Annotated in this window: 105 protein-coding genes (2 of these 105 running past the window's edge); 57 read left to right on the forward strand and 48 right to left on the reverse strand. The window is 43.8% G+C overall.

The window, feature by feature from the left end:
• The 3 genes in view from AAA942_RS13400 to AAA942_RS13410 are tightly spaced (at most 9 nt apart) and all read right to left on the reverse strand, a layout consistent with a single transcriptional unit that may run on beyond the window.
• Positions 1-543, reverse strand: the beginning of a protein-coding gene (locus AAA942_RS13400) for a dicarboxylate/amino acid:cation symporter (RefSeq protein ID WP_338220787.1). Its footprint begins 810 nt before the window's first position; only the first 543 of its 1,353 coding nucleotides appear in the window; it begins with the start codon at positions 541-543; its stop codon lies off the left edge, out of view.
• Between the two features lie 9 nt (positions 544-552).
• Positions 553-1,638, reverse strand: a complete 1,086-nt coding sequence (gene aroC / locus AAA942_RS13405) for a chorismate synthase (protein WP_338220788.1) — start codon at positions 1,636-1,638, stop codon at positions 553-555.
• Positions 1,638-3,083, reverse strand: coding sequence for a BatD family protein (locus AAA942_RS13410; protein ID WP_338220789.1), 1,446 nt, complete (start codon positions 3,081-3,083; stop codon positions 1,638-1,640). The genes aroC and AAA942_RS13410 overlap by 1 nt, the downstream gene beginning before the upstream one ends.
• A gap of 114 nt (positions 3,084-3,197) precedes the next feature.
• Between AAA942_RS13410 and AAA942_RS13415 the strand changes: the two genes are divergently transcribed.
• The gene (locus AAA942_RS13415) at positions 3,198-3,386 is read left to right on the forward strand and encodes a hypothetical protein (protein ID WP_338220790.1); all 189 of its coding nucleotides are present in this window, start codon (positions 3,198-3,200) and stop codon (positions 3,384-3,386) included.
• Positions 3,387-3,462: 76 nt separating this feature from the next.
• Here AAA942_RS13415 and AAA942_RS13420 read toward each other — a convergent pair whose 3' ends face one another.
• The gene (locus tag AAA942_RS13420) at positions 3,463-4,704 is read right to left on the reverse strand and encodes an ammonium transporter (protein ID WP_338220791.1); all 1,242 of its coding nucleotides are present in this window, start codon (positions 4,702-4,704) and stop codon (positions 3,463-3,465) included.
• A gap of 27 nt (positions 4,705-4,731) precedes the next feature.
• Positions 4,732-5,070: a P-II family nitrogen regulator gene (locus AAA942_RS13425; RefSeq protein ID WP_338220792.1), complete on the reverse strand. Its 339-nt coding sequence runs from the start codon at positions 5,068-5,070 to the stop codon at positions 4,732-4,734.
• A gap of 269 nt (positions 5,071-5,339) precedes the next feature.
• On the opposite strand from AAA942_RS13425, the gene AAA942_RS13430 reads away from it, so the two are divergent.
• From AAA942_RS13430 to AAA942_RS13450, 5 genes are all read left to right on the forward strand, one after another.
• A complete protein-coding gene (locus tag AAA942_RS13430; protein WP_338220794.1) occupies positions 5,340-6,242 on the forward strand; it encodes a nucleotidyltransferase family protein in 903 nt (300 codons plus the stop codon).
• Positions 6,243-6,593: 351 nt separating this feature from the next.
• Positions 6,594-6,833, forward strand: a complete 240-nt coding sequence (locus AAA942_RS13435) for a hypothetical protein (RefSeq protein WP_338220795.1) — start codon at positions 6,594-6,596, stop codon at positions 6,831-6,833.
• Between the two features lie 63 nt (positions 6,834-6,896).
• Positions 6,897-7,889, forward strand: a complete 993-nt coding sequence (locus AAA942_RS13440) for a hypothetical protein (protein ID WP_338220796.1) — start codon at positions 6,897-6,899, stop codon at positions 7,887-7,889.
• Positions 7,890-8,290: 401 nt separating this feature from the next.
• Positions 8,291-8,968, forward strand: coding sequence for an ABC transporter ATP-binding protein (locus AAA942_RS13445; RefSeq protein ID WP_338220797.1), 678 nt, complete (start codon positions 8,291-8,293; stop codon positions 8,966-8,968).
• Between the two features lie 194 nt (positions 8,969-9,162).
• Positions 9,163-9,726 (forward strand): hypothetical protein, encoded by a 564-nt coding sequence (locus AAA942_RS13450; RefSeq protein WP_338220798.1) that lies wholly within the window; start codon positions 9,163-9,165, stop codon positions 9,724-9,726.
• 293 nt (positions 9,727-10,019) lie between these two features.
• Here AAA942_RS13450 and AAA942_RS13455 read toward each other — a convergent pair whose 3' ends face one another.
• The 3 genes from AAA942_RS13455 to AAA942_RS13465 all read right to left on the reverse strand — a co-directional run bounded on the left by AAA942_RS13455 (position 10,020) and on the right by AAA942_RS13465 (position 11,747).
• Positions 10,020-10,367 carry a hypothetical protein gene (locus AAA942_RS13455; protein ID WP_338220799.1) on the reverse strand — a complete coding sequence of 116 codons (348 nt, stop codon included), beginning with the start codon at positions 10,365-10,367 and terminating at the stop codon, positions 10,020-10,022.
• Positions 10,330-11,469 carry a DUF4221 family protein gene (locus AAA942_RS13460; protein ID WP_338220800.1) on the reverse strand — a complete coding sequence of 380 codons (1,140 nt, stop codon included), beginning with the start codon at positions 11,467-11,469 and terminating at the stop codon, positions 10,330-10,332. The genes AAA942_RS13455 and AAA942_RS13460 overlap by 38 nt, the downstream gene beginning before the upstream one ends.
• Before the next feature lie 62 nt (positions 11,470-11,531).
• Positions 11,532-11,747, reverse strand: coding sequence for a hypothetical protein (locus tag AAA942_RS13465; RefSeq protein WP_338220801.1), 216 nt, complete (start codon positions 11,745-11,747; stop codon positions 11,532-11,534).
• 154 nt (positions 11,748-11,901) lie between these two features.
• On the opposite strand from AAA942_RS13465, the gene AAA942_RS13470 reads away from it, so the two are divergent.
• A complete protein-coding gene (locus AAA942_RS13470; RefSeq protein ID WP_338220802.1) occupies positions 11,902-12,822 on the forward strand; it encodes an IS1595 family transposase in 921 nt (306 codons plus the stop codon).
• Between the two features lie 73 nt (positions 12,823-12,895).
• On the opposite strand, the gene recF is transcribed toward AAA942_RS13470, so the two are convergent.
• A complete protein-coding gene (recF, locus tag AAA942_RS13475; RefSeq protein WP_338220803.1) occupies positions 12,896-13,996 on the reverse strand; it encodes a DNA replication/repair protein RecF in 1,101 nt (366 codons plus the stop codon).
• Between the two features lie 90 nt (positions 13,997-14,086).
• On the opposite strand from recF, the gene pdhA reads away from it, so the two are divergent.
• The 5 genes from pdhA to AAA942_RS13500 all read left to right on the forward strand — a co-directional run bounded on the left by pdhA (position 14,087) and on the right by AAA942_RS13500 (position 18,270).
• Positions 14,087-15,106, forward strand: coding sequence for a pyruvate dehydrogenase (acetyl-transferring) E1 component subunit alpha (gene pdhA / locus AAA942_RS13480; RefSeq protein WP_338220804.1), 1,020 nt, complete (start codon positions 14,087-14,089; stop codon positions 15,104-15,106).
• A 111-nt stretch (positions 15,107-15,217) separates the two neighbouring features.
• Positions 15,218-15,922 (forward strand): tetratricopeptide repeat protein, encoded by a 705-nt coding sequence (locus AAA942_RS13485; protein ID WP_338220805.1) that lies wholly within the window; start codon positions 15,218-15,220, stop codon positions 15,920-15,922.
• A 90-nt stretch (positions 15,923-16,012) separates the two neighbouring features.
• Positions 16,013-16,489, forward strand: a complete 477-nt coding sequence (ribH, locus tag AAA942_RS13490; RefSeq protein ID WP_338220806.1) for a 6,7-dimethyl-8-ribityllumazine synthase — start codon at positions 16,013-16,015, stop codon at positions 16,487-16,489.
• 33 nt (positions 16,490-16,522) lie between these two features.
• Positions 16,523-17,842 (forward strand): aspartate kinase, encoded by a 1,320-nt coding sequence (locus AAA942_RS13495; RefSeq protein WP_338220807.1) that lies wholly within the window; start codon positions 16,523-16,525, stop codon positions 17,840-17,842.
• A gap of 101 nt (positions 17,843-17,943) precedes the next feature.
• On the forward strand, positions 17,944-18,270 hold the full coding sequence (locus tag AAA942_RS13500; protein WP_338220808.1) for a DUF6787 family protein: 327 nt from the start codon (positions 17,944-17,946) through the stop codon (positions 18,268-18,270).
• A gap of 153 nt (positions 18,271-18,423) precedes the next feature.
• Here AAA942_RS13500 and recG read toward each other — a convergent pair whose 3' ends face one another.
• The 3 genes from recG to AAA942_RS13515 form a co-directional block, all read right to left on the reverse strand.
• A complete protein-coding gene (recG, locus tag AAA942_RS13505; protein WP_338220809.1) occupies positions 18,424-20,517 on the reverse strand; it encodes an ATP-dependent DNA helicase RecG in 2,094 nt (697 codons plus the stop codon).
• Between the two features lie 75 nt (positions 20,518-20,592).
• A complete protein-coding gene (locus tag AAA942_RS13510; protein ID WP_338220810.1) occupies positions 20,593-21,666 on the reverse strand; it encodes a phosphotransferase enzyme family protein in 1,074 nt (357 codons plus the stop codon).
• Between the two features lie 86 nt (positions 21,667-21,752).
• Complete coding sequence (locus tag AAA942_RS13515) at positions 21,753-23,270, reverse strand: choice-of-anchor I family protein (RefSeq protein ID WP_338220811.1); 1,518 nt, start codon at positions 23,268-23,270, stop codon at positions 21,753-21,755.
• Positions 23,271-23,598: 328 nt separating this feature from the next.
• On the opposite strand from AAA942_RS13515, the gene AAA942_RS13520 reads away from it, so the two are divergent.
• A complete protein-coding gene (locus AAA942_RS13520) occupies positions 23,599-25,374 on the forward strand; it encodes a sodium:solute symporter family protein (RefSeq protein WP_338220812.1) in 1,776 nt (591 codons plus the stop codon).
• Positions 25,375-25,427: 53 nt separating this feature from the next.
• On the opposite strand, the gene gldD is transcribed toward AAA942_RS13520, so the two are convergent.
• Positions 25,428-26,000, reverse strand: coding sequence for a gliding motility lipoprotein GldD (gldD, locus tag AAA942_RS13525; RefSeq protein ID WP_338220813.1), 573 nt, complete (start codon positions 25,998-26,000; stop codon positions 25,428-25,430).
• 77 nt (positions 26,001-26,077) lie between these two features.
• Here gldD and AAA942_RS13530 point away from each other — a divergent pair, with 77 nt between their 5' ends.
• Positions 26,078-26,608 carry a DinB family protein gene (locus AAA942_RS13530; RefSeq protein ID WP_338220814.1) on the forward strand — a complete coding sequence of 177 codons (531 nt, stop codon included), beginning with the start codon at positions 26,078-26,080 and terminating at the stop codon, positions 26,606-26,608.
• An 81-nt stretch (positions 26,609-26,689) separates the two neighbouring features.
• Here AAA942_RS13530 and AAA942_RS13535 read toward each other — a convergent pair whose 3' ends face one another.
• From AAA942_RS13535 to AAA942_RS13555, 5 genes are all read right to left on the reverse strand, one after another.
• Positions 26,690-27,937, reverse strand: a complete 1,248-nt coding sequence (locus tag AAA942_RS13535; protein WP_338220815.1) for an NAD(P)/FAD-dependent oxidoreductase — start codon at positions 27,935-27,937, stop codon at positions 26,690-26,692.
• 156 nt (positions 27,938-28,093) lie between these two features.
• The gene (locus AAA942_RS13540; RefSeq protein WP_338220816.1) at positions 28,094-29,143 is read right to left on the reverse strand and encodes a hypothetical protein; all 1,050 of its coding nucleotides are present in this window, start codon (positions 29,141-29,143) and stop codon (positions 28,094-28,096) included.
• Positions 29,144-29,256: 113 nt separating this feature from the next.
• Entirely contained in the window at positions 29,257-30,261 is a 1,005-nt protein-coding gene (locus tag AAA942_RS13545) for a 4-hydroxyproline epimerase (RefSeq protein WP_338220817.1), read from the reverse strand.
• Between the two features lie 174 nt (positions 30,262-30,435).
• On the reverse strand, positions 30,436-31,881 hold the full coding sequence (locus tag AAA942_RS13550; RefSeq protein WP_338220818.1) for an aldehyde dehydrogenase (NADP(+)): 1,446 nt from the start codon (positions 31,879-31,881) through the stop codon (positions 30,436-30,438).
• 96 nt (positions 31,882-31,977) lie between these two features.
• On the reverse strand, positions 31,978-32,868 hold the full coding sequence (locus AAA942_RS13555; RefSeq protein WP_338220819.1) for a dihydrodipicolinate synthase family protein: 891 nt from the start codon (positions 32,866-32,868) through the stop codon (positions 31,978-31,980).
• 160 nt (positions 32,869-33,028) lie between these two features.
• Here AAA942_RS13555 and AAA942_RS13560 point away from each other — a divergent pair, with 160 nt between their 5' ends.
• A complete protein-coding gene (locus AAA942_RS13560) occupies positions 33,029-33,895 on the forward strand; it encodes an AraC family transcriptional regulator (protein WP_338220820.1) in 867 nt (288 codons plus the stop codon).
• Here AAA942_RS13560 and AAA942_RS13565 read toward each other — a convergent pair.
• From AAA942_RS13565 to AAA942_RS13580, 4 genes are read right to left on the reverse strand one after another with little or no spacing between them, the layout of a single operon-like run.
• Positions 33,887-34,513: a nucleotidyl transferase AbiEii/AbiGii toxin family protein gene (locus tag AAA942_RS13565; RefSeq protein ID WP_338220821.1), complete on the reverse strand. Its 627-nt coding sequence runs from the start codon at positions 34,511-34,513 to the stop codon at positions 33,887-33,889. The genes AAA942_RS13560 and AAA942_RS13565 overlap by 9 nt on opposite strands.
• Positions 34,468-34,770 carry a DUF6922 domain-containing protein gene (locus tag AAA942_RS13570; RefSeq protein WP_338220822.1) on the reverse strand — a complete coding sequence of 101 codons (303 nt, stop codon included), beginning with the start codon at positions 34,768-34,770 and terminating at the stop codon, positions 34,468-34,470. The genes AAA942_RS13565 and AAA942_RS13570 overlap by 46 nt, the downstream gene beginning before the upstream one ends.
• A 53-nt stretch (positions 34,771-34,823) precedes the next feature.
• Positions 34,824-36,944, reverse strand: a complete 2,121-nt coding sequence (locus AAA942_RS13575) for an outer membrane protein assembly factor BamB family protein (protein WP_445083342.1) — start codon at positions 36,942-36,944, stop codon at positions 34,824-34,826.
• A 22-nt stretch (positions 36,945-36,966) separates the two neighbouring features.
• Positions 36,967-37,782, reverse strand: a complete 816-nt coding sequence (locus tag AAA942_RS13580; protein WP_338220824.1) for a sterol desaturase family protein — start codon at positions 37,780-37,782, stop codon at positions 36,967-36,969.
• Positions 37,783-37,958: 176 nt separating this feature from the next.
• Between AAA942_RS13580 and AAA942_RS13585 the strand changes: the two genes are divergently transcribed.
• Positions 37,959-38,624: a heme exporter protein CcmB gene (locus AAA942_RS13585; protein ID WP_338220825.1), complete on the forward strand. Its 666-nt coding sequence runs from the start codon at positions 37,959-37,961 to the stop codon at positions 38,622-38,624.
• 166 nt (positions 38,625-38,790) lie between these two features.
• Here AAA942_RS13585 and AAA942_RS13590 read toward each other — a convergent pair whose 3' ends face one another.
• Positions 38,791-39,939, reverse strand: coding sequence for a DUF4221 family protein (locus AAA942_RS13590; RefSeq protein ID WP_338220826.1), 1,149 nt, complete (start codon positions 39,937-39,939; stop codon positions 38,791-38,793).
• 225 nt (positions 39,940-40,164) lie between these two features.
• Positions 40,165-40,353 (reverse strand): hypothetical protein, encoded by a 189-nt coding sequence (locus AAA942_RS13595; RefSeq protein WP_338220827.1) that lies wholly within the window; start codon positions 40,351-40,353, stop codon positions 40,165-40,167.
• A gap of 386 nt (positions 40,354-40,739) precedes the next feature.
• On the opposite strand from AAA942_RS13595, the gene AAA942_RS13600 reads away from it, so the two are divergent.
• From AAA942_RS13600 to AAA942_RS13625, 6 genes are all read left to right on the forward strand, one after another.
• A complete protein-coding gene (locus tag AAA942_RS13600; protein WP_338220828.1) occupies positions 40,740-41,504 on the forward strand; it encodes an SDR family NAD(P)-dependent oxidoreductase in 765 nt (254 codons plus the stop codon).
• Positions 41,501-42,247, forward strand: coding sequence for a M15 family metallopeptidase (locus AAA942_RS13605; protein ID WP_338220829.1), 747 nt, complete (start codon positions 41,501-41,503; stop codon positions 42,245-42,247). The genes AAA942_RS13600 and AAA942_RS13605 overlap by 4 nt, the downstream gene beginning before the upstream one ends.
• Before the next feature lie 85 nt (positions 42,248-42,332).
• Complete coding sequence (locus AAA942_RS13610; protein ID WP_338220830.1) at positions 42,333-43,073, forward strand: ThuA domain-containing protein; 741 nt, start codon at positions 42,333-42,335, stop codon at positions 43,071-43,073.
• 99 nt (positions 43,074-43,172) lie between these two features.
• Positions 43,173-43,754 carry a NifU family protein gene (locus tag AAA942_RS13615; RefSeq protein ID WP_338220831.1) on the forward strand — a complete coding sequence of 194 codons (582 nt, stop codon included), beginning with the start codon at positions 43,173-43,175 and terminating at the stop codon, positions 43,752-43,754.
• 12 nt (positions 43,755-43,766) lie between these two features.
• The gene (locus tag AAA942_RS13620) at positions 43,767-44,843 is read left to right on the forward strand and encodes a DUF3810 domain-containing protein (protein ID WP_338220832.1); all 1,077 of its coding nucleotides are present in this window, start codon (positions 43,767-43,769) and stop codon (positions 44,841-44,843) included.
• A 56-nt stretch (positions 44,844-44,899) separates the two neighbouring features.
• Positions 44,900-45,799, forward strand: coding sequence for a M23 family metallopeptidase (locus tag AAA942_RS13625; protein WP_338220833.1), 900 nt, complete (start codon positions 44,900-44,902; stop codon positions 45,797-45,799).
• Between the two features lies 1 nt (position 45,800).
• Here AAA942_RS13625 and AAA942_RS13630 read toward each other — a convergent pair whose 3' ends face one another.
• Positions 45,801-46,706 (reverse strand): DMT family transporter, encoded by a 906-nt coding sequence (locus tag AAA942_RS13630; RefSeq protein ID WP_338220834.1) that lies wholly within the window; start codon positions 46,704-46,706, stop codon positions 45,801-45,803.
• A 106-nt stretch (positions 46,707-46,812) separates the two neighbouring features.
• On the reverse strand, positions 46,813-47,802 hold the full coding sequence (gene dusB, locus AAA942_RS13635) for a tRNA dihydrouridine synthase DusB (protein WP_338220835.1): 990 nt from the start codon (positions 47,800-47,802) through the stop codon (positions 46,813-46,815).
• Positions 47,803-47,839: 37 nt separating this feature from the next.
• Here dusB and AAA942_RS13640 point away from each other — a divergent pair, with 37 nt between their 5' ends.
• From AAA942_RS13640 to AAA942_RS13665, 6 genes are all read left to right on the forward strand, one after another.
• On the forward strand, positions 47,840-48,793 hold the full coding sequence (locus AAA942_RS13640) for a CPBP family intramembrane glutamic endopeptidase (protein WP_338220836.1): 954 nt from the start codon (positions 47,840-47,842) through the stop codon (positions 48,791-48,793).
• Positions 48,768-48,974, forward strand: a complete 207-nt coding sequence (locus tag AAA942_RS13645) for a putative signal transducing protein (protein ID WP_338220837.1) — start codon at positions 48,768-48,770, stop codon at positions 48,972-48,974. Before AAA942_RS13640 ends, AAA942_RS13645 begins: the two co-directional genes overlap by 26 nt.
• Positions 48,958-49,797, forward strand: coding sequence for a phosphatidate cytidylyltransferase (locus AAA942_RS13650; RefSeq protein ID WP_338220838.1), 840 nt, complete (start codon positions 48,958-48,960; stop codon positions 49,795-49,797). Before AAA942_RS13645 ends, AAA942_RS13650 begins: the two co-directional genes overlap by 17 nt.
• Before the next feature lie 67 nt (positions 49,798-49,864).
• Positions 49,865-51,142: a Glu/Leu/Phe/Val family dehydrogenase gene (locus AAA942_RS13655; protein WP_338220839.1), complete on the forward strand. Its 1,278-nt coding sequence runs from the start codon at positions 49,865-49,867 to the stop codon at positions 51,140-51,142.
• A 68-nt stretch (positions 51,143-51,210) separates the two neighbouring features.
• Complete coding sequence (locus AAA942_RS13660; RefSeq protein ID WP_338220840.1) at positions 51,211-51,873, forward strand: phosphatidylserine decarboxylase family protein; 663 nt, start codon at positions 51,211-51,213, stop codon at positions 51,871-51,873.
• A gap of 80 nt (positions 51,874-51,953) precedes the next feature.
• Positions 51,954-52,466, forward strand: coding sequence for a hypothetical protein (locus AAA942_RS13665; protein WP_338220841.1), 513 nt, complete (start codon positions 51,954-51,956; stop codon positions 52,464-52,466).
• On the opposite strand, the gene AAA942_RS13670 is transcribed toward AAA942_RS13665, so the two are convergent.
• From AAA942_RS13670 to AAA942_RS13685, 4 genes are all read right to left on the reverse strand, one after another.
• The gene (locus tag AAA942_RS13670; protein WP_338220842.1) at positions 52,459-52,929 is read right to left on the reverse strand and encodes a Clp protease ClpB; all 471 of its coding nucleotides are present in this window, start codon (positions 52,927-52,929) and stop codon (positions 52,459-52,461) included. The genes AAA942_RS13665 and AAA942_RS13670 overlap by 8 nt on opposite strands.
• A 239-nt stretch (positions 52,930-53,168) precedes the next feature.
• Entirely contained in the window at positions 53,169-53,861 is a 693-nt protein-coding gene (gene mnmD, locus AAA942_RS13675; protein WP_338220843.1) for a tRNA (5-methylaminomethyl-2-thiouridine)(34)-methyltransferase MnmD, read from the reverse strand.
• Positions 53,858-54,340: a 2-C-methyl-D-erythritol 2,4-cyclodiphosphate synthase gene (ispF, locus tag AAA942_RS13680; protein ID WP_338220844.1), complete on the reverse strand. Its 483-nt coding sequence runs from the start codon at positions 54,338-54,340 to the stop codon at positions 53,858-53,860. The genes mnmD and ispF overlap by 4 nt, the downstream gene beginning before the upstream one ends.
• Entirely contained in the window at positions 54,337-55,578 is a 1,242-nt protein-coding gene (locus tag AAA942_RS13685) for a M16 family metallopeptidase (protein WP_338220845.1), read from the reverse strand. Before AAA942_RS13685 ends, ispF begins: the two co-directional genes overlap by 4 nt.
• A gap of 182 nt (positions 55,579-55,760) precedes the next feature.
• Here AAA942_RS13685 and bshC point away from each other — a divergent pair, with 182 nt between their 5' ends.
• From bshC to AAA942_RS13755, 14 genes are all read left to right on the forward strand, one after another.
• Positions 55,761-57,323 (forward strand): bacillithiol biosynthesis cysteine-adding enzyme BshC, encoded by a 1,563-nt coding sequence (bshC, locus tag AAA942_RS13690; protein WP_338220846.1) that lies wholly within the window; start codon positions 55,761-55,763, stop codon positions 57,321-57,323.
• The gene (locus AAA942_RS13695) at positions 57,320-57,901 is read left to right on the forward strand and encodes a 5-formyltetrahydrofolate cyclo-ligase (protein WP_338220847.1); all 582 of its coding nucleotides are present in this window, start codon (positions 57,320-57,322) and stop codon (positions 57,899-57,901) included. The genes bshC and AAA942_RS13695 overlap by 4 nt, the downstream gene beginning before the upstream one ends.
• 11 nt (positions 57,902-57,912) lie before the next feature.
• Positions 57,913-58,419: a hypothetical protein gene (locus AAA942_RS13700; RefSeq protein WP_338220848.1), complete on the forward strand. Its 507-nt coding sequence runs from the start codon at positions 57,913-57,915 to the stop codon at positions 58,417-58,419.
• Between the two features lie 445 nt (positions 58,420-58,864).
• Positions 58,865-62,116 (forward strand): SusC/RagA family TonB-linked outer membrane protein, encoded by a 3,252-nt coding sequence (locus AAA942_RS13705; protein ID WP_338220849.1) that lies wholly within the window; start codon positions 58,865-58,867, stop codon positions 62,114-62,116.
• A gap of 18 nt (positions 62,117-62,134) precedes the next feature.
• Positions 62,135-63,784 carry a SusD/RagB family nutrient-binding outer membrane lipoprotein gene (locus AAA942_RS13710; protein ID WP_338220850.1) on the forward strand — a complete coding sequence of 550 codons (1,650 nt, stop codon included), beginning with the start codon at positions 62,135-62,137 and terminating at the stop codon, positions 63,782-63,784.
• A gap of 201 nt (positions 63,785-63,985) precedes the next feature.
• Positions 63,986-64,738 (forward strand): hypothetical protein, encoded by a 753-nt coding sequence (locus AAA942_RS13715; protein ID WP_338220851.1) that lies wholly within the window; start codon positions 63,986-63,988, stop codon positions 64,736-64,738.
• Positions 64,739-64,876: 138 nt separating this feature from the next.
• On the forward strand, positions 64,877-67,669 hold the full coding sequence (locus AAA942_RS13720) for a 2-oxoglutarate dehydrogenase E1 component (RefSeq protein ID WP_338220852.1): 2,793 nt from the start codon (positions 64,877-64,879) through the stop codon (positions 67,667-67,669).
• A 94-nt stretch (positions 67,670-67,763) separates the two neighbouring features.
• Positions 67,764-69,296, forward strand: a complete 1,533-nt coding sequence (odhB, locus tag AAA942_RS13725) for a 2-oxoglutarate dehydrogenase complex dihydrolipoyllysine-residue succinyltransferase (RefSeq protein WP_338220853.1) — start codon at positions 67,764-67,766, stop codon at positions 69,294-69,296.
• 114 nt (positions 69,297-69,410) lie between these two features.
• On the forward strand, positions 69,411-70,808 hold the full coding sequence (lpdA, locus tag AAA942_RS13730; protein WP_338220854.1) for a dihydrolipoyl dehydrogenase: 1,398 nt from the start codon (positions 69,411-69,413) through the stop codon (positions 70,806-70,808).
• A gap of 87 nt (positions 70,809-70,895) precedes the next feature.
• Positions 70,896-71,672, forward strand: coding sequence for a Rossmann-like and DUF2520 domain-containing protein (locus AAA942_RS13735; protein ID WP_338220855.1), 777 nt, complete (start codon positions 70,896-70,898; stop codon positions 71,670-71,672).
• A gap of 308 nt (positions 71,673-71,980) precedes the next feature.
• On the forward strand, positions 71,981-72,634 hold the full coding sequence (locus AAA942_RS13740) for a DUF2589 domain-containing protein (protein WP_338220856.1): 654 nt from the start codon (positions 71,981-71,983) through the stop codon (positions 72,632-72,634).
• A 41-nt stretch (positions 72,635-72,675) separates the two neighbouring features.
• The gene (locus AAA942_RS13745; RefSeq protein WP_338220857.1) at positions 72,676-73,827 is read left to right on the forward strand and encodes a hypothetical protein; all 1,152 of its coding nucleotides are present in this window, start codon (positions 72,676-72,678) and stop codon (positions 73,825-73,827) included.
• Positions 73,828-73,838: 11 nt separating this feature from the next.
• Positions 73,839-74,381 (forward strand): DUF2589 domain-containing protein, encoded by a 543-nt coding sequence (locus tag AAA942_RS13750; RefSeq protein WP_338220858.1) that lies wholly within the window; start codon positions 73,839-73,841, stop codon positions 74,379-74,381.
• Positions 74,381-74,704 carry a hypothetical protein gene (locus tag AAA942_RS13755; protein WP_338220859.1) on the forward strand — a complete coding sequence of 108 codons (324 nt, stop codon included), beginning with the start codon at positions 74,381-74,383 and terminating at the stop codon, positions 74,702-74,704. The genes AAA942_RS13750 and AAA942_RS13755 overlap by 1 nt, the downstream gene beginning before the upstream one ends.
• On the opposite strand, the gene AAA942_RS13760 is transcribed toward AAA942_RS13755, so the two are convergent.
• The 6 genes from AAA942_RS13760 to AAA942_RS13785 form a co-directional block, all read right to left on the reverse strand.
• Entirely contained in the window at positions 74,705-75,547 is an 843-nt protein-coding gene (locus tag AAA942_RS13760; RefSeq protein WP_338220860.1) for a pirin family protein, read from the reverse strand.
• Positions 75,548-75,565: 18 nt separating this feature from the next.
• On the reverse strand, positions 75,566-77,092 hold the full coding sequence (locus AAA942_RS13765) for a bifunctional GNAT family N-acetyltransferase/carbon-nitrogen hydrolase family protein (protein ID WP_338220861.1): 1,527 nt from the start codon (positions 77,090-77,092) through the stop codon (positions 75,566-75,568).
• A 21-nt stretch (positions 77,093-77,113) separates the two neighbouring features.
• Positions 77,114-78,409, reverse strand: coding sequence for a Zn-dependent hydrolase (locus tag AAA942_RS13770; protein ID WP_338220862.1), 1,296 nt, complete (start codon positions 78,407-78,409; stop codon positions 77,114-77,116).
• Positions 78,410-78,475: 66 nt separating this feature from the next.
• Positions 78,476-79,474, reverse strand: coding sequence for an acyl-ACP desaturase (locus AAA942_RS13775; RefSeq protein ID WP_445083343.1), 999 nt, complete (start codon positions 79,472-79,474; stop codon positions 78,476-78,478).
• 188 nt (positions 79,475-79,662) lie between these two features.
• Positions 79,663-80,553, reverse strand: a complete 891-nt coding sequence (locus AAA942_RS13780) for an ATP-binding protein (RefSeq protein WP_338220863.1) — start codon at positions 80,551-80,553, stop codon at positions 79,663-79,665.
• Positions 80,554-80,556: 3 nt separating this feature from the next.
• A complete protein-coding gene (locus AAA942_RS13785) occupies positions 80,557-82,284 on the reverse strand; it encodes an alpha/beta hydrolase-fold protein (RefSeq protein ID WP_338220864.1) in 1,728 nt (575 codons plus the stop codon).
• A gap of 171 nt (positions 82,285-82,455) precedes the next feature.
• Here AAA942_RS13785 and AAA942_RS13790 point away from each other — a divergent pair, with 171 nt between their 5' ends.
• From AAA942_RS13790 to clpB, 3 genes are all read left to right on the forward strand, one after another.
• Entirely contained in the window at positions 82,456-83,706 is a 1,251-nt protein-coding gene (locus AAA942_RS13790) for a dipeptidase (protein WP_338220865.1), read from the forward strand.
• A gap of 147 nt (positions 83,707-83,853) precedes the next feature.
• Positions 83,854-84,348, forward strand: a complete 495-nt coding sequence (locus tag AAA942_RS13795; protein WP_338220866.1) for a hypothetical protein — start codon at positions 83,854-83,856, stop codon at positions 84,346-84,348.
• A gap of 170 nt (positions 84,349-84,518) precedes the next feature.
• The gene (clpB, locus tag AAA942_RS13800) at positions 84,519-87,143 is read left to right on the forward strand and encodes an ATP-dependent chaperone ClpB (protein ID WP_338220867.1); all 2,625 of its coding nucleotides are present in this window, start codon (positions 84,519-84,521) and stop codon (positions 87,141-87,143) included.
• Between the two features lie 57 nt (positions 87,144-87,200).
• On the opposite strand, the gene AAA942_RS13805 is transcribed toward clpB, so the two are convergent.
• Positions 87,201-88,343: an ATP-binding protein gene (locus AAA942_RS13805; RefSeq protein WP_338220868.1), complete on the reverse strand. Its 1,143-nt coding sequence runs from the start codon at positions 88,341-88,343 to the stop codon at positions 87,201-87,203.
• A gap of 251 nt (positions 88,344-88,594) precedes the next feature.
• Between AAA942_RS13805 and AAA942_RS13810 the strand changes: the two genes are divergently transcribed.
• The 3 genes from AAA942_RS13810 (at position 88,595) to AAA942_RS13820 (ending at position 92,646) form a co-directional block, all read left to right on the forward strand.
• On the forward strand, positions 88,595-91,711 hold the full coding sequence (locus tag AAA942_RS13810; RefSeq protein WP_338220869.1) for a VPS10 domain-containing protein: 3,117 nt from the start codon (positions 88,595-88,597) through the stop codon (positions 91,709-91,711).
• Positions 91,712-91,897: 186 nt separating this feature from the next.
• Positions 91,898-92,080 (forward strand): CPXCG motif-containing cysteine-rich protein, encoded by a 183-nt coding sequence (locus AAA942_RS13815; RefSeq protein WP_338220870.1) that lies wholly within the window; start codon positions 91,898-91,900, stop codon positions 92,078-92,080.
• Positions 92,080-92,646, forward strand: coding sequence for a pyridoxamine 5'-phosphate oxidase family protein (locus AAA942_RS13820; protein WP_338220871.1), 567 nt, complete (start codon positions 92,080-92,082; stop codon positions 92,644-92,646). Before AAA942_RS13815 ends, AAA942_RS13820 begins: the two co-directional genes overlap by 1 nt.
• Before the next feature lie 14 nt (positions 92,647-92,660).
• Here the strand turns inward: AAA942_RS13820 and AAA942_RS13825 are convergent, their stop codons facing one another.
• The 4 genes from AAA942_RS13825 to AAA942_RS13840 all read right to left on the reverse strand — a co-directional run bounded on the left by AAA942_RS13825 (position 92,661) and on the right by AAA942_RS13840 (position 98,013).
• Positions 92,661-93,080 (reverse strand): type II toxin-antitoxin system VapC family toxin, encoded by a 420-nt coding sequence (locus AAA942_RS13825; RefSeq protein WP_338220872.1) that lies wholly within the window; start codon positions 93,078-93,080, stop codon positions 92,661-92,663.
• Positions 93,077-93,322: a DUF6364 family protein gene (locus AAA942_RS13830; RefSeq protein WP_338220873.1), complete on the reverse strand. Its 246-nt coding sequence runs from the start codon at positions 93,320-93,322 to the stop codon at positions 93,077-93,079. Before AAA942_RS13830 ends, AAA942_RS13825 begins: the two co-directional genes overlap by 4 nt.
• Before the next feature lie 54 nt (positions 93,323-93,376).
• A complete protein-coding gene (locus AAA942_RS13835) occupies positions 93,377-95,557 on the reverse strand; it encodes a DUF5916 domain-containing protein (protein ID WP_338220902.1) in 2,181 nt (726 codons plus the stop codon).
• A 71-nt stretch (positions 95,558-95,628) separates the two neighbouring features.
• Positions 95,629-98,013 (reverse strand): outer membrane beta-barrel family protein, encoded by a 2,385-nt coding sequence (locus AAA942_RS13840; RefSeq protein ID WP_338220874.1) that lies wholly within the window; start codon positions 98,011-98,013, stop codon positions 95,629-95,631.
• A gap of 235 nt (positions 98,014-98,248) precedes the next feature.
• Here AAA942_RS13840 and AAA942_RS13845 point away from each other — a divergent pair, with 235 nt between their 5' ends.
• From AAA942_RS13845 to AAA942_RS13855, 3 genes are read left to right on the forward strand one after another with little or no spacing between them, the layout of a single operon-like run.
• A complete protein-coding gene (locus AAA942_RS13845; RefSeq protein ID WP_338220875.1) occupies positions 98,249-98,572 on the forward strand; it encodes a hypothetical protein in 324 nt (107 codons plus the stop codon).
• Between the two features lie 5 nt (positions 98,573-98,577).
• On the forward strand, positions 98,578-99,372 hold the full coding sequence (locus AAA942_RS13850) for a hypothetical protein (RefSeq protein ID WP_338220876.1): 795 nt from the start codon (positions 98,578-98,580) through the stop codon (positions 99,370-99,372).
• A gap of 7 nt (positions 99,373-99,379) precedes the next feature.
• Positions 99,380-99,664 carry a hypothetical protein gene (locus AAA942_RS13855; protein ID WP_338220877.1) on the forward strand — a complete coding sequence of 95 codons (285 nt, stop codon included), beginning with the start codon at positions 99,380-99,382 and terminating at the stop codon, positions 99,662-99,664.
• Positions 99,665-99,667: 3 nt separating this feature from the next.
• Here AAA942_RS13855 and AAA942_RS13860 read toward each other — a convergent pair whose 3' ends face one another.
• On the reverse strand, positions 99,668-100,624 hold the full coding sequence (locus AAA942_RS13860) for a calcium/sodium antiporter (RefSeq protein WP_338220878.1): 957 nt from the start codon (positions 100,622-100,624) through the stop codon (positions 99,668-99,670).
• A gap of 177 nt (positions 100,625-100,801) precedes the next feature.
• Here AAA942_RS13860 and AAA942_RS13865 point away from each other — a divergent pair, with 177 nt between their 5' ends.
• A complete protein-coding gene (locus AAA942_RS13865; RefSeq protein ID WP_338220879.1) occupies positions 100,802-101,383 on the forward strand; it encodes a DsrE family protein in 582 nt (193 codons plus the stop codon).
• A 9-nt stretch (positions 101,384-101,392) separates the two neighbouring features.
• Here the strand turns inward: AAA942_RS13865 and AAA942_RS13870 are convergent, their stop codons facing one another.
• Positions 101,393-103,546, reverse strand: coding sequence for a cation:proton antiporter (locus tag AAA942_RS13870; RefSeq protein ID WP_338220880.1), 2,154 nt, complete (start codon positions 103,544-103,546; stop codon positions 101,393-101,395).
• 201 nt (positions 103,547-103,747) lie between these two features.
• Positions 103,748-106,675 (reverse strand): prolyl oligopeptidase family serine peptidase, encoded by a 2,928-nt coding sequence (locus AAA942_RS13875; protein WP_338220881.1) that lies wholly within the window; start codon positions 106,673-106,675, stop codon positions 103,748-103,750.
• A gap of 140 nt (positions 106,676-106,815) precedes the next feature.
• Between AAA942_RS13875 and AAA942_RS13880 the strand changes: the two genes are divergently transcribed.
• A complete protein-coding gene (locus AAA942_RS13880; protein WP_338220882.1) occupies positions 106,816-107,874 on the forward strand; it encodes a hypothetical protein in 1,059 nt (352 codons plus the stop codon).
• Between the two features lie 90 nt (positions 107,875-107,964).
• On the opposite strand, the gene AAA942_RS13885 is transcribed toward AAA942_RS13880, so the two are convergent.
• Complete coding sequence (locus AAA942_RS13885; protein ID WP_338220883.1) at positions 107,965-109,668, reverse strand: amidohydrolase; 1,704 nt, start codon at positions 109,666-109,668, stop codon at positions 107,965-107,967.
• A 145-nt stretch (positions 109,669-109,813) separates the two neighbouring features.
• Between AAA942_RS13885 and AAA942_RS13890 the strand changes: the two genes are divergently transcribed.
• Positions 109,814-110,062, forward strand: a complete 249-nt coding sequence (locus AAA942_RS13890) for a type II toxin-antitoxin system ParD family antitoxin (RefSeq protein WP_338220884.1) — start codon at positions 109,814-109,816, stop codon at positions 110,060-110,062.
• On the forward strand, positions 110,055-110,354 hold the full coding sequence (locus AAA942_RS13895) for a type II toxin-antitoxin system RelE/ParE family toxin (RefSeq protein ID WP_338220885.1): 300 nt from the start codon (positions 110,055-110,057) through the stop codon (positions 110,352-110,354). The genes AAA942_RS13890 and AAA942_RS13895 overlap by 8 nt, the downstream gene beginning before the upstream one ends.
• 98 nt (positions 110,355-110,452) lie before the next feature.
• Here AAA942_RS13895 and AAA942_RS13900 read toward each other — a convergent pair whose 3' ends face one another.
• Positions 110,453-112,537, reverse strand: coding sequence for an FG-GAP-like repeat-containing protein (locus AAA942_RS13900; protein WP_338220886.1), 2,085 nt, complete (start codon positions 112,535-112,537; stop codon positions 110,453-110,455).
• A 93-nt stretch (positions 112,538-112,630) separates the two neighbouring features.
• Between AAA942_RS13900 and AAA942_RS13905 the strand changes: the two genes are divergently transcribed.
• On the forward strand, positions 112,631-113,926 hold the full coding sequence (locus tag AAA942_RS13905; protein ID WP_338220887.1) for a UDP-N-acetylmuramoyl-tripeptide--D-alanyl-D-alanine ligase: 1,296 nt from the start codon (positions 112,631-112,633) through the stop codon (positions 113,924-113,926).
• Here the strand turns inward: AAA942_RS13905 and AAA942_RS13910 are convergent.
• Positions 113,919-114,338, reverse strand: a complete 420-nt coding sequence (locus AAA942_RS13910; RefSeq protein ID WP_338220888.1) for a type II toxin-antitoxin system VapC family toxin — start codon at positions 114,336-114,338, stop codon at positions 113,919-113,921. The two genes, AAA942_RS13905 and AAA942_RS13910, sit on opposite strands and share 8 nt — an antisense overlap.
• Positions 114,328-114,594, reverse strand: coding sequence for a DUF6364 family protein (locus tag AAA942_RS13915; protein ID WP_338220889.1), 267 nt, complete (start codon positions 114,592-114,594; stop codon positions 114,328-114,330). The genes AAA942_RS13910 and AAA942_RS13915 overlap by 11 nt, the downstream gene beginning before the upstream one ends.
• Positions 114,595-114,739: 145 nt before the next feature.
• Between AAA942_RS13915 and AAA942_RS13920 the strand changes: the two genes are divergently transcribed.
• Positions 114,740-115,343 carry the 5' portion of a DUF2461 domain-containing protein gene (locus AAA942_RS13920; RefSeq protein WP_338220890.1) on the forward strand. It continues 74 nt past the right edge of the window, so 604 of the gene's 678 nt are visible here — the first part of the coding sequence; the start codon lies at positions 114,740-114,742; the stop codon falls past the right edge of the window.

The raw sequence follows: 115,343 nt of genomic DNA on the forward strand, positions 1-115,343 counted from the left end.
AGGGATTTGCAAAAGTGCTATGCCGGCAATGATGGCAAAAAACACCACCTGAAGCATGGCCGCATTGTCTGTGGTTGCTTGAAACAGGTTTTGGGGAACCATGTCCACGATCGGCTGCAGCGGGCTTTGTTCTTTCAGTTCTGCAGCAGCCAAGGCTCTTGCACCTGCATCACCCTCGTAAAGGCTCATCAGGTTTTCGCGTGTTTCGGCCGGAAGGCCTTTGCCGGGTACAAGAATATTCACCAGAAGCAAACCGGTACAAATGGCAATGACCGTCGTAATCAGGAAGGTCACGATGGTTTTTCCCCCGATTCGGCTGAGCTTGGAGATATCCCCCAAGTTGGAAACTCCGATAATCAAAGAAGCCAAAACGAGTGGCATGGCGATCATCTTGAGGCCATTGATGAAGATGGTTCCTATTGGTTTGATCCAATCTAGGGTCAGCCAGGCTGGAATCCCTGTTTGGATGGCCACGATACCATACACTAGACCCAATACCAGGCCGATGATGATTTGCGTATGAAGAGGTATTTTTTTCAGCATGTTCTGGAATTAAATTTCTTCGAGTTTATTGGTTTTGGATAATAGCAGGTAATCTGCCAAAACTAAGGCGGCCATGGCCTCCACTATAGGGACTGCTCTGGGGACTACACAAGGGTCATGTCTTCCCTTTCCGCTCACCGTGACTGCTTCTCCTGCTTCATTGACGGAGTCCTGGTCCTGCATGATCGTAGCTACAGGCTTGAAGGCCACACGGAAGTAGATATCCTCCCCGTTGCTGATTCCTCCCTGAATTCCCCCGGAATGATTGGTTCGTGTTTTGATTTTTCCGGCTTCATTGACCATGGAGTCATTATGCTGAGAGCCCCGCATTTTTACCCCTTCAAAACCGCTCCCATACTCAAAACCTTTTACGGCATTAATACTTAGCATTGCCTTTCCCAGTTCGGCATGTAATCGGTCAAATACCGGCTCTCCCAGCCCAACAGGAGTATTTTGAACCACACAGGAAACTACTCCTCCAATGGTATCCCGCTCAAGTCGGACTGAGTCGATGAGGGCAATCATCTGCTCTGCGGTGGTTGGGTCAGGACAGCGGACTATATTTTCTTCAGCCTTGGCTAGGTCTAGATTTTGATAGGGGATTTGCAGAGAAAGGTCTCCTACCTGAGAGACATAGGCTTGAACAGTGATTCCTTTTGTGGCCAAGAACTGTTTGGCGACGGCACCGGCTGCGACCCTCGCTGCAGTCTCTCTGGCGCTGGATCGTCCTCCACCCCGGTAGTCCCGTACTCCGAATTTTTCGAAATAGGTATAATCCGCGTGCGAAGGGCGAAATTTATCCGCAATGTGGGAGTAGTCCTTACTCTTTTGGTCCGCATTGGGGATGACTATCCCGATGGGTGTCCCGGTAGTTTTTCCCTCAAAAACCCCAGAGAGAATCTCGATTTCGTCCTCTTCCTTGCGTTGGGTAGTGATTTTGGATTGTCCCGGTTTTCTGCGTTGCATCTCTTTTTGGATCAATTCCAAATCCAACTCCAGTCCGGCCGGGCAACCGTCTATGATGACACCCAGAGCTTTTCCGTGGGATTCCCCGAAGGTGGTGATTCGGAAAAGCCTGCCAAATGAATTCCCCATTATTTTTTTCTGATAATCAATACGGCCAATAGTACGACTGCACCGATAAGTAGCAAATTGATAGCGGTCGTAAAATAGTATTTATATCGCTCGTTTAAAAACTGATTGTTTTCGGTGGCGATTCGGTCATAGATTCCCCCAAGCCGCTGACTGGAAAGTGCCTGATTGACTTTGGACTCTCCCGATACCAACACCTTTCCTTCTGGTCTCAACGTGTCGTACACTGCCCTTACCGGGTCAAAGTAGATCCAGTTGAAATAATCCTTCAGTGGATATTCCCCGGCTTCGTTTAAGGTAATGAAATAACCGAATTCCTTGATCCCGGAGACCCTTCCATACCCTCGGTTGATTTGCTGCTGTACATTGGGGGCAAAGGTGTTCAGATTCGCTTGAGAAAGTTTTCTGGGCTCCTGAATCGCATTGATGTTGCCCACGCCGCTGATGCCAAAATTGTAATTGAAGCCTTTTCCGGTTTCTACTTCGAGAGTGGAAATGTTTTCTCTCAGTTGGTAAACGCCTACGGCGACTTCGTTTTTCAGGGGATGCGGCGGTAGGGGCTTTACCGTAATGGTTTTGGCGGAGGAATAAAAAGTCTTGAAGTCCTCCTGCCGGTTGGAACCAAAAAAGGTAGGATTTTTTGCCACCCGGTATTTGATCATTTCCCAAGGGACTCGGGGGATTTCTATTTTCCCTTCGGAAAAAGGGAAAAAGGTGGCTTCGTAGACCTTGTACTTATTCCACTTCTTGCCGTTGATTTCGACCACGCTGGGTTCAATATTGGTAATGTTGAAGTTTTCTTCCCAGGCATTGGCAGGTTTGATTTTTTTCAAAATGGCATCCAGTTGTTTGCCGGGCTCGTACCAGGTGAAAGGAGCCTGGTTTTGGTCTGACATGTAAAAAGCGATATTCACTGTCACTCCCTCTCCGGCAAAGATTTCCTCTTTGTCCACGGAGACGGCAAAAAATGCATCGTCTTCCAGCTCTATGTATTCCGGTTCTTCTGCTGTCCTCCCAAAAAAGTCCGCAAAAGGATCGAATACATTTCCTCCCGAATTCTGAGAACTAACCGGATCATCCACAGTAATGGTTTTTCCTGGGGAAGAAAAAGAGGCCCCATTGATTTCCATTTCAAAAGGGGGCAGTGTGAATTTGCCTTTGCGGGTGGGTTTGTAGTATTGGATGATGCTGTTGGTACTGCTCATCTGCCCGTTGATGATGTTCATCGAGGAAGATTGAGAAATGCCCTGCTTTTGGAATCCCGGGATCTCGGGAAACTGATCGTAAGATTTGATCTTATCGTTTGAAAGGGTGGCCTTGATGGTGAAGGTTTCATTAAGACCCAGCTGATCAGGCCCAAGCTCAATCTGCACTTCCTGTCCCCAGACATTGCCAACAATAAGGAAGGCAAGGCATACGAATAGAAGGTTCCGGAGCGTTTTTACCATAGTTGCGAAAATAGGGATAATTCTTGGCTTAAAGCTTCCAAAATAACGCAACATCTATGGAAAAGACCTCGTAGGAAAACTTAAAATCAGTTAATAAACCCAAATCAATCAGCTATGCTAGAATATGTGAAGACCATTTTGCAAAAAGTCAGCTTCAGCAGATATCTGTTTGAGCGAGAATTGAGAAAAGGCCTTCGGTATCTGATGCCGGGCGAAATTGAAGAGTTCAGGGATTGGTGCTACGAAATGTTTGGACGACTGTACCTCCCTATCCTAAACCGTCATTTTAGACCAACTTATTAATTATAATCCACGACGAATGCGAAAGCCCCGGAACCTTGAAGAACCGGGGCTTTCTTTTACGATTGGTGGTTGTTTATTAATCTTTTGGAGCAAAGTCCGGATAAGCCCGCATGCTGTGCTCATTGATGTCGAGTCCTTCCGTTTCTTCGTTTTCATGGACTCGGATTCCGATGGTTCGTTTCAAGGAGAAGAAAATCAGCCAAGAGGTAGCGAAGCAGAAAAGTCCAACAGCTGCCACGCCCAATAGCTGGGAGTAAAGCTGTCCCCATCCGGCCAAATCTCCGAAAATACCAACAGCCAGGGTTCCCCAGATTCCACCGACGAGATGCACTGAAATCGCTCCCACGGGATCATCGATTTTGATTTTGTCAAAGAAGACCACAGAGAATACAATCAATCCTCCTCCGATAAATCCAATGATCACTGAGTCCAAAACACCCATTTGGTCCGCACCGGCGGTGATACCGACCAAGCCGGCCAAGATGCCGTTCAAAACCATGGTGATGTCATAGGTTTTAAACTTGAGGTAGGATACAATCAAAGCCCCAATGGCACCTGCTGCTGCAGCAAGTGAGGTAGTCACAAATACCCGAGACACCGCCCCTGGATCAGCGCTGAGTACAGAGCCTCCATTGAATCCAAACCAGCCGAACCAGAGTAAAAATACCCCTATGGTGGCCATGGGCAGATTGTGACCGGGGATAGCTTTCATGCCCTGAGGCGTATATTTTCCGATTCTTGGTCCAAGCAGAAAAGCTCCCACCAAGGCTCCCCATCCTCCTACAGAGTGGACGATCGTGGATCCGGCAAAATCATAGAAAGGAGTAGCAAGCTCATTGAGGAATCCTCCTCCCCATTTCCACATCCCGACGATAGGGTAGCAAATGCCAACATACAATAGGGAAAAAGTAATGAAAGGACCCAGTTTGATCCGCTCAGCCACGGCACCTGATACGATGGTAGCGGCGGTGGCGGCAAACATTGCCTGAAAGATGAAGTCGGTGAAATAGGTGTAGCCAGCATTGTAATTGCTGCTGTCCCATCCCTCGGGGAGAGAAAGGCCAAATCCGGCAAAGCCAAAAATGCTTCCGGCAAAGTCTGCTCCCGGGTACATCAGATTGAAGCCTACAAAGGCGTAGGTCAAAAGCCCAATGGCTGGAATGATCGTGTTTTTAAACAGAATGTTTACCGTGTTTTTGGCCCGGGTGAGTCCCGCCTCCAAAGTGGCGAATCCCAAGTGCATGATGAACACCAAAATGGTAGCAATCATCATCCATAGATTATTGACCGTGAAAAGGTCTTGTACAGGTTCTTGCATAGGTTTGAATAGGTTCGGTGATAGAAATTAAAGCGCGGCTTCTCCGGTATCGTTGTTTCGGATTCGGTAAGCTTCCAGGACGTCGTAGATGAAGATCTTTCCGTCACCCACTTCTCCTGTTTTCCCTTCCTTAAGGATGCATTGGATTACACTTTCGGCAAGTTCGTCAGGGACTACGATTTCCAGCTTGGTCCGTGGGATATAGGCGGGTTCATAGGGGATGCCACGGTACATTTCCAGACGTGCATGCTCAAAACCCATCCCTTTGATCTCATAAAATGAGAGGAATTTCACTCCCATTTTGGAGACACAGGTATGGATTTGATCAAATCGGGAGGTCCGGATGATCGCTTCAATTTTTTTCATTTTGTCAATAGGTTAAAAGGTTTTTTGAGATTATGGCATGAAAGTAAGATAAAAATTGAATTAAAATCAAAATAGGGTTTAAAAAATACCCTATGGAGAATGAAAAAATGTTCCGGAATCGATTTCCGGTTTTTTCAAACACTTATTTGAATATAAAATCTCATGGTTTGTGAGAAAATAAGTAAAAAATGAAACCAGCACCTTCTTTCTGGAGGATGTTTGGTCTTGGGAGATAAACTTCTAATTTTGCCCGCGATTCAATAAAAGACATGACTCAAAAACCAACACTCCTCGTATTGGCAGCCGGTATGGGTAGCCGCTATGGAGGCAATAAGCAGATTGACGGTTTCGGCCCAAATGGGGAGACCATTTTAGAATATTCGATTTTTGATGCAATCCGGGCCGGTTTTGGCAAGGTGGTTTTTATCGTTCGGGAAGAAATCCTGGAAGTAGCCAAAGAAAAATTCCTTCCCAAACTGGAAGGAAAAATCGAAGTGGATTGGGTGATTCAGTCGCTCGATAGCTTTGTACCTGCCCACCTGAAGCAAGCTGATCGGGTGAAACCTTTCGGGACTGCCCATGCTGTACTTTGTGCCAAGGATGCAATCAAAGAACCCTTTGCAGTGATCAATGCGGATGACTTCTATGGAAAAGAGGCCTTTGAAGTATTAGGCAAGTTTCTCTCTACCGAAGTTCGTCCGGACCTGCATGCCATGGTAGGCTATGCGATTCAAAATGTCCTTTCCGAAAACGGAACCGTCAGCCGCGGAGTCTGCGAAACCAATGCCAAAGGACAACTGATTGGCATGACCGAGCGCACCTCTATCTCCAAAGAAGGAGATAAGATCCTCAGTCGTGGAGAAGGAGAAGTTTTGGAGATTGCCGAAAATACTCCCGTGAGCATGAACTTTTGGGGTTTTCACCCGGATGTATTTGCGGATATCGAGCAAATGTGGGAGGAGTTTTTACCGGCCAATCAGCACAATCTGAAATCAGAGTTCTATATTCCTACTGTAGCCAATAATCTGATCAAAGCGGGTAAAGCAGCCTTTGAGATTCTTCCGGGAGGAAGGGTTTGGTTTGGGGTCACTTATACCGAAGACCGGCCGGTGGTCATCGAAGCTTTAAAAAAGCTGCACGAGTCAGGCGAATATCCTACCCAATTATGGTAAAAATAAAGAGGCTTCGGCCTCTTTTTTAGTTTTTAACTTTTCCCTTTTCCACTTCAAAAAAGGCTACCTCGGCGTCCAGTCCTCCCAAAATACCTTTTGATCGCTCGGGTGTAAAATATGCACAAGAGTATTAGGAGACAAAGGCCTAGATTTTTCGTAAAAAAAAATCATAACTAATCATTATTAAAAAAATATAATAAATTAATTAATTTAGGAAAAAAAATACTGTCAAATATTTGCTTAGTTTTTCATGTTTTTTTTTTTTGAATAATTGAAAGCTGCAGCAGCCTAAATAATGTATTCACTGAAACTCGGTGTCTTAATTTGTTAAACAAAAAAATTTTCAAAACCATGAAAAAAATCAAAGTTTTAGCTGTCTTATTTGGCATTTCAGTCGGAATTGTGAACCTATCCTTAGAGTCGAACGCAAAAAGTATTGGCAGTACCATTGGTGGGATAATTGATTGTCCGCTTTCTGGAAAGCCTTGTTCGTCTGACGCAGATAGTGATCAAAAAGAAAGATGTAAAATATCTGTAGGAGCAAGTCTTACACCTCGTGGACCTGCTCCGTCAGTATCTTGTTCTGAGTAAGATTCAACAAGTGCAGGGCATTCAAAGCCCTGCACTACAATAACTCTGGTAAATACCGAAATAATGAAAATCTGTAAAGTCCTATTTTTCTTTAGTATTCTTTGGTCTTGCGTTCAAAAGGAAGACCGAAATTCTAGTGAAACTAAAATTTATAGTAAAAAAGAAATAAATTTTGACGGAAGAATAAATAGATATTTCGTTGATGACAATTCAATACACATCGTAGGATCACCATACGAGATAATCAGAAGTTACAATGACGATGGATCACTGATAAAGGAAACAGGAAAAAAGGGTCCAGCAAGCTGGGAAATAAGCTCAGTTTGGTGGTACGATGAAAATGACAGTATTTACACCATCTATGATTATGGGAAGAATCTGATCAATCGATTTGATTCTGAAACCGATAGTTTACTCCTCAGCTATAAATTTGCCTCCCGATCAAATGTAATTAAATACGATATTAATAAATTCCTATCCTCACAAATAAACGAAAAGGGAGAGTTTGAATTCGTTTTGATTGATATATCAGACGGAACCTACAAGAAAAGTTTCCCAATAAATGACATGCTTGTTGCCTTAGGAGTGGAAGAAAAGAAAGATTTGGATTTTTTATTATATGGAGACTTTGCAGGTAGTCAAGAAAGCCCTGAAATCTTTATTTATTACTGCTTGAATGCCCCTGTCTTTTTTAGGATTGATTTGGAAAAGGAAACTGTTCAGTTATTTAAAGATTTTAGATATGAATTTATGCCAGAAGTTTACAGATCTGGCAATAATGTTGTGCTCAATCCAAATCAGAATTGGTTTGTCTCAGGGACTATAATTGAGAATAAAATTTATTTTTTGACCATAGAACGAAATGAATATTACGTCGAAATTGATTCTAAATGGTTTTTAGATGTATACGATCTGAATAGTGGTATATATATGGAAAGTATTCTTATTGAAAGATCCGAAGACGAATATTTTCCATTTGAAATTAAAAGTAGAAATAATGAAATAATAATAGGTTGGAATTTTGAGAAATTGAAAATTTATGAATTTGGTAAGTAAAATTTCGCATATATCTCGCGAGACATTAGATTATATTATACTGATTTTCAATATATCTTCATTGATTATATTGTTCGTAAAGTTTGAAGAATTTTCAAATGTATTTTTAAGGAGTAGTCATCAATTACTTTCTGAAAATTATAAAATCTGTTTGATTTTTGTAATTATTTTGCTTTCTTTATCGATCGTTTTCTTTTTTTATGATAGGACAAAAGTTTATGGTTTATTTTTAATTTTATTATTTTCTTCCTCCTACAGCTTATACTTGTATTATAATCTATATATTTTATATGATACCTGTTCCTGTCAATCTTTATTCTCTTTCATTTCCTTAAAAGAGAATTTTCAAATTTCTTTATTAATTGTAACGCTTTGTATTGTTTCTTTGATACTTTCAAACAGTGATAGAATTAAATCAAATAAGCAAGCGCTTTAAAAAAAGCCAAGCGCTCCAATCGGTCTCTCTGAAGATTGAACTGAACGGGAAAATTTATGGATTGGTAGGGCCCAATGGAAGTGGGAAAACAACATTGATTTCCATATTGTCTGGATTTATCTCTTCAGATTCGGGGTCTATCAGTGGAATACATAAGGATACGCTTGGCAGTTTCGTTGGAAATGAATCTTTCTTGGATCACCTGACCGTAGAAGATTGGTTGGAATTTTTGCAGGAATTGAAAAACCTTAAAACTGAAGAATCCACAGTCTCGGAGTTGTTAACTGTGTTAAAGTTAGAGGAAGAAGCTGATAAAAAGATCAAATCGCTTTCTTATGGACAAAAACAAAGATTAGGAATAGTTTCAGCCATAGTGGGTAGGCCAAAGCTTGTTATTTTTGATGAACCGCTTAATGGACTTGATCCGTCTGGCGTTTTTCTTTTCAAAAACACGCTTTCCTGGCTGATTCAACAAAAAATCTCAGTGATTTATTCCTCTCATCGTTTGGATGATTTGGCAAATTATTGCAATCATCTATTCCTTCTTAATAAAGGAAAATTATTATTTGACGGGGATTTTGCTTCATTTCTTAAGCTGGGGAATGGTAATATTGAGGAAAGTTATCACTCACTTGTATTATGAGTTTGCTAAAAATCTTCTGGTCGAATTGGTTCAAAAGTGATTTTGTTAAAGGGTACATCCTTTGTTCCGCTTTTCTTATTCTGATTATAAATTTTTATGTATTCTCTTTTGAAAAGGACTTGATTTACCGGTTAGGCGGTTCTTTCAAAATACCCTATGTTTTCAATTTACTTTTTGCACTTAATTATCCCTTTGTGTTTTTATTTCCTTTGCTGATGGGGTATGTTTCAGGAATAAAAGATCGAGGTGGCAGTTTTTTGCGGTATATCCTCTTATCAGGGATAAGTAAGAAACAGCTTTTCATCTTTTTTCAGAAGAATTTGATTATAGCAACCTTTTCATTGACCTTGCTAATCCTTTTATCGGCCTTGATTATTGGATTGGATGAAGGGGTATTTCCAAAAAAAATAACAATCCTTGAAATTATTTGGCCATTTCTTTTCTTTGTACAAGGCATCGCAGTTGGCAATTTCTTCTTGCTGATTTTACTTCTTTCAAGAAGCCTGCTTAAAACCATATTAATCACTTTCTTCTTTGCTTTTTTACTTGAACCACTGTTGGTTTATACCACAAAAGAAGCCTTTGATCTATTTTCATACCTTCCTTTCCGAACGATTAATAATCTAACTTTTGTGCAAGGAATGGAGTTTACCATTTCGAGCACGCCCAGCCGATCATTGAACTTATTGATTGCTTCTTTATACCTTTTTCTTTCTTTATTCTTAAATCTGAGACTGTTCAAAAGATTTAGTGTTTAAAGGAATCTACATCAAATTTTTATGGAAAAAATCATTCAATCTCTCGAAGGATATATCTAAGAAGATACTTTTCCCTTTTCCACTTCAAAAAAGGCCACCTCGGCGTCCAGTCCTCCCAAAATACTTTTTGATCGCTCGGGACGGGCGTCGGTTAGAAAGGAATGCTTAATTGCCTTATGAATGGCTTCCAAGAACAACTCCCAAGTGAAATTGAAATCAAATCATTGGGTTGAGCTTTACTTGAAAAAGGAAAATCATTTTGAGAACTTCAAAAAACTCTATTTAAAAGATTTCTACCTTGTTAGATCAGTCAGTAATCTTATATCTTCACTATTTTTGTATATCAAAGAAATTTCAGGAAAATCCATCAAACAATTTTTATCATTTGGTTTTGCATAATAAATTTCAATTGGTGCAAATTCCCGAAATTCCAATTCTGTTTTTCTTCTAGAAATTGTGTTTATAGAAATTAAATAATATTCTATTTCATTTTTTACTAAGCTATCAACTAATGATAATGCAGTTAGTCTGCACTTTTCACAATATCTTTCATCATATATAAGGTATATTCCATCATTGAAAAATAAATCACATTTTTCCTCTTTACAAGAGAAAAGTATCATAAGTGATAAAATATTCATCTTCCAAGATTTTTTCATAATTTAAAATGTTTAATCCATCTTTACTTACAAAAATATTTGTTTTAACATAATTTCCATATCCTAAATAATATTCCTGTTTAAAATTTCTTGAGGAATCAAGAACTATTATTCCTAGAGGTTTCGTTCTTGGTTGTAAGTAAGGGTTTAATTCGTCTTCATTAACAGGATATTCAACAATACGGTAATATTGATTTCTATATTTATCATAAATCACATTTCCATAGTTTAAGGAATTCATAAATATGGAAAATTCTTGAGATTCATGTTCTGGAATCACCTCGTCAATCGTTTCTACGATATGTCTTTTGGGATAAGTTGTCGTAGTTTTGCATAGAGTGGATGAAATTTTTTTTGAAATATTGTCGAAAAAATGAAGTGAGTCTAAAAGGGAAAAGGAGTAAATTATCCCAAGGTCAATAGATTCTTGTGAAACGAAATTTTGGTAAAGGGGGTAGACTTTTTGACTATACTCTAATGGAAAGCTAATACATTCTTTAACTTCCTGATTGCTTTTAAGGTCATAAATATATTGAAAGCAAGATTTTTCAATTTGCTTATATTCAATAGGTGAATGATATAGGGAAGGACTATATGAGGTTGGAGAGGTCATATAAATTCTCTCGCCTTTTAGAATAATTGTTGATTGATTTGTGGCTAATGGAATTCTTCCTCGGTTTTCATTTGAGAAATTCAATCGATATATCTCACTTTCACCTCCCCTCAAGTTTGTCAGATAAAAATGTGTTATATTCTTTGGCAAGAAAAATATTGAATCTTGACTTAAATAATGAAAATGATGTGAGTCTTTAATACCATTTGGCCCTTCTTTTTCAAATTTAAATTTACTTCTTAAATCTTGGGTTTCTATATTATAAGTATAAAGGTTGTAGGAAGCTGGGCTAAAAACCATTAGCATTTCTTCACCGTTTTCTTCAATGAATTGTATCGAATTTCCGAAATTTGCAATCTCATTATCAAGTTGAAATTTTAGAGTTTTAACTTTCGAGGGAATTGCTAGATCTTCTTTGGAAATTTGACCTTTGCATGCGCATAAAAGAAATAATATTAGCAAATGTTTCATGGGTTTTTTAAAAATAGAATTTAAAAAGGCCTCAATTTAATTTAGAGGCCTTTTCAATTAATTTAAGGGTTTTTAGGGGTGCAGTCAGGATTTACTTCAAAAGCACATGCACTTCCAAAATTAACACAATAACAGGCATCTTCTTCAATTATCATTGCGGCGTTATTCATAGATGAACCGCACACAATGCACCCTTGAGCTTTTGCAGGCTGATACCCGGCAAAACAAATCCCTCCCAACAGAGACAGGGAAATTCCGAAAATTTTTAGGTTTTTCATGATATATTAAAATTTGAACTTGAGATGAAGTTAAAAAATATGTATATCCGCAATGACACCAGTAGCCAAATAAGTTCTTATTGACAGTTAGTGACAATTGCTTTAGTTGGGTTTCAACTTGCTTTAAATTAGGTCAAAATAGACGGTTTTGACCATGAACATTATCAATTTCATTAATCGGTTTCCGGACGAAGCTTCCTGCGTTGACTTCATCAAAGAACAAAGAATCCGGCAAGGGATCATTTGTAAGAAGTGCACTGGTCTCAAACACTATTGGCTTGAAAACAAGCTCTCTTTCCAGTGTGCCGCCTGTGGGTTCAGAACCAGCATCAAGAGCGGTACAGTCATGGAGAGCAGCAACTTACCGATTAGGATCTGGATGATGGCTATCACATTCATTACCGCTACCAAGAAGGGATTCAGTGCCGCTGAACTCCAAAGACAACTGGGGATGAAGCGTTATGAACCGGTTTTCAGAATGTATCACAAGCTCAGGGCTGTCATGGGAAAGCGTGATGACCGCTACAGACTTGAAGACATGGTTGAATACGATGAAGCTTTTGTGGGAAAGTCCACCAAAGCCCAAGTCCGAAGCAAACTCAAGCGAGGCCGAGGTACTCAAAAACAGTCAAAAGTGGCTGTGATGGCCGAATCGACTGTTTTAGAAGACCCTGAGTCGGGAAAGTTTGCTAAGAGCTGTAGGTACTTCAAAATGAAGAAAATAAAGAACTTGGAGGCGAAAACAGCACAGGCTTTAATCAAGGAATACATTGATTCAAACGCTGTACTTCAAACAGATAAGAGTACCACCTTCTCAGATCTGAGTGATTGTATAGATGTCCATGTCAGAGAAATCTCTGGAACCAAAGAGGGCAATTTTAACCTCAAGTGGGTTCATATTGCCATCAGTAACTTAAAGAAACACCTGCAGACATACCATATGATAAGCGAACGAATGATGCAGAACTACCTGGATGAATTTTGCTACAAGCTCAACAGAAGATACTTTGGTCAAAAACTGTTTGACCGACTCATCATTGCTTCGATTTACCCATACTGGTATGATTGCGGATAATCATTTTAAAAAAAAAAAAAATCAGGAAACCAAACTTTTTTTAAAAAATCATTCAATTTTTCGAATGGTATATCTAAGAAGATACTTTTCCCTTTTCCACTTCAAAAAAGGCCACCTCGGCGTCCAAAGCTCCCAAAATACCTTTTGATCGCTCGGGACGGGCATCGGTCAGGAAGATCTGCCCGAAAGTGCCCCTGGACACCAATTCCATCAACTTGGCTATCCGCTCATCATCCAGCTTGTCAAAGATATCATCCATCAGCAGGAGAGGTTTTTCACCTTTAGCCTTTTCAAAAAGCCGAAATTGGGCCAGTTTAAGCGCAATGGTAAAGGACTTTTGCTGTCCCTGACTGCCGATTTTCCGGATGGGATGTCCCTCGATCTGAAAGTCAAAATCATCTTTGTGAATCCCTGCATTGCTGTTTTTGGTGGCAAAGTCCTTTTGCCGAAGGCCGGTAAAGTAGCTTTCAAAATCTTCTCTTAGGACTTCGGTCTCATAGTTCACGCCAATGGTTTCTTCTCCGGAGGAAATCTGCTCATAAAACTGCTGCAAGACGGGAATCATCTCCTCCAAAAGTGCCTTTCTTTTTTCTCCCAAAATACGACTCAGCTGAATAAGCTCCCGGTCATATCCGCCCAATAAAGTCAGGTCTCTGCGTCCCGTCTCTGCAAACTGCTTGAGCAAGGCATTTCTTTGCTTGAGAAAATGATGGTAGCGAATCAGCTGATCGAGATAGGTATTGTCCAGTTGGGAAATCAATCCGTCGAAGAACTTCCGCCTTCCTTCACTGCCGCCTTTGAGCAGTTCGGTATCATCCGGAGCGATCATCACGAGGGGGATCATGCCCACATGATCAGCGGTTTTGGCATGGGCACTTCCGTTGACCCAAATCTGCTTTTTCTTGCCTGCCTCAAAAGAGCATCGGACTTCTACCTGCTTCTGATCGATCCGGTATTTGCCGATGATGGAAAAGAACTCCTCCCCATGATGGATATTCAGGGTATCGCTGCTCTGTATGGCACTTTTGGTCAGGGAGAGGTAGTGAATCGCATCCAGGACATTCGTCTTGCCGCTTCCGTTGAGTCCGACGAGGCAGTTGATCTCCGGGCAAAACTTCAGGCTGGTTTTCAGGTGGTTTTTAAACTGGATCAGATTGAGTGACTCCAAGATCATGGAAGCGGGAATTATTTGAATGGCATCCTGATTTTTAGGTCGGGATTGCTATATTTGGGGCCTAAAATAGCATATTTTGATTCAAGCGATATGGCAAAGAAAGCGACAGCAACCAAGTCCAAAGTAAAATATTCCAAGGAAACCTATGCTTTTTGGTATGAAAGCATGCTTTTGATGAGACGATTTGAGGAAAAAGCGGGACAACTTTACGGTCAGCAAAAAATCCGTGGTTTCTGCCACCTCTACATCGGACAGGAAGCCTGTGCTTCTGGAGCTATCACGGCCCTGACCAAGGACGACAAGTGGATCACAGCCTATCGCTGCCATGCCCATCCGCTAGGCTTGGGTACCGATCCGGGTGCAGTGATGGCGGAGCTTTTTGGCAAAGCCACAGGCACGACCAAAGGCAAAGGCGGATCCATGCATATTTTTGACAAAGAAAGAAACTACATGGGCGGACACGGGATCGTGGGTGCTCAGGTTCCAATGGGCTTGGGTATCGGTTTCGCTGAGAAATATGCCGGTACAAAGAATCTCTGCATTTGCAAAATGGGAGATGGAGCTGTTCGTCAGGGTGCCGTTCATGAGGCTTTCAACTTGGCCATGCTTTACAAGTCCCCGGTCATTTTCGTGATCGAAAACAACGGATATGCCATGGGAACTTCCGTGGCTCGTACCTCCAATGTGACCGAATTGTACAAAATCGGAGAAGCCTACGATATGCCTTCTTTCCCTGTGGACGGGATGAATGTGGAGGCAATTCACGAAGCTGTAGCTGAAGCTGCCGAAAGAGCAAGAAGAGGAGATGGCCCTACGCTGTTAGAGTTCAGAACCTATCGATACAAAGGACACTCCATGTCCGATCCTCAGAAATACCGAACCAAAGAGGAAGTAGAAGAATACAAGCAAAAAGATCCCATCGAGCAGGTCCTTCACACCATCAGGGAAAACAACATCATGACCGAAGAGGAAATTGATGCGGTGATCAAAAAAGTGAAGAAACAGGTAGATGATGCCGTGAAGTTTGCAGAAGAATCTCCTTGGCCTGACGGACAGGATGCCTTCAAGGACGTGTATGTTCAGGAAGATTATCCTTTTGTGATGGAATAAAATCCCTTCCCAACCAAAGAAAGCCATGAAGTCTTTCCTGCTTCATGGCTTTTTTGTTTGGGCTTGTAGATTTGATAAAAACCGTATATTTGCGACCGAAAATTGAGTAACATGGCAACGAAGCAATCGAAAAAAGCAGCTGAAAACGAACTTTTGGAAAATCCGGAAGTGATCGCAGAGCGAATCGGAAGAGGTGAAGCTTTTTTGAAAAAAAATAGCAAAGTATTGGGTGGCGTATTGATCGCTGCCATCGTATTGATCGGAGGAATTCTCTTTTTCCAGATCAACAATCAAAACCAAAATGAAAAAGCACAGGCTGAAATGTTTCAGGCCGTTTATTTCTTCGAGCAGGACAGCATCGAGTTTGCACTCAATGGTGACGGAATCAATAAAGGTTTCCTTTCCATCGTAGAGGATTATCCAAGAACTGACGCAGCCAACTTGGCTAATTTCTACATCGGTTCCATCTATCTTTCTGAGAGAAAATTTCAGGAGGCACTTACTTACTTAGAAGATTTCTCTTCCGATGACTACCTAGTGCAATCCAAAGCCTATTCCCTGATCGGTGATGCCAATTTGGAATTGGGAAATACGGATGCCGCTATTTCTAACTATACGAAGGCAGCACGAACCAATGAAAACAAGTTCATGACTCCGAAGTATTTGGCAAAATTGGCCGTGGCTCAAGAAGAAGCAGGTAAGATTGCTGATGCTATTGCTACTTACACCGAAATCGAAGAGAAGTATTTTGAGTCGTATGAGTATTCCGCTGCGCGAAAACATAAAGCACGCTTAGAAGGCCTTGCCGCTAAGTAATGCTTCTGTATACAAGCATACTAGAGGAGTAGGGCCCGGGGTCTTACTCCTTTTTGTTTTTATTTCCAGTCTTTAAAATCAAATCAACCTATGGCAACAGCCAATAAAAGCCTGAGCGATTACAGCTCCAAAAATATTCAAGATATCTCCGAGAGGAAGTTTGCCATCGTAGTATCCGAGTGGAATGAAGATGTCACAGAGGCCCTCTATTCAGGAGCTTACCAAACACTTCTTCAACATGGCGCAAAGAAGGAAAATGTCATCCGCAAAAATGTACCAGGGTCTTTTGAGTTGAGCCTTGGCGCCCAGTGGTGTGCACAGGATGAAAGCATCGATGCAGTAATCTGTTTGGGATGCGTGATTCAAGGGGAAACCCGCCATTTTGACTTCATCTGTGATGCAGTCGCCCATGGGATTACCAATGTCGGCTTGAAGTACAACAAGCCGGTGATTTTCGGAGTTCTCACTCCGGACAATCAGCAACAGGCTTTGGACCGTGCCGGAGGGAAGCATGGAAACAAAGGTGATGAAGCAGCCATCACTGCCATCAAAATGCTCGGACTTTAAGTACCAACCTATTTCCTATTTAATCCAAAATCCATGAAAATCATGAAGTTTGGCGGTACCTCTGTGGGCCGCCCTGAGCGCATGCATCAAGTTAAGGACTTGATTACCCGAGGCGACGAACCTACCATCGTGGTGCTATCCGCACTTTCCGGTACCACCAACGCCCTGGTAGGGATAGGTGAAGCTTTGGCTGCCGGAGATAAATCGCTTGCAAAGGAGCGAATCGACACTTTGCATGCCCACTATCTGGCTTTTTATCCTGAATTGCTTCAGACGCCAGGAGCCAGAGCACAGGCAGAGGAGATTATCCGGGAGCATTTCGAATTTTTGAATATTCTGCTTAAGATTTCCTTCAATGAGGCGATCAACCGGGATATCTTGGCTCAGGGAGAAATGCTTTCCACCAAGCTTTTCTACACTTTGCTCGGGGAGTTGGAGATACCTGCGGTGTTTCTTCCAGCTTTGGATTTTATGTCTATCGATGAGAATTCTGAGCCTGAATTGCCGAAGATTTCAGAAAAGCTAAAGGCTATTCTGGCGGAACATCCTCAGGAGAGGCTCTTTATCACCCAAGGGTATATCTGCAAAAACCACCGAAATGAGGTGGATAATCTGAAAAGGGGAGGAAGTGACTACACGGCTTCGCTTGTGGCTGCGGCGATTCATGCTTCGGTCTGCGAAATCTGGACCGACATCGACGGTATGCACAACAATGACCCGAGGATCGTAGACCGAACCCGCCCCATCGCGGAGCTTTCCTTCGATGAAGCGGCCGAATTAGCTTATTTCGGAGCCAAAATCCTCCACCCGGCATCCATTTGGCCGGCTCAATTGCACAATATCCCCGTCAAACTGCTCAATACCATGCAGCCTGATGCCGGAGGTACACTCATCAAGGCCTCTGTTGAAACTACCGGGGTAAAGGCCATTGCTGCCAAGGACGGCATCACCGCCATTAAAATCAAATCCAGCCGAATGCTCTTAGCCTACGGTTTCCTGAGAAGGATTTTTGAGATTTTCGAGAAATACAAAACCCCAATTGATATGATCACGACTTCCGAGGTAGCCGTGTCTGTCACTATTGACGATCTCAGTCATTTGGATCAGATCCTGGAAGAGCTAAACGCTTTGGGTTCGGTGGAAGTAGACCGAAATCAGACCATTATCTGTATCGTGGGGAATATGGTCTCCGAGACCAAAGGAGCGATCAAGTCGGTAATGGATTCCTTGGTGGACATTCCGGTTCGGATGGTCTCCTATGGAGGCAGCCGTCACAATGTGTCCATTCTAGTAGATGCACAGTATAAAGTTCAAGCCTTAAAAAGCTTGAATGAAGGAGTGTTTAGCTGGTAGGAAATTGGAAGGTTGAAATATTTCAACATTAGAAAATTGATGGATAAAGAGCCGGATTTCTCCGGCTCTTTTATTTAGAATCTTTCTTAGTACTTTTGGCCATGCAAAATGAAAAGCAGGGATTTCTCCAACGCCTTCAAAACAAATGGAAATTAGACAGCCTCTTCCAAGTCGTGATGGTTTTGGTGGTATTTGCCTGTACTGGATTTACCATTCTTTTTATCAAAAACCCGCTTTTGGATTTTTTTGGCGTGGAAAGAGGAGGAGGTCAAGGATTTGTGAATACTTTGCTCTACTTACTTTTGGTGCTCCCCTTATATCAAATCTTTTTGCTGATCTATGGGTTTATTTTCGGGCAGTTTAAGTTTTTTTGGGAAAAGGAAAAGGAAATCTTTCGGAGAATCGGGAAGCTCTTTGGGAAAAAGTAAATGCGATTGAATATCTAGCTTTTTATTTACGATTTCAGAATTACGATTTACGACATTCAAACGTACTCCCTTTACCAATGTAAAATCCTAACCCTGGAAAATCATGAGTGAGGTTCTTAAAAATGTCGTAAATCCGAAATCTTAAATCGTACATCAACTAATCCGGCTCCAGTTCGTAGCCGTTTTTTTCTGCTGCCTTACTTGCCTCAAAATGGCTGAATTATTGGGTTGGCTTAGCTCCGGATCATTGGCCAAAAGCTGCTGTGCGGCATCTCTGGCCAATGTCAATAAAGGGGCATCCTTGCTCAGGTCTGCAATCATCAAGTCAGTAATCCCGCTTTGTTGAGTGCCCATCAGGTCTCCGGGACCCCTTAGCCTCAAATCCACATCCGCGATTTCAAATCCGTCATTCGTTCGAACCATCGTTTCCAATCGGATTCGGGAGTCTTTGCTCAGTTCGTATTTGCTCATCAGGATGCAATAGCTCTGCTCAGCCCCACGGCCGACCCGACCCCGCAGCTGATGCAGCTGGGAAAGCCCAAAACGCTCCGCATTTTCGATGATCATCACCGAGGCATTGGGCACATTCACCCCTACTTCAATTACCGTGGTCGCTACCATAATTTGGGTTTCTCCTTTCACAAAGCGCTGCATTTCGTAGTCTTTGTCTTCCGCTTTCATGCTTCCATTCACGATGCTGAGATGATACTGAGGGAAAGCCCGAGAAATGCTCTCAAACCCATCCATCAGGTTTTTCAAGTCCATTTTTTCGGACTCCTCGATCAGAGGATAGACGATATACACCTGCCGGCCTTTTTTGACTTCTTCGTTGATAAAGCCAAAGACTTTCAATCGATCCTTATCGTATCGGTGCACCGTCTGGATGGGTTTTCTTCCAGCCGGTAATTCATCAATGACCGACACATCCAAATCTCCGTAGAGGGTCATCGCGAGCGTTCTCGGAATTGGAGTTGCAGTCATCACCAATACATGCGGGATAAATTCCTCATTTTTTGCCCAAAGTTTGGCTCGTTGAGCTACGCCAAATCGGTGCTGCTCATCGACGATCGCAAGCCCGAGATTTTGAAACTGAACCACATCTTCCAGCAGCGCATGGGTCCCGATCAGGATTTTCAACTCGCCACTGAGCAACTCCTCATGGATGATTTTGCGGGCTGATTTTTTGGTCGAGCCGGTGAGCAAGGCGATTTTCAATCCCATCATTGCGGCATATCCTTTCAGCCCATCATAATGCTGATTGGCCAAAATCTCCGTCGGAGCCATCAGACAAGCTTGAGCCCCCGAGCTGATGGCAATCAGCATGGAAATAAACGCCACCATGGTTTTTCCGCTTCCCACATCCCCTTGGATCAGTCGGTTCATCTGCTTTCCCGATTTCATATCGCCGTAAATCTCCCGAATCACCCGCTTTTGGGCATTGGTGAGCTCAAAGGGAATGTGGTTTTTATAGAAATCGGTAAGAAGGTCTGTGTTTCCCAAGGATTGTCCGCGAAACTTTTCCGTGCGGGTGACCTTCATCAGCAAAAGGCGCAGTTGGAGGTAGAAAAACTCCTCAAATTTCAGGCGTTTTCTAGCCCGATGAAGCAATTCAGGATTTGTCGGAAAATGAATTTGACGGACAGCCTCCCTTTTTTCAATGAGCTGGTATTGCTGAAGAATATCGGAAGAAAGGGTTTCCGGGATTTGGCTGTAAACCAAAGGCACCAATTGCTCCAGAATCCGGGAAATGCCTTTGGAATCCAGGAATCTCGCCCGGAGCTTTTCAGTGGTGGAATAGACTGGTTGGAAATTGTTTCGGGTTTCATTGGCAGCAGTGACCGGCTCCATTTCCGGATGGGCCATGCTCCATTTCCTTCCGTATTGGGCAGGTTTTCCGAAAAAAATATAAACTGCCCCAACAGGAAGCTTTTTCTGTACCCATTGAATTCCCTTAAACCATGTCATTTCCATTTCACCCGTCTCATCAAATACATGGGCTACCAAGCGCCTTTTTCCTCCGGCACCAACCAGTTCCACAGTTTTGATTCGGGCAATGACTTGGACATTTTCCAACTCGTCGTTTAGCTCCCGGATTTTGAAAAATTTGGTTCGGTCTTCGTAGCGAAAAGGATAATGCTGTAAAAGGTCCCCGTAAGTGAAGATATTCAGCTCCTTGTTAAGCAATTCGGCCTTTTGCGGGCCGACGCCTTTGAGGTACTCGATGCGGGTATCAAAAATGCCTGACAAGGGAACTGGATTTTGGGTTTGGCAAAATAAATCCAGGCCCGTGCATTTCCCAAGGAAATGAAGCCAAATGTCAGGCTAGTCAGGAATACCGGTGATCTTTTTCCAAATCTCTTGCAGTTGAGGACGTAGGGATTGCTGGCTTTGGAGAAAAAGCATCTGATTTTTGGCCCGGTGGAAATTCTGCTCCGGATAGCTGACCCGGTAATAGATATTGCCTTGCAGATGATCGGTGAAAAACCTCAGTCCCATAATCAAGGTCATCACCTCGCCCCCGAGAAGTATGGATTTACTTTCTTTCGGTGTGGAAAAGGAATGGATGCTTTCCCAATAGCCTCGCAGCAGTTTTTCAAAAATATCGGGAATCAGTTTTAAAGACGCCCATTCAGTGGAGGTTTCAGGAAGGCTGCAGGCCACAGTCCGGACCAAATCTCCAAAATCATACATCAGATAGCCTCCCATCACCGTATCCAAATCGATCAGGGCGTTAACTTTTTCAAGATTTTCGGAAAAAATCAGGTTGTTGATTTTGGTGTCGTTGTGAGTAACACGAAGGGGCAGGTGCTGGATTTGATCCAAATACCAGTCAATCAAGGGTTTTTGGGATAGGTAAAAGTCTCTGAGTGCTGTTTCTTCCGGAGTAAGGGCCTGCTTATGGGCCAGAACACTTCGGAGTTTTTCGAAGCGGAGATCCAATCGATGGAAATTTGGGATGGTTTCCAGAAAATTTTTGGCGTCCAGATTGATACAGGCTTTGGATAACATCCCAAAGGCCCTGGCTGCTAGGTTTGCTTGAAAGGGGTGGGATATCTGTTCCAGTGTTTTCCCCGAGACAAAGGGAAAGAGGCGGTAAAGCCTTTCCCCAAAAAGCTCCAAGGTGTAGCCATTTTTACTGATTAGAGGAAGAGGCAATACAAAGGGCAATTTTACACCTACTTCCTCCTCGGACAGCATCATTAAATTGTGCTGTATCCGATCTGGGAAAGGGAAAACCTGACGGTTATATTCCTGAAGTACAAGGCTGGAAGTATCTTTTAGATTTACTTTATAGGTGCCGTGAATCAACCCATGACCCAAAGGAGAAAAATACTCAATCCGGGAAGGCGGGATTCCAAACTTTTCCAAAATCTCTGATAGCATTGCCTTATTCATCCTGCAAAGCTAGATTTTCTGGAAAGGATGTCGATGTAAGTCAAAAAAAAAGGCCGGATTTTTCCGGCCTTTTGTACTCTTTTCCATCAATTTTGGTAAACCGTAATTTTTCCGTCTCCCTCAGAACTTACCAAAAGTAGGGGCCGTCCGTTGGGGCTGTCAGATGCAGGAATAAACAATAACCCCTCAGGAGCATCATGCGGGGTATCCCCAGGCATATTCGTTCCATCCAGAACCTGTAGAAATCTAAGGCTGGATGCACCGGTAAGTTCATAGACCATCACCGCATCCGAACGCTCCAAACCTACAAAAAGAATATTTCTGCCACGGATATTTCCTACCTCTACAGCTTCCGGCTCCACGCCCTTATTGTCGCTTCTCGTATCGTCATAGCGAGAAGGTCTAGCCATGAGCAAGTCTTTTTCGAGATCCTTGTAATCCCTGATCATCATTCCGGTTCTACCATTCCAAATGGTGAAAGACCTAGCTCCTATTCCATAGATTTCGTCAAAGTCCCCATCTCCATCTGTATCTCCAGCCGTGATTGTAGCCGTGTATCTTCCCAGATTCTCGTCTTCCTGAAGAATGGCTGCATCGGGAAATGCCACAGGGTCCAATTCTAAATCTTTGACTCTTTCCTCTTCTTCAAATCCTTCATAATCCCGTGTGTCTCCTTCGTTTGCAGTAATGAGGAAAGTATTTGACCCCAAACCGTAGGAGGCTATTCCATCGGGCATGAAATAGGCCAAAACTGGCCAATTTTGGAGATTTCCGATTATACCATCACGGTCACTTGCATCCATTTCATTTCCGGGCAATTGATGATTTTTTGTGCCCATAGGGAAAATGTCAGTTATTTTTTTGGTTCTGAGATCCACCTTGGCAATTCCATTGTTCTCTTGAAGTGTCACCCAGGCAGTTTGAGAAAAAGCATCTATGGTGACGTATTCAGGCTCGATATCTTGGGCAAAAGATGCGTTGGGACCAAAAATTCGAAATCCATCCTGTTCCAACTTACTTTTTTGAGATTCAAAGCTTGCAAAGTTCAAGCTGGTCACCTGATACCCTGAAAAAACGTCAATGATGGATACCGAACCTTCCGGGTCTATCGTATAGTCATCATTTGGCTCTCCTTCATCTGCAGTCACGATGTATCGACCGTTGGGACTGAAAGCTACCATATCAGGAAGTGCACCTACCGTCACGACAGCTTCCGGAGAAGAAAGGTCATCGGTCTCGAAAATCACCACTGAGCCTGGATTGGTTTTTGGATCTGCCTCCACTGCTATGGCAAGAAGTCCATTTTTGACCGCAACTGAATTCACCCCTCCTCCAAACTGAAGGATATCAATAGGACTCAAAGGAACTATGGAGCTGGGATTCGAAAAATCGAACACGTCTACCGTAGAGCCTGAACTGTTATTGACCACAAATAATCGGTCTGTTTCAGGATCAAAAGCTGAGATTTCTGCAGCGCCTTCACCACCTACATTAAATTCGGAGATTTTTGCAAATGTAAAGTTTACCGGTCCCGGTCTTCCTGGTCTTTCGCGACAGCTTGCCAAAGCCAAAAGTGTTGCGGCAAGGAAATAGATTTTTCTCATGTTAAAATTGGTTTTTGTGAATACTTAAATGATTCCAGTTAAAAATAAGGGACTATGGCCCATTAGTCTTTTTGAAGTCTGTTACCTTTTAATTAAAAAAAAGAGTAATTAAGATGATGAAAATCAAAGGTTTGTTATCTCAAGGTTATGTGATTTTACAACGATTGGATTTTCTTCTTAAAACTACATGCAAAGTTTTGAGTGCTTCGAAAACATTGATTTTATTGATTCAAGGCATTTAAATATCACTGCTGTTAGTAAAATTTATTAAAAAAGTTATTTTTACTTTTAAAAAAAATTTAATATTTAAATCCAAAATACCAGCTCTATGAATGTAAGCACCCTAGATTGGGCTATAATTGCGTCCTTTTTTGTTATTTCTCTGTTGATTGGTCTTTTTACAGCCAAATCTGCAGGAAGCTCTGCCAAAGAATTCTTTCTCTCGGGCAGAAACATGCCTTGGTGGCTATTAGGTGTTTCCATGGTGGCAACAACCTTTTCTGCAGATACTCCTAATTTGGTTACTGACATCGTCAGGAAAAATGGAGTAGCCGGCAACTGGGCCTGGTGGGCTTTCTTGCTTACTGGGATGCTGACGGTATTTGTCTATGCCAAGCTTTGGAGAAGATCGGAAGTGACTACCGATTTGGAGTTTTATGAATTGCGCTATTCAGGTAAAGGTGCAGCCTTTTTGAGAGCTTTCCGGGCTATCTATTTGGGAGTGTTTTTCAATGTAGTCATCATGGCGACCGTTTCTCTTGCTGCGATCAAAATCGGAGGTGTGATGCTGGGTCTTTCTCCGGTTCAGACCTTATTGATAGCTTCTATCGTCACGGTGGTATATAGCTCTTTGGGTGGCTTGAAAGGGGTGTTATTAACCGATTTTTTCCAGTTCTTTATCGCAATTATCGGTTCCTTCGGTGCGGCATTTTATATTTTGGATTTGCCTGAAATCGGTTCTTTGAACAATCTTCTAGCTCATGAGGTGGTATCTACCAAGTTGGATTTTCTACCTGATTTCTCTGATCCCAATGTGTATATCCCGATTTTCATCCTGCCTATAGCGATTCAGTGGTGGGCCACGTGGTATCCGGGTGCCGAACCAGGCGGAGGCGGCTACATTGCCCAGCGTATGCTTTCTGCCAAGGATGAAAAGAATGCCATTGGAGCCACCTTATTCTTTAACGTGGCCCACTATGCCTTGAGACCTTGGCCATGGATTATTGTCGCACTTTCCTCTCTGGTCATTTTCCCCAATATCTCGGATCTTCAGGAGGCTTTTCCTCATATTCCTGTGGATAAATTGGGAGATGATTTGGCTTATCCTGCCATGCTTTCTTTTCTTCCTAGAGGTTTGGTTGGGATTGTATTGGCTTCTTTGATTGCTGCGGTGATGTCCACGCTGTCCACTCACCTCAACTGGGGCTCAAGCTACGTAGTTAATGACTTCTACCTTCGCTTCATTAAGCCGGATGCTTCGGATAAGCAATTGGTGGCTGTGGGAAGAATTTCCACTGTATTGCTGATGGGCTTTTCGGCTGTTTTGGCCTTAGCACTTTCATCGGCTTTGGATGCCTTTCAGATTTTGCTGCAGATCGGAGCAGGTACCGGTTTGATTTTTATCCTACGCTGGTTTTGGTGGAGGATCAATGCCTACACGGAGATTTCGGCTATGGCGATCTCCTTTGTGGTGGCGATTTTCTTTGAAGTGATCAATCCTAAGCTGGGCTTGATCGATATTCCTGCGGATCAATCTTACCTGAAGTTGATTTACTCTGTTTCGATTACCACTGTAGGATGGTTGATTGTCACCTTTTTGACCCAACCTGAAAAGGATGAAGTTCTGCTTGCTTTCTATCGAAAGGTCACTCCTGCAGCCCTAGGTTGGAGAAAAGTCCTGGACAGATATCCTTCGGAGCAGGTAGTTGTGGGTACCTTAGGGAAAGAAATCGGATTGATGATTACGGGTACGTTTATGGTGTATTCGGCCTTGTTTTCAACCGGATTTTTTATCTACGGAGAAGTAGTCCCCGGATTCATTGCAGCCGTAATTGCTCTTGCTGGCGGATTTATTATCATTAAGTCTTGGAAAAAATTAAAGTAAGCTCCCAATCCTTATTTTGAGAAAATCCTGCTCTGACCTGAGAGCAGGATTTTTTATTCTTTGAATTTGACGGTATTCATCAAGTGGGTTATGTCGATTTTGATGTATTCGATCACAGGAGCCAGCGAGTCATTTTTCATCGCTGTATTAAAATAAAGGGCGCCTCGAAGAAAATGATCCGTGGAATCGGTCACAAAAAACTGGAATTGCGTCGGTACTTCGCCTGTAAGCTCTGCGACCACTCCTGTATAGCCATTTGGGGTCAAAATCACTCCCTCCTCTATTCCATAGGCTTTCATTTGGTGTTTGGCTGTAAGTTTGAAAGCGTCGTTGGAAAGTGTTTTAAAGTCGGTTTCTCCATCTATCGACTTATAGGTCAAATGAACTTTGGCTCCAAAATCCCTGTAATTAAGATTGATCCAGGTTTTTTCAGAAAGGTTGAAAGAATCCGGCTCCACCAAGCTATGCTGTGAATATTCCAGTTGATAGGGGTAGTTGTTTTCCAGTTCCTGAAACTCATGCGGAGGTAAATCGATTCGATTATATCCTGGAGGTTTTGGAAGCCAATTTTTTTCGCAAGCACTGAGTAGGCTTCCTACTATCAAAAATGCCAAGAATCTCTTCATGGCTTAAAATTAGGTTTTCCATTTGATTTGATGAGGGAAATAAGGAACTTTAAGATTCCACCAAATAATGAATGGTTATGATTAATAAAATTAAAGTATCTGTGGCCGCGGTTTTGTCAGCGGTAATAATGGCAATAGGATCTTTGGCTCAGGCTCAGACGACTAAGGAGGAGTTTCTCAGCAAATGGAATAACAGCAAGCAGTTTACTTTGGATGTTTTGGCCAAAATGCCGGATTCAGGAATGGACTACAAGACCGATCCCGGTGCCATGTCTTTCAAAGAGCAGATTCATCACATTGGCACTGCTATAGTAGGAATCTCCCAAGGCTTTCTCAAAGGAGGAGCTGAAACGCCTTCCTTGGATGTCAAAACTGCCACTAGAGCCCAATTGGCAGATTTTGTGGCCAAAGCCTATGATTATGGCGCCGCTGCTGTACAGGGATTAAGTGCTGCGGATGAAGCAGAAAAAATCGAAGTTTTTGGAAATATGGTCTCCAGAAGACAGGTAGAAGCCCTCTTAATCGATCACAGCACCCATCATCGAGGATCGGCGATAGCCTACCTGAGAGCCAATGGAGTAGAGCCTCCGGCATTTGTCGGATTCTGATCAAGTTTTCCTTTTAAGCAAAAAAGCAGCGTGAATTTTCCGCTGCTTTTTTCATTTATAGAGAGTAATTAAGAAAATACTTCAGTTAAATCTTCCCACTTCAAATCCGCCGATTTCCATCGTGGTGTCCTTTTGCTGATGGAGTTCTGCCAACAACTTTCCGGTTGCCGGGGCAAGAGATATTCCCATCATTGAATGCCCGCTTCCCACGAGTACATTAGAGTAGTTTGGTGAAAAGCCGATGTATGGCAACCCATCCGGAGAACAAGGTCTCAGTCCTTTCCAGATTTCCTTCTCTTGTGGAAATTTGGCTTCAAATTCAGGATAATATCGATTGATGGATTCAAAGATTCCCTGAACCCTACGCATATCCACCTTTTGATTCGTTCCGGCGATTTCTAATGTTCCTCCAAACCGGACTGTTTCTCCATAAGGGCTTACTGCCACTTTTTGCTCGGTTAGGATAGTGGCTTGTTTGATTTCAGGTTGGTTTTTTTGGATAAAAGAATATCCTTTTCCTCCCATCATAGGTAGGGAAAATCCCAGCATTTGAGCCAACTCCCCAGACCAAGAACCTCCGCAGAGCAGTATTTTTTCTGCTTCAATTTTACCCTGATCTGTGATGACTGCATGAACTTTTGTGCCTGTTTTTTCAAAACCCAAAACATTGGTTTTGGATAGGAATTTCACCCCTTTTTCTTCGAGGTATTTCTTTAGGAAACTATACAAAGCACCCGGGTCCAGATGCGCATCTCCGGGAAAAAGTACAGCGCCACGGGCTTTGAGCTCCAAGTTGGGTTCCACTTTTCGGATATCTTCCGGAGATAGAATTTCGGCTTCTAAGCCATATTTTCTGGCCAAATGGGCAAATTCTACTTCTTCCTTTTCCACTCCTTCGGTCTGGTAGGCCATCATCAGTCCTTTTTCCTGAAGAGCCAAAGTCGCTTCCGGATGCTCTGCTTTGAAAGTCAGGTAAAGAGCTTTGGAAAGCAAGCTCAGGTTTTTAAGATAAGGGATGGCCTTGGCTACTTGCTTCTCATTGGCAGATTTGAAAAAAAGGAGGCACCACTGCAAGAGTTTGAAGTCCAGCCGGGGATGGATATAGAATGGACTCTTGGAAGAAAACATCCAGGTGATTCCCTTGGTCACCATACCGGGTGCAGCCAAAGGGATGATATGACTCGGTACAATCATCCCGGCATTGCCTGTGGAGCAGTTGTCCAGCAGGTCGGTGCGGTCAAGGACAGTGACTTCAATGCCTTCTTTCTGAAGAAAATAGGCAGAAAACAGTCCGACAATTCCGCCGCCGATGATGAGAGTGGGCTTCATTTCTATTTTTTAAATCTAAGCATGCGAAGATAGGCGAGGCAAGCTGAAAATATTGGACCTAATTTGACCTGTTTTTATTGTGGATTGATGATTTTTTGATGATCAAGACTCGGGAAATGATTGGGTAAATAGAATTTCTTTCTTTATCGCTTACTCTTATCCTCCTACTTTATACTCTTGACAGGTGCTGATCATTTGAGATTGAAAAGCCTCCTCGTTTTTCAGGATTTCAAAAAATTCAAGGAGATAGGCTTTGGCTTTTTGGTATGCCGGTGCAGAAAGGTCGGATTTGAACTTTTCCAGAACAAGGAAAAACTGCTCTTCTTTAGCCAAGAAATCATTTTTTACCCATTGGGTGAGTTCAGGATTTCTACATACTCCGCGATAGAGTCTTTCGGTGACAGATTTGATCGGTAGGTAGTCGTAGGGCACTGCATAGGGTGCGTTGACAAAACCGGCGTAATCGAAGTCGTAAGGTACAGGAACGTGCTTCTCCTCCTGCTTCAAATCCAGCATCCGGACATTATGCTGGGTGGTGTTGGACCAATCGGTATTGCCAATCATGTAGGAGAAAAAATCCTGCTTCATGGCCAGGGTGTCATTGATCAGGTGGGGGAAAATTATCCCGGAATTGATCTTTTTAGCATCATGTTTTTTGGCCACCTCATCCACATCTTCGATCACAAATGACAAAATTGTGTAGTTTCTTTTTCTTCTATTTTGCTGATCGGTGAGGGTTAAGTCGACTCTTCTGGTTCGGAAATGGATCGGACTCACCACTTCGTAAAGCTTGTATGCCATGAATTCTTTGGCGACCAACTCTTCATATTCCTCCCATTCCTGGCAGGGGAGGACTAATTTTAGACTTCGATTACCCTGAAACGGCGTGTTTTTCGAATTTCCTTTTGGGATTTTCAACCAAAGCGGCATAAAAAAGCATTGAGCCCTGCGGGAATTTCCTCTTGCCCGTACATCCACGGGGACCGAGTCAGTGGCTCCGGACTCGTTTTTGTACTTGAGGAAAGTGGGAAAATATACCGTGTCGGATTCGGAACCTTTCAAGGATTTGAATTGGGTGGTGAGTTCCAATTCTAAAGGTTGTTCATCCTCAAACAGGACGTCCTTTTGCCTTCCAAATAAGGAAGAAGCAAATGACAACATCAAGATAAAAGCAATTCCACTACTGATTCTATAAATCCCCTTCATGCTAAAAATGATTGTTAATTCCCTGAATTTAAGGATTATCCCTTTACAAAAAAGAAGAGGGGCTGGATTTAGCCCCTCAAAAATGTCCAAATAAATGAGTATAAGGTCTTTTCTTAGATTACCTGAAATCCGTGAACATAAGGATCGTCGTCGTCCAGAATGATAGTGTTGTACCCGTAGACCTTGGCCCAGCCTTCGATACTGGGGACGATGGCCGGCTTTCCTGCGATTTCGGTGACTTCTTCGATTCTTCCGATAAACTTGGAGCCGATAAAACTTTCATGGACAAATTCATCTCCGGGCTTAAGCCAGCCTTTGGCAAACCATTGGGCCATTCGAGCGGAAGTGCCCGTACCGCAAGGGGAGCGATCAATGGCTTTGTCCCCATAGAAAACGGCATTTCGGGCAATGCTGCTTTCATCCAGCGTTTTTCCTGTCCACATCACATGGGAAAGCCCGCGAATCCGATCGTGCTCAGGATGTACAAAGTCGTAGTGCTCGTTCATCTTTTTTCGAAGATTTCTGGCCATAGAGATCAGCTGTTCAGCCTTGAAATGCTCCGGTCCAGGAAAATTTTCCTGTGGATCTACAATACAATAGAAGTTTCCTCCATAGGCTACATCAACGGTCAGCTTGCCAAGTTCCTCGATTTCAATGTCCAGATTTTCTGCCGCCAGGTAGCTTTTGACATTGGTCAGCTTGACCGATTTCACTTTTTTGCCTTCCTGCTTGTACTCTACCAAAACCAGTCCTGCAGGAGCTTCCATTCTGAGAAAACCGGGAGTTTTTGGATGAATCAATCCTTCTTCGATAGCGATAGTGATCGTACCTATGGTGCCGTGGCCGCACATTGGTAGGCAACCGGAAGTTTCGATAAATAGGACTGCAAAGTCGTTTTCCAGATCATGTGGAGGAAAAAGCATAGATCCTGACATCATATCGTGCCCCCGAGGCTCAAACATCAGCCCCGTACGGATCCAATCCAGATTTTCCAGAAAATACTGGCGTTTTTCCAGCATATTATTCCCTTTCAGGAAAGGAACACCACCGGAAACTACCCGAACAGGATTGCCACAGGTATGGGCGTCGATGCAGGAGAAGGTGTGTCTTGATGGCATTGAGATTAGATATTCGAGGTTAAAATAAAATGCTGAAATACTATTGAAATACATTAGAAATAGGTCCCGCAAGCGGGACGAAATTTTTATAGAAAAAACTTCTGGGCTGAAAATATTTCACGGAGCAAAGCGAAGTGTATTTCTATTGTGTTTCCACCGCATTTCCTTAGTCATTCACTTCGTGTAAGTTCCATTCACCAATCTCCAAATCCCCAGTGGATTTCCGTCTCGAAGAGCATCGGGAAGCAGATCCTGTGGCATATCTTGAAAGGCAATGGGTCTGGCGAATCTCTTGATAGCATGCGCTCCCACAGAGGTGCTGTTTGGTGCGGTGGTAGAAGGGAAAGGTCCCCCATGCTGCATGGCATAGCCTACTTCTACTCCGGTTGGTACGCCTTTGAAGAGTAAACGTCCGCATTTCTCCTCCAAAAGACTGATTAGAAACAGCTGGTTTTTCAGCTCCTCTTCCTCTGCCCATACGGTAATGGTCAGCTGCCCGTGAAGATGCTTGGCAATCTCCAACAGCTCCTCCTCACTCTGGTACACCACCATCATGGCGAAGGCTCCGAAAACTTCCTTTTGGAAAAGTGAATCCTTAAGCCAATCCTGAGCCTTAATTTCAGCCAAGGCAGTACTGCCATTGATCAAATGTTTAGGGTCTGCGACTTTCACCCAACGGAGCTCTTCCCGAGACTCCAGAAACTGGATGGAATCGTAATAAGCCTGAGCAATCCCTGGATGAAGCATAGGCGCTGCAGCAATGTCTCTGAGCTCGGCAGCAATAGCTGCTTCAAACCCTTTGGCCTGAGATTCAGGTACAAAGATCAGCCCCGGATTGGTGCAAAATTGACCTACGCCCAAGGTAAGAGAAGCGACGAATGCTTTGGCTAAAGCCTCGTTTTGCTTTTCCAACTTATTTGGAAAGCAGAAAATAGGGTTGACTGAACCCATTTCTGCAAAAACGGGAATTGGTTCTTCCCGTTGATTGGCTAGGTTGAATAGGGCCATTCCACCTGCATGAGAACCGGTAAATGCCACTGCTTTTGCCATGGGATGTTTGACTAAAGCTTGACCTTCTGCAATTCCCCCTTCGACATGAGAAAAAAGAGCTGAAGGAAGGCCGCATTTCAAAATAGCCTGATCGATGCAATCGGCTACTTTTTTGGAAGTCTCCGGATGAGCTGGATGGGCTTTGTAGATGACTGGGCAGCCAGCCGCCAAGGCCGAAATAGTATCTCCGCCTGCAGTAGAAAAAGCCAAAGGAAAATTGCTCGCTCCAAAGACGACTACAGGTCCCAATGGAGTCAGCATTCGGCGAATGTCTGCCCTTGGAAGTGGAGTTCGGTCCGGCATTGCCGGATCAATCGTGGCCTCTACCCAAGATCCTTCCTTGACCAAATTGGCGAAAAGCCGAATTTGGCCAGTGGTTCGTCCCAGTTCCCCATTGATTCGGCCTTCAGGTAGATTAGATTCCTTCACGGCTAAAGGGACGATTTCGGACCGAAGGGCTTCCAAAGTATCGGCCAGAGTATCCAAAAAGGCTGCTTTTTCTTTTCCTGGAAGGTTTTTATAGAAAAGAAAGGCTTCTTGGGCTTCTTGAAAGATGGAGTCGAGGTTCATAAGGATGGAAAGATTGTAAAATTGAAAGATTGGAAAATTGAAGAAGTAGAGGGCCGAAGATCACTTCCGTCTTCTGTCTCCCTTCTTCCAGCTTCATCACAATTTCGGCCTTTTTGCCAATCCTTCAGTAATTGTCTTCTCAATTCTTGCTCTTTCTTCCCCGATCAGAGTCAGTCTTGGAGCTCTTACGTGCTCAGAACCCACCCCGCAATGTTGCTCAGCGAGCTTGATGTATTGCACCAGTTTGGGATGGATGTCCAGCTCCAGCAAAGGCAAAAACCAGCGGTAGATTTCTCTTGCTTCTTGGATTTTCCCTTCTTGCACCAAGTTGAAAATGGTCACCGTTTCTTTAGGAAAAGCACAAACCAAACCGGCTACCCAGCCCACAGCTCCCATGAGCAATTCCTCCAAAGCCAAAGTATCCACCCCGCAAAGCAGTTGGAATCGATCACCAAATCGGTTGATCATGCGGGTGACATTGGAGATGTCTCTTGTGGATTCTTTGATGGCTTGTATGTTTTCACACTCGGCCAATTCAGTAAACATGTCTATTGTTACCAAAGTCTTGTAATCCACCGGATTGTTATAGATCATCATTGGTAGTCGGGTGGAATTGGCGACGGTTTTGAAATAAGTGACTACTTCCCGCGCATCAGCAGCATAGCGCATTGGAGGTAAAATCATCAAGCCTGAAGCTCCGAGTTCTTCCGCTTTTTTAGCCCAGAAAAGCGCGTCTTGAGTGGCCCCTTCGGCAATGTTGAGGATTACGGGTACTCTCCCGTTGATATACTTTACGGTTTCTCCTGTTAGGGTGATTTTTTCTTCATGGGACAAAACCGAGCTCTCACCCAAGGTGCCGCCCAGGATGATCCCATGGACTCCACTTTCGAGTTGGAAGTCCAGATTTTTAAAAAACAAGTCCATATCCAGACTTCCGTCTGCGTGAAATTTGGTCGTGACCGCGGGGAATACGCCTTTCCAATTCATGATTCTGAGGTTTTAGGGCTTGAAGCCGATTTAATTTACATCAAAAATAAAGGACAAGTTGCTGGCAGGCTTTCACAGGATTAGTTCATTTTGATACGATATTGATATAATATGGATGGCTCTTATATATTTATTTGTAATTATCTATCATTTTTGGATTATGGAAAAAGTCATTTCATTTCAGGTTCCAAAATCCCAGCGTGAGTTTGTCCGCTATCAGGAGGATCGAGGAACTCACTTTTATGACAAACTGCACCAGCATCCCCAGCTGCAGTTGACGGTGATTCTGGAGGGGAAAGGGCAGTTGCTAAGTAGGGATTATGTGGGGAGATTCCAGGCAGGAGATTTGTTCTTTTTGGGGGAAAATGCTCCGCACGTGTTTCGTAGCGACCCGGAGTTTTTTGAAGAAGGGACCTTGTTGAAATCAGCAGGAAATACGATTTTCTTTGATTTTCAAGCTTTGGGTAAAGCTTTGGGAGAAATTGACGAGCTGGACTCTTTGAGGAAATTTGAGGAAACACAGGGTTTGTGTTTTCAGGTGCAGGGGAAAACCGCCAAAAGGATCAAGGGACTTTTTCTTCAAGTCGAAGACAGCAAAGGTCTTCACAGATTTCAGCTGGCAGTCCAGTTATTGTCCTGGCTGGAGGGTGCCAGGGAGGATTTGATCCGATTGAATGAAACAGGGCTCATTCGGGGCCTTTCGGAGAAGGATGGTAGCCGAATGAACCGGGTCATGCAATTTATTTTGGAAAATCGCTTTCGATCCATCACACTGGAAGAGGTAGCAGGGCAGGCCCATCTCTCCAAGGAAGCCTTTTGCCGCTTTTTCAAATTGAGAACCCGGAAGACCTTCACCCAATACCTCCAGCAACTTCGAATCAGCGAAGCCCAGAAATTGCTTCAGGAGACTGATTTGGGGGTTTCTGAGATTGCTTACCGGGTCGGCTTTGAGAATCTTTCCTATTTCAACCGAAGTTTTAAAAGTCATACCGGAATGACCCCAAGGGAGTTTAAAAACCTAGCGTAAATGTGCCGCAACCTTTTTGGTGATGGTCTTTTTCACGCTTGTCCAAGTTTGCCCTTTTAGACTTAGAGGATCTTCATCTTCCTCAGCATCCTGAAAATACACCATCACTTGTGGAATGGAGATTAGGAGGTTTTGAGTGCTGTATTTTTCCTTATGGGCTTGGATAAAATCAGCCACAGAATAATGCTGAAGAAGTTCGGAAATATCCCAAAAATCCTTCTTTTTTCCCCGACCCAAAATGGCTTGAATCTTCATGGCCATAATGTCTCTATCTGAGAAAAAGCGGATTTCTTCGATTGACTCAGTTTCCCCGATCAAGGGATGAGGGTGACGCACTAAATCCACTTTCACGTCGTGGATGTAGCAAAAGATTCCAAAAATGGGGGGTTTTTCTTCAATGATGAAATGACTTCCAAACTCCGATCTCAGGCAAAAAATGACTTCTTCATTTTCAAATTTTGAAGTTGAAAAAAGATCCAAATCAATAGATAATCGATGCCCAAACTTAAGTGATAGGGCTGTACCTCCCACCAAACCAAATCCCTTGAGACATGGAAGTTGGCAAAGCCTTTTCAGTAAGGAAAGAGTTCCGGGTTCGACTGTCTGAGTTTGTAGCATCTGAAATCTTCTACAGGACGATCAATCACTGCTGCGGCTAAATACATCCTCATTTGAGGTAAAAACTTTGCACTGAGTAAAACTTCTGCGATCAATTCATCCCCATAATATCTGCGGCAATTACGGATATCAGGCGTGTCTCCCCGCTCAAAAACCCGCTCGATGACAAACTTGTATTTTTTGTCATAATCGATGGCTTCAAAATTCACATCCCAGAAGATGCGCTTGTCAAAGATGGGTTTGGGCTTATCACTCATGATGGGAATTTATAAAGGATCGATCAGACAAAAAACGAATTCCTGATTTCAATTTAGTCCGGCAAAGCAAATGCCACATAAGCATCCCCACTTTTTGTCCCTTTTCCTCCTCCGCAGGCTATGACCAGAAACTGCTTTCCGTCTTTCTCATATACCGCCGGAGTGGCATGACCTGCAGCGGGGAGTTTGGCCTCCCAAAGGAGTTGACCTGTTTCTTTGTCAAAGGCTCTGATTTTCTCATCCTTGGTCGCAGCGATAAAAAGCACACCACCAGCTGTGACGACCGGGCCTCCGTAGTTTTCAATGCCGGTATTTTCAAACCCCATGGTTTTCAGGGAATCGATAGAACCCAAAGGAATCTGCCATTTCTTCAAGCCGGTATTCATGTCGATCGCCGTCAAAAGTCCCCAAGGAGGATTGGAGCCGTAGATCCCTTCTTTGGTAACCAATCGCTTGTAGCCCTTCATGTAGTAGCGGGGATAGAGTTTGGAGCTTTCGGCTTCCATTTCTTTTTTGTCTCCCTGATCTGCTTTCCCCAACAGGAAATCTACCAAAACGCCTCTCTCCTCGGCAGAAATATGAGAAAAAGCAGGCATGGCTCCCCTACCTTTCACTAGGAGTTGATTTAGGGAGTCCGCCGTGTATTTCTCTTTCAAACCTACCAAACTGGGTAATGCAGGAGGGTTTCCCTTGCGGTCTAGGCCATGACAATTGCCGCAGTAATTGCTGTAGATGGAAAGTCCAACGTTGCCGAAACTGGCATTGGGAGTCATTTCGATCAGCCAGGGGATTTGATTGGCATTGACGTAGAGGGTTTGGGTTTGGGGATCAAAAGAAGCTCCACCCCACTCACCGCCTCCATCCATTCCTGGGAAAAGAACAATGGGTCTCTCAGGATGTGGAGGAGCCCAGGTATCTCCCATAATAGCATCCCCTAGTTGATTTCGGATATCTGATTCCCACTCGGGTGTCAGATTAAGGATGTCTTTTTCCTCAAAAACCATATTCATAAATGGCTCAGGAAGGGTAGGAATAGGCTGGGTTTTCGAACTCACCTCTCCAGGCATTACGCTTTGGGTGACGGGAGTCTCTGTGATGGGCCAAATGGGCTCACCGGTTTTCCGATCAAAAACATAAGTCATGCCTTGCTTGGAAATCTGAGCCACTGCATCGACCCATTTTCCGTCTTTTTGGATTCGGATCAGATTGGGATTGGCAGGGAAATCCCTGTCCCAGACATCATGATGAACCGCCTGAAAATGCCAGATTCTTTTTCCGGTACGGGCATCCAAAGCCAAAAGGGAATTGGCGTACAGATTATCTCCCGTGCGGTATCCACCCCAAAAGTCATACGTAGCCGAGCCAGTTGGGACAAAAACAATCCCACGGCTTTGGTCCACGGTCATTCCAGCCCAGTTGTTGGCTGCCCCGATTTGGCGGATGTATTTGGGATCCCAAGTCTCATAGCCTTCCTCGCCTTCATGAGGGATGGTGTGAAAAATCCACTCCCGCTTTCCGGTTTTGATATTGTAGGCTCGGATATGTCCCGGTGCAGCATCCAAGCCTTCTGAGAGTCGCATGCCCATGATCAGTTTGTCTTCGAAAACTACGCCCGGGGAATTGGAGACAATCAGAAAATCCTCTAAATCCGTATCCAAGTCTTTTCGCAGATCCACTTTTCCCTGATCCCCAAAACTCAAAATCGGTTCTCCAGTCCGCGCATTTACCGCCATTAGCCAATTGCCGGCGGTAAACAAAATCCGCTTGTCCTCTCCTTCTTCCCAATAAGTCACTCCCCGATTGGTCCCTGCCCAGGAATTTTCACCACCCAAAACCTCAAAAGGATCAAACCTCCAAATTTCCATTCCCGTGGCCGCATCCAAGGCAAAAACATTCAGCTTGGGAGTGGTTCCATACAGCAGTCCATCCACTACAATGGGCTGACACTGAATCTGACTTCGCTCAGTGGCATCTTCGGTATGGTAGGTCCAGGCTACTTGGAGCTGGGCGACATTAGTTGGGGTGATTTGGGTGAGGGCCGAGTACCTTGATCCGTCCTCCGGTCCTCCGTAATGAGACCAGTCGGTGTAGTCGATTTCCGGGCTTTTTTCAGCACAGGAAAAAGCCAGAAAGCTAAGGGCGGAAAAGAGGATTTTTCTCCTATTCATGAGCATTTCAATGAGTTGAAAATGGGGGTCAGGCCAAGGTTTTTTGCTGACTTTCTGATTGATTCTGAGTGGTTACCTGATCAAATTTTTGATCATAATCTGCTCTCAGCGTTCCAAAAAGCCGGTCCCAAATCAAGGTGTAAAGCCCGTAATTTCCATGGAAATACTGGTGATGCTGATTGTGGGCTGTTCCGGTATTGATCCATTTTCCAATCTTGGTTCGGTGAAAATTTTTGGGATAAAGCTCATAGCCCAAGTGACCGTAGACATTGTACGAAAACTGAAACAGCATGAATAGCCCGAATGCGGCCTGATGAATCGGTAAAACAAAACCCAATACCAGAATAATCCCTGCTTCTACTAAGGCTTCCAAAGGATGAAAGGCATAAGCGGTCCAAGGGGAGGGGTTGGTGGATTGATGATGAACTCGGTGTATCGCCTTAAAAAGCCGAGGATGATGCATTAGCCGATGGGCCCAGTAGAAATAGGCATCGTGAATAAAAAACATCAAAGGGAAACTGAGGTAAAAATAGGCCCATCCAAATTTTTCAACATCCCGATAATAAAGCGTAAAGGGGTCCAAAAGAATAAAAGTCACCGCAGCAATTGTGGCGAAAATCAAAATGGTGATCAAAGAGTAGGTGATGTCTCGGGAGTAATCTTTGAGCTTGGGAAATTTGGTTTGCATTTTTCGGCTGGCCATTATTCGGTTTAAAATGAAATAGAAAAGGAAAAAGACTGTACCCGCAATCAGGAAGTAACGAAAAGTCACATTCCCTGCAATTCTGGTCCATCGAATGAAGAAATCCTCCCAAATCATAGGCTCAACTTTAATGATTTTCAAGTTAATCAGAGAATTCTTTCCAATCAAAAGATGATTTCGTCTCTCGCAGATTGCACGGAAGAATAAAGATCGAAAGCTAATCTGTGCTAATCTGAGCAATCTGTGAGCAAAAAAAGTGTGCAAAATCCCTTGGTTCCTTTAGGCCTTCGTGGCCAAAAATGTATTTACTTTGAAGCATGTGGAAGGAAATCTCGGTTTTGATCCGAAAGGAAATCACCCTCGAGTGGAGACAAAAATATGCCTTGAATGGCATTCTGCTCTATGTGGTGTCGGCCGTTTTTATCACTTATCTCAGTGTAGGAGCCAAGATGGGTAATCTATCTGTTCCGACTTGGAATGCACTGTATTGGATTATTATTCTTTTTTCTGCGGTAAATGCCGTAGCAAAAAGCTTTGTACAAGAGCATCAGGGTCGGCAGCTATACTACTACATGATCGCTTCTCCTGAATCCATTATAGTTTCGAAAATCCTCTACAACACCGGACTGACGATGATTTTGGCTCTTTTAGGGTATGGCGTTTTTTCAGTGATTTTGGGAAATCCCGTTCAGGATCAAGAGCTTTTCCTTCTCAACCTAATCTTGGGATCGGTAGGTTTTTCTGCCTCCTTAACTATGGTCAGTGGGATTGCTTCCAAAGCCGGAAACAATGCCACGCTGATGGCGATTTTGAGTTTCCCTGTGATCATCCCGATTTTGCTGATGGCCATTCGCATTTCAAAAAATGCCTTGGATGGCTTGGACTGGAGTGTAAGCGCGGATAAGTTGCTGAGCCTTTTGGCGATCAATACCATCGTGGCAGCTACGGGCTATATTCTGTTTCCTTATTTGTGGAGAAGCTGAATTTGATTTACGATTTTAGAAGTAAGATTTACGAGGGGAAAAAGAACTTCCACCGTCTGTCTAGAACACACTGCTAAATTCTAACTTTTTCACTTTTCATCCTTCATCTCCTTCCCTTCGCAGAGCAGGAACTCCGTTTGTTTGCAATTTTTCAATCTTTTAATTCCTACTTCAACCCGCTAAAATCAAACGTATGAATCACCAGTTCATCCTCGTTGAATTCGGGATTATCGGGATGCATAGGGAAAAGATTTAGTCCTTTTTCATCTACAAAATAATGATGGGCGAGGTAGGTGTTTCTTGGGAGAGTAAATTCTTTGATCAAGGAGAAATCGGAACCATCGTAAACACTTAATGTGTAAAATGGAGGGGTGGAATTAAATTGATCTACATTTACACCTTCAGGAATTTCTTCTCCAGGCCAACCAAAGCGGTAAAGCAAATTTTTATGAGGGTCGAATTCCAATCCAAAATTATCTGAATATTTGAAGGCCAATTTCATGTTTTTCTCGATTGAACTTGACATCCTAGGTGAAAGGAAATAGGCGTTAGAAAAATTAGTGATTAAATCAGACTTGAGTTCGTGCTCTTTATATGATTTTCCTGAAAAATCAACTTCCAATAGCATATTACTGTGGTTATGGAGAAGTAAAATACCTGTTGAATTGGCTGCTATTCCAAAGTTTATGAAATTATTATATTTCAGGATAGAGTTTGGAACTTTAAATTCTAAGAATTCAAAAGTTCCTTTATCCAAATCAAGTGTCAATATTGGAGGGTATTCTGTTAATGCCTTCTCATCAATATCTTCTAATGGTAGATTTTTTAAATCTTCCATCCCAAAAAATAGTCTCCCCTTTTTGTTTGTTTGAATCATGCTCGAATATCTAGTCATCGATGGTATCACCACACCAATTTTTGAGAATTCAGAGTAATCAAACTTAGCCAATTTGGATCCCTGAGAGTTAATTAAATTAAGTTCGTAGGACATATTGGGTATTATCAAACTGTCAGAATTAATTACAAAAATACCCAAAGCGATTCCTAAACCATCCGGCCCCTCTTCTGCAAGCTTGATCGTTTTTTCTACCTGTTGGCTCTCTAAATCAATAACGCTTATTGTGGATCGATTAGAATTCCACCAATATAATTTACCGTCAAAATGCTGGACTGCCCGAACATAATTTTCGGTTTTTCTGTCAATAGAAATAACAGTTGTATCAGAAACGTAGCTTAATGGATCAGTTGAATGCTCCTTTACTTGCGAGCATGAAGCAAGGCAAAATATGCCAATAAGGATTGAAAGGTTTTTCATGGCTATTTTTTAAAGAAAGACTACCTCAATTCAAAAAGACTACCTCAATTCAATTTCATTTGGAAGCATTCCCAAAGAGCTTGAGAGGAATTTCATTTTTGGTTTTGGGGAATGAATTCCTTGATGATTCCTCATTTTTATTCCAATTTTGACTTATCTGGACACTTTGGATATCATTTATGCTTGAAGAAGTTTTATGAGGTAGTCTTTCTAATTTGAACAAGTTTAATCTAAGACTTCTGGAATAGTTGACTGGCAGCCATCACCGCCATAGGCACAATATCCATCCTTAGCGGACATCAAGCACCATTGCAATTCCGCGTCCCATTTACATAAATAATCACCATTTGGCTGACCTTGGGCATTGGCTGCCTGCATGCTGCTCAGTGTAGTCAAAAGGAAAACAAGGGACATTACCCCTAGAAACTTGAGATAGTTTTTCATAAAACATTGAGTTAAGTTAAACATAGGTAAAAGATCAAACCTTTATTCTTCGTTGCCTATTAAATTTACACCCCCCCCATATTTTACTGATAAATGGTCTAATTCTGGTTTAATCGGTTTAAAATAATTTATTCGATTAGTGGTGATAGTTATTTATCGTCTATTAACTGAAAACCAAATTAAGTTATTGTCTCGATTGGAAGTGAGAAATTCTAATCTGAGAGGACCAATTGTCTTTATTCCATATCCTACAAAATCGTTCAAGCTGTCCTACTATTCGGCCTTAAATTTCAACCTTATCACTTTTCCAATCCGCCTCGGCGGACAAGTTCTTCCAATCCTTTTATCTTTAAATCATGGAAAATAAAATTGCCCTGATTACCGGAGCGACCTCCGGAATCGGAAAAGCCTGTGCGATTACTCTCGCCAAAATGGGGTTTGATATTATCGCCACCGGGAGAAGAAAAGATCGCTTGGAGGAATTAAAGTCGGAACTGCCTACTCCTGTCCGGTATTTGCCTTTGGTTTTTGACGTCCGGGACAGAGAAAAAGTCGGTGAAATCCTCAGAAATCTACCTCCTGAATGGGCTGCAGTTGACGTTCTGATCAACAATGCAGGAAATGCCCATGGCATGGACCCGATCCAAACAGGGAGTTTGGACGACTGGGATGCCATGATGGATATCAACGTGAAGGGCTTGCTGTACGTGTCCAAAGCCATTATCCCCGGAATGACGGAGCGTAATTCGGGCACTATTATCAATATTGGCTCCATTGCCGGTAAGGAGGTCTATCCCAACGGGAATGTATACTGTGGCAGCAAGCATGCGGTAGATGCCATTACCAAAGGCATGCGCATCGACCTGAATCCTTTTGGCATCAAAGTCATTGGCATTCATCCAGGTTTGGTGGAGACGGAGTTTTCCTTGGTCCGGTTTAAAGGGGATGAAAAAAGAGCTGAGACGGTCTATCAAGGGTACGAACCGCTAGTGGCTCAGGATATTGCCGATATCGTTGAGTTTGTGGTAAACAGGCCACCCCATGTGGTTTTGGCAGATATTGTGGTTTTGCCCACTGCCCAGGCCGCTGCGACCTTGGTCAAAAAAAACCTTCCTTCATGAGAAAATTTAGCGTGTTGGGAATTGCCCTTCTTTTGGCCTGTTCGGCTCCTAAGAGTGATCAGGAAACCTTTTCTGAACTGCAGCGGGAGGAAATCGCTCCTATTGCCACTGTGGAAACAACAGCCCCAATTTCTCCTCTTGAGCAGAAATTGATCGATCAGGGATTGGTGGACATTCAGACTGTGGACCCTAGCATCAGGGTGGAATTGAAGTATTCTACTGAGGATAATTTCTTTGGTCAGGATGTTTATGGGGAATTGACTCGATGTTATTTGCAGCCTGAAGTAGCTCAGCGTGTAAAATCTGCCAATGAGGCCCTGCAAAGGGAATTTCCTCACTTGACCTTGCTGATTTACGATGGAGTGCGACCTCAGAGTGTGCAGCAGATTCTCTGGGATAGCTTGGACAAGCCGGACAGCATCAAGCCCCTCTATGTGGCTGATCCTAAAATAGGTGGATTGCACAACTTTGGTGTGGCGGTCGATCTGACTATTTTCGATACCCAATCTGATTCGGTTTTGGATATGGGGACTACTTACGATTACTTCGGTTATCCTGCCTATCCTGACCGGGAAAAGCAGATGCTGGCTGAGGGAAAAATTACCCAAACCCACATTGCCAACCGAGAAATCCTCAGAAAAGTGATGAAAGGGGCAGGTTTTACAGGAATCGGTAGCGAATGGTGGCATTTCAATGCATTTTCACGTAAAAAAGCCGGTGAGAAATTTTCACTGATCAAATAACTTCAGACATTGGATTTCGGAAGTCGGTTAGTCTTTTCGAAATCCGAAATTTCCTTATCAATGACCCATTAACCATCAACACACCATGAATCTCAAACCAACCTTACTGACGCTTTGCCTGATCCTTGGCATTGCCTTTTCTGCTCTTTCACAAGGAGGGGCACAATATAGAGTCTTGGTCTTCTCCAAAACGGCCGGATTCCGTCACCAATCCATCCCTGAGGGGGTAGCAGCTGTTAAAAAACTCGGTCAGGAAAATGGATTCGGAGTCTATGTCACCGAGGACGCCAATCAATTTAATGATGAGAATCTCGCCAAATACGATGTGGTGGTTTTGCTGAGCACCACCGGGACTATTTTCAATGAGGCCCAAAAAGCTGCTTTCCAAAAGTTTGTTCAAAGTGGAAAAGGGGTAGTCGGTATCCACTCCGCTACCGATACAGAATACGAATGGCCGTGGTATAATCAAATGATCGGTGCCTATTTCCTGGCCCATCCACGCCAACAGACGTTGAGAATGCAGGTCTTGGATCAATCTCACCCTTCTACTTGGCATTTGCCTGAGAATTGGCTCTGGTTTGATGAGTTGTACGAATTCAGAAATATCAATCCGGCCATCAAGGTCCTGATCAATGCTGACGAGACCACCTATGAGCCAGCCAAACCCATGGGAGCGAATCACCCGATGGCTTGGTATCATGAGTTTGATGGGGGGAGAGTTTTTTACACTGCTTTGGGACACGTGGAGGCTGCATGGGCCAATCCTGTTTTTCTACAGCATGTGCACGGAGGCATTTGGTATGCAGCCAAAGGTAAGCTTCCTTAGTGATTTGGTGTTAAATCACCTAAAAATCAGGAAAAACACAGGGCTTCGGAACTTCCGGACCCTTTTTTGGTTTTTCTTTACAATCAAATCAAGAATACCATGCTCAAAGCTCAAGCCCGACCTGTCCACCTCTACATGGAGGCTAATCCCAATCCCAATTCCCTGAAGTTTGTAGCCAATTTTATGTTGGTAGATGAGGGAGTAAGTTTTGACTTTCCTGATGTGGAAAGCACGGGAAACAGCCAATTGGCCAAGGAGTTGTTCAATTTTGCTGCGGTGCAGCGGGTATTTATCGCTTCCAATTTTGTCACTGTGACCAAGTCCGAAGATGTGGAATGGCCGGAAATACAGACCATTATCCGGGACCACATCAAACAATTCTTAGAATCCGGACAAAAAGCCGTTCAGGCCAGTTTTGAAAAGGATCCACTTTTTGATGAGAACGATTCGGAAGTGGTCAAAAAAATCAAAGGAATATTGGACGAATACATCCGTCCCGCGGTAGAGCAGGATGGTGGAGCGATAGTTTTTCATTCTTTTCAGGACGGAGTAGTCAAAGTCCTGCTTCAAGGTTCCTGCTCCGGCTGTCCATCCAGTACGGTGACACTCAAAGCGGGAATCCAAAACCTGCTGACCCGCATGCTTCCAGAAGTGAAGGAAGTGGTTGCAGAGGGAATCTAAGCGCAAAACGATATGGGCAATAGGGATTGGTCCTGGGCTTTTCTTGGGGTATTGGCCTTGGGAATCCGGTATTTTGCCATGCAAAATACCGAGCTCACCGATGACCTGTATTCCCGTAAGTTTTTCCCTGGGATAAGAAATGTAGTGGATTTGACACTGGGGTATTTACCTTTCCCCAGTGTCTATCTTTTCTTGGTTTCCGTTTTTTTGGTGATTGGGATATATCTCTTCAGGCTTTCTAAAAAGAATGGCTGGAAAGAGAAAACGCTTTATACTATTCAGGCTTTTGCCAATGGAGCAGGGGCTTTAATTTTCTTTTTTCTCATCCTTTGGGGATACAACTATCAGCGGACTCCGATCTTTCAGCAATTGGAATTGAAGCCCCAATCGCTGAATCTGGAGCAGATTGAATCTGAAATCAAACTCACTCAAAGACTGGTGGAGCTTTATCGCTTGAGGCTGACTCGTGATACCCTGGCTATTCAAAACACCATGCCTTATACAGATTTGGAAGTTTTGGTTAGGTCCAATATGAGTGAAAATCTGGAAATCCTTGGCCTCAATTTCACGGGAAGGCCAAGGACTAAGCTTTTTCCTCCTCCGGGATTTATGAGAAAGATGGGGATTCTTGGTATTTATTTTCCTTTTACCGGAGAAAGCTACATAGACCCGACCCTGCATCCTTTGGAGCAGCCCTTCACTGTAGCTCATGAAATGGCGCATAGCTATGGTGTGACAGACGAGGGTGAGGCAAATTTTATCGCTTGGGTCATCTGCGCCAATTCGGAAAACTACCTTCTTCGCTACTCAGGACACTTGAGATTGCTCCAATATCAAATGAGAGATTACTATCGGATGGAGCCGAAAAAATATAAAGTCTGGGTCAACACCATCAATCCGGGAGTCCTTGCTGACTTGCAATCTATCCGGGAAGCGGCGGAAGCGATCAAACCTTTTTCTTTGGAGCTGTCCAAAAAGTCTAATGATCTCTTTCTCAAGACGCAAGGAGTAAAAGCTGGTGTGAATTCCTATCAGCAGCTTCCTATGCTGGCGTTTGCTTGGAGAAAAAGAATCAATTTTGAGGAATAATTTTTTGATTATACTGTCAAGTCTATTAGTTTTCCTCCCAAGAAAAATAACACTTGATGAAAACTCTATTTTTACTTCTCCTGCTTGTTACAGGTCTTCATTTCACTTCTTTTGGACAGATAGAAATAGAAACCGAACGAGACAAGGAAGGTGTAGTCACCTTCTACGCCATTAACAGAACGGCCGTTCCTCATACCGTATTGATCAATTTTTCTCAGCTTCAGAATATGACCACTACAGGTGGTGGGAATGTGACTGCCCTTGCCTCGCCCGGCAGGTCAAGAGTGGCCACACTCAAGCCTACTTTGTCCGGTCAAGGGACTAATTATAGGTATTCCTACTCCTATATTAAGGGGAATATCTTTGCAAAATCGAAAAACCCGGCTGTCTATCTGATCCCGGTGGAAGCGGGGCAGGAAGTGATGGCTGCGCAAATGAATCCACTTGCCGACCGATTGACCGAAGGGGAAAAGACCGGTAGCTATGTAGGAGTCTCTTTTTCCTTTTCCAACCCTACCATGATCGTAGCCCCGAGAAAAGGAATAGTCTCAGATATCAAAATGGACTACGAAGGGAATAAAGAAAATTTGAGTTTTAATCGGGCGGAAAACTTCATTGAGCTATACCATGAAGATGGAACTTTCACCAAAATCTCTGTACTCAAAGCAGGCTCTGCCAAAGTGAAAGAAGGCGACCTTGTTTTCCCCGGTGATGTAATAGCGCAGTCAGGTGGAGAAAACTACTCCTCCGGACCTCATGTGCGGATGATCAATCTAAAACCTGTCAAATTGGATTCGGAAAAATTGAGTATGGAGGCATTTCCTGTGACTTTTGTGAGTGAGCAGGGGGAGATTTCTTTTAATCAACCCGAAAACTTTATGGTGGCTCATCCCCAAGATGTGGTCACTGCAGAAATGAGCAAAAGAGAATTGAAAGCTTTTCAGGAGGGAAAATAAATCAGCCAGTTTTTTTTCTATTTCCTACCCATACCCCCAAAATAACGGCTGCGATTCCAAAATAATGGCCCAAGAGCAAGACCTCCCCATCCAATACTCCCCATAAAATCGCTACTATAGGAATGGTGTAGGTAACCAAGCTGGCGAAAAAAGGTCCGGATCGCTTTACCATGATATTGAACAGAATGAGGGCAGTACCGGTACCCACCATACCGAGTAGGGTAACGTAGCCCAAGGCCTCTAGGGCATTCGGATGGGAGACCATCTTGTATGAGAATTGGGTGCCTGCAAAAAGGTACATCAAGGCCACTGGCAAAATCATCAAAAGAGAAATCGAGGAAATCTCAATGGAAGTAAGTTTTGTAAATCGGGTTTTGATCACATAGAGATTGAAGCTGTAACAGATGCAAGCTGCTATCACAAACAGGGCGTAGGAATTGATTCCGCTCAGGGAACTCCAGCCTCCGCCTTCCTTATAGGCTACCAAAACTATCACTCCGGCAAAAGCAATAATTAATCCCAGGAGATTTCTCCGGGTGATTTTGGCATCAAAAAATAAGGCCCCCACCACGACTACAAAAAGAGGGGTCAAGGCATTCAAAACCCCGGTCAGAGAACTGCTCAGCTGGGTCTGGGCCATTGGAAACAGGAAGGCAGGAATAAAGCTCCCCAAAAGGCCGGAAATAAGCAGGTTTTTGATCTGTGTTTTATTCAGATTTTTAATTCTGGGAAGGGAAAGAGGAAGAAGAAGCGAAGCTGCTGCCACCATACGATAAGCGCCGACTTCACCGGGAGTGAACACCTCCAGTCCTCTTTTGATCAGAATAAAAGAACTTCCCCAAATCAGGGTGAGAATGGTCAGCAGGCCCCAGCTTAGCAGACTATTTTCTGAGGATGAAGAGTTCATTTGGTTGGTGGCAAAATTAAGATTGCAAAAGAAAGCAATCCAACCCAGAAAAGTTCAAAAAAAAGACCTCCGGAGAAATATCGGGAGGTCTGGTTGATTTCATTTTTCAAAATTCATATTCTGAATAGGCTTCAGCCACCTGATCGAGAATTTCACATACCTGCGAATAAGTGTCAGCAGTGACCATTTCGGTTCGGTAGGGTTTGAAATTGGGCATGCCTCGGAAATAGTTGGTGTAATGCCTTCTCATTTCCAAAATTCCCTGTTTTTCGCCCTTCCATTCGATCGAGAAATCCAGGTGTTTTTTGGCCACTGCCAGTCTTTCAGCCAAATCCGGGGCAGGAAGTTTCTCTCCCGTGGCCAGATAATGCTTGATTTCATTGAAAATCCAAGGATAGCCAATGGATGCCCGACCAATCATCATTCCATCCACATTGTATTTGGATTTGTATTCAGCTGCCTTTTCAGGGGAATCAATATCTCCGTTACCAAAAACCGGGATGTGAAGCCTTGGGTTGGCTTTGACCAGATTCAGCCAGGACCAATCTGCCTCTCCTTTGTACATCTGCTGTCGGGTTCGGGCATGAATGGAAATGGCCTGTATCCCTACATCCTGAAGTCTTTCGGCCACTTCCACGATTTTGATCGTCTCATGACTCCATCCCAGACGGGTTTTGACTGTCACGGGAATATTTACCCGCTTGACAATCTCAGCGGTCATAGAGACCATTTTGGGAATATCCAACAGAATTCCGGCACCGGCTCCTTTGCAGGCTACTTTGTGAACTGGACAACCGTAGTTGATATCCAAAATGTCAGGTCCTGCCTCCTCTGCGATGGCCGCTGCTTCCCGCATGGATTCGATCTCATTACCAAAAATCTGTATACCTATGGGACGTTCATAGTCGTAGACATCGAGCTTTTGGACACTTTTGGCAGCATCCCGAATCAGTCCTTCCGAACTGATAAATTCCGTATACATAAGATCAGCGCCATTCTGCTTGCATACTGCCCGGAAAGGCGGATCACTCACATCTTCCATCGGTGCGAGCAGCAATGGGAAGTCACCTAATTCTATATTTCCAATCTTAACCACTTCTCAATTCTAAATTTGGCGTAAATTTAGCCCAAATATGGAGATTTACGAAACTCAGGCAGAAATCGCCCAACGCAAAAGCTGGCTTTTGTCCTTGGTAGTCATTGTGTTAGTGACTTTTGGAACCCTGATCCTGCTTCAGGCCATTTCTTTGGCCTTTGTTCCTTTTCTTTTCAATCTGTCTGTAGAAGACCTTTTGGGTCTGATGTCAGGCAATTATGATGTGCCAAATGGACGGATGGCTTTGCTCTTCGTACAGGGAATCGGTTCGGGAATAGGCTTTTGGGTTGCGGCATGGATAATTTTGAAATACATTGAAAAAGCCGATCTACATTGGGAAATCCAAGGTGAAAGAATCAATTCCAAAAATTTGATTTTAGCCCTTGGAATCACTTTGGGTGCGATGCTTTTCAACGGACTTTTGGTGTATTGGAATGCGCAACTGACCCTTCCTGAATCCATGTCCGGATTGGAGACTTGGATGAAAGAGATGGAAACGCAACTGATGGAATTGACCAAATACCTGACTGATTTCCAGACTATTCCTGAGCTTTTAGCAGGAGTACTTGTGATAGGGGTTTTAGCCGGAGTGGGAGAAGAGGTGTTTTTTCGGGGACTCATTCAGCCCAAGATGCAGGGATATTTCAAATCTGCCCATTGGGGGATCTGGATTACGGCTATCATTTTCTCAGCAATCCACGTTCAGTTTTATGGATTTGTCCCAAGGGTATTTTTGGGTGCTCTGTTTGGGTATTTGTATCATTATTCCGGTAGTCTTTGGTATCCCATTTTAGCTCATATTTTCAATAACGGGCTCACAGTCTTGATTGTCTATTTTTCCAATCAGGGCGCTTTTGAATTTGATTTGGAGTCTACGGATACAGTTTCTTATCCCGCCGCTTTGTTTGGGCTTTTGGTTCTTATTCTGGGATTCCTTTACTTTAGAAAAGTCAACCTAAAGACAAATGCAGAATTGGATCAGGGTATTTGAGGATCAAAATCAGATCAGAGCTGAAATAGTGAAAGGAGTTTTGGAAGAAAATCAGATTCCTGCCGTGGTTCTCAATAAAAAAGAAACAGTCTATAAACTTTATGGGACATTCGAGGTACTTGTGCCCCACGACCAAGCCCTGATAGCTCTCCAACTGATTCAAAATGAGATCACGTTTTAATATCAATAATTACAGCAATCTCGGACAGCGTGCCATCACCGCGGTGATTGGGGCTTTTATTGTAGTCGGTGGATCGATTTATTCCGATTGGACTTATTTCTTGATTTTTGGAGTCATTTTGGCTTTTTCTCAGATGGAGTTTTACAAGCTTTCGGGCTTGGATGGGATGTTACCGCTGAAGAGTTTTGGTACTGTCTTGGGGTTAATGATTTTCACGCTGACCTTTATGATCGAAAAAGAGCGGCTTCCCCATGAATACCTCTATTTGATCTTTCCCTTAGTCTCCCTCACCTTTTTCATCAAATTGTATAAAAAGACCGACAAAAAGCCTTTCACAGGGGTAGCATTCACTTATTTGGGAATATTCTATGTGGCAGTGCCTTTTTCGCTATTGAATCTGGCCGTGTTTTCCGTAGGCGCAGAATACCATTATGAGATCCTGATTGGATGCCTTTTGATTCTTTGGGCAAGCGATACCGGGGCCTATTTTGCAGGGACCAAGTTTGGAAAGACTAAGCTGTTTGAGCGGGTCTCACCCAAAAAGTCCTGGGAGGGGTTTCTCGGAGGGGCTTTTTCAGCCATTGTTGTAGCTTTCTTGATTTCCCAATATTTCCACGTCTTGGCCGACTGGAAATGGCTGGTCATTGCCGGGATAATCATTATTGCAGGTACTTATGGAGACTTGATTGAGTCTCTGTTCAAGCGCTCGATTGAGATCAAAGACTCCGGAAATGGGCTTCCCGGACACGGAGGATTTATGGATAGATTTGACGGATTGCTACTCTCAGCCCCATTTATTACTGCTTTTTTGAAAATCTTTTAATTCTTTACGGGCAGACTGAAAAACCTCTTAAGTTTGTATCGCATTTCACTTAATAATCAAACCCAATATGGCTTACATTGAACCGGCCCCAATTAAGGATAAAGAGAATCCATTGGAGTCAATGATGGAGAGATTCAATATCGCGGCTGAAAAGCTGGGACTTTCTGATGAAGTCTACAATGTATTGAAGAATCCTGCCAAGCAAGTAATCGTCTCTCTTCCCATCACCATGGACAACGGAAAAATCCAGGTATTTGAAGGGATTCGGGTGATTCACAGTAATATTCTCGGACCTGCAAAAGGCGGGATTCGTTTCGCCCCGGATGTGCACCTGGATGAAGTAAGAGCACTGGCAGCTTGGATGACCTGGAAGTGTGCCGTGGTGGACATTCCTTATGGTGGAGGTAAAGGTGGTGTAAGATGTAACCCCCGCGAAATGTCCAAAGGAGAAATCGAGCGACTGATGCGAGCTTATACCATGGCCATGATCGACGTATTTGGTCCGGACAAAGATATCCCTGCACCGGATATGGGTACCGGTCCTAGAGAAATGGCCTGGTTGATGGACGAATATTCCAAAGCACACGGAATGACCGTTCCTGCTGTGGTGACCGGAAAGCCTTTGGTTTTGGGTGGTTCTTTGGGAAGAACAGAAGCAACTGGACGTGGAGTAATGGTTTCCGCTCTTTCAGCAATGCAAAAACTAAAAATCAACCCTTTCCAAGCGACCTGTGCAGTACAGGGTTTTGGAAACGTGGGAAGCTGGGCAGCTCAGCTTTTGGAAGAAAGAGGGCTTAAAATCACCGCGATTTCTGACCATACCGGAGCTTTCTACAACGAAAAAGGAATCAATATCGAAGAAGCAATCAAGCATAAAGAAGCCAATAATGGAACTTTGGAAGGCTTCAAAGGGGGAGACCTGATGGAAAATCCCGGCGACTTGTTGACTTTGGATGTGGATGTATTGGTGCCTGCAGCACTTGAAGACGTGATCACTGCCGCCAATGCGGACAAAATCAGGGCAAAATTGATCGTAGAAGGGGCAAATGGTCCCACTTCTGCCAAGGCAGACGCCATCATCAATGACAAAGGAATCATGGCGGTACCTGATATATTGGCTAATGCCGGTGGGGTTACTGTTTCTTATTTTGAGTGGGTTCAAAACCGACTCGGTTACAAATGGACTGCCGACCGGGTAAACCGACGCTCCGACCGTATCATGAAGGATGCTTTTGAGCACGTGTATCAAGCATCCAAAAAATATGACGTTCCAATGCGAATTGCAGCGTACATCGTTGCAATAGACAAAGTAGCGAAGACCTACACCTTCCGCGGAGGTTTCTAAATCAATTAATAGAATCTAGTATCTTTGAGGCGTGGATGATGAATCCACGCCTTTATTTATCTCATACCATGACTATACATAGAGAAGGAAGAGTTCTGTTATTTTGGCTTTTGATCATTTTGGTAGCAGGAAACTACCTGATTATCTATTTCTACCCGGATGCCAGACTTTGGTCAAATGTTGCCATTTTGGGAAGCTTGGTATTTTATCTGATTATTCTGCAGTTTTTCAGAAACCCAATTTTCAAACTTCCAAAAGATGATAGCTTGGTATATGCCCCGGCTGATGGAAAAGTGGTAGTGATCGAGGAGGCTTTCGAAGATGAATACCTCAAGGAAAAGCGTAAGCAAGTCTCTATTTTCATGTCTCCGATTAATGTGCATGTCAATCGCTCACCAGTCAAAGGTGTGGTGGAATTTTTCAAGTATCATCCCGGAAAGTACCTCGTGGCTTGGCATCCCAAATCCAGTACCGAAAACGAAAGGACTTCCATGGTGCTAAAGACCGAATCCGGAGTGACCATCATGGTGAGGCAAATTGCAGGAGCTTTGGCCAGAAGGATCAAATGGTATGTCAAGGAAGGAGATCAGCTGGAGCAAAACGGGGAATTTGGATTTATCAAGTTTGGATCGAGAGTGGATTTGTACCTTCCCTTAGATGCGGAGATTTTAGTCTCCATGGATCAAGTGACCAAAGGAGGAAGGACCCCAATTGCCCGATTAAAGCACTAATTTCAGGTTGGTTTTTTTATCCTTTGTAGCGGATTCACAGTAGCGATCGTAATTACGAAGAACAATCACTACTGACTTTTATGAAAACTTTCTTTTACACCTTATCTCTCGCGTTGGTAATAAGCCTTATTGGCTGTCAAGAGTCTGAAGAACCTATCCAGCCCTTAATTTCCGGAACTTGGGAGAATAGGGTCTTTGATGAATCAATTGAACTTTGGTTTGTGGAGGTGCTTACTTTCAAGAATGATAGCGTGATGAGGGTTCAGAAGATTGTTCGGGAGACCGAAACAGGCCCAACTCTGGGTTATAGGTTGATTGCTGATTCGTGGTATAAACTAGAGGGGGATATTTTCCAATATTACTATGCAGACGCCTTGATTTATTTTGGAGGGGGAGCAGATTCAGATGCGCTACCTTACGGGACTAAAGAACAACTTAATCCCGGGATTGTGGACTTTTTCAGAATTCCGACCGGAACTATTACATTTTCTCCTGATAAAAAGCGATTTGAATTTCAGGAGGATTGCTGGCGTGTCGGTACGACTGAGGACTGTTTGCCTTTTCCGATGAGGGAATATATCCGGGTCAATTGATTTTTTTCTTGCTTTGGTAAAGTCCGTATCCCAAACCCAAGCTGCTAAGGAAAAAAATCACACTTGTCCATTCCAGGGTCCTTCTAGAAGAAATTACAGCGTCTATTTCTTTGTCCTTTTCTGATAAGGCCCTTTTTAAGGCCTGAACGTCCTGCTCCAAGCTCAGGGTAATGGTCTTGTAGTCATCCTTTTCCTGGGAAATCACCGTGGTCTCGATTGCCCCGATCATTTTGAGTTCATCCATGATCTGATTGTCTTTGGCTAAAATTCTCTCCAACCATTCTTTGGTTTCGATCATGTCCTTTTTGGTACGATTTCCAAAAATCCCTGACTTTATGGATTCTGAGCCCTTCCATTGTCGGTGTAGACTTTCCCGCTCAGCAACCAGTTTCTCCAGTTTGGCACTTTCCAGGTTTGCAGATTGAGTCAAAGTCAGCAAAAAGGTGAATATAAAAATCAGCATAGTCTTCCGTTTATCGTGTACTTTTGCAAAATACAAGCCAATTCAGTAGGCGGTTCTCAGTAGGCAGTTGTTCGAGTTAAACTATCAGCTTTCTGATTATAGACTTCTGACTTGAAAAAAAAGTAGTGAAAATCCCATAAAGAAGCAGCCATATAGAGAGTGCTTTCTTCAACTTACTACTTACTATTTACCACTTACACTCTTTCCCCGCCTACTGTCCACTGCAAACTGCCATCTGCCTACTCCAAGCCGATCTTCCACCCCCGGGTCATTTCCTTTTTTCCGGGAGGTCCCGGAAGAGTCTCCACTTCCAGCCCGAGATCTTTCAGGTCTCGTTTGACTTGTCCCTTTGCACAGTAGGTAGTAAAGACAGCGCCTGGACGCATATTTTCTACAATTTTGGCCAGCATGGGTTTTTCCCATAGTTCCGGTTGCTTGCTTGGGGCAAAGGCATCAAAAAAGACCACATCCATAGGGTAAAGCTGCGCCTCCTCCAAGGTGACCTGGTCCTTTTTCATATTAAAATAGTCCGACAAAGGTCCTCCAGAATTCCAAGGGGCTGTATGAAGGGCTTCAAAATACTTATGGTAATGCCAAATGCCGTGGTCATGCTCAATGTAATTGAGCTGGGAATAGATCTCTTTTGAAAGAGGAAAGGGGTCGATCGTATGGTAAAGGACCGGGATCTTATTCTGCTCAGCCCACACCAAGGTAAGCCAAGCGTTTAACCCGGTGCCAAAACCCACCTCGAAAATCCGAATAGGATATTTTCGGGGATTTCTTGCCAGCCAGGCATCCAACCCGTAAATCATGAAAACATGGAGAGATTCCCGGTAAGCTCCGTGAAAACTATGATACGTCTCCTGTAGACCCTCATGATAGAGAGAGTGAGAACCATCCTCGGTAGTGATGATTTTTACTTTTTCGCTCATACCTTATAAATCAATGCAGTACAGTAGGCAGAAATCCCCTCTTGCCTGCCCACGAATCCCAACCATTCGGAAGTCGTTGCTTTGATGGAGAGAGCCTCTTCACTTACGTTCATGACTTCAGCAAGGCAGGTTTTCATGGCAGGAATGTGTGGATTGAGCTTGGGGAGTTGAAGGCAAACTGTGGAATCCAGGTTTCCCACATCGTAACCTGCCTCACGGATCATTTTCATCACTTCTTTCAAAAGGATTTTACTGTCAATTCCTTTGAATTTTGGGTCTTTGTCAGAAAAGTGATAGCCGATATTGCGCATGTTTGCAGCTCCCAAAAGGGCATCGCAGATCACATGAATCAATACATCTGCATCAGAGTGCCCCACGGCTCCTTTTTCAAAGTCGATTTTGATGCCTCCCAGCCAGAAATCGTATCCTTCCTTGAGCTGATGGACATCGTACCCAAATCCAATTCTAAATGGTGTCATAGTGCTTGCGCTTGGTAATAAATCACGGAAGATTGATTTTCATCGAGTAGTTTTTTTGCCCAGGTTTGGATTTGGTCCGGATTAAGGGCTGACTTCTTTACAAATTCTTCCTCATACATATCAGGACTTCCCAAGTGGGCATAATAGGCCAGATTCATCGCCCGATTGAGTAATTGAATCGATTCATAGACCTTCATGCTTTCTGATTGATTTTTGATTTTTTGAAGTTGATTTTCAGAAATGGGGCTTTCTAAAAACTCCTCCAGAACTTCATCAAGTGCCTCTTCAGCCTGCGTTGCCTTGATGTTTTTTTCCATTTTTCCGGAAAAGACCAAAAGGCCAGGATCTACAGATCCGGTAATGTAAGCGCCAACGGAGGCAAATCGGTCCCCGTTTCTTACAAGTTTCTGCTCCAAAAGGGAAGACTTGCCAAATCCCAATAAATCGGTAATCAGATCCGCTTCCAAATAACCATCTTCTCCTCGAGCGGGCATTTTGAATGCTTTATATAAAGCATCAGTTGGAACTCGGGCCTCCAATTGCTGTGCTTTTCTGCCGGTTTGGGGCAATTCTTTGGCTATGGACTTCAGGTTGGACTCCGGATTTGGAATAGGACCAAACCATTTTTGCGCCAGCCGAAGGACTTCTTGATGATCGATATTGCCTGCCACAACCAAAATGGAATTGGCCGGAAAGTAATTTTCTTTGTAAAATTCCCACACATCTTCTTGGGTGTAGTTTTCGATGTCCGATAGCGATGCTCCAATGGTCGGCCATCGATAAGGATGGGAATCGTAAGCGAGCTTTCGCATATGGTGCCAGACATCTCCGTAGGGTTGATTCAGATACCGCTGCTTGTATTCTTCTAAAACCACTTTCCGCTGAGTTTCGACCGTTTTTTCAGAAAGAGTCAGTTGCAGCATGCGATCAGATTCCAGCCAGAAAGCCGTCTCAAGATTGCTGGGAGGCAAAGTCATGTAGTAATTGGTGATATCCGGGCTGGTAAAGGCATTGCAGGATCCTCCTGCCCGTTCCAAAGCACGATCAAACTCCGGGACATTTGCCGAACTTCCAAACATCAGATGCTCAAAAAAGTGAGCCAAACCGGTTTTTCCGGGCTTTTCAAATCGTGAACCCACTTTATAAAGAAGATTAAACACAGCAATCTTGCTGTTGGGGTCCTGATGGGTGAGCACTTCAAGACCATTATCCAAGAAGTTCCTTTGGTAGGGAATCATGAATTGGGAATGTTTCGGGTAAATAAAAAGTTCAAGGGGGTATTTTGTTTCTTTTTCAGAAAGAAAAAGCAATTTAGCCTTCTCTGACTGCCACTGATGTAAGATGTCCTGATTTTTGGAAAAAAAAACGAACTTTGGCCAAAACGACTCAGTTACTCTCCCCAAAATCACTCCACCTCTAGATGAAAAAGTACTGTATTGATCTTGATAAAACCGGCCAGTTTTCATCGTTTTTTTTGGATTACATTGAGGGAAAAGAAAGTCTCCGTTCATTTTACACCCATCTTCCCCGGCTGGAAAGCTTCAGCGAGGCGATACAAGCCAAAACCTTTTCGGAGTCAAAAAGAAAAATCCTTCACGATGCTCTATTGGAGCAATATCAATCGCTTTCTCTCAGAGAGGAGGTTCAGTCCAATATTGTATCACTTCTCGACCAAAAGACCTTTACAGTTACCACAGGACATCAGCTGAATTTGTTTACTGGGCCATTATATTTTATATATAAGATTGTTTCTACGATCAATCTGGCAAGGAAACTGAAGAGCGAATTTCCTCAATATCACTTTGTGCCAGTGTATTGGATGGCAACAGAAGATCACGATTTTGATGAAATCAATTATTTCAAACTTGATGGCAAAAAGTATCAATGGAACAGTAATCAGACGGGGGCAGTAGGGGATTTTGAGCTGGATCAGAGCTTTCGGGACTGGATGAAAGGGATTCATTTTGCCCCTGAGGTATTTAAAGAAGCTTACTTAAATAGTAAAACTCTTGCTGAGGCTGTAAGAAAATATGTAGATGGGCTTTTTGGGCAGGAGGGTTTGATTGTGGTAGACGGAAATCATTCTGATCTCAAAAGGGCCTTTGCTCAAGTTATAGAAGAGGATCTGTTTCATCATTCGCCTTATCGGCAAGCAGAAGAATACACTCAAAGACTGGAAGATTTAGGCTATAAAAGTCAGATTTATCCCAGAGAGATTAACTTTTTTTACCTGGATAAAGGAATTAGGGAACGAATTGAGCAGGTGGGAGAGAAGTATCAGGTGCTGAATACTGAGCTTTCTTTTTCCGGAAATGAAATGAAGGACCTGATTCAGGCCCACCCTGAGCGGTTTAGTCCAAACGTTGTCCTTCGGCCCCTCTACCAAGAAATGATTCTGCCTAATTTAGCTTACTTAGGCGGTCCGGCAGAGGTAGTTTATTGGCTGCAGCTCAAAGGAGTCTTTGAACACTTCCATACACCTTTCCCGGTTTTATTGCCAAGAAATTTTGGTCTTATTGTAGATCAAGTCACTTCAAGAAAAATGAATCAACTGGGCTGGACAGCAATGGATTTGTTTCATGATTATTCCTTATGGAAAAAAAGCTATGTAGAGACCCATGCTTCGATAGATTACAGCATGGACGAGGAGAAGAACAAGCTAATTCATCTTTTTCAGGAAAAAGGAAAGGAAGCCGAAGGCTTGGAAAAGAGTCTGAAATCGGCATTCGACGCGGCACAGGTACGGAGTCTGAAAATTCTAGACCATTTGGGGGGTAAACTGAGGAAAGCAGAAGAAAGAAGACAGGAGGTGGTTCTCAGTCGGGCCAGAGCAGTTTTGGATTTTGCAGCTCCCGGTGGAGTGCCTCAGGAGCGGACGGTAAATTTTATGCAGTTTTATCTGGAGAATCCAGGGATGATTTCTGAATTGATGAAAAATTTCGATCCATTAGAGTTTAAGCTATTTGTTTTCCAATACGAATGATCACCAGCGCCAAAGAACAATTGAGGTCCTCCTACCGGGCTCGTAGGATGGAGTTTTCTCCCGAAGAAGTAGAAAGCAGATCTAAAGCTATATCAGATCGAGTACTGGATTGGCTTCAATCGCACCCTGAAATCAATCATCTTCACTTGTTTTTCCCTATTATCAGGTTTAATGAGATCAATACCTTTCTGCTGAGAGAGGAGCTGGATAAAATCGGGAAAACTCTATATACTTCCCGGGTGAACCGAAGCGCTACAGAGCTGGAGACTTTGAAGCTGCCAAAGGAAGCTGAGTTTTTTGAAGATGAATGGGGGATTCCGGTTCCTCAGGAATCCATTCAGGTGTCTTCTTCCAAAATCCAGTTGGTATTTGTGCCTTTATTGGCCTATGACATAAAAGGAAACCGGGTAGGATTTGGGAAAGGGTATTATGATTCGTTTTTGGGAAGTATGAATCAACCGGTGGTAAAAATGGGTTTGAGCTTTTTTTCTCCAGAAGATCAAATAGAAGCCGAACCCCATGATGTTTCTCTTGATTATTGCATTACACCGGAAAAAGTCTTTACTTTTTCTCATTAAATCTATTACTCTTGAAAAACAGCTACTTTCTAAGGATTTTCCTTTTTTGCCTCCTTTTTTGCTTTTCTGCCATTCATTCTAAAGCGCAATATAGCTTTAGGGATTACAATGTCATGGTGGGAATCCGTGCTGGAACCTCTTTAGGAGGATCAGTAAAACATTTTGTGACAGATCATTCTGCACTGGAGTTGATGGTTTTTAATAGATGGAAAGGCTGGAATGCCAGCCTACTGTATGAGTATCATATGGATATCAGGGAGTTTCGTGGGATGGAATGGTATGTGGGTGGAGGAGTGCATTATGGAATATGGAAAGAGCCCAAAGCTGAGCCGCCTTGGGTATACAAAGGGACTGAAGATTACAGACCTTTCGGAGTAGATGCAATTGTAGGATTAGAGTATAATTTTTATAATACTAACTTCTATTTAAGTCTAGATTGGAAGCCTGCATATAATTTTGTTGACTTCACAGACCTTTGGTGGGACGAAGCGTCCTTCACGTTAAGATATTCCTTCTAAATTTAGAAAACCGGTTAAAAAATGAACCGGTTTTTTCATTTTTTGCAAAAAAAAGCTAAATCACTGTGCAAGAAGGAAATGAATATTTTGTTTTTGAAAAAAAGAATTCAGGTGATTTGTCAAAAATATAAAAAATCAAAATTTTATATTGAAAAATAAGGTTTGAGTGATTTTTTTCATCAAAAACAGTCAATTTTTCAATAAATGACAGAGATTCCGAGTTTTTTTTCGATTTAAATTTTTTTTTGATTTTTCACTTTTTTGGGATTTCTCAGAATATTGTTTTGCTAATGTTAAAAAATCCACCATAAGCAGTTAATAATTGTTAATATTAGGGTATTGCGCCAAATAATTAGCTTTTTCTTCCGCTCAGACGAATTTTTTACCGCTTTTGAAATTAAAAAAGAATAAATTTTCTTTACGGATCAACTAAACTAAATACCTTATGAGAAAAGCTTTACTCTTTGTTGTTGCGCTTTTCACCATGGCCCTCAGTTTTGAGGTGTCGGCGCAACAACGGGTAATTACCGGACAGGTAATTTCCGAGGAAGACGGACTAGGGTTGCCAGGAGCAACTGTTCTCGTGAAGGGTACAACAGTGGGAACTACCACCGATTTGGATGGTAATTATTCCATTAATGTGCCTGCGGGATCAGATGTTCTTATTTTCTCCTTTGTCGGACTCAAGTCCGTCGAAGAAGCAATTGGCAATCGCTCCGTAGTGAATGTCACTCTGACGACTGACGCGTCTCAACTATCCGAAGTGGTAGTAACGGCGATCGGTATCGAAAGAGAAAAGAAAGCACTGGGTTACGCTGTAACTTCAGTAGGCAATGAGCAGCTTGAAAATCGCCCTGAAGCTGACGTTGCCCGTGTATTGCAAGGAAAAGTACCAGGGGTAAACATCACCTCTACCAATGGTATGTCCGGTTCCGGTACTAACATGGTAATCCGTGGTTACTCTTCCGCAACTGGTTCTAACCAGCCTCTATTCGTAGTAGACGGTGTTCCTTTCAACACCAGCACCAACAATGCCAACGGATTTACTACCGGTGGTGCTGCGACTTCTTCCCGATTCTTGGACATCGATCCAAATAACATCGAGAGCATGTCTGTATTGAAGGGTCTTTCTGCAACAGTACTTTACGGTGACCAAGGACGAAACGGGGTAATCTTGATTACTACCAAGTCTGGTGCGTCAAAAAGAAAAGCTGCTGAAGTAACTGTTAACCAGTCCTTCTTTGCCAACGAGGCGGCTTCTTTGCCAACCTACGGCCAAGTATATGGAAATGGTTTCCAGCAAGCTCCTGGATTCTTCTTCTCCAACTTTGGACCAAGAATGGACGAGGGTCGTACAGTTAACCACCCATATGCTACTTCATCCGTTGCGGCTGTAAGAAATGCCTTCCCTGAGTTTTGGGTTGATGGAATTATCGGAGGTACTCCAGTGCAGTACGAGTATAAGGCTTATGCCGATCCTTCTGAAATTTTCTTCAGAACCGGTTTAGTATCCAATACTTCTGTTCAGATTGCAGGTGGTTCTGATCGCACCGGATTCAATGCCAGCTTTGGTTATACAGATGAGGAAGGATATCTTCCAGGCAACGACTTGGAAAAATTCAACTTCGGTTTGGGTATCAATTCAGCCATCACAGACAAGCTATCTGTGAATTCTTCATTTACCTATGCGATCACCAATTTGTTGACTCCTCCGGTTAACGCGGCATTTGGATCCGGTCCATCAGGTGGTATTCCTTCTGTATTTGCTCACGTTCTATATACTCCGAGATCTGTGGATTTGGCAGGTTTGCCTTTCGAGAATCCGGTGGACAGAAGTTCAGTATACTACAGAGGAGGTAATGATATCGTTAATCCTAACTGGTTGGTAAGAAACTATGTCAATTCTTCAGACGTAAGCCGTTTCTTCAACTCCACTTCAGTAAACTATGACTTGAACGATAACTTTTCTATTACTTACCGATTGGGATTGGATACCTACTCTGAGGTACAGGAATTGAGATACAACAAAGGAGGGCCTTCCTCCTCATTGGCTACCACTTCAGGATACTATAGAACAATCAATATTACCAATACAATTTGGAATCAGGATTTGATCATCAACTGGAAAAAAGACTTCTCTGAGAAATTTGGAATGAGTGCTTTGATCGGTGGAAACTCCAGATTTGACGACTACGAGCAAGTAGGTGTAGCCTCTCAAGGCCAGTTGGCTTTCGGTTTGTTCCGTCACTCTAACTTTACTAATTCTTCCAGTAATGATGCTTATTCAGGGAACAACATGAATTTCATTACCCAAGAAAGAAGATATGGGGTGTACACCAACATCACTTTGGATTATTCTGACTATCTGTTCTTGAATTTGGCTGCTAGAAATGACTGGACTTCTACTTTGGAGCCAGAAAACAGAAGTATCATTTATCCTGGAGCTTCTATCTCCTTCATCCCGACTACTGCATTTGATTGGAATTCTTCCACAGTCAATGACCTTAAGTTGAGATTAGGATATGGTACCTCGGCAGGTTATCCTTCTCCATACAGGACAAGAAACATCTTGAATCAAACTGCCCGTGCTTTTGATAGGAATGGTGTTACTGCTACTCATGCTGTAGCAAACCAATTGGGTAACCCTAATTTGAGACCTGAATTGATCGGTGAATTAGAATTTGGTGTGGAAGCAGTAATGTTTAATAACAAATTAAGATTTGACCTTTCTCTGTATGAGAAAAATACTTCGGACTTAATTACGCAAGCTCCAATTGACCCGTCTACCGGCTTTACCAGTACTTTTATCAATATTGGAAATATCAGAACAAGAGGTGCAGAATTCCAAGCAACAGTAACTCCCATTTCGACCGCTTCAGGATTTGAGTGGAATTCTACTTTGAACTGGTCTAAGTACCAAAGTATTGTTACCGAACTTGGAGGAGGATTGGAAGAAATTGTAGTTGATGGATTTACCAATTTGGGTAACTTCGCCATACCAGGAAGACCATTTAACATTATCAAAGGTATTGGCTTTGACCGAGTTCCAGAGGGACAAGAGTTTGCTGGACAACCAATCATTCTTTCAAACGGTGTGCATAAAGCCGCTGTTGACTTGGTAGAATTGGGAGATCCTAACCCTCAGTGGACTAGTTCTTGGATCAACAACTTCACTTATAAAGGCTTTACCTTCAACTTCATGTTAGAGTATCGTCACAAAGGTGTGGTTTTCTCCAACACTGTTACTGCAACATTGGCTCGAGGTGTAACCAAAGACCCAGTAGCAGATCGCGAAATGACCTTCATTATGCCAGGTGTAAGACAAGATGGTGTCAAGGCAGATGGTTCTCCAAACTACATTCCTAACGATTACCAAATTACTGCTTCTGACTACTTCTTCTCCGGTTATCAAGGAGCAACTGATGAGCCAAACGTATTCGATGGTAGTATGTGGAGACTTCGTGAAGTGTCTTTGGCTTATCAGCTTCCGAATAACCTGATGTCCAAGACTCCTTTCAAGAGAGCTTCTATCGCAGTAAGCGGAACCAACTTGTGGTTCTTGGCTGTCAACTTCCCTCCAAACATGAACTTTGACGTGGACGTGTTGGGAACAGGTGTTGGTAACGGACTTGGATTTGATTTCGTGACTGGACCTAGCTCAAGAAGATTGGGTGGAACGTTAACCCTTACATTCTAACCCTAAACAGACACTATTATGAAAAGAATTTTATATAGCATGACCTTGGCAGGCAGCTTGCTTTTTGCCACTTCATGTGAAGAAAAATTGGATGAACTTTTGGAAAACCCAAACGCGGTTAACGCTGAGACGGCTTCTCCAGATTTTCTTTTGAACAGGATACAATTAGATTATACAGATCTTTGGTTTGGTTTATCAGATGACGGGGAGAGACTTACCCGTATGATCAACCAAGGTTCAGCCCTATATGAACTTGCGTATACCCCTACTGCTAAAAATGGTACTTGGGTTGGGGCTTATGCGGAAATCTTAGCGGATGTTGACTTTCTTCTTCCTTTGGCTGAAGAATCAAATTTCCAACGTCACATGGGAATCGCGAAGACCATCAAGGCCATGGTTTTGTTCGATCTGGTAGACACCTTTGGAGATGTTCCGTTTTCCGAGGCTTTGGATGCGGCAAACTTTAACCCTAATGTGGATTCAGGTGCTTCTATTTACGAAGCTGCATTTGGTCTTTTGAACGAGGCGGCCGCTCACTTCACAGCTAACTCTGCCGGAAATCCTAATGATTATTTCTATAACAGAAATTATACAAGATGGGTAAAACTGGTTAATACCTTGAAGTTGAGATATTTCTTGACCAAGCGTTTAGTAGATCCTTCTGGTTCTACCGCAGGTATCAATGCGCTGATTGCGGAAAACAATATGTTGGGTACAGGGGATGACTTTGTATTCCGTTTTGGTACTTCGCAGGCTGACCCAGATTCCAGACATCCTAAATTTGCAGGTCAATATACAGCAGGTGGTGGTGACTATCAGTCCACGTTCTACATGTGGCATTTGACCGAAGAAAAAGGTTTTGATGATCCTCGTGTAAGATATTATATGTATCGTCAGTCTTTGACAAATACTACCAATCCTGATGAGCAAGAGTGTATTACTCAGCTTGCTCCTCCTCAATATTTGGTTGGTGGGTTTGTTTATTGCAATCCTGGGACAAGAGGATATTGGGGTAGAGATCATTTGGATCCAGATGGTATTCCACCAGATGGTTTGAGAAGAACTGCCTATGGTACTTATCCAGCCGGTGGCCGTTTTGATGACAACTCCGCTGCTCCTGTGAACAATCCTTCCTTGGGTGCTGCAGGAGCGGGCCTTCATCCAATCATGTTGGCAGCTTACGTGGACTTTATGTTGGCTGAAGCTGCTCTGACTCTTGGTACAACTGGAAATGCTAAGTCTTTGATGCTTTCGGGGATTACAAAGCAGATGAATTTTGTTAGAACCTTTGCTTTAGCAAGTGCTCAAGGTGCCGCAATCCGTACGTTTGATCCTGATGATCAGTTTACCCGATCTAGAGATAACTACCTTTCCTTTGTAGGCGACAGATACGATGCTGCTGAAAACAACACCGAGAAGATGAATGTAGTCGCTACTGAGTATTGGTTGGCACTTTACGGAAATGGTTTAGAATCGTACAACCTCTACAGAAGAACGGGTATGCCTTTAAGAATGCAACCTGCGTTGGAAGAAATTCCTGGGCCGTTTATCCGATCTTTCTTCTATCCATTGAACTACGTGGTAACCAATACCAATGCTAAGCAAAAGGATAATCTAGCTCAGCAGGTGTTCTGGGATAATAATCCTCCTTCACCTTGGATTTATTAACCAAAAAATTAGAAAAACATGAAAATGCTAAAATATAGTTTCGGCTTGCTCGCAATTGCGCTTGTCTTTCTAAGCTCCTGTAGAGATACGGTAACGCCTAATGTGCCTTACACTGATTTCGATAACGGGGCTTATTTAAGAACTATTGCGAGAACAAGCACAACGTTCAATTTCTTCGACCTAGCCAATTCTAAATTTGCTTTGACGCTTGAAGCAGTTGATAATGAAGATGGAGCTACAGTTCAAACTGTAGAGGTACGGGTAAGACATAGAAGATTAATTCCGGGTGTAGGTTTGGAATTCACTCCTGCTAATGATGTTCTAGTTACTACCTTGCAGGCTTCTGATTTTCAGCCAAACGCTGATTCTCGTTTCCTTCGAACCTCTTTTGAAGTGTCTGCTTCAGCTGCTATTTCAGCAGTAGGTTTGACTCCTGCGGATATTGAAGGTGGTGATGTCTTTGAATTCCGTTTGGTATTGAATGACAAGTTCGGTAGAAGATTCAGCTCTGACAATGTGACTACGAACGTTGCGGGTGCTCCTTTCTATGCATCTCCGTTCCAGTACCCTGTGTCTGTAATTTGTCCTTCTGATTTGGCTGGTACTTACCAGTTTGATCAGATTGATACATTCTGCGGACGTACAGTTTCTGGTTCTATTACCTGGACAGCAGTTGCAAACACTCCTGGTGCATATACCCTCTCTGATGGTACCTTCGGTGCTTGGAGCGTGTGCTACACTGGTACTCCTTGGGGTAACGGAAACGTGAGAATCAACGATGCTTGTAATGTACTGTCCATGTCTGGTACTGATAGATTTGGAGATTCTTACTCTATGACTGTAATTAGTTCTACTCCTCAAGTATTGACTCTTGAATGGGAAAATACCTATGGAGAGTTTGGAACTGTTGAAGTTAAGTCTAACGCTGGTAAGCCTTGGCCTAATTTCAGATAGTCTAATCCTTTTGGATTGGTTAAGCAGCGTTATTTGGCGCTGCTTTTCTTTTTTTATATGAATATTTGCTAAAACAAATAAGCGGTTTTTTAATCTAACAATTTGATCCTAGTTTTGTTAGGCTTTCAAAAACACACCATGGATAAATTTTCATACATCGCCAATGCGCATGTTTCCTACATCGATGAGTTATACTCTTCGTTCAAAAATGACCCTTCCTCAATAGACCCAAGCTGGAAAGAGTTTTTTGAAGGATTTGACTTTGCCCTTGCCAATTACGGTGAGGAAGAAAATGGTTCTTCTTCCTCAGTCGCAAGCTCTTCTTCTCTTCCAAAAAATGGTTCATTGGCCACTCCGGGGACAATTATGGATATGGAGCAGCTGCCCAAGGAAATTAAGGTACGCGCTCTAATTCACGCCCATCGATCCCGAGCTCATTTGAGGTCAAAGACCAATCCGGTCAGAGAGCGTCGCGATCGAAAAGCCTTGATCGATCCTCAGGATTTTGGATTGGGAGATGCGGATATGAATACAGTATTTCAGGCTGGAAATGAAATCGGAATAGGAAGCGCAAAACTTTCAGACATCATTTCTGCCCTAAAAACTATCTATGAGGGTCCGATGGGTTTTGAATATCTGTATATCCGTGATCCGGAAATGCTGGATTGGTTCAAAACCAAAGTAGAGAAAGAAGCTTTGGCCTTCAACCCTTCTGTTGAAGAGAAGAAAAGAATCTTATTTAAGCTGAACCAAGCTGTTGTATTTGAAAACTTCCTTCATACCAAATATCTGGGTCAGAAGCGGTTTTCACTTGAAGGTGGTGAAAGTACTATCCCTTTTTTGGACGCTGTTATCAATACCGCGGCAAAAAATGGAGTGGAAGAAGTGATGATAGGAATGGCTCACCGGGGACGTCTCAATGTCTTGGCAAATATCATGGGGAAAACCTATGAGCAGATTTTTTCTGAATTTGAAGGCACTGCCAAGCCGGATTTAACAATGGGTGATGGGGATGTGAAGTATCACATGGGTTATTCCTCCGATATCGTTACTCCTGAAGACAACAAGGTTCACCTTAAGCTTGCCCCTAACCCTTCTCACCTCGAAGCTGTAAATCCCGTGGTTGAAGGATTTATTCGCGCGAAGATTGACTCAGAGCATCAAGGAAATGCTAAAAAAGCTCTTCCAATTTTGATCCACGGTGATGCTGCAGTAGCCGGACAAGGCATAGTTTATGAAGTAACCCAAATGGCTGGTTTGAAAGGATACAATACCGGAGGCACCATCCATTTTGTAATCAATAACCAAGTAGGTTTTACTACCGACTTTGACGATGCCCGTTCCTCGATCTATTGTACAGATGTAGCCAAAATTATCGATGCGCCTGTAATTCACGTGAATGGAGATAATGCTGAGGCCGTTGTTTTTGCGGCTAAGTTGGCTGCGGAATTCCGTCAAAAATTCAGCAAGGACATTTTCGTTGACATGGTTTGCTACAGAAGACATGGTCACAACGAGTCCGACGAGCCTAAATTTACTCAGCCAGAGCTGTACAATATCATTTCCAAGCATCCCAATCCAAGAGAGATCTACATTAAAAGATTGACTGAGAGGGGTGATTTTGATGCCAAAATAGCTGCTCAAATGGATGAGGAATTCAGACAACTATTGCAGGATCGTCTGAATATGGTAAAAGAAAAACCTTTGCCTTATCAAGCTACGAAGTTTGAAAGAGAATGGGGAAATCTTCGCCGGTCCAAGCCTGAAGATTTCGAGCAATCTCCTGAGACAGGTATTCAAGAAGATCAAATCACCAAAGTTGCAGAGGCCTTAACTACTATTCCGAAAGGATTTAAGCCGATTAAGCAGATTGAGGTTCAGATGAAGCAAAGAAAGGACATGTTCTTTGAATCCAAAGAATTGAACTGGGCAGCTGCTGAGCTCTTAGCTTATGGCTCTTTGCTTTTGGAAGGAAAAACTGTGAGAATCACTGGACAGGACGTTCAGCGAGGTACCTTTTCCCATCGACATGCAGTCATTCACGATGCCAATACCAACCAACCTTACAATTCTCTAAAGGAAATGAAGGAGAGAAAGGGTCAGTTTCATATCTACAATTCCCTTTTGTCTGAGTATGCAGTATTGGGTTTTGAATATGGATATGGGATGGCTAATCCAAATTCCCTGACTATTTGGGAAGGACAGTTTGGGGATTTTGCCAATGGAGCCCAGACCATGATAGACCAGTTTATTTCCTCTGGTGAATCCAAGTGGCAAAAGCAAAATGGGATCGTCATGCTGCTCCCTCATGGTTATGAAGGTCAAGGTCCAGAACACTCCAATGCCCGACCAGAGCGCTTCCTTCAGCTTTCTGCCGAGTACAATATGATCGTAGCCAATGTGACTGAACCTTCCAATTTCTTCCATTTGCTGAGAAGACAATTGACTTGGGACTTTAGAAAACCATGTGTTGTCATGTCACCAAAGTCACTGCTCCGGCATCCAAAAGTGATTTCTCCTCTTTCTGAATTTACCTCAGGAAGATTCAGGGAAGTGCTGCCGGATACAACCGTGTCGGCAAAAGATGCCAAAAAGGTGATCCTTTGTTCCGGAAAGGTCTACTATGATTTGGAAGAAGCAAGAGAAAAAGAAAAAATCAAGAATGTAGCTATCATCCGCATTGAGCAGCTTCATCCACTTCCTAAAAAACAAATTCTGGAAGTCTTAACCCAATACAAAGGGGCTGAAGTCGTATGGGTACAGGAAGAACCTGAAAATATGGGATATTGGAATTACATTTTGAGATTGCTATACAAGGAACTACCGATGCAGGTCATTGCTCGAAAATCAAGTGCATCCCCTGCGACCGGTTACAACAAAGTCCACGTAGAAGAGCAAAAGAACATTGTTTCTCAAGCGCTAAAAGTATAATCTTATTCCTTTACCGGAGCCAATTTGACTCCAATCCATAAATTCATTTGTATAAACCTCCTTTCTTTAGCCAGAAAGGATAAAAAAAATAACCATGAGCAAAGAAATGAGAGTGCCTACAGTAGGTGAATCCATATCCGAAGTCACCGTAGGTCAATGGTTTAAAAAAGACGGAGATCAGGTTCAGATGGACGAGGTCCTTTGTGAACTTGAATCCGATAAGGCAACCTTCGAGTTTCCTGCAGAAGCTACAGGTATCTTGAAAATAAAAGCACAGGAAGGCGATACGGTAGAGATCGGTGGATTGATATGCATAATTGAAGAATCAGGATCCGGCTCTAGCCCAGAATCTAAAGCTCCCGAAGAAGCAACGCCTTCCAAAAAATCTTCTGCTCCATCAAGCAGTGGAGAGGTTAAAGAAATGATAGTCCCTACAGTGGGAGAATCCATTACTGAAGTGACTTTAGCGAACTGGATTAAGAAAGATGGAGACTTTGTCAGCCTGGATGAAATCATCGCTGAGGTGGACTCTGATAAAGCCACTTTTGAGCTACCCGCTGAAGCTACCGGTATCCTACGCCATGTGGCTAAAGAAGGGGATGTGCTCGGAATCGGAGGCCTAATCTGTAAAATTGAAGTTACAGAAGAAGCTCCCGAAAAAGGAAATGCCAAACCTGCCAATGAGGAAAATCAAACTTCTTCCTCATCCCAATCTGACTCCTATGCTTCCGGACACGCCTCTCCCGCAGCTGCCAAGATACTTTCAGAAAAGGGAATTAAGCCTGAAGAAGTAAAAGGAACTGGCAAAGACGGAAGGATCACTAAGGATGATGCTCAAAATGCTGAAAATCCAGCTCCAAAGGTTGAATCCAAAACAGAAAGCAAATCTGATGCTCCGGCTGCTCAAGTCGCCCCTCAAGGAGGTCCAAGAGACGAGCGTCGTGAGAAAATGTCTTCTTTGAGAAAAACAGTATCAAGAAGATTGGTAGCAGTCAAAAATGAGACCGCCATGTTGACCACCTTCAATGAGGTAAACATGAAGCCTATAATGGATCTAAGGTCCAAATTCAAAGATCAATTTAAAGAAAAGCACGGTGTGGGTCTTGGATTTATGTCTTTCTTCACCAAGGCTGTATGTGTGGCACTTCAAGAATGGCCTGCCGTCAATGCTAAGATTGATGGGAATGAAATCATTTACCACAACTACTGTGATATTTCCATTGCAGTATCTGCTCCAAAAGGCTTGGTGGTCCCTGTTATTCGAAATGCCGAGGGGATGAGTTTTGACCAGATTGAAAAAGAGGTGGTACGGTTGGCTACCAAAGCGAGAGACAACAAGCTTTCTATCGAAGAAATGACCGGAGGGACCTTCACCATTACTAATGGAGGAGTCTTTGGGTCTATGATGTCCACTCCGATCATCAATGCCCCTCAGTCTGCAATATTGGGTATGCACAACATCGTTGAGCGTCCAATGGCAGTAAATGGCGAAGTGAAAATCCTTCCTATGATGTATGTGGCTCTTTCTTACGATCACAGAATCATTGATGGAAGAGAGTCTGTCAGCTTCTTAGTTCGGGTGAAGCAGTTACTTGAAGATCCTACACGCCTGTTGTTTGGAGTCTAATTAGTCATCTATTACGAATTTCGATTTACGAGGGGCTGGGTATAACCGGTCCCTTTTTTAACAAAATTAGTTCAAGGCTTTATCCTTGGATCTAGCTTCTAAAACCATAAAATCATGTATGACGTCATTGTAATCGGTTCCGGTCCTGGAGGATATGTTGCGGCTATCCGTGCTGCCCAATTGGGAATGAAAACCGCAATAATTGAAAAATATTCCACTTTGGGAGGGACTTGCCTTAATGTGGGTTGTATTCCTTCCAAGGCTCTTTTGGACTCCTCTGAGCATTACCACAATGCGGCTCACACCTTTAAAACTCACGGAATCAATCTCTCCAATCTCAAAGTGGATTTGAAGCAGATGATTGCCCGAAAAGACGATGTGGTGAAGCAGAATGTGGATGGTATCCAATTTCTCATGAAGAAAAACAAAATTGATGTCCATCATGGGATGGGCTCTTTTGTAGATAAAAACACCGTGAAAATCACCAAAGAAGACGGTAAATCTGAAGAAATCCAGGGTAAAAACATCATCATTGCCACAGGATCCAAGCCAGCTTCTTTGCCCTTCATCAAATTGGACAAAGACAGAATCATCACTTCTACCGAAGCTCTCAAGATGAAGGAAATTCCCAAGCACCTTATTGTGATTGGGGGAGGTGTGATTGGAATGGAACTGGGCTCAGTCTATGGAAGAATGGGAGCCAAGGTTTCTGTTGTAGAATTCATGGATTCTTTAATCTCGTCTATGGATAAGACAATGGGCAAGGAACTTCAAAAGTCTCTCAAAAAGTTGGGTTTTGAATTTTACCTCAGGCACAAGGTGACTTCTGTGGAGAATAAAGGCAAAGAAGTCATTGTAAAAGCGGAGAACGGAAAAGGAGAAACCATTGAGATCAAAGGGGATTATGTGTTGGTTTCCATTGGCAGAAAGCCCTACACGGATGGCTTGAATGCAGAAGCAGCCGGAGTGAAATTGAATGAAAGAGGTCAAGTGGAAGTCAATGATCATCTGCAGACTTCTGTGCCGCATATTTACGCCATCGGTGACGTCATCAAAGGAGCAATGCTCGCTCACAAAGCCGAAGAAGAAGGGGTGTTTGTAGCCGAAACTATCGCTGGACAAAAGCCTCACATCAATTACTTGCTTATCCCTGGGGTGGTTTATACTTGGCCTGAAGTAGCTTCTGTGGGCTATACTGAAGAGCAGCTCAAGGAAAAAGGAAAGAAATACAAAGCAGGGAAGTTTCCATTCATGGCTTCAGGTAGAGCTAGGGCTTCAATGGATACAGATGGTCTAGTTAAAGTATTGGCTGATGCCGAAACGGACGAAATCCTAGGTGTACATATGATTGGACCACGTACGGCTGATATGATTGCTGAGGCAGTAGTAGCCATGGAGTACCGGGCTTCGGCTGAGGATATTGCAAGGATGTCTCATGCTCACCCAACTTATACAGAAGCTTTCAAAGAGGCTTGTCTTGCCGCTACGGACAACAGAGCGCTTCACGTCTAAGCAACACATATTTTATCTGAGAATCCAAAAGTCATTTCCCCTTCGGAAGTGACTTTTTCTTTTGTATAAAAATCCCTTAATTCCATCATGAAGTTTAAAATAGCCTTGATAGGAGCAGGAAATGTGGCTTGGCAGCTCGCTCCAGCGTTAGAAGATGCCGGACATGAGATTACTGAAGTATATTCTCGTGACTTGGCTAAAGCCATAGAAGTTACGGAACGGGTTTACTCCGCCGAGGCTAAAGATGATTTGGATTTTTCGGAGAGTAAAGCTCAAATATTTATTTTGGCAGTAAAGGATTCTGCCATCCCCGAAGTGGCTGATGCGGTAATTCTTCCTGAAGGAAGCATCCTTGTCCATACTTCTGGGACCATGCCTTTGGATATTTTAGGTTACAGTTCAGCAAGTTTTACAGGTATTTTTTACCCTCTTCAGTCTTTTACAAAAGGAAAAAAGATAGACATGGATGATGTCCCGTTCCTTTTGGAAGCGAAAGATGAGGAAACACTTCAGAAGCTGAAGAAGGTAGCCAAAAGCCTCTCTCCTTTGGTTTATACGGTCCGGTCCAAAGACCGAAAGGCTGTTCACATAGCTGCTGTTTTTGCCAGCAATTTTTCCAATCATATGATCAGAATAGCGGAGGAAATCATGAGACGGCAGGGTTTGGATTTTGAGATGCTGAAGCCTTTAATCATTGAAACCATTTCCAAAAGCCTGCAAATGGGAGCAAAAAAAGCTCAAACAGGTCCGGCAGTAAGAGAGGATTATGAGACCTTGGAGGAGCACTTCAAATTTTTGAATTATAATGAGCAAGTCGCAGAAATTTACCGGCTCATTTCCCAGGATATCATTGATGCATCCTGATAAAAATAGGAGATAAGGTCCGGATGATTTTTTTATGGAACCTATATGGGTTTCAACGATAAATATTGAGTCTTTAGAAGGATTAGGAATTTTTGCATTTTAATTTTTAGGGTATATAAAATTTTACAATTTTTCGAGTTTGTATAGGTAAAATTCTATTAAATCGGAATTAATAAATATTTCTTAATTCCTTTTTCCTTGACATTTCAAATTTAAATTCCTTACTTCCAGTTGTTTAGTACTCGATTTCGTCCGTTTGGATCTCTGATTTTTGAATTCCTTTTTTTTCCACCATAAATAATTTTACTATGAGTTATGTAAATCGAACCCTACGTTCACTGCCTTTTGGCAGAATCATAGGAGGCCCTATGGTCGCTGCAATCCAATCACAAGGCCTCGCCGCGAAATCCACTGTGAACTTCATCAAAGAGGTAGGTTTTAAGTCAGCTCCAGAAGAGCAAAACGGCGACCAAGACGAAACCCTTGGTGACGTACGTAATGTTACTTTCCGCTATTCCAGAAAGACTGCAGGAGGGAGCTCTGGCGGAAATGATGCCGGAGAAGAAACGGTAGCCCTTACCGTACCCATCCTTACGATTGTACCGATTCCTTTTATCCGGATTCAGGAGATGACTATCCAGTTTACGGCCAACATCACTGAGCAGCAAGAGTACAAAAGTGGAAGTGCCAGCAGTGGCAGTGTCGCTACGGATACGACCATGAGCTTTAAGGCGGGCGGATTCTTCTCTCCTGTAAAGTTTAATCTGAATGCTAAGGTGTCTACTCGAAACAATTGGAGCAGTCATCAAAGCAACAAAGTCAATACTTCTACTCAATACACCATGGATATTCAGGTGAAGGCTGTTCAGGACGAAATGCCTGCCGGTTTGGCCAAAGTCTTGGATATCATGGAACAGGCTATTTTGGAAAAACCAGCAACTGGAGGAGGAGGAGGGGGTTAATTCACCCTCCCTCTTTTTTTATTTTAAACCCCTAATTGATTATGAGCCAGTTAAATGGAATAATTGCGTCTATACTCAGCGATATCAATGAGGCCAAATCCAAAGCTGATGAGGCCTCAAGAGAAATAGCCAAGGCCTACGCCTCCGATCAGATTCTCAGGTATTTCCCAGTTCCTAGAATTGGAATTCAAAATCTGGAAGTGGAAATCAAATATGCCGTGACCAGGGTAGAGGAAAAACCGGCCAATCCAGCCCTTTCCAAGCAAAGATTGGCGGATTTGGCAGCAAATTTTTCAAAAGAGACGGCTGCTGAAATCAAATCCCAGGTTAAAAATCTGACGCAGACCAATGAGCTATATAAAGGACTTGGCAATTCCTATCCATCTGATGATTGGGAAAAATCCCTTTCAGAGCAAATCGAGGATACTCTTCTTGAGGGGATAAAAACCAATGACCCAATAAAAATGACTTCTTTGGTGAAAGATTCATTTAGCAAAAGCTTACAGCCCTTATTTCCGGTAGTTCAAAAAAGCGCTTCCTTAGCTGTTGTTCCCTTGGAAACTGGAGAATTTCAAGTAATTGGTTTGGATAAAAAGGGACAATCTGAATTTGCCATCAATGAGCGGTTTGATGATAGTGCGAAAGCACTTGCAGAAGCAAAGCTTTTCTCAGAGTCATTGAAAAAGGGCAAAGTGGAAGTGGGGGCGATCAAAAAAGACACCGATACCAAAACTGAGATTGCCAAAGTAAAGGTTGGGAATAAAGAAGTAGAGATCAGCGCATCTTCCCAAAAAATTGGCGCGGCTAATTCCAAAGCTTTTTTTGATAAATCTGTTTCAGAAAAAGCATTAGCCGTCAATAAGTCAACGGTAATCAAGCCAGTGTGGATGGGGGGGATATCTTCTGTAAGGCGTCCTGGAGGAAACAATCCAACCCCCAATCCAAAGGACGATTTTGAAGAAGATCGAACTATGGTGCAGTTGGCAGAGCGAGTCTTGGCCAAGAAAATGCCATTATTTGAAAGTAGTGCGAGCAAGATCCTTTCCGAAAATGTGGTGACCAAGCTTCAAGTCTCGGTGGACAGCGAAGCAATCAGCAAAGCCAAGCCAGAGAGTATCGCCACAATCAGGTTTACACTTGGATCACAGGATTTCACCCTGCTTGATGACGACAACAAAACTTCCATTCTTTAATCACAGATATCATGATTACTCCAAAATATATTTCTGACCTGTTGGGAGCGCCTATGGCAGCTGTGGTTCAGGCAGAGGCGATTGCGGCCAAAGCGACCGCTGAGTTTATTCAGGAAGTAGGGTTTTCAAAAACTTCCACCTCCAGTGACGAGGACTTTGGAGAGGTAAGAAATATCATTTTTTCTTATCAAAAAGTGGAAGCCGATGGATCTTCAAAAACTGCCAGGATTGCCGTTCCTTTATTGACTATCATTCCAATTCCTTCATTAAAAGTAGCTGAGGCAGAGATCGAGTTTGACTTAGCCCTTTCCCAGCCGGACCAATCTTCAAGTGCCCCAAAAAGCGGGAGCTCCATAGGAAATAAATTTATCGGTGATAGCAGTGCCTTAAGACTGAAGGGGATTTTCGGCAAAAAGCCTACCCCAAATCAGCCCAATACTACACAGGCTGCCACAGCAAATATGAATGTCAAAATCAGACTGGCTCAGGCCGAACCGGCAATCGGGATGGTGCAGCTGTTGAATATTCTGGACAATGCAAATAAAGAATCCTAATGGCTAATTGGATTATCACCTTCAAAGACCGAATTCTAAGCTGGTTTGGGGTGGGGAAAAAGGAATCCCAACCTGCTGAGCCTGAGAAAACTCCCATCGTGGAAGTGGCTCGACAGCCGGGTTTATCCTGTCCGGAGTGTGGTACCAAGCTGGTCATCAGCATCGCTTCTTTGATCAATTATGAGCCTGTACTTTGCCACGGATGTGGATTGGAGCTGACTATTGATCAAGAAAAATCCAGACAATCCATTGAATCTCTGAGGAAATTGCAGGATGGTCTGGATCAGGCTGAGAAAATCAGGTCAGATAATCAACTGAATTGATCAAGCAAATCTTCCAGCTTGGTAATCTTGATAAGCTTCGTAAATCTGCTGTTGGGTGTTCATCACAAAAGGCCCCTGAGCTACTACAGGCTCGTTGAAAGGCAAAGCATGATCCAAAATCAAGATTGACTCTTCCAATGCTTCCACTTCTATTTTTTCTCCAGAATTGGCAAATTCAATTAAATGCCTCATGTGTAGGCCCTCACCATTTACTTTAAGCTCTCCCCTGACGATATAGAAAAACACATTTTCTGAGGCGGGAATGGACTTTTCGAATTTTCCACCCTTGTCTAAATAGATCGTGCTCATTTGGATCGGGAAATTTCCTTCAAAAACTCCCTTTACTCCGTTCCACTCTCCAAATAATTGCTGAATATACACCTTACCATGGTCCAGTTCGAATGCGGGGATTTCCTCTTTTTGCAGACCGATGTAATTGGGAGCGATCATTTTTTTAGCAGCAGGAAGATTCAGCCACAGCTGAAGAATCTCCAATTCCCCTCCTTTGCGCTTAAACTCAGGGCTGGAAACCTCGGCATGAATCAGACCTTTTCCTGCGGTCATGTATTGTACTCCACCGGGTCCTATGACTGAGTTTTTACCTGTAGAATCCGAGTGCATGATGTCCCCCTCCAAGATAAAGGTTACCGTTTCCATGCCTCGGTGAGGATGTGGTCCGAAGGGTAGCCCGTGATTGTTTGCGGGATAAGTCTGCAGTCCGTGATGATTCAGAAACAAAAATGGATCAATCATGGAAAGAGAGCGGGTGGGCATAGGACTGTAAGTGACCAAATCTGCAATGGGTCGGTATTCTGCCTTGTGGATTTTCTTGATGATTTTCATCACTGCTGTAAGTTGGAGTTACTTTTTTCTGAGTTCGAAGAGGTCCTTTCTTCGATCTTTAAGGTTTCTAACACTTCCAAATTCGTTAAGTTCACGAAGTAGCGAAAGGTCCACATCCGCAATCAAAGTCATTTCCGTATTGGGTGTGGCTTCGGCTTTGATTCCATTGCTCGGAAAGGGGAAGTCGCAAGGGGTAATCACCATGGATTGGGCATATTGCATGTCCATGTTGTGTACCTTGGGTAAGTTACCCACGCTTCCGGCCATAGCTACGTAGCATTCATTTTCGATTGCTCTAGCCATAGCACAGTGCCGCACTCGGGAATATCCGTTTTGGGTGTCGGTCAGGAAAGGAATAAATAAAATGTCCATTCCCTGCTCAGCAAGTATTCTGGAAAGTTCGGGGAATTCGGAATCATAGCAGATCAGAATACCGATTTTTCCGCAGTCAGTGTCAAAGGCCTTGAGCTGACTACCTCCTTGCATACCCCATACTCTTGCCTCGAGTGGAGTGACGTGCAGTTTTTCATAGTGCTCTACTGTTCCGTCTCTTTTGCAGAGATATCCCACATTGTAAAGTTTATTGTCAATGATCTTGGGCATTGATCCAGTGATGATATTGATGTTGTACGCTACGGAAAGTTTGGAAAATCTGTCCCGTATTTCGTCCGTGAATTTAGCCAGTCCACGGACCGCATCGGCCTCTGAGAGATGATTGAACTCTGACATCAAGGGAGCATTGAATAGCTCGGGGAATAAGGCAAAGTCGGATCGATATCCGGATACCGCATCGATAAAATACTCCGCCTGCTGCATCAGTTCATCGAGGTTTTCGTACAGCCTCATTTGCCACTGGACCAAACCCAAACGGACGATGGTCTTGTTTGGAAGGGGTTTCTTGGATGGTTTTTCGTAGTAGACGTTGTTCCATTCCAACATGACCGCAAACTCTTTGGAAGCCTTGTCTCCTTCAAGATAGTTGGTCAAAATTCTACTGGGATGGAAATCATTGGCCAATTGGAAGTTTAAAACCGGATCATAGATTTCTTTCATTCGGACCTTTTCCAAGTATTCTTTAGGTCCCATTTGGTCTGCATATCGGTGATAGTTTGGGATCCTTCCCCCAAAAACAATCCCTTTCAGATTCAATTTTTCGCAGAGCTCCTTGCGATAGTCATAAAGTCTCCTGCCAAGTCGAAGCCCTCTAAATTCAGGCTTTATGAATACGTCAATCCCGTACAACAGGTCCCCGTCATCTGTATGGGAGTCAAAAGTGAAGTTTTCTGTTACATCCACATAAGTATGTTCTCCCTCCAGAAGGTCTTCATGGACGATTATGGAAAGGGCACATCCTGCAAGCTGTCCGTTGATTTTGATTACCACCTGACCTTCAGGAAACTTATTGATGAGGGTTTCGATATGCGGCTCCTTCCAGTATGCATCCGGCATGGAGCGATAGGAAGAAACCATTGCTTTTTTTAACTCTTGGTAGTCTGTTAGTTTTAATAATTCCAGGGAAATGGAGTCGATTTTCTGTGGATTCATGGATGGTGGATTAGTAAAAAACTACTTTAATAAGCGGTCTAGCTGCAAAATTGTTCCCAAAAGGACATTAGCCCCATTGGCTATGTCCTCTTTGGAAGAAAACTCCTCGGGGGCATGACTGATACCATCTTTGCTTGGAATGAAGATCATGCCCATTGGGGCTATTCGGGCCATTTCCTGTGCATCATGGCCTGCTCCGCTTGGAAGACTTTTGGTGCTGAGACCAAGTTTCTCCGCCTGATTTGTGATTACCTCACGGATCATGGGGTCTGCCAAAGCCGGTTTGCTGGCTACTTCGATATGCTTGATGTCCAATTGAGTACCACTTTTTTCAGCTAATTCCTTTGCCTTGGATTCGATTTCTTTGTAGATCGTCCAGATTTTTTCAGAAGAAAGGTCTCTCAATTCCAAATTGAGCATTACTTCTCCCGGAATGACATTGCCTGCACCGGGGAAGGCCTGAATTTTCCCCACTGTTCCTACCTGCCTACCTTCATAAGAGGTGACTATCCGGTTGATTTCCAAAATCAATTCAGCAGCTGGGAGCATCGGGTCTTTTCGCATATTCATGGGTGTAGTGCCAGCATGATTGGCCTTGCCCTTGAACGAAATCTCCCACCACTCGATAGCGACTATGCCTTCGACCACACCGATATCCAGTTTTTCATTATAAAGATTTCCTCCTTGCTCGATGTGCAATTCCAAAAATGCGGCTATGTCACCCGGATTTCGCTTTATTTCTGGGATTCTTTCCGGATTGCCTCCAAGAAGCTTTATTCCTTCAGCTTGAGTCACTCCGGCATTGCTGACTACCTGTAGCGCTTCTTGGCTCAAGGCTCCAACTATCGCCCTGCTACCTACCACTCCTCCTTCTTCGTTAGTGAAAATGATGACCTCCAGTGGGTGATCGGTATACAGTCTGTTTTCTGCCAAAACCTGGACTACTTCTATGGCACTCATTGTACCGACCGGACCGTCGTAGTCCCCTCCGTTTGGGACTTCATCGATGTGAGAACCAAAGGCTATGGGGCTCATTTTCGGATTTCTTCCTTGTCTTTTGCCTATAATATTTCCTGCAAAATCCACACTGACTTCCATTCCTGCCTTAGCCATCAGCTCCTTGATGTAACTTCGTGCTTCAATATCGTGAGAAGAGTAGGCGATCCGATCGCTGCCTCCCTTATCGTTTTTGCCATAAGTGGATAAAGTCATCAAAGTGGAATGCAGTCTATCCCCGTTGACCTTGAGGTCTTGTGCCTTGCTTTCGGTAGGGAAATAGAAAAGAATAGCCAGTAGAATTAAAATTGAATATTTCATTTTTGATGAGGTAAAGGAGTCCGGAATTACAAAAAAAAGTCCTTCTTTTCAGAAGGACTTTTAAGTTTATTTCAGCCAGGCAAGCTTTACCTCGTCTGGAGCTTTCATTCGGTCTGCAAGCCTCATGTATCGGTCTGCCAGATTTGCCAGGTAATCCTGTGCTTTTGCTGCTAGGTCATTGAGTCCTGTCACGGCCTCTACCTTCCAGTGATCCACGAGATGTTGAATTATTCTTGCATAATCCCATCCTGTGTAAATGCCCACTTTTTGGGTGATTTCTGAAAAATCCCTATACAAAGACTGTCTGCTACCGCCTTCACCCATGAGTACAGCAGGCATCACGATTTGCTTTCGCATCATTTTCTCAAAAGCAACCATGGCCCCACTGGGGTCAATTTCAAAAATCTTAGACATAAAGGTCTTGTAGGCCTTTTCATGTCTGGCTTCATCCCCAGCGATAGTCTTGCAGATTCTTGCCAAAACGTGGTCTCCGGCCTTGTCTGCCAGTTTTCCGGTATTTACGTGAGAGATTTTGGTAGCTCTTTCCTGAAAGGAAGTGTAAATCATGGCCTGGTAAGGATCGGATTCCGACTTTGGGTCAAACCCATTGGAAATCAGGCGATGGATGGTTTGCTCTACGGCTTTCATATCTACTCTTCCTGTCAGATAAAGGTACTTGTTTAGCAAGTCTCCGTGTCTATTTTCCTCTGCGGTCCATGCTTTGGACCACCTTACCCATCCTGAAGGAGAAAGTAGACTTCTCTCATCGTTGATTCCTTCCAGAAGATTGAAATAGGTCTGATAGGAAGGCAACGCCTCCTCAGTAATCATATTCCCTACCAAGGAGGTCAATACTGTATCCGGAATTCCCTCTGCCCTCATTTGCAGAAGCTTGATATCTTCTAAAGCCTCTGGATTGGACATGTCTGGCAAGAAATCAGACGGCTGCCAGCATTCATCGGGATCCACCAACACATTATCTACAGCATCGCCCACGATGGCATCCAGCTGGGAAATGACTTCCATGTTTTTCTCCAGCTCGTAATTGATAGGTTTTGAACTCATAATATTCGGTTTACCTGATTCTTTTCTTAAACTTTGACTAGAATCTTCATAAAGGTAAGGACAATAATGCAGAATAGATATGTAAAAACTCTAATCCTCATTTGAGTTTCCATGAGTGGATTTAAACCTACTTGGAAATAAAAAAGGGAACTTATTCCAGCTCCCTTTCTTGAATTATGAATTTCGGATTAGTAATCCAGCTTGTAGGCCGCTACTTTATTTTTAAAGAAGGTAGGCACGTATACCACCTTTTCGGCTGGGTTATATCCGATATCTGCGGTATTGGACTCTGCGGCTTTGGTGTCAAGCATATTGGTCTCTCCGTCTGCTGAGGCAAACCAAATTTCTCCCTGCCATCTAGAAGCTACAAAATTGCCGTCTCCCAGGATAATCAGTCCGTCTCCGCCGGTTACCGTAGAGTTCACAATCGTAGTGGTGCCATCAGCATTCCATTTTTTCAGTCCAGAGGCATCCAATCCATAAATAGTCCCGTCATTGGCTACTGCTATCCCGTTTATTGAGGAATTTCCTTCGGAAATAGTGGAGATACTACCTTCTGCATAGGTATGGACCTTACCCGTATTCATGTCTGTAAAGTAAACGGTTCCGTTGTGGGCAGCCACGTCGTTAAGAAACTGAGCTCCCTCAACTTTCCATTTGTTTGAAATTGTAGTGGAAGCAATATCGATTTCTACAAATTCATCGATGTCGGTTACGTAAAGTTTTCCCTCAGAAATAGCCATGCCTTTTGGGGCATTCAATCCCGTCACCCAAGCAGGGTTGAGGATATCTCCAGCCGTAGAAACGATCGCTATCGAACCTTTGCCGTCTTTTTCCAAGGGATCCATTCCTCCGATATTGGACACATACAGGTTGCCGCTTGATGGGTCAAAAAGGACCGATTCATTGGTGATCAGTTCTGCAGGAGTTTCCCAAAGGAGAGTAAGGCTTGGTGTTTTCATAGCTGTGCTTTCCTCGGCAGCCATTTCTTCGGAGCTTTCTGTTTTGGGAGAAGAGCATTGAGCAAACAATAAGATGGCGCTTGCTAAAAGAATTCCTGATTTAAATTTGGTTTTCATTGTTTAGTTTTTGGTTAGTGTCCAGTTGTTTTGATTAAAAGAAGGGGGGGCTGTTTGCTGAAGTCGTTCGGCAATTTTATCCAAATACATGGTATTGTACCGCAGTCGGGTGATGTAGTTGGGTAAATTTGGATCTCCGTTCCAGCAATGCTCAGCCCGATCACCATAAGCAACCTCTCCAGCGTAAAAAGGGTTCTCTGTTTTTTCTAAAAATTCTTCGGTAAGGTATACTGCATTGTTGAGATAGTAATTGTCCATATCTCCGCAATAAATCCTGATTTTTCCCTCCAGTTTGGGTCCAAGCGTTGCCCAATCTCTCTCCATGATGTATCTCAGATCGAAGTTTTCTCTCCAATATGCTGCTACCTCCGAGTCGATTTCTCCTGTGTATTTATCCCAGATTGGCTTGGGATACCCATTTTCTCCTACAGGGGAGTAGACCGCCTGCCAAATGTCGAATTGATCTCCGGATCGGCTTTTTTCTCCTCCCAATGCCAGTTCCCGATGATTCATGTCTTTGACCATGGCATTGACATGCCCTAGATAGTTGCGGTGACCCGGCCGGGGTGTCTTTCTGAAATTCCCTTCTTTGTAATATGCGTTCTTATCCTCGTATAGATTGATTGAGGTAAAGGCTCTGAAATCAATTGGGTCTGGACATGCGGCAAAGCACCCATTATATTCATCTGGATAAAAAACCTGCACAGCCAATGCCTCCCAGCCGCCCGTAGATCCTCCATAAAGAAACCGGGCCCATCCTTCTCCGATTCCCCGAAACTCCTTCTCGATATAAGGAATGAGCTCATAGGTGATTGCATCGCCATAGGGACCCAAATTGGCAGAGTTTACGGCATAGCTGTCATCGTAGTACGGGTTGGCATGCTGGATTTCGATCACAATGAATCGCTTGAAGTCGGGAGAAATCCATTTCTGGTAGAAATCATAGGCTTCCTGTTGCTGCATTTTCTCATAGCCATAGATCCCAAATCTTGCACTATAGTCATCCTCTCCCAAATCCGGGTCAGGAGGAACAGTGCGGAAACCGCCAAAATCAGATGGGAAGTGCCCGTGATAAATCATCAGAGGATAATACTGATTTGGATTTTCTTCAAATCCCTCAGGAAGCAATACATGAGCCCCCAAGTACATATCTCTACCCCAAAATTCAGACAACTTCTCTGATTTGATTTTGATATGCTTGATGTATTGGGTGTCTTCCGGTTCGGTGACTGCTGGGATGATTTGATCTATGGTTAGAGAAAGTGATTTCCCATTTTCCCAAGTGATTTTTTGTGGGGTGGAGTAGATGTTTTTTGGAGCTCGAGCCCACTGTCTTCCCTCTCCTTGGTCCATGGGAAGCTTAACCGTGTGCCCATCAGAGCGGGAAAAAGTTTCATATTTCTGGATGAAAGCCTGAACCGTGTAATCTCCTGCGGGAATATCAGCCATACTTTCGATCGGGTATCCAAAACTCTCCATGTCAAAAATCAAAGGTTCTCCAGCTTGGTAATTTTCAAAATCCATCCCGAAAACCTGATTGGTTCCGACATTGTCGCTGATCCCGAATCGTGGTTCAGCTTCATGATTGGTGGAGAATATGAGCAGGAGTCGGCCATCTTGCAGGTCTCCCTGAAGGGATTCATCGATGAATATTGAAATCGGGGAGTCTTGGACAGTTTGGCAAGAAGCCAAGAGAAAGAGGAGCAGAAAAAGTCCGGATAAATTTTTCATGATTGATGGGTTGGTTGAAAGGAAATTTACACAAAATCCATCGTTTAGTTCGAGACTAAGGCTGTATACCCACAGGTATGCCAAGGATATTCAGTTTTATTGGCCATTTATGGATATTTTATCAACTGACTTTAGAATACTTCTATTTTTAGAACTGTAAAAAACCGCCTTATGAAAAAATACCTTAGCCTAATTGCTCTAGCGGGAATGATCTTTTCCTGCGAAACCAAAAGTCCTCAAATCGATTACACCCAACTCTCCGATGCAAAGCGTTTAGAAATTGCCAAAGAAATCGCCCAATCTACCATCATGGTGGATGGACATGTGGATTTGCCCTATCGGATGAAAGTGGGGGGATTTACACTTCAGCGAGAGATTTTGGACGTGTCAGTTCGTACTCCAGATGGAAATTTTGACTATCCCCGCTCCAAAGAGGGGGGATTGGATGCCCCTTTTATGTCTATCTATATTCCAGCTGGGAACCAAGCTATTCCTGGAGCTTCCAAAGCCTTGGCAGATTCTCTGATATTGATGACTGAAAGATTGGCCTCGACTTTCCCGGATAAGTTTGCAATGGCATATAGCCCGGCGGATATTGAAGCCAATTTTGCCAAAGGGCTGATTTCATTACCGATGGGTATGGAGAACGGAGCAGGCATCGAGGATGATTTGGCCAATGTGGAATATTTTCACAAAAGAGGGATCCGATACATTACGCTTACCCATGGAAAGGACAATTTGATTGGGGATGCTAGCTATGATACTACGGGTACTCACGGAGGACTGAGTGAATTCGGGGAAAAAGTAGTGGCTGAAATGAACCGCGTGGGAATCATGGTGGACTTGAGCCACGTTTCGGACTATACCTTCCGGGATGCCTTGGCCATCACCCAAGTTCCGGTGATCGCATCCCACTCGTCTGTCAGGAAGTTCACTCCGGGTTTTGAGCGAAATATGAGTGACGAATTGATTCAGGCCATGGCAAAAAACGGCGGGGTGATGATGATCAATTTTGGAGGTAGTTTCATTGACTCTGCCTACGCAGCTGGCTCTGCCAAGGTCCGAGAGCATTTGGTTAATTACATGGCAGAGAATAACCTGAGCAGATCGGATTCTGCATTTAGAGCCTATGCCGAAGCTTATGCGGCAGCCAATAATCCTTTCCCAACGGTGCAGCGCGTGGCGGACCATATCGATCATGTAAGAAATCTGGTTGGAATCGATTATGTGGGCCTTGGTTCGGACTTTGACGGAGTCGGGGATTCTTTGCCTACTGGTCTGAAGGATGTGTCGATGTTCCCCAATCTGATCGCAGAATTATTAAAAAGAGGATATTCCAAAGAGGATATCGAGAAAATCTGTTATAAAAATATTTTCCGCGTTTGGAAAGCGGTAGAGGAATATGCAGCTAATTCAAAATGAGAAAAATCAACAGATAATTTAGGCTTCCTCCTCATTTGCCTGTTGAAAGAAATAGTACAGTCAAACGAAGTAATGAAGAAAAAATAAAAATATTTTTAAATAGGAATATATTCCTTTAGTTTGAAAAAATTTCAATCAAACAATCATATGAAAAAGTATTTTGTAGCTCTACTTCTCTCCGTTGGCTTTTTTCAAGCTAATGCACAGCAAGAAGCAAGTATATTCAAACAGGGTGTTCAGGGTTGCTACACTGACTATTACATTGAGTTTCACAATCGAGGGGCTAGTGAGCCAACTGATGGAGAGCATATAGTTGTGATTTCCGTGATTCACAATAATCAAAGTGAATGCTATATGGGAAAGGCCACCATCAAAGATGGCAAATTGACCAATCCTGTCTTTGTACAAAAGGATGATGGTTCTTATAGTCCATTAAATAGGATGTTCAAAGCTTTGGATCCAGAGTGGTTTGAGGAGCAAGATATGGAGACCATCAATTTGATTTCCGATGGGATGAGCTCGATTTATTTGACCCAAGAACAGTATCGCGTAAGATTATTTTTCCCTGATTTGATCAATAAAAATTCTGTTGTCAATAAAAGAGCTCCTTCAGCGAAGGAACTTTTAAAGGAAAAAAACTAATTCTTTTTTCCACTTAAGTAAAGCACCTGATTTAGAAATCAGGTGTTTTTTTATGTCAAAATTTCCGAAAAAAGATTTTTTTCACATTGATTTCAGACATAGTGGCTTGGATTTGTTCTTGGCGAAAGATTTGAGCTTTGGATGCAAGAACACTAAACCACTAGCAATACATGGATTTCAAACAATTCACCATCAAGTCTCAGGAAGCTATCCAAAAAGCAGCTGAACTGGCTATGGCTTCGGGGCAACCCAACATTGAGCCAGCTCATTTGCTGAAGGGGATATTTTCTGAGGATGAAAATGTTTCTGAGTTTCTATTCAAGAAACTCGGAACGAATAAGCAGCTAATCACCCAAAAGCTGGAGGAGCAATTGGGTAAACTTCCCAAAGTCAGCGGAGCCAATCAGCAGCCCTACTTATCCGGTGCTGCCAATCAGGCTTTGACCAAAGCCAAAGATTATCTCAAAACTTTCGGGGATGAATATGTCGCCATTGAGCATTTGCTTTTGGGGATTTTGGCAGGAAGCGATGCTACTGCCCAACTGTTGAAAGATCAGGGTGTATCAGAAAAGCCCCTGATCGAAGCTATCAAGGAATTAAGAAAAGGAAATAAAGTGACTGATCCCAACGCAGAAAGCAAGTACAGGGCTTTGGAAAAGTATTCCAAAAACCTGAACGAATTGGCCAAAAAGGGTAAAATTGACCCGGTAATTGGCCGAGATGAAGAAATCAGACGGGTACTGCAGATTCTCGCTAGACGTACCAAAAACAACCCTATTCTCCTCGGAGAACCCGGTGTGGGTAAGACTGCGATCGTCGAGGGACTGGCACAGCGAATCGTCTCCGGTGACGTGCCGGAAAACCTGAAAAGTAAAACCTTGATCTCTCTGGATATGGGCTTGCTTGTCGCAGGCGCCAAATACAAGGGAGAATTTGAGGAGCGATTGAAGGCCGTGATCAAAGAAGTGACGGATTCGGATGGAGAGATCATTCTCTTTATCGATGAGATTCACACCTTGATCGGTGCTGGAGGTGGAGGAGAAGGTGCTATGGATGCAGCCAACTTGCTCAAGCCTGCTTTGGCACGTGGTGAACTCCATGCCATCGGTGCAACCACCCTGAAGGAGTATCAAAAATACATCGAGAAGGACAAAGCATTGGAACGAAGATTCCAAGCCGTGATCGTGGATGAACCGGATGCAGCAGACGCCATTTCCATCCTTCGAGGCATCAAGGATAAATATGAGCTTCACCATGGGGTTCGAATCAAAGACGATGCAGTCATTGCGGCTGTTGAGCTTTCGCAGCGATACATTTCAGATCGATTTTTGCCGGATAAAGCCATTGACTTGATGGATGAGGCAGCTGCCAAGCTTAGAATGGAGATCGATTCTTTGCCTCAAGAGCTGGACGAACTCAACCGGAGAATTATGCAACTGGAAATCGAGCGAGAAGCAATTCGACGGGAAAATAATAAGGATAAGGAGGTGGTTTTAAGTAAAGAAATCGCAGAATTGTCCGAAAAGAGACAGTCCGTAAAAGCCAAATGGGAAAGCGAAAAAGCCGTGATCATGGGCATTCAGCGTGAAAAAGAGGCCATCGAAAAGCTGAAATTGGAAGCGGAACAAGCCGAGCGTGCAGGGGATTTTGGAAAAGTAGCCGAGATCCGTTACGGCAAAATCGTCGAGGCTGAGAAAAAGCTCGAATCCTTCAAAAGCCAATTGGCAGAAATGCAGGCTGGTTCCCCCCTTCTCAAAGAAGAAGTGGATCAGGAAGACATCGCCTCTGTCGTATCCAAATGGACCGGAATTCCGGTTTCGAAAATGATCCAATCCGAGCGGGAAAAGTTACTTCATTTGGAAGATGAGCTTGGAAAAAGAGTTGCCGGTCAGCGGGAAGCCATTGCAGCCTTGTCCGATGCGGTTCGCAGAAGTCGTGCAGGTTTGCAGGATCCAAAGCGTCCGATTGGCAGTTTTATCTTTATGGGTACTACCGGGGTCGGAAAGACCGAGTTGGCGAAAGCCCTGGCGGAATACCTTTTCAATGACGAAAATGCAATGGTGCGTATCGATATGTCGGAGTACCAAGAACGACATGCCGTCAGCCGATTGGTGGGAGCGCCTCCGGGATACGTTGGGTACGATGAAGGTGGGCAATTAACAGAAGCCGTAAGGAGAAAGCCTTACTCCGTCATCTTGCTGGATGAGATCGAAAAAGCCCATCCGGATGTCTTCAATATCTTGCTTCAGGTCTTGGATGATGGTCGTTTGACCGACAACAAGGGTCGTATCGCCAATTTCAAGAATACGATTATCATTCTGACCACGAATATCGGTTCGCATCTGATTCAGGAGCGATTTGCTGAGATGGAGGAGTGGAACAAAGAGGGAATTCTTGAAAAAACCAAAGCAGAAGTCTTCGATTTGCTCAAGAAGACAGTCCGACCGGAATTCCTCAACCGAATCGATGAAACGATTATGTTTGAGCCGCTCAACAAGCAGATCATTCGTAAAATCGTCGACATCCAATGGAGAGAAATCCAAAAGCGGCTTTCTGAATCCAACATTGAGATAGAGGCAACCAAAGAAGTTTTGGATTATCTTGGGGAAGTAGGATTTGATTCACAGTTTGGTGCGAGACCTTTGAAAAGGACCATGCAGCGTTTGATTTTAAATGAGCTTTCCAAGCAGATTTTGGCAGGCTATATCAAGAATGATTCAGCTGTCTTGGTTGATTTGGATGCCGATAAGCAGGTGTACTTCAAAAATGTAGACGCTGCTGTAGAGGTGGAGTAAATCTAAAATACTGATCATATTTAACCTCCGGTCTTGAATAGAGGTCGGGGGTTCTTTTCACCCCCCAATCCAATCCAGATAATTCCCCGAATGAATCAATTCAAAGTGCGCTTGAGGATAGGCTTTTGACCAAGCAGTTGGGGCTTTTGGAGTTTTATTCAGGGAGTATTTGAATTCGTAGCTTCGTAATTGATCACCTTCTTCTTCCACCCAATCCAATTCTTGCTGATCGTATGTTCTCCAGAAGTAATTGTTGCAGTGCATTTGAGTATAGCTCTGGAATTTCAGGCGCTCAGCTGCCAAATAATTTTCCCATAATTCTCCTACATCCATTCTTAAATTCAGACGATTGAAGTTCTGAATCAAGGCATTTCGTACGCCATTGTCATAAAAGTACCAACGGCTATTTTTGACGATTTCCTTCCTTAGATTTTTGCTGAATCCGCCGATTCGGTATACTACAAAAACTTTGGATAGCATATCCAAGTATCGTTCTACCGTATTTTTGGACATGCTGAGTTGCCGGCCCAGCTCTTCTAGTGAGACTTCTTTCCCCACTTGAAAGGCTATTAGTCTCAGCAAGGAATAAAGCTTCTCTGAGTTTCTGATTCCGTCTACCATCAAGATGTCCTTCAGTAGGTAATCATTCATGATTTGGTAGAGATAATCCTGTTTATCTTTCCAGTCCGGATATTGGTTTAACTCCGGATAGCCTCCAAAAATGAGTCGCTCTTCACGTTTTTCCAACGTGGTCTTATAATCTTCCCGCTCCTTGAATTCCATTTGAGCTAAAGGAAAAAGGTAAAGGGTGTTTTTCCGTCCGACCAATGGCTCACCCACTTGCTGATGAAGGTCAAAAGCTGAAGATCCCGTAGCGATCACATGAATTCCCTCGATGGTATCTACGATAAGCTTTAAAGCCATTCCGATATCAGGTATGTGCTGCGCCTCGTCGATGACAAGGAGTTTTTTACCTGCTAGCAATCGGGTATAATTTGCGACAGACCTTTCCTGAACCAATGCCGCGTCTGTGACGTCATCGCCGTTTATGGTGAGTCTTTCTTCAGTTTTCCACCGGGAAATATAGTCTCGGATAAAGGCAGTCTTTCCCACTCTTCTTGGGCCGATCAGCATCAGCACCTTGTTGGGTCTTAGCTTTTTTTCAAAAACTTCCTGAATCGCTCTTGGATAAATTACCATTAAATATCTTATATCACTGAATATCAGTCTAAAATTGACTCATTCATTCAATAAATCCAAATTAAGTTGACGTAATTTATGTTAATTCCGTCAGTTATTTGACGCAATTAACGTTAATTCAGTCAATTAATTGACGCAATTCATGTAAATTCCGTCAGTTACTTCCTTTTAGGAAAAGCTAATTTATGTTTTCTGTACTCATTTTTCCCAGCCTTTTGTAACTTACTCCTTACCACCAAACCCAATCCATCATGCGTTTAAAATTCAGCCCCCTTTTCCTAGGGTTGCTTTTGCTTTTGTCACCCGAAAGTGTCTTTTCACAGAAATCCAAAAAGAAATCTGAGCCGGCTCAAGAAGTCAATTATGATACAGCACTTTACAATGCCATGGAATTCCGTCTTGTCGGACCTTTCCGGGGAGGTCGCGCTACGGCCGTGGCAGGAGTAGTTCAGGAACCTTTGACTTTCTATCAAGGCTCAGTCGGCGGAGTATGGAAAACCACCGATGCCGGTGAAAGCTGGTTCAATGTTTCCGACGGATTCTTTGGCACTGCATCCGTAGGTGCTATCACCGTTGCGGAATCCGATCCAAATGTAGTCTATGTAGGAATGGGAGAAGCGCCTGTCAGAGGAGTGATGACATCTCATGGAGATGGAGTCTACAAATCAGTGGATGGAGGAAAAACCTGGAAGCACATAGGGCTTTCTGAGGTCCGACAAATTTCCAAGATTGTAGTTCATCCAAGCAATCCTGACCTAGTCATCGTGGGTGGACAGGGAAGTCCCTACGGCGCGACCGATGCCAGGGGAATCTATCGCTCCGAGGATGGAGGGGAATCTTGGGAGAAAGTCCATTATGTAGACGAAAACTCCGGAGTTTCCGACCTCAGTATGGATATGACGAATCCACGAATGATCTATGCTGCCTATTGGGATCATCGAAGATTTCCCTGGAAGGTACAGAGTGGAGGCCCGGGTTCAGGAATCTACAAGTCCTCGGATATGGGAAAAACCTGGACCAAACTTAGCGAAGGTCTTCCTAAAGGAGTGATGGGGAAAATCGGAATATCCGTTTCCCGTGCCAATAACAATATCGTCTGGGCTATCATCGAAGCCGAAGACGGTGGGCTTTACCGATCTAATGATGCGGGGAAAACTTGGAAATTGGTCAATGAGGATCGACTCCTTCGGGCCCGATCTTGGTATTACATGCATATTTTGGCTCATCCTACCGAGCCGGAGACAGTTTACATTATGAATGCGCCTTTGGTGGAGTCCAAGGATGGGGGGAAGACATTTGTCAATCTCCGAACCCGTCATGGTGACAATCATCAGCTTTGGATCAATCCGAAGCATCCCCAATACATGGTTAATGCCAATGACGGGGGAGGAAACGTATCTATCGATGGCGGTAAAAATTGGTCCCGTCAGGATAATCAGCCTACTGCTCAATTCTATCGGGTAAATGTGGATCAGCAATTCCCTTATCGCATTTATGGAGGTCAGCAGGATAATTCATCCGTTTCTTTAGCCTCCCGTGCAAATGGTTCAGGAATCGGCTGGGAGGAGTTTTATCCTGTGGGTGGCTGCGAATCTGCTTATTCTGCTTTCGACCCGGAAAATCCAATTTACATCTATTCGGGCTGCTATCAGGGCATCATCACGGAGTGGAATGCAAAGACTAAGCAGGAAAAGGACGTGATGGCCTATCCTTACCAAGGCTTGGCTTCCAAGCCAGCCGAAGTCAAGTATCGATTCAACTGGAATGCACCCATCATTGCTTCCAAGCATGATCCTTCGGTGATTTACCATGCCGGAAATGTGATTTTGAAGACGACCAATCGAGGATTAAGCTGGGAGGAAGTTTCGCCGGATTTGACCAAAAATGATCCAGCCCATTTGGATTATGGTGGAGGTCCGATTACCAATGAGGGTGCCGGCGGGGAGGTTTTCCATACGATTATGTATTTGGCAGAATCTCCGCATACTCCGGATGTCTTGTATGCCGGTGCGGACGATGGTTTGCTTCATGTCACCAAGGATGGAGGCCAAAGCTGGTCCAATATCACCATCCCCAATACACCCGAAGGCATGGTCAATCAGATCGAGGTATCTCCTCATGATCCAGCGACCGTTTATGTGGCCTTTACCAGTTACAAATACAATGACTTCACCCCTCATATTTTCAAATCGACCGATTACGGCGCCACTTGGACCCGCTTGGTCAATGGAATAGCGCAGGAAGCTTTTGTAAGGGTCGTACGGGAAGATCCTAACCAAAAGGACTTGCTGTATGCTGGTACAGAGACGGGTCTCTATGTCTCTTTCAATGGAGGCCAGCAATGGGAAAAATTCCAGCAGAATTTGCCGGTAGTGCCCATCAATGACCTGATGATTCAGGACAATGATATGATCATTGCCACTTCCGGAAGGGCATTTTGGGTGATGGATGATTTGAATCCGCTGTATGAACTGAAAGCTGCCGCAGACGCTAACTTCTACGTTTATGAACCTGAGGCTGCGATTCGTGATTTTGCTTTCCGTGGAAATAATCCACAAGCAGGGCAAAATCCTTATCCCGGATTTTCAGTGATGTATTACCTAAAAGAAAATGTGGATTCGGTGCTTTTGGAAGCCGAATTTCAGGATATGAGTGGAAAAGTGCTACGCAAATTCACGACTGATTCGGAGGCTAAAACCGGGAAAATCAAGAAGAAAACCGGTATGAATCGCCTGAATTGGGATTTGAGTCTGGATTCTTTTGAATCTGTCAAAGGTGTGTTTTCAGGAATCGGTTCTTCGGCCCAGCGAGTGATTCCCGGTAAATACAAATTGGTGATGCGCTACGGAGACCAGGAGATCAGCAAGGAAATAGAAGTAAAGCCCGACCCAAGATGGACCGTTACAGCTACACAGTATCAAGAGCAGGATGCTCAGTTGACGAGCCTTCGAGAAGCGATCATTGATACCCGTTCGATGGCTGAAGATTTACGCAGTATTCGCACACAGATCACAGATTTGCAAAGTCGAGTCGATTCAGAAAAGTATGAGGCTTGGCATACTCAGGCCAAAGAAGTGCTGACAGCCATCGATGAAGCCGAGTCAGAATTGATTCAGACTAAGCAGAAGACCTTCCAGGATGTGATTAATTTCCCGAATAAACTGGATGCCGACCTCTTGCATATCTATGGAGCAATCAATGAAGGTGAACCTCCGATCACCGAGGGCCAAAAGCAACGAGCCAAAGATCTTATGGATGTTTATGAAAAAGTCAAAGGGCAAGTCGAAAGGGTAATGGCTTCTACCCAAGCCTTAGAAAAGTCCATGATCGATCAGAAAATTCCGATTTTGGGACCAAAGAAGGATTAAGGAGATAAAATATCTCCATTGCGAGGCTTTACATTTAAGATAAAGCTGAAAACGAAATGAAAATTTCCAATAGCTCCCGAATTCTGGTCACCCTGAGCGGAGTCGAAGGGTTCTCGACTCCGCTCAGGGTGATCCATTTTATAAAGCCTCTATTCAACTTTTTCCATCCTCACAAGTTTCTACATCATGCACGAACACTACTTCCAATGCCCTCATTGCTTTCAGGAGATTTCTATGTTGCTTGATCCCTCAGTTTCCAGGCAGGAGTACATTGAGGATTGCGAAGTTTGCTGCAATCCCATTGAGCTTCATGTGGAGTTTGAAGAGGGAGAATTGGTCTTTTTTGAAGCCAACTCGATCGAGCAATAATGCTGTTTAAGGACACAGATAGTTTGGAAGATATCTGGCAGGCGGTCAAGCACGAATTACATCGCGGGGCTTTGAACGTCAAGCACCCCTTTCATTGGGTTAATTTGGGGACGGTTTCTGGGGATTTTCCCTCAGTTCGTACGGTGGTGCTAAGAAAGGTAAGTGAGGAGCTTCATTTTTTTGTCTACACCGATTATCGGTCTGAAAAGTGCTCGAACTTACAGCAAAATTCCAACGCATCCCTTCATTTTTACCATCCCAAAAAGCAGGTTCAAATCCGGATAAAGACTCAGGCTAAGCTTCATTTTCAGGATGATTTGTCTAAAGAAATATGGAAAACAATTCCCGTCCACCGAAGGTCAGAATATACCTGCGCCCTAGCTCCGGGAACACCCATTTCTAATCCTCAGGAAGGAGGGAAGCAAGGAGATTTAGAAAATCACTTTTTCTGCGTTTTGGAATTTTCTCCGATGGAAATCGAGGTTTTACAGCTTCGAAGAGAAGGACATCTTCGGGTGATGTTTTCCAAGGATAAGGATTGGAAAGGGGCTTGGTTGGTTCCTTGATTTTTGGGGTGATTTTACTTTCCAGAAAGTATTCTCAACAACTCATGAACTGAAATTGCCGGAACAGAAGAGGATTTAAAATCTTTAAGATTTCGGGTTATGATATAATGCACGTCTCCAATGTGCTCTGCAGTGCTGATTTGAACCGCATCTTCAAAGTCCTTATGATTTGACTTGAGCGCAGTCAAAAAACCCTTGGAAGTTACATCAGCGATCGTAATCATCTCGGCTAATTCGAGGAGTGTTTCTCTGAGTTTTTTGTCCTCAACAAACTTTTTCAAAACATAATGGGTATTGGCCAAAACATGTGTAGAGGTGAAAAGATCAATTTTTCCGTCTTCTGCAAGTTGAAAAAGAGCTATTGCTTCCTCCGTAAATGGCGGCCGATTGGTCAAAAAGTCAATGATGATATTGGTGTCCAAAAAAAGCTTCATCTCAGGTGCTTTTCTTCTAAGCCTTTTCTCAACTCTTCCTCCCAATCAAAGTCAGAAGGAACTTCGATTTTCCCTGAAATACGTTTGATTTTCGCTGAAATTTGAGTGGATGAGGATTTCTCGGTCAGGTTTTCAAAAAAATCCTCCACAAGACTCGAAAGACTTCTTCCGGTTTGGGAAGCATAGATTTTTGCTTTCTCAATGATGTCCTCATCTAAAGAAAGAGTAAGCTTTTTATTCATACGTATAAAATTAATTCTTATACGTGAAATTTTCAAGCAGAGTCCATTTTTTGATCAGACATTCCACCAATAGGTGAATTTTAGCACGATTGAGCGGTTTTTGGTATAAAATGGTGCTGGTAGATAATTATCCGTGTACACGATAAATAAGTCCGAAGCCGGCTGAAATCTCCACTGGAAGCGGGTATTCAGGTTGATGTTTTTGATCTGCTCATTGTATTGAACAAAGGCCGTGAAAAAAAGCGTATTGGTCATCGTCACATCCACCCGTGGGCCGACCAACCAAAAATTGGTCGTATTCCAAGGTTCCGGAAGTACGATCCGGTTGTAATTGGTGCTCATGGCGATGCTGACATAGGGCTGGAATCGATAGCCCAGCTCGGTGCTGATATTGTACCGATCCCCATCAGCGTAGTATCCGCCCATTCGAGTGGAAAAGCTGTAAGTGAATAGACTTTGAGGTTTGGAAGCATACTCGGTGCCCCAAGCTCTCCAAGTGTGAATGGTTCCTGCGGGCAGGGTTTCTCCCGAGAAATTGGTTGGGTCAAAAGGCCGTTGCAGCTTTACAAAATCATAGCCTGCCCACAGCATAAAGGTACTTTGGCTTCTCCATTTTACATTATATGCAGCATAGGTGGTGTTGTCGGTTTGTTCTCCAGAAGTATTGAAAAAGAAGTTTGTTCCCACATCCGGACCGTGGGAAAGGATCTTTTCGCTTTTTGGGAACCAGCGGTACCCTACTGTAGGACTGATTTTATAGAAGCCGTTTCTGGGTACAAAGCCCACCTCAGCAGTGTAGTTTTCAGACACATACTCATGCTGCCAGTTCCAAGTCAGGTTTCCTGAAGCGTAGCGGAGATTGGCGGCATGGACAAAGCCTTCCTGAGTGCCGTCCGGACCAAAACTTTTCAGAACCATGGCCTTTCCTGTCCAAAGGTTATTGGATGAAGCCAAATTGTATTCCAAACCTACATTGCGGTTGAATTGGCTGTAGACTGGATGCTCAGATTCGGGGTCCGGGTTGTAGTTCAGGGATTGCTTGTTGATCAGGATGCCGGTGATATTGGAGCGGGCACCAACCTGTCTTTGAAGAGCAACGACTGTGAAGTTTTGGGAAGGAAGGCCTTCTGAGTCGACGGCTCCAGTTTGCATATTCATGGCACCTATACGCCAGTCCTTGTTGATCTTTCCACTGAGTCGGGCTCCAAATTGGATTGGCGCATTGAGACCAATTCTTCTGGAGAAAAAGGGCCGAATGGTGCTGTAGCCGAAGTTGGCGAAGAGGTCTCCGTTTTCCAGAAAAAACTGCCTTCGTTCGGGGAAAAAGAGCTCAAACCGATCCAGATTGGTCACTTGGCGATCGACTTCTACCTGAGAAAAGTCCGGGTTCACCGTCAAGTCCAGATTCAATGAAGAAGTCAGGGCAATCTTGGCATCCATTCCAAACTCCCTCCGATACTGGGTTTCTCCCTCCGATTCGAAATCTTTGGACACCCCTCCCAACAGGTAAGGGATCACGGAAACATTGGCTCCAGCTTCCGGAGGGGCCTCATCCCAAACCAAAACGCCTGTGTAAGCCAAAGAAGCTGAAGGAAACTGACGGGGTACGGGTGCCCAGCCTGATTTTTCGGTGGCTTTTAGATCCAGTCGTGAGAAGTTGATTCCCCATTCTTTGATACCCTTTTTATACCGGATAGACTTGAAAGGAATTGCCGCTTCAAAGATCCATTTGTCTTCGTAATTGCTGACTTTGGAGGTCCATTTGTTATCCCAGCTCAAATCCACCGATCCTCCGTTGAACATGATTCCATCCCATTGGGCTCCAGCAGCATTTGCCCCGAAGGTGAAGCCGTTGGTCTGATCATCAAATGGGTCCATGAATAGCAGGAAGTTGTCGTTTTTACCAAAAGAGAAATCTCTTCGAAGCGACTCGACCATGTAAGGTCCCTCCAACAGATGATGATTGACCACGATGAGATATAGATTTTGATCATCGTAAGTCATCCGGACGTCCGTCTGCACCTGTGCAAAGCTGGTATCCATCGGTGTGATCATAAAAAAATCAGAGGCCACCTCAGCCTCTTCCCAAGCTTGCTCATCCATCACTCCGTCGATCAAAATCGGAGATGTAGCCCGCTTCATGTGGAGGCGGTAGGCATCATTGATTTTTTGAGCCTGAACGAGACTATTGCAAACCAGGGAAAGGAAGAGAAGTGAAGCGGTAAATCGGAGCATAGCATTTAACCTCCCAAAATTGAGAAAGGATGGCTTGGATTTCAGTGACAGGAGTCGCAAAAGGAAGGGTTTTATGGATTGATTTGGTAAGAAAAAGTCAGATTGATCTGCCGTCGGATAAACTGAGAGTCTCCTTCGGTGAAGAAATTTTCTCCTTCGATGATGTAGCGGTTTCTTCGGGAATTGAAGATATCATTGGCAGTCAATATCAGCCTGCCTCGCTCCTGCATGATTTGTTTGCTCGCCGAGAGATCAAGGAAGAAAATGCCTTTTCTGACTCCTTGAGCCGTTTTTTGTCGTGCATCGTAGTTTGCCCGCAGCTGCAAATCCCAGCCCCCATCCAAGGTGAACCTGGAGGAATGCCGGGCAAGGAATGAGGTAGTCCTTGCCTCAAAGTCCGCCTGAATATTACTTCCGTCGATATTGGCATGAAAGAAGTTCAGGTTCAGATCCAGCTTCCACCAGTCTTTGGGCCGGTAATCGGCACTGAATTCCAGGCCAAAGGATTTTTCCCCATTCAGATTATAAGGCAAAGTGGTCGCAAAACCTTCCTCATTTACTGTTCGGATCCGCTCGATTTTATCTACCGTGTTTCGGAAGTAAGCCGTGGAAAACAGGGTTCCTTTCTCGAAATACTTGATGTGCCCCAACTCAAAGGCATCGGTAAATTCCGGGTCCAGATCCGGGTTTCCGCTAAAGAAATTTCGCTGATCGGAAAAAGTCACATAGGGGCTGAGGTCATTGTAAACCGGTCTTCTCACTCTCCGGGAGTAGCTGAGTTGGAAGGCGTTTTCCTCGGAGACATTGTAAGTCAAATGAGCACTTGGGAAAAGATTGGTGTAGTTTCTGGGGTTGCGCTCGTTGGTTTCTGCGAGGATGGTTTCCACATCGGTATGCTCTACGCGAAGCCCTGCCTGATAGGTCCAGTCTCCGGTTTTATTGCCGATTATTCCATAGGCAGCAAGGATATTTTCATTGTAGAGGAAAATATTGTCCAGTCCGGGCAAGGGAACCAATTCCCCGCTTTCGTTTTCTTCGGAAACAATGAAGTCATTTTCCATTTCCCGAAAGCTCGTCCGCAGCCCGGTTTCGAATTTGCCCTCTGAGCCTATGGGTTTGACATAATCGAGCTGAAAGAGGTATTGATTTTCAAACTCATCATTGAGAGAAGTCTGCACCAAATCCTCTTCAGGAACTGGCTGTCCATTTGCATCAAAGCGGAATTCGGTGAATAGCTGATCGGAATTTTCCCAGTAGTTCAGATAGGTGAAATTAGCCGTCAGTTCATGTCCTTTTTGCCCAAAAGTCCGCTTGTAGTTCAAAGCTATTTCTGAATTGGGTTCTTTTTCCTTTTCATCCTGCCTGCGTAGGGAATAACCTTGGAAGTTGTCCAGAGAATTCAGGTAATCATCGTAGCGAATGTCGGTGATTCTACGACCGTCAGTTCTTCTCCAGAGGTAGGAAGCGGTGAAAATGCTTTGCTCCGAAAAGAAATAGTCCAATCCTCCCCGGATGCTGTTGTTCCAGCCGCGGAGCTCACCGGCATTAGCCTGACTGAGAATGAGTGTTTCACCGTTTTCGTAAACTTCCTGATACTGCTCACTGACGTAGGGCTGATAGCGTCGGGCGAAGCTGTAATTGATAAACCAGTTGATGCGATTTTTACGGTAATTCAGATTGGTGGAAAAACCCAAGTTGAGCGGGGTACCTGCTATCACCTCAAAGGAACCGTTAAAACCCTGATTGCTGTCTTTTTTCAGGATGATGTTGATGACTCCGGCCATGCCTTCGGCTTCGTAACGGGCGGAGGGATTGGTGATGACCTCGACCCGCTCTACCATATTGGCTTGCAGCTGTCTGAGCCCTGAAGAGCCTTTGAAGCTGACGAGTCCAGAAGGTTTTCCGTCGATCAAAATCCGGACATTGGAGGAGCCGCGAAGGCTGACATTGCCTTCGGTATCTACTGCTACTGAAGGTAAGTTCATCAAAATATCCGTGGCGGTACCTCCGGCATTTGCCAAATCTTTCCCCACATTAAAAATGCGCTTGTCCAGAGAAAGCTCCATCAAAGTCTTTTCGCCTTGGACGACTACTTCATCCAGTTTCTGATCAGATGCTTGAAGGGTGACAGTTCCTAAGTTGACATTTGCATTTGCTCTGGAGAGCTCAAAGACTGAGCTTTTGAAGGAGTCAAAACCCATAAACTCCACCAAAGCATAAAACCTTCCCAAAGGGAGGTCAATTGAAAAGCTTCCGTTGTCTTCTGTAATTCCACCTCCAATCAGACTGTCTCTTTCTGAATAAACGGCTACTGAGGCAAAAGGCAGGGCCTGTTTGGAGGTTTGGTCTTGAACCATCCCTCGTAGTTTCCCTTGAGAGAAAGCAGCACTGGTTCCTAATAGAAATAGTGCAAAAACGGCAAGGCAATACCGAAGGAGGCTTTTTGGGCGGTGCATAGGTTTTCAGGCTGGGAGGGCAAATGGTTAGTCTACCAAATTAGGTTTCAAAATTACCTCGTTATTTGGTGATATAGCCTCTCTTTTTGATCAATGGCAGGAGAAAATTTTGAGTTGAAAAAAGCTGGGATCTGATTAATCCCAAATAAAACTATTCAGTGACACTTACTGTCAAAAGTTAGTTCCAAAATTCTTTTGCCCGTAAATTTATCCCTGTAATCAATTCAAAATCAAAATGTGGATTGCCAGTAAAAATGGGTTTGTTTCTATCGTACAACATAGAGATAAGCCAGATCAGGTACTTTTTCGAGCTCGGGTTAGAAAGGATTTGGAATCACTTTTTCCAAAGGAAAGTATTCTCGAAACTCCCGAAGCGGACTATGGCTATCGGGTCTATGTCGGCAAACAGCAAGCGGTATCGGTCATTTCTCAGCAGGTGTGGGAAATAGACTATCCAAATTTCAAAAATGCCATCGCTCAGAACCCGGAGCAGCGAGACAAACTGTCTGCCTATCATGATATCTGGGGAGTGATGTGGGATTATGCCAAGAACCACTGATTGTCATGAAAGTAATATTTGTCATCGGGCCAAGTGGGGTAGGAAAAAGTAGTTTTATTGAGCGGGAGTATGCCGAAAAGAGAGAGGTCTGCATTTTCAATATAGCGAGGAAAGCAAAAGAGTTTTTTGGGAGCTATCAAGCGATGGAAGATGGGGATCAGGAGCTGAAAGCCATCAATGCCTCCTGCAGCGAAGCATTTATGTCCCTGATGGACGGGAAGGAAGTAGTGGTCGAATACTACACGGATGGCTATGATGATGGGCTTTTTGCGATGATCAAGAAAGCTAAATCTCTGGGGATAAGAACTGAGGTGATTGCGCTGACTTGTGAGGCAGATGAGGCTTGGAACCGGGTTCAAAAATCTGGATTGGACTATTTTCCTTCAATAAGGATAAAGGAAGATACCGAACTCATCTTCATGGGAGTGCTGGAAGATGTGGAGTTCAATCTGGACTTTGATCGGATTTGTGAAATTGGCGGGGAGGGAGGCACGATCAGTTTTTTCCGATTCAAAAAGGGAAGTCAGGATCGGTTTTTCTTCACTACGGATGAAAATGGGTATTTTGACTTTGAGCCTGACTTTGAGTTTGAGAAAAAAGAGGGGGTCAACTACATCGAAGAGTTCGACAATTTCAAGGAAGCTTTTACTGCACTCTTGGACAAATACCCGATTTTCGGTTTGGTTCCCTTGGAAGTCCATTCCCGATACAAATCTGAGTTTCGATCGGCCTATCACCACTACCTAGGGGGAAAGCAAGCCCTTCAAGCCAACCAAAAATGGAATTTCTACTTAAACTAATCGAAAGATGAACTATCAGGAAAAAGTAAAAGAGGCATTTGAAGCTTTAGAAAATGCTAAAATCCAGGTTTTTACAGCATTGATCAATGTGGCCATGGCTTCCGAATTCAAGGATATCGATGAGCTGTTTGATGAAGGAGAGCTTTTCTCTTTTAGATCCAGCGATTTTGATCATGCCTCTGATCCCAATATCCAAAGCCTTCAATACGTGGTCAAAGCTATGGAGATTGCGGAAGAAGAAATGATCGCCTGGAATGGACTCAATAATCTGAATCTGCAGGGGAATGAGTGAGTATCAACTTTCCAGTCCTATCAAATAGCCGGTGTAAAGCAGGTAGGAACTCAATAAAACCAAAGCTTCCCAGCGATCCAATTTTTGCCGCTTTCCGGTAAACATCGCGAGGAAAAGAAATACGGTTCCTGCGCCGAGAATGTAGAGATCAGTATTGAAGGAGATATTGAATTCTAAAGGTCGGATAACTGAACTGACACCAAGAATTAGAAAGAGGTTGAAAATATTTGAGCCTACGATGTTTCCGATTGCGATATCGGCATTTTTCCGCATCGCCGCGACCACTGAAGTGGCAAGTTCCGGAAGGGATGTTCCTGCAGCCACGATGGTAAGCCCGATGATTTTTTCACTTACTCCCAGAGATTGGGCCATGGACACTGCATTGTCAACCACGAGTTTACCTCCGCCGACTAAGCCGGCCAGTCCTATGGCGATCAAGGTCCATATTTTCAAGTTGGAGTAATCTTTTGCCTCTACTTGCTCTGCCTCGGGGTCGGATTTGAGCTGAGTGGCCACGTAGTACAAAAAGGCTGCAAAACATATAAGCAAGATCAGCCCATCCCAGCGGGAAAGAAGTGTTTCCTCTGAGAAAAAGAAGTTGTTGGCTAGGAAAAATAAGCCTACAGCAGCAATGAGAGAAAAGGGAATCTCCTTCCATACCGTACTTGATTGGACCGAAAGTGGGATTATCAGCCCAGAAATTCCCAAAATGACAAAGAGATTGAAATTATTGGACCCGATCACATTCCCAAAGACGATGTCCGGATAATTGCCCGAAGCTGCGACTACATTGACTACCAACTCAGGAGCTGAGGTACCAAAAGCCACGATTGTCAAACCTATGGCTAGGTCCGAGACATTTTTCTTTTTGGCCAAAACGGAGGCTCCGTCTACCAGCCAATCAGCACCTTTGACTAAGAGGACTAGACCTAAAATGAGCAATCCAATTTGAATCAGCATAGCGGTAAGGAAAGGTAAAGTTTGGAGAATGTTGATAGGATAAATTCTTCAAATCTACAGCTATTTTCAGCTTCAAATTGCAGGGCCAGCTAAATTTATTTTTTTATGATTTTGAATTATAAATCACTGAAAATATGGGGTTTAATAGTACTTTGTAAGCAATCAAACAGAAACACTATGAAAAGGATTTTTCTTGGGATGATGCTATCCTTCCTCGCTCTTTCCCCTGACCTGATTGCACAGCAGGAAATGCCAGATTACATCAAAAATAAGATCACCTATCCAGTACTCGATTTTCATCCTTGGGTGGGAGTCATTCCCATTGAAAATCCGGCGATGCCTTACGACTCCTCGATAGATTATAAAGTTGCCATTGATCTATACGGGCGTGTCAAAGACTCTACGGCCATTCATCCGGTGATTTTGGAAGTAGCACGAACGTATAATTTGGGAATTGCCAATGGGGTGCCGGCAGAAAAATTAAAAATAGCAGGGATTGTCCATGGTGGGCTGACTGCGGCAGTTTTCTCCGATGAGGAGTATCAGAAGAAATACGGGATCCCCAACCCCAATCTCCCTGCTATTCAAAAATTGAAAGAGGTCGGAGTGGAATTTTTCATCTGTGGACAAAGCATGGCCTTTTGGAACAATACCAAAGAGCAAATCACACCCATGGTCACTCAGGTCATATCCGCCAAATTTGCCTTCATTACCTTGGATCAGAAAGGCTACAGCTATTTGGACGTCAGCGGGGATTAGATTGGGGGGTTATTTGTGTTGGAATAGCCTTGATATTCCTGTTCCGATCAATTCTAATCTACTTCTTGGTCCAGCGAGATTGCTGTGAAGGAAATCATGAGAATGAATCGTTCTGGCATCTAAGGGATTTGGATATACCAGTAGAAAACTATGTTCTTTCAGCCAAGTTTTGACTAACTCCGGCACCAAATCCATATTGGGATGATAGGATGGATTTCCCTTTCTGCTTAGAATCATAATGAGATTGTCATCAGGTTTCAAAAGGATATTTAGGTTTCCCGGATCATCCCAACTAGGAAAAGGCCTGAAATCCACCCGGATTGGATTGTTATCGAGGATTTTTTGAAGGTAATGCTGGGTATCCTCATTTGCATAGAAAATCATCCTTTTCCCCGAATTCTTGGCGATGTTCCATACCTTTTTCAGCCAAAATGGAAATCCCAGCTCCTCTTCTGCCCTCGGGGGTATGATGACTAAGTGTCTTTTGTGGGAAGAAAAAGACTGATGGGGTTTGTAGATATAAGTGGTGGCGTTTACTTTTTCCAACAACGAGTTGGTCATCTTTCCCAAAAACGAATCATCCAGATCCTGCTGAACGTGAAGTCCCAGAATCAGGTCTGTGATCTTGTTTTCATAAACAGTGCTGGCGATACCATGCACTACATCAGCATCATATCGGAGCAGTTCTATCAGAAAATTATCCGTCGCGGCAGCCAAAATACTAGTTTTATTGAGGATTTTTTGGGCCTTTACCTCTGCGTCATAGATTTGATTTTCGGGATTTAAGATACTCAAGCCGTAGAGGGAGCTCTTTTTTCCGGAGGATTTCAAAAAAAGCGCAAGCGAAAGCAATTCCTCTGCAGTTTCTTCATTTCGGATAGGAATCAGGATTTTCTCAGGAAATTCCCTCTTTCCGATATTTTCTTCCAATCCTGCCTGAGATAGGATGATTTTTTGGGCACCACGCTGGGCCTCCAGTGTGGCTAAAGAACAAGTCACCAAGATCATGACAATAGTTCCATTCAGGACCGATTCCGAAAGAAGACGAATGGGTTCGCCTAATTCATTTGTTCCCAATAGGGTATTGTATCCTACCAATACGGCAGCCAAAGTGGCTGCAGCTTGGGCATTGCTCAGTCCAAAAATGATTCTTCGCTCTGCCAATGTGTAGCCGAATGATTTTTGCGCAGCTACGGCAGCAAGAAACTTGGCCAGTGTAGCCACGACGGTCATCACCAGCGCAACAAATATCGTCTCCCGGTCACTGATAAATACCCGAAAGTCGACTAGCATCCCCACGCTGATCAGGAAAAAAGGAATGAAGATGGCATTTCCCACAAATTCGATTCGGTTCATTAAAGGGGAAGTTTTGGAGATGATTGGACTCAAAGCCAAGCCTACCAAAAATGCACCGATGATTCCTTCCATTCCAGCGAGTTCGGCAAGGATAGCGCCCAGAAAAACTAAGGCCAAAACAAAAATATACTGGGTTACTTTGTCCTCATTCTTTTTCAAAAACCAATGGCCAAATCTTGGGAGCAGTACCAGCACCAAAAAACCGAAAACAACCAACGAGCCTCCCAACTTTACCCAAAATATCCCATTCACCTCACCTTGCGCCATTCCCACGACAATGGCCAAAATCAGCAAAGCCAGCGTGTCGGTAATCAGGGTTCCTCCTATGGCCACTGTCACGGCTCTGTTTTTTGCAACTCCAAGTTTGGAAATGATGGGATAGGCAATCAAGGTATGGGAGGCAAACATACTCGCAAGAAGAATGGAAGAGCTCCAAGTGAATTCAAAAAGATATAGTCCGGCGAGTGTCCCCAGAATCATGGGAATCCAGAACGTATACATTCCAAATACAAAGCTTTTATAACTGTTTTTCTTGAATTCCTCCAGCTCGATCTCCAAGCCCGCCAAAAACATGATATACAATAAGCCAGCAGAACCCGATAGCAATATCCCGCTGTCCCGTTCCATCAGTCCAAAACCTTTGGGACCAATAAGGGCGCCGGCAAGAATAAGTCCCAGCAGGGGTGGAATTCTCAGTCGATTAAGGATTAGCGGGGCAAGCAGGATGATCAGTAAGATCAAAAAAAACTTGACTCCCTGATGGGATAACGGGAGGTCAAATTCTATCATTCCAAGGAGACTGATCATAGAAAATCGGGGATTGAAATAGATGCTCTCCTTTTAGCTGATAAGTTGAAAATCAAACGGATATCCTGATATTCAATTCAGAGCTTGAGTAGAATTGGATCAAAGATAAGCACAGGTTAGATTCAAAAAATAAGGGGCAAAAAAAATCCCCCGATGCGAATCGGAGGATTTTTTGACTTGTGATTTCTGAATGAAGTTTTTTTAAAAAGCTCTGTCTTCCAAATGTTCGCCCAGTTGAAGTCTCGGAACCCCTTTGCTCATCCAGTCCGGAGCCTCAGTTCCTTTGAGATGATGGTCAAAAAACTCCATCATCCGGACGGCATAGTCCTTCCGGTTTTCGGTTTTGCCCAGCCCGTGATTTTCACCCAAATACTGAACCATGATGACCGGTTTTTTCAATCGGCGAAGGGCATTGTAATATTCCACTCCCTGAGTGAAGTCTACAGCTCCATCCTTGTCATTGTGCAAGAGCAAAAGAGGGGTTTGCACGTTTTTCACATGGTAGATTGGGCTGTTTCGTTCGTAAGCTTCCCAGTTTTCCCAAGGTCCTCCCCTGAATCTTCCCTGAGAGGCTTCAAAGATGGACATATTTCCCCCGCCTGAATTCCAATAGATCAAGTCGTACATGGAGATCATATTCGTCAGAGGTGCTCCGGCCGCTGCGGCTTTGAAGCGAGTCGTCTGAGTGATCAGGAAGGAAGTCTGATACCCACCCCAGCTGTGTCCGTGGAGGCCCATGGTGTTTTCGTCAATCACTCCGGTTTTGATAGCAGCATCTACTGCAGGAAGCACAGCCCATACCGCAGACATCCCTGGGTCGTCCAGTTTGTACACGATATCCGGAATCAATACCGCATAGCCATTGGACGTGTAAAGGGAGGGATTCCAGCCGGTGCCGCTGTAGCTTGGATTAGCCCAGTTGTGGAGGGTTTGGGATAGCTTTTCGTAGTAGTAGACCACGGTAGGGTACTTTTGGCCTTCCACATAGCCTGCAGGAAGGAAAAGTGCAGCCTGAAGGGAATCTCCTTTGGCAGTCACATAATCGACTAGTTTTACTCCGGCTGACCAAGCGAATTTACCTGCATCCGGTGCATTTTCGGTGACTTGCTTCGGGGTAGACAAGGAAGCATCAGTCAGGTATACTTGGGTGGGCTCGTTCGCTTTTTCTTTGGTAAAGGTGAAAACTGACGCTTTTTCAGCTTTGGACAAGCTTTGAATTGAGGCATCTTCCCAGATCAAAACATTCACACCCGGAGCAAGTCCTCCTTTTTTGGCTGGATTGAGCTGGGCTATTCCACTCTTTTTGGTGTTTTCTCCATACATGCGGATGTAGGCAGTCTTGCGGAGGTCTATGCCTTTTTCCTCAGGGTCCAATCCAAATCGATATTGATACCGAATCTTTTGAGCTCTTCCGTTTTGGGTCAAGTTGACCGCAGTCTCTTTTCCACCCATGGGAATCTGCCAGATGTCCCATCCATCCCTCAGCAGAACATACTGACTGTCGGAGCTCCAGCCCAAAGGATTCTGCATGGGCTTTTCCACATTGTGGTCATCTTCCGTATTGACAAAGGTCACCGGTAGATTTTCCGTGATATTGGTATGGGTTTTTGCCAGAATATCATACACGTAAAAGTGCCCGTCTTTTCCATAAAGGAGCTTTTTTCCGTCCGTGGAAGGACGGGGCATTGAGGCAAAGGATGGCTGGTAAAAGTTGCTGAAAAGGGAAGTTCGGGCTCCTGTCTTCAGATCCACCAGATAATAATCACGGTAAGCTTGCCCGTCCAGATTTCCCTGTAGCTCGTAGGCTTGATTATCCGAACCCAGGGCAAAATGCTCCTGCGGTAATAGATTCAAATCCCTCATGCTGCTGTCCTGCAGGGCAATGTGTTTTTTGGAAGCGACATCGTACATGGCCCAGAAACTGTAGTTTTTGTCCATGTTTTCCATCACTTGCTGACGGCTTTGGAGTCTGGAATCATTCCAGTGCCAAATGGTCATTTCCGGCTTTTTGGCGTCGTTGGATTTTTTGTCATCTGACTTGCCGGAGTTGAGTTTTCCGATCGCCTTTTGCAAATCCGAAATGGACTTGATGGTCGTGTCGGCCATGATTTTAGCCAAGTTTTCAGCTTCAGCGGCTTTCACCGAATCGGCATCGACTTCTTTTTTTGGTTTCTCTTTTTCTGCCAAAACCAAAGGATGGATTCCGTAAAACAATCGTGTCAAATCCTCAGACCACATCGGTCGTCGATTGGGACTGATGGTGTATTTCTGGTCAAAACCAGTGCTGTCTTTTGCAGGTTCGTAAAAGGTGACTTGTGGATTGGACAGGTTTTTCACCCCCAACAAGATCCCCTGATCCTGCTTGTACTTTTTGTCTTTTTTCATCTTCAGCGCGGCAAAGGCATCCCCTTTTTCGGTCCAGTTGAGACTCTGATAGCCTGCCTCATCTGAATCCAGTACTTGAATGGAATTGGTCGCCAAAGTCAATAGATAAAGTCCATTGCCCTGAGAATTGGCCGCGTCGACGGTATAAGCGAGATGAGTTCCGGCCTTGTTGACTGCATGCTCGCGGACATTGCCCAGATTTTGGGATTTGCCAGAGGCTAGATGATAGATTAGCAGATCAGAGCCTTTGGCCTCACCATTGCCTTCTTTGGGAAGATTAAGAATCAGGTGGGTAGCGGCCTCACCGTTGAAACTGTAGCTGCTGACCCCTTCAAAGGACTTTTTGTCCTCGGTGCCGAGCTTGAGCAGGTGCACTTTGTCTTTGAGTGGTTTTCCTTTGGCTTTTTCGTTGGCTTGCTTTTCGGCAAACTTGGGAAATTCCCTGAAAGCGAGCCATTGGCTGTTTTCGCTGAATTCAAAATTACCTGAGTTGGTATTTCCGATAGGGAATGTCTTCTGTCCGGTGGTATCAGAGCTATTTCTCAGGATTAATTCACCGTCTGCCTCCAAGCCGGCAAGAACGTAAGCGGCCCATTTTCCGTCCGGGGAAAGTTTGAAGCCGTTGCCTGGCATGGATTTCCAGGTGGCGACGTCTTTCCAGGACATGGCTTTGGGAGCGTCTTGTGCAAATGCTAGTTGTATAGTTAAGGCAAAAAGCCAAAGAATCAGTAGGGGTTTTCTCATGGGTAAATGGATTAGACTGGGAAAATAGGGGATTTTTTGGAGAGCTGGGTAGAATTGGGACACGAGGAGATATTTTTTTGCAATTCTGTAGCATTTATGGGATTGGATTTCGTCCTTTGACTAAATCTAACTATTTGTTTATGAATAATTTTAAGATGAGCATTAATCGAATTGCACTATTTTTTCTGATGGTCTTCGGCATTTTTTCCTTAGGAGGATGCTTTTGGTTTAATGCCCCAAAGCACAGAAAAGCTTATTTTCCTTCCGAAGTGACTGCAATGGAAAGCTTAAACACGCCTTTCAATGATTACAACATGGACATTCAGATTCTTTTTCATGAAATGGACCTGATTTTTTCTTCTGACAGAAACAGTTTGCCGGGTTCTTTACAATATGATTTGATTGGAAAAACGGTATCCTTTGCTTGGGATCAGCAGGAGGGAACTCTGGCGATGCAAGAAGTTTCGAGCTCAATTGCGGGCGTCCAAATGGCGAAAAATCTCGCACAATCCACCCACACCTCTTTTAACGAAAGAGGGCCTTATTCATTTGGCACCCCAGAAAGTGGGAGCTATCTGTTATTTAGCAGGGATGATCAGGGTTTTTTTACTGTTTTTTCTAAGAAATTTCAGATTCCTTATTCAGTCAGCACCTCTCAGGAGATTTTTCCTGGTGAGAGCTCATTTAGAATCTTATCTGAATCAAGCAATGAAATGTATCCTTGCCTTTATGGGAAAGCTTTTCAAAAAGTCAACAACCTTGGGAGCAGAAATAGAGCAGAGAAATTGCTCCTAGCTTCCGATCATGAAGGAAGTTTTAATATTTACGAAATCGACTTGCCAGAGAATCAGGAAGTAATATCTTTTCTTCAAAGTGAAGGCTTGAAGCAAGGGAAAAAGTTGGAGATCAACTCGGAGTTTCAGGATCAGGCTCCCTTCATTAGCAAGTCAAGGATGGTCTTTGCTTCCGATCGTCCCGGAGGTTTTGGAGGATTTGATTTGTATTATTCAGATTTTGACGGGCAGAAATGGTCAACTCCAAAAAATATGGGTCCTGAGATCAATACCGAATTCGATGAGTTTCGTCCGATCATCGATCCTGCACCTTATTATCAGAATTCCGTTTTACTTTTCTCCTCCAATCGTCCTCGGGGACTAGGTGGTTTCGACTTGTATTTTGTGGGGATTGATAAGTTCTAAAAAAAAAGGCCTGTCACTTCGCTCAATCGAAATGACAGGCCTCTAACTTTTTCAGATTTCTGACTTAAGAATTCTGAATTCCCAAACTGCCTATTGCCTACTGAACACTACTTTTCCCCCCATCACTGTCATCGCAACCTGAGTTTTCAGTATTTCATCCTCAGCCACCTCCATGATGTTCTGGTCAAAAACCGTGAAGTCAGCCGCCTTTCCCACTTCGATTGAGCCTTTGAATTCTTCTTCGAACTCGGCATAAGCTCCGTCTAAAGTGTAGGACTTCAATGCTTGTTCACGGGTCATTTTTTGATCTCCTTCATAGCCTCCTTCCGGAAGTCCTTCCAAAGTCTTGCGGGTTACGGAGGCATAAAAGGAAGGAATTGGATCTACCGGCTCCACAGGTGCATCGGTTCCATTACAGATTCTTGCACCCGTTTGGAATAGCTTCTGCCATACATACGCTCCGTCGATGATGCGCTTTTCTCCCAATCGGTCAATAGCCCAAGGGCGATCCGAACTCAAATGAATGGCCTGCATTGCTGCTATCACCCCCAACTGACCAAATCTCGGAATGTCATCCGGATGCAAGTGCTGGGCATGCTCGATGCGGAAGCGATGATTTTTAGCTTCGGGATTTTTGGCAAAAGCTGCCTCATATCGATCCAAAATCTCTTGATTGGCTCGGTCCCCGATCGCATGGGAGCAGACCTGAAAACCAAGCGGCAAGGCCTTTTCTGATACTTCTGTTACGACAGACATAGGAAGTGTCTCATGCCCGCGATGGCCCGGTCTGTCCGCATAGTCTTCCAGAAGCCAAGCACCTCTTGGCCCCAGTGCGCCGTCACAGTTTAATTTGATCGACCTTACGGTAAGCATGTGGTCTGAGTCGATCATCGGGCCTTTTTGGTACCACTCTTCCAAAAGCTCAGGCTGACGGCCGGTCAGCATGATGTATTGGCGAACGGTGAGCTTGCCTTCGTTTTTGAATTTCTGAACCAAGTCGATCACATCCTGACCTGAACCTGCATCATGGAAAGAAGTGATTCCTTTTTCTACCAATTCCTTTAAAGCCAAAGTCAATGCCTCCTCTGCTCTTTCAGGAGTTTCTTCAGGCACTAATCTTGCCACTAGATTGGAAGCCCTTTCGGTCAGGACCCCTGTGGGATTGCCTAATTCGTCGGTGATGATTTCTCCTCCTTCGACCTCTCCGGGTCTTTCCCCTTTCAGGTTGGCTATGCCAGCCAGTTCCAAGGCTTTGGCATTGGCAAAGGAAGCATGGCCTGAAGCGTGGCGAAGAAATACCGGATTGTCTGGAGATACTTCATTCAAAGGCTCGTTGGTTTGAAAACCCTTGACCATTTTCTCGGGTTTTTCGATCCACTTGTCCTGATGCCAGCCCCTCCCGGTAATCCAGTCGCCCGGTTTGGATTTGGCAACCGCCTCGGCTACTTTTTCGACCAGTTCGTCATAGGTTTTGACATACATGAGATCGAGTTCCAGCTTATTGTAGCCGATTCCCATCAAGTGAGCGTGGGATTCAATAAATCCCGGAGTCATGGTTTTGCCCTGCAAATCGATCACTTCGGTGGCCTCGCCCACAAAGGCTTGTATTTCCTCGGAAGTGCCTAAAGCGAGAATCAAACCGTCCTTGACGGCCACTGCATCCACTTTGGGATTGGATTCATCCACAGTGTAGATGGTTCCGTTGGTAAAAACTTTGTCGGCGGGATTTTCGGGCCCCGATTTACATGCCCAGGCGAAAAGTGCCAGGAATAGGAGGAGGTAAATGTTCTTCATTGGATTTAATAATTCTTATCCTAAGCTAGACTTTTTGAGGGAGGTGGGCAAATGGGATAGTTGGAAAGGTGGATAGCTCAAATCACAAATCTGAAAAAATGGCTTAATTACCAATTTTTGGTAACTTCACCGGAAAGGAAAAATTATGGGACGCAACACATCAGTTTCTTTGGGGGATTATTTTGAAAATTTCGTGGATTCTAAGGTCTCAGAAGGAAGGTTTTCAAGCGCCAGTGAGGTTATTCGTGCGGGCTTACGCCTGCTTGAAGAGGAGGAAAACAAGATTTTAGCCCTTAAAAATGCGATTCAAGAAGGAATAGAAAGTGGATTTGTGGAGGATTTCGATCCCCAAAAACATCTGGAATCGCTGAAAGCAAAGAAAAGGAATGGGTAGCTATTTGTTGTCCCGAAAAGCAATTGATGACCTATCTGCCATTTGGGAATACACATTTGAAACTTGGTCAGAACATCAAGCTGATTCCTACTATTTTGCTTTGGTTGAGGATTGCCAAAAGCTTGCAGAACATTCCTATTTAGGTAGAAATTACCATGAAATCAGCACTGATATCTTTGGCTATAAATCGGGTGAGCATCTCATTTTTTACAGAAAATTGGATCAATTCACCATCGAAGTAACACGGATTTTGCACTATAGGATGGATTTGAAAAGAAGAATTCAGGAATGATCTTTTCGGTTTTAATTTATACTAGTTGGGCGAGACAAATCCTTCAAAATCTGTGTTAATCTGTGCTTTTAATCAGTGAAAATCTATGGGAAAAGTAATCATCCCACCACCACCTTCTTCACTACCACTTTCCTATCTTCTGTTTCCAGTTGCAAAAAGTAAAGTCCAGGTTGTAGAGTTTGAGCTTGGATTTCTACTTCCCGGTTGGCGGGAATCAGGATTTCCTCTATAAGGATTTGTCCCAAAGAATTGATCAAACGCCCTTTTGCTTCGGTATTGGAAATCACTTTAAAAGGTCCCTCGGTCGGATTGGGATAAACTTTAACCAAGAGTTCGCCGTCAGTTGGAGAGTCGGATTTTACGGATTTCAGATAGGTAATTCCCCCGCCACGACTTCCCAAAATCAGATCCACATTTTCATCGAAACCCGGATTGACTATGGAGATCCATGTGTTTCTTCCCGATCGGAAAGGGAAATTTTGATCTCCGATTTTGAGTAAGACTTCTTCTCGAACTTCCGAGTTCATCATGTCCTCGATCAGAAAAATCCGGCCAGTTTGGTCCACGGAGTACAAGTCCGGACTTTCCTGAATTCGTACTGCTACACTCAAATTTCGATTGGCAGGATTGTCCTGAAAGCCCAGGAAATTGGCAGTTTTCAGGGTTGCCGTTTGGGCTTCCAAATCCACTTCATAGAGTGTCAGGCTTCCATTTTGCGCAGCAACAAGTAGATGATCTTTTCCTTGATAGGGGAAAAAAGTAAGTTGATCTCCCACTCGAAGCGTCAGCCCGGAAAGCTGAAAATCTGTCCAATTTTGGCCCGGTCCAAGTAGCAGAACTTGACTGGGAACCCCATTGGTAGTACGCAATCCAGAAACCAATAGGAAAGATTGGTTTTGGACACTACCGTATTCAATGAGCTGGACTTCCAGCAGATTTAAAGCCGAAAGGCCGATGTAATCTTCATTCAACAGTTCAAATTGATCTCCGGAGTAGCTCAATCGGTAGGCTTGGCCGATTACATTTTCACCTTTTTTGCCATTGGCAGTCAGCCAAAGTTCCCCGGCAAAGACATTTCCCTTGAAATAGGGCCGGACATTTTCTCCCAAATCAAAAAGTTGATCCTGAAGAATCGGGCTGATCGCTCCTGTAGTATTCTCCAGCTTCACCACCGAGTTGGCGAAGTCGATGCCAAAAGGGGCGGAGGTCTCGTTGGTGTTCAAACTGATCAGCAAATCCTCTTCCGTCGCCTGCCCGACATGGAATCTGGGGAAAACAGGCAAAGTACCATAGCCGGGAAGTTGTGTAGAAAAAGAAGTAAATCTGGGACGGGCAGAAGTGCCAGAATTGGGCAAGAAATAGAGCGTATTGCACTCGTCCCGACCCAAAAGTAAGTCTTCAACTCCGTCTCCTGTAAAGTCCCGATACAGAATGCTGTGTCCACCTGCGTGCTGGATTCGTGTATTTTCATCCTTTCGATCGTCAATCTCCAAAGGTCTGCCATCACAGGTCTGTCCGAAGCTGATTTCCGAGCAGGCACAAAACTCAAAATTGCCCCAATGTCGTATGGGAAACGCAAATCCGTCGATATCCGGGGTTCCTTTTCGCTCCACGGAGGTGTTCAGATAAAATTCCAAAAAGTCGCCCACCGCAAAATTGAAAATCACCAGATCCAAGTCCCCGTCTCCGTCCACATCCTGAAGCAGGGGAGTGTCGAGGTTATTGGCAGGGATATTATTGGCGCCCCCCAGTCGTAGGAAATTTTGGGCCACTGCCCAAGAAATCCGGTTTCCGGTGGAAGTATTGCGGTAAGCTTTGATACCAAGCGGAGTGGAAGTGAAGAGATCCTTTTTCCCGTCGCGGTCAAAGTCAGCCAAAACCAAAAATCCGCTGATGTCCTCGGGAAAGAAATAGGTGAGCTCGGGGCGTAGGGTGAAGTTTTCCCCGTTTTTTTCAAAGACTTGAAGTTGTCGGGAATTGATATCCCAAATCACCCATTCGTCCTTTCCATCTCCGGTGAGATCAAGGGTTTGGATTTGGGCGGAGTTGATGCCTTGGGAAAAAGGAATAGGGATTTCCTGATCGGCTACTTGGATTTTTTTTTCCTGATCAAACTGAAAAACCTGCTGTGCCAAACCATTCCAAGACAGAAAAATGGAAAGTAAGATGAGGATTTTTCGCATGGGAACCCGAAGTTAGCTGACTGCAAAATAAAACGTGTGAGCTTCCACAAAGATGTATCCTTTGCGTTATTTTGTGGCAAATTTCCTGGAAAAATGAACCTCGACATCCTTTACCAACTCTTTTTGAATAGTACAGGCGTAAGTACCGATACCCGCAAAATTGATCCGGGTAATCTCTTTTTTGCACTTAAGGGACCGAATTTCAATGCCAATGAGTTTGCTGCCAAAGCCCTGGAAATGGGAGCTTCTGCTGTGGTGATCGATGAGGTGAATTATTTTGTAGAAGACGATGAGCGTTATTTTATCTGTGAGGATGTATTGACCACCTTACAACATCTGGCTACGCATCATCGCCGAAAATTTGCCATTCCGGTGATCGGATTGACCGGCTCCAACGGGAAAACCACTTCTAAGGAACTTTTGCATGCGGTTTTGAAGCAAAAGTTCAATACGCTGGCTACTATCGGCAATCTCAATAATCACATCGGAGTTCCTTTGACGTTACTCCGATTAAAGTCCGAGCATGAAATCGCCATCATCGAAATGGGGGCAAATAAACAGGGCGACATCAAGGAGCTCTGCGACATAGCAGAACCGACCCATGGCTTTATTACCAATATTGGTAAGGCACACTTGGAAGGAATGGGCGGTCCAGAAGGCGTGCTCAAAACCAAAACAGAACTTTATCAACACTTGAGAGAACATAAGGGAACGGTATTTATCAACACCCAAGACCCGATCCTTTCCAATATGATCAAGCGGTTTGAAAATCCAGTGCTTTATCCTGCGAAGGGAGATTTCTGTGAAGTTCAGTTCCTAGGTGCGGATCCGTTTGTAAAGTTTTCGGTAGAAGGAGTCGATGGAGAGCATTTGACCTCGCTGATCGGAGCTTATAATTTTGGGAATATCGCCAACGCCTTGACCATAGGGAAGTTTTTTGGCGTACCGATGGAAAAAGCGGTGGAGGGAATTGTCAATTACAAACCCGAAAACATGCGTTCCCAGCTGATCGAAAAGCGGAGCAACCTGATTATTCTCGATGCATACAATGCTAATCCATCCAGTATGGAAGTGGCCATCCGGACTTTTGGTCAAATGACTGGGAAAAAGCATAAAATGATCATTCTGGGAGACATGTTTGAGCTTGGGGAACATGCCGAGGCAGAGCACCGAAAGCTGGGTGAAATTGTAAGCGAGTATCCTATTGACAAGGTTTGTTTTACCGGAAAGTTGATTGTCTCCGCACTGGAAAAAGCTCCAAAGGCATTGTATTTCCCAGATCCGTTTTCGTTCAGAAATTGGCTTGAAGACAGCAAGCTGGAAGATTACCTCATTTTGATCAAAGGTAGCCGTGGGATGAAGTTAGAGACCTTGGTGGATTTTATTTGAAGGTAGAAAGAAAGACTTCAGGTGTAAAGACAGGAAGCTGTGCTTTTCGGTAATCCGCTAAATTTCGGGTTATAATTCCTTCAATATCTGGATTTTGGATCGCTGTAAAATGCTGGATAGCATCTTCAAAATCAGAGAAACCACTTTTCATCGCCGCAAATATTTCTCTTTCCGAGATGGGCAGAATTTTACAGAAGCTCAACAATTCTGAAATTTTATCAAGTGCGATATCATTTCCGTATTGTTTTCGAAGGAGGTAATGGATGTTGGCTACTGTCAGAGATGAAAAATAAATCTGGATTTCCTTATTAACTGCCATTTCAAAAATTTCATCAGCTGAAAAATTAAAAGGATCCCTATTCAGCAGAAAATCAAGAATGACATCCGAATCTAAAAAGTAACTAGAGTCCATATTTTTCCTCCAAAGCCTTGGTCAGTTCTTCCTTGTAGTTAAACTCTCCTTCATGCTTTAGGCAGCCTTTTAACTTTAAGAAGCTTTCTGGAAGTGGCTTTCTTTCTTTTTTCTTGGGCTCTTCTTTATGCTCAAAGGTGAGTAGCTTGAAATAATTTTCCACTAAGGAAGAAAGACTCTGTCCCTGTCGGGCTGCAAATTCTTTAGCTTTTTCGATTACCTCTTTTTCGAGTGTCAAGGTTAATTTCGTATTCATTACACGTGTTGATTTTTGAAATTTAACACGTGTAATTTACCGAAAAGTTCATCTATTCCAAATCTCGAAAACCTCCATCACCCCAGCTGAGTTAATTCTACAATCTCAGATTTTCTACCTTTAGCTTTCAAAATTCTTACTTCCTATGCGTCCCTATCTCGAATTTCTTTCTGCCCTAGCCCAAAACAACCACAAAGACTGGATGGATGCCAACAAAAAATGGTACACGGATACTAGGAATCGATTCCTAGAAGACGTAGAAGTCATGTTGAAGGAAATGACAGAAATTGAGCCGGCACTTTCAGCTTTCAAGCCCAAAGATTGCGTTTTTAGGCAAAATAGGGACATCCGCTTTTCGGCCAACAAGGATCCTTACAAAACCAATTTCGGAGCTTATTTTTCCCCGGGCGGGAAAAAATCTCCGGGTCCGGGGTATTACTTGCAGATCCAACCCGGAAATTCCTTTCTGGCTGGAGGAATCTGGATGCCGGAAGCAGATACGCTGAAAAAAATCCGAAAAGAAATTGACTACAGTGGGGCAGAACTGGAGCAGATTGAAAATAATCCTGAATTCAAAAAGCTGTTTTCAGGCATTGAAGGGGATAAGTTAAAGACTAGTCCCCGAGAGTATGAAGCAGACCATCCTTACATTGAGTATCTGAGATTGAAAAGCTTTACGGTATCTCATCCCATTTCAGATAAGGCGGTAGAATCCGGAGCATTTATGACTTTTGCGCTGGACGGTTTTC

Origin of the sequence: Algoriphagus sp. oki45 (genome assembly GCF_036245605.1) — a bacterium.
GTDB lineage: Bacteria > Bacteroidota > Bacteroidia > Cytophagales > Cyclobacteriaceae > Algoriphagus.

What these genes read in the sequence shown, in the direction of transcription:
- AAA942_RS13705 (WP_338220849.1), top strand. Translation starts at nt 58,865, where the DNA reads ATGAGAAAAGCTTTACTCTTTGTTGTTGCGCTTTTCACCATGGCCCTC.
- AAA942_RS13775 (WP_445083343.1), bottom strand. Translation starts at nt 79,474, where the DNA reads ATGAGTTCAAAACCTATCAATTACGAGCTGGAGAAAAACATGGAAGTC.
- AAA942_RS13430 (WP_338220794.1), top strand. Translation starts at nt 5,340, where the DNA reads ATGACTCAAAAACCAACACTCCTCGTATTGGCAGCCGGTATGGGTAGC.
- AAA942_RS13755 (WP_338220859.1), top strand. Translation starts at nt 74,381, where the DNA reads ATGGCTAATTGGATTATCACCTTCAAAGACCGAATTCTAAGCTGGTTT.
- AAA942_RS13865 (WP_338220879.1), top strand. Translation starts at nt 100,802, where the DNA reads ATGAAAAGGATTTTTCTTGGGATGATGCTATCCTTCCTCGCTCTTTCC.
- AAA942_RS13565 (WP_338220821.1), bottom strand. Translation starts at nt 34,513, where the DNA reads ATGCTACAAACTCAGACAGTCGAACCCGGAACTCTTTCCTTACTGAAA.
- AAA942_RS13780 (WP_338220863.1), bottom strand. Translation starts at nt 80,553, where the DNA reads ATGAAAACCAAATTTAAATCAGGAATTCTTTTAGCAAGCGCCATCTTA.
- AAA942_RS13890 (WP_338220884.1), top strand. Translation starts at nt 109,814, where the DNA reads ATGGGACGCAACACATCAGTTTCTTTGGGGGATTATTTTGAAAATTTC.
- odhB (WP_338220853.1), top strand. Translation starts at nt 67,764, where the DNA reads ATGAGCAAAGAAATGAGAGTGCCTACAGTAGGTGAATCCATATCCGAA.
- AAA942_RS13650 (WP_338220838.1), top strand. Translation starts at nt 48,958, where the DNA reads ATGAGATCACGTTTTAATATCAATAATTACAGCAATCTCGGACAGCGT.
- AAA942_RS13870 (WP_338220880.1), bottom strand. Translation starts at nt 103,546, where the DNA reads ATGATCAGTCTCCTTGGAATGATAGAATTTGACCTCCCGTTATCCCAT.
- AAA942_RS13575 (WP_445083342.1), bottom strand. Translation starts at nt 36,944, where the DNA reads ATGCTCATGAATAGGAGAAAAATCCTCTTTTCCGCCCTTAGCTTTCTG.
- AAA942_RS13615 (WP_338220831.1), top strand. Translation starts at nt 43,173, where the DNA reads ATGCTCAAAGCTCAAGCCCGACCTGTCCACCTCTACATGGAGGCTAAT.
- AAA942_RS13470 (WP_338220802.1), top strand. Translation starts at nt 11,902, where the DNA reads ATGAACATTATCAATTTCATTAATCGGTTTCCGGACGAAGCTTCCTGC.
- AAA942_RS13645 (WP_338220837.1), top strand. Translation starts at nt 48,768, where the DNA reads ATGCAGAATTGGATCAGGGTATTTGAGGATCAAAATCAGATCAGAGCT.
- AAA942_RS13460 (WP_338220800.1), bottom strand. Translation starts at nt 11,469, where the DNA reads ATGAAACATTTGCTAATATTATTTCTTTTATGCGCATGCAAAGGTCAA.
- AAA942_RS13770 (WP_338220862.1), bottom strand. Translation starts at nt 78,409, where the DNA reads ATGAAATATTCAATTTTAATTCTACTGGCTATTCTTTTCTATTTCCCT.
- AAA942_RS13660 (WP_338220840.1), top strand. Translation starts at nt 51,211, where the DNA reads ATGACTATACATAGAGAAGGAAGAGTTCTGTTATTTTGGCTTTTGATC.
- AAA942_RS13585 (WP_338220825.1), top strand. Translation starts at nt 37,959, where the DNA reads ATGTGGAAGGAAATCTCGGTTTTGATCCGAAAGGAAATCACCCTCGAG.
- AAA942_RS13685 (WP_338220845.1), bottom strand. Translation starts at nt 55,578, where the DNA reads ATGATTCCCTACCAAAGGAACTTCTTGGATAATGGTCTTGAAGTGCTC.
- aroC (WP_338220788.1), bottom strand. Translation starts at nt 1,638, where the DNA reads ATGGGGAATTCATTTGGCAGGCTTTTCCGAATCACCACCTTCGGGGAA.
- AAA942_RS13540 (WP_338220816.1), bottom strand. Translation starts at nt 29,143, where the DNA reads ATGAAGGGGATTTATAGAATCAGTAGTGGAATTGCTTTTATCTTGATG.
- AAA942_RS13840 (WP_338220874.1), bottom strand. Translation starts at nt 98,013, where the DNA reads ATGCACCGCCCAAAAAGCCTCCTTCGGTATTGCCTTGCCGTTTTTGCA.
- AAA942_RS13605 (WP_338220829.1), top strand. Translation starts at nt 41,501, where the DNA reads ATGAGAAAATTTAGCGTGTTGGGAATTGCCCTTCTTTTGGCCTGTTCG.
- ispF (WP_338220844.1), bottom strand. Translation starts at nt 54,340, where the DNA reads ATGACACCATTTAGAATTGGATTTGGGTACGATGTCCATCAGCTCAAG.
- AAA942_RS13600 (WP_338220828.1), top strand. Translation starts at nt 40,740, where the DNA reads ATGGAAAATAAAATTGCCCTGATTACCGGAGCGACCTCCGGAATCGGA.
- AAA942_RS13815 (WP_338220870.1), top strand. Translation starts at nt 91,898, where the DNA reads ATGCACGAACACTACTTCCAATGCCCTCATTGCTTTCAGGAGATTTCT.
- AAA942_RS13440 (WP_338220796.1), top strand. Translation starts at nt 6,897, where the DNA reads ATGAAAATCTGTAAAGTCCTATTTTTCTTTAGTATTCTTTGGTCTTGC.
- AAA942_RS13425 (WP_338220792.1), bottom strand. Translation starts at nt 5,070, where the DNA reads ATGAAAAAAATTGAAGCGATCATCCGGACCTCCCGATTTGATCAAATC.
- AAA942_RS13740 (WP_338220856.1), top strand. Translation starts at nt 71,981, where the DNA reads ATGAGTTATGTAAATCGAACCCTACGTTCACTGCCTTTTGGCAGAATC.
- AAA942_RS13895 (WP_338220885.1), top strand. Translation starts at nt 110,055, where the DNA reads ATGGGTAGCTATTTGTTGTCCCGAAAAGCAATTGATGACCTATCTGCC.
- AAA942_RS13860 (WP_338220878.1), bottom strand. Translation starts at nt 100,624, where the DNA reads ATGCTGATTCAAATTGGATTGCTCATTTTAGGTCTAGTCCTCTTAGTC.
- AAA942_RS13785 (WP_338220864.1), bottom strand. Translation starts at nt 82,284, where the DNA reads ATGAAAAATTTATCCGGACTTTTTCTGCTCCTCTTTCTCTTGGCTTCT.
- ribH (WP_338220806.1), top strand. Translation starts at nt 16,013, where the DNA reads ATGGCAACAGCCAATAAAAGCCTGAGCGATTACAGCTCCAAAAATATT.
- AAA942_RS13485 (WP_338220805.1), top strand. Translation starts at nt 15,218, where the DNA reads ATGGCAACGAAGCAATCGAAAAAAGCAGCTGAAAACGAACTTTTGGAA.
- AAA942_RS13765 (WP_338220861.1), bottom strand. Translation starts at nt 77,092, where the DNA reads ATGAATCCACAGAAAATCGACTCCATTTCCCTGGAATTATTAAAACTA.
- AAA942_RS13670 (WP_338220842.1), bottom strand. Translation starts at nt 52,929, where the DNA reads ATGCTGATTTTTATATTCACCTTTTTGCTGACTTTGACTCAATCTGCA.
- mnmD (WP_338220843.1), bottom strand. Translation starts at nt 53,861, where the DNA reads ATGAGCGAAAAAGTAAAAATCATCACTACCGAGGATGGTTCTCACTCT.
- AAA942_RS13545 (WP_338220817.1), bottom strand. Translation starts at nt 30,261, where the DNA reads ATGCCATCAAGACACACCTTCTCCTGCATCGACGCCCATACCTGTGGC.
- bshC (WP_338220846.1), top strand. Translation starts at nt 55,761, where the DNA reads ATGAAAAAGTACTGTATTGATCTTGATAAAACCGGCCAGTTTTCATCG.
- AAA942_RS13455 (WP_338220799.1), bottom strand. Translation starts at nt 10,367, where the DNA reads ATGAATATTTTATCACTTATGATACTTTTCTCTTGTAAAGAGGAAAAA.
- AAA942_RS13465 (WP_338220801.1), bottom strand. Translation starts at nt 11,747, where the DNA reads ATGAAAAACCTAAAAATTTTCGGAATTTCCCTGTCTCTGTTGGGAGGG.
- AAA942_RS13885 (WP_338220883.1), bottom strand. Translation starts at nt 109,668, where the DNA reads ATGAAGAACATTTACCTCCTCCTATTCCTGGCACTTTTCGCCTGGGCA.
- AAA942_RS13760 (WP_338220860.1), bottom strand. Translation starts at nt 75,547, where the DNA reads ATGAAAATCATCAAGAAAATCCACAAGGCAGAATACCGACCCATTGCA.
- AAA942_RS13570 (WP_338220822.1), bottom strand. Translation starts at nt 34,770, where the DNA reads ATGAGTGATAAGCCCAAACCCATCTTTGACAAGCGCATCTTCTGGGAT.
- AAA942_RS13695 (WP_338220847.1), top strand. Translation starts at nt 57,320, where the DNA reads ATGATCACCAGCGCCAAAGAACAATTGAGGTCCTCCTACCGGGCTCGT.
- AAA942_RS13630 (WP_338220834.1), bottom strand. Translation starts at nt 46,706, where the DNA reads ATGAACTCTTCATCCTCAGAAAATAGTCTGCTAAGCTGGGGCCTGCTG.
- lpdA (WP_338220854.1), top strand. Translation starts at nt 69,411, where the DNA reads ATGTATGACGTCATTGTAATCGGTTCCGGTCCTGGAGGATATGTTGCG.
- AAA942_RS13795 (WP_338220866.1), top strand. Translation starts at nt 83,854, where the DNA reads ATGAAAAAGTATTTTGTAGCTCTACTTCTCTCCGTTGGCTTTTTTCAA.
- AAA942_RS13560 (WP_338220820.1), top strand. Translation starts at nt 33,029, where the DNA reads ATGGAAAAAGTCATTTCATTTCAGGTTCCAAAATCCCAGCGTGAGTTT.
- AAA942_RS13555 (WP_338220819.1), bottom strand. Translation starts at nt 32,868, where the DNA reads ATGAATTGGAAAGGCGTATTCCCCGCGGTCACGACCAAATTTCACGCA.
- AAA942_RS13830 (WP_338220873.1), bottom strand. Translation starts at nt 93,322, where the DNA reads ATGAATAAAAAGCTTACTCTTTCTTTAGATGAGGACATCATTGAGAAA.
- AAA942_RS13810 (WP_338220869.1), top strand. Translation starts at nt 88,595, where the DNA reads ATGCGTTTAAAATTCAGCCCCCTTTTCCTAGGGTTGCTTTTGCTTTTG.
- AAA942_RS13790 (WP_338220865.1), top strand. Translation starts at nt 82,456, where the DNA reads ATGAAAAAATACCTTAGCCTAATTGCTCTAGCGGGAATGATCTTTTCC.
- AAA942_RS13410 (WP_338220789.1), bottom strand. Translation starts at nt 3,083, where the DNA reads ATGGTAAAAACGCTCCGGAACCTTCTATTCGTATGCCTTGCCTTCCTT.
- AAA942_RS13820 (WP_338220871.1), top strand. Translation starts at nt 92,080, where the DNA reads ATGCTGTTTAAGGACACAGATAGTTTGGAAGATATCTGGCAGGCGGTC.
- AAA942_RS13415 (WP_338220790.1), top strand. Translation starts at nt 3,198, where the DNA reads ATGCTAGAATATGTGAAGACCATTTTGCAAAAAGTCAGCTTCAGCAGA.
- AAA942_RS13745 (WP_338220857.1), top strand. Translation starts at nt 72,676, where the DNA reads ATGAGCCAGTTAAATGGAATAATTGCGTCTATACTCAGCGATATCAAT.
- AAA942_RS13665 (WP_338220841.1), top strand. Translation starts at nt 51,954, where the DNA reads ATGAAAACTTTCTTTTACACCTTATCTCTCGCGTTGGTAATAAGCCTT.
- AAA942_RS13500 (WP_338220808.1), top strand. Translation starts at nt 17,944, where the DNA reads ATGCAAAATGAAAAGCAGGGATTTCTCCAACGCCTTCAAAACAAATGG.
- AAA942_RS13655 (WP_338220839.1), top strand. Translation starts at nt 49,865, where the DNA reads ATGGCTTACATTGAACCGGCCCCAATTAAGGATAAAGAGAATCCATTG.
- AAA942_RS13620 (WP_338220832.1), top strand. Translation starts at nt 43,767, where the DNA reads ATGGGCAATAGGGATTGGTCCTGGGCTTTTCTTGGGGTATTGGCCTTG.
- gldD (WP_338220813.1), bottom strand. Translation starts at nt 26,000, where the DNA reads ATGAAGAGATTCTTGGCATTTTTGATAGTAGGAAGCCTACTCAGTGCT.
- clpB (WP_338220867.1), top strand. Translation starts at nt 84,519, where the DNA reads ATGGATTTCAAACAATTCACCATCAAGTCTCAGGAAGCTATCCAAAAA.
- AAA942_RS13495 (WP_338220807.1), top strand. Translation starts at nt 16,523, where the DNA reads ATGAAAATCATGAAGTTTGGCGGTACCTCTGTGGGCCGCCCTGAGCGC.
- AAA942_RS13520 (WP_338220812.1), top strand. Translation starts at nt 23,599, where the DNA reads ATGAATGTAAGCACCCTAGATTGGGCTATAATTGCGTCCTTTTTTGTT.
- AAA942_RS13510 (WP_338220810.1), bottom strand. Translation starts at nt 21,666, where the DNA reads ATGAATAAGGCAATGCTATCAGAGATTTTGGAAAAGTTTGGAATCCCG.
- AAA942_RS13735 (WP_338220855.1), top strand. Translation starts at nt 70,896, where the DNA reads ATGAAGTTTAAAATAGCCTTGATAGGAGCAGGAAATGTGGCTTGGCAG.
- recF (WP_338220803.1), bottom strand. Translation starts at nt 13,996, where the DNA reads ATGATCTTGGAGTCACTCAATCTGATCCAGTTTAAAAACCACCTGAAA.
- AAA942_RS13915 (WP_338220889.1), bottom strand. Translation starts at nt 114,594, where the DNA reads ATGAATACGAAATTAACCTTGACACTCGAAAAAGAGGTAATCGAAAAA.
- AAA942_RS13845 (WP_338220875.1), top strand. Translation starts at nt 98,249, where the DNA reads ATGTGGATTGCCAGTAAAAATGGGTTTGTTTCTATCGTACAACATAGA.
- AAA942_RS13710 (WP_338220850.1), top strand. Translation starts at nt 62,135, where the DNA reads ATGAAAAGAATTTTATATAGCATGACCTTGGCAGGCAGCTTGCTTTTT.
- AAA942_RS13435 (WP_338220795.1), top strand. Translation starts at nt 6,594, where the DNA reads ATGAAAAAAATCAAAGTTTTAGCTGTCTTATTTGGCATTTCAGTCGGA.
- AAA942_RS13805 (WP_338220868.1), bottom strand. Translation starts at nt 88,343, where the DNA reads ATGGTAATTTATCCAAGAGCGATTCAGGAAGTTTTTGAAAAAAAGCTA.
- AAA942_RS13610 (WP_338220830.1), top strand. Translation starts at nt 42,333, where the DNA reads ATGAATCTCAAACCAACCTTACTGACGCTTTGCCTGATCCTTGGCATT.
- AAA942_RS13910 (WP_338220888.1), bottom strand. Translation starts at nt 114,338, where the DNA reads ATGGACTCTAGTTACTTTTTAGATTCGGATGTCATTCTTGATTTTCTG.
- AAA942_RS13875 (WP_338220881.1), bottom strand. Translation starts at nt 106,675, where the DNA reads ATGAGAAAACCCCTACTGATTCTTTGGCTTTTTGCCTTAACTATACAA.
- AAA942_RS13835 (WP_338220902.1), bottom strand. Translation starts at nt 95,557, where the DNA reads ATGCTCCGATTTACCGCTTCACTTCTCTTCCTTTCCCTGGTTTGCAAT.
- AAA942_RS13640 (WP_338220836.1), top strand. Translation starts at nt 47,840, where the DNA reads ATGGAGATTTACGAAACTCAGGCAGAAATCGCCCAACGCAAAAGCTGG.
- AAA942_RS13515 (WP_338220811.1), bottom strand. Translation starts at nt 23,270, where the DNA reads ATGAGAAAAATCTATTTCCTTGCCGCAACACTTTTGGCTTTGGCAAGC.
- AAA942_RS13625 (WP_338220833.1), top strand. Translation starts at nt 44,900, where the DNA reads ATGAAAACTCTATTTTTACTTCTCCTGCTTGTTACAGGTCTTCATTTC.
- AAA942_RS13550 (WP_338220818.1), bottom strand. Translation starts at nt 31,881, where the DNA reads ATGAACCTCGACTCCATCTTTCAAGAAGCCCAAGAAGCCTTTCTTTTC.
- AAA942_RS13720 (WP_338220852.1), top strand. Translation starts at nt 64,877, where the DNA reads ATGGATAAATTTTCATACATCGCCAATGCGCATGTTTCCTACATCGAT.
- AAA942_RS13850 (WP_338220876.1), top strand. Translation starts at nt 98,578, where the DNA reads ATGAAAGTAATATTTGTCATCGGGCCAAGTGGGGTAGGAAAAAGTAGT.
- AAA942_RS13855 (WP_338220877.1), top strand. Translation starts at nt 99,380, where the DNA reads ATGAACTATCAGGAAAAAGTAAAAGAGGCATTTGAAGCTTTAGAAAAT.
- AAA942_RS13535 (WP_338220815.1), bottom strand. Translation starts at nt 27,937, where the DNA reads ATGAAGCCCACTCTCATCATCGGCGGCGGAATTGTCGGACTGTTTTCT.
- pdhA (WP_338220804.1), top strand. Translation starts at nt 14,087, where the DNA reads ATGGCAAAGAAAGCGACAGCAACCAAGTCCAAAGTAAAATATTCCAAG.
- AAA942_RS13905 (WP_338220887.1), top strand. Translation starts at nt 112,631, where the DNA reads ATGAACCTCGACATCCTTTACCAACTCTTTTTGAATAGTACAGGCGTA.
- AAA942_RS13900 (WP_338220886.1), bottom strand. Translation starts at nt 112,537, where the DNA reads ATGCGAAAAATCCTCATCTTACTTTCCATTTTTCTGTCTTGGAATGGT.
- AAA942_RS13590 (WP_338220826.1), bottom strand. Translation starts at nt 39,939, where the DNA reads ATGAAAAACCTTTCAATCCTTATTGGCATATTTTGCCTTGCTTCATGC.
- AAA942_RS13420 (WP_338220791.1), bottom strand. Translation starts at nt 4,704, where the DNA reads ATGCAAGAACCTGTACAAGACCTTTTCACGGTCAATAATCTATGGATG.
- AAA942_RS13750 (WP_338220858.1), top strand. Translation starts at nt 73,839, where the DNA reads ATGATTACTCCAAAATATATTTCTGACCTGTTGGGAGCGCCTATGGCA.
- AAA942_RS13825 (WP_338220872.1), bottom strand. Translation starts at nt 93,080, where the DNA reads ATGAAGCTTTTTTTGGACACCAATATCATCATTGACTTTTTGACCAAT.
- AAA942_RS13595 (WP_338220827.1), bottom strand. Translation starts at nt 40,353, where the DNA reads ATGTCCCTTGTTTTCCTTTTGACTACACTGAGCAGCATGCAGGCAGCC.
- AAA942_RS13530 (WP_338220814.1), top strand. Translation starts at nt 26,078, where the DNA reads ATGATTAATAAAATTAAAGTATCTGTGGCCGCGGTTTTGTCAGCGGTA.
- AAA942_RS13880 (WP_338220882.1), top strand. Translation starts at nt 106,816, where the DNA reads ATGAATAATTTTAAGATGAGCATTAATCGAATTGCACTATTTTTTCTG.